104 protein-coding genes, 1 tRNA gene and 1 other RNA gene (2 of these 106 running past the window's edge) are annotated in these 113309 nt (G+C 66.5%); 44 read left to right on the forward strand and 62 right to left on the reverse strand.

What is annotated here, in order from left to right:
• On the forward strand, window positions 1-833 hold the 3' portion of the coding sequence (locus ACWJI3_RS11145; RefSeq protein ID WP_094513693.1) for a KpsF/GutQ family sugar-phosphate isomerase. It extends 166 nt beyond the left edge of the window; 833 of the gene's 999 nt are visible here — the last part of the coding sequence; its start codon lies beyond the left edge, outside the window; its stop codon occupies window positions 831-833.
• Window positions 834-875: 42 nt separating this feature from the next.
• Here the strand turns inward: ACWJI3_RS11145 and kdsB are convergent, their stop codons facing one another.
• Genes kdsB through ACWJI3_RS11160 form a run of 3 tightly spaced genes read right to left on the reverse strand, consistent with a single transcriptional unit; the run spans window position 876 to window position 2939 of the window.
• A complete protein-coding gene (gene kdsB / locus ACWJI3_RS11150; RefSeq protein ID WP_094513696.1) occupies window positions 876-1739 on the reverse strand; it encodes a 3-deoxy-manno-octulosonate cytidylyltransferase in 864 nt (287 codons plus the stop codon).
• A 28-nt stretch (window positions 1740-1767) separates the two neighbouring features.
• Window positions 1768-2238 carry a diadenosine tetraphosphate hydrolase gene (locus tag ACWJI3_RS11155; protein ID WP_399221587.1) on the reverse strand — a complete coding sequence of 157 codons (471 nt, stop codon included), beginning with the start codon at window positions 2236-2238 and terminating at the stop codon, window positions 1768-1770.
• Window positions 2229-2939 carry a glycosyltransferase gene (locus tag ACWJI3_RS11160; protein ID WP_480203707.1) on the reverse strand — a complete coding sequence of 237 codons (711 nt, stop codon included), beginning with the start codon at window positions 2937-2939 and terminating at the stop codon, window positions 2229-2231. The genes ACWJI3_RS11155 and ACWJI3_RS11160 overlap by 10 nt, the downstream gene beginning before the upstream one ends.
• Before the next feature lie 62 nt (window positions 2940-3001).
• Here ACWJI3_RS11160 and kdsA point away from each other — a divergent pair, with 62 nt between their 5' ends.
• The gene (kdsA, locus tag ACWJI3_RS11165; protein WP_457766990.1) at window positions 3002-3814 is read left to right on the forward strand and encodes a 3-deoxy-8-phosphooctulonate synthase; all 813 of its coding nucleotides are present in this window, start codon (window positions 3002-3004) and stop codon (window positions 3812-3814) included.
• Entirely contained in the window at window positions 3811-4437 is a 627-nt protein-coding gene (locus ACWJI3_RS11170; RefSeq protein WP_480203708.1) for a KdsC family phosphatase, read from the forward strand. Before kdsA ends, ACWJI3_RS11170 begins: the two co-directional genes overlap by 4 nt.
• Here the strand turns inward: ACWJI3_RS11170 and ACWJI3_RS11175 are convergent.
• The 5 genes from ACWJI3_RS11175 to ACWJI3_RS11195 form a co-directional block, all read right to left on the reverse strand.
• Window positions 4403-5674 carry a tRNA nucleotidyltransferase/poly(A) polymerase family protein gene (locus ACWJI3_RS11175; protein WP_480203709.1) on the reverse strand — a complete coding sequence of 424 codons (1272 nt, stop codon included), beginning with the start codon at window positions 5672-5674 and terminating at the stop codon, window positions 4403-4405. The two genes, ACWJI3_RS11170 and ACWJI3_RS11175, sit on opposite strands and share 35 nt — an antisense overlap.
• 89 nt (window positions 5675-5763) lie before the next feature.
• Window positions 5764-6639 (reverse strand): sulfotransferase family protein, encoded by an 876-nt coding sequence (locus tag ACWJI3_RS11180; RefSeq protein WP_094513705.1) that lies wholly within the window; start codon window positions 6637-6639, stop codon window positions 5764-5766.
• Window positions 6640-6758: 119 nt separating this feature from the next.
• Window positions 6759-8288, reverse strand: coding sequence for a glycosyltransferase family 39 protein (locus ACWJI3_RS11185; protein WP_480203710.1), 1530 nt, complete (start codon window positions 8286-8288; stop codon window positions 6759-6761).
• Window positions 8285-10702 (reverse strand): UvrD-helicase domain-containing protein, encoded by a 2418-nt coding sequence (locus ACWJI3_RS11190; RefSeq protein ID WP_094513708.1) that lies wholly within the window; start codon window positions 10700-10702, stop codon window positions 8285-8287. The genes ACWJI3_RS11185 and ACWJI3_RS11190 overlap by 4 nt, the downstream gene beginning before the upstream one ends.
• Window positions 10703-10711: 9 nt before the next feature.
• A complete protein-coding gene (locus tag ACWJI3_RS11195) occupies window positions 10712-12211 on the reverse strand; it encodes a hypothetical protein (protein ID WP_480203711.1) in 1500 nt (499 codons plus the stop codon).
• 61 nt (window positions 12212-12272) lie between these two features.
• On the opposite strand from ACWJI3_RS11195, the gene ACWJI3_RS11200 reads away from it, so the two are divergent.
• Entirely contained in the window at window positions 12273-13244 is a 972-nt protein-coding gene (locus ACWJI3_RS11200) for a glycosyltransferase family 2 protein (protein ID WP_480203712.1), read from the forward strand.
• 228 nt (window positions 13245-13472) lie between these two features.
• Here ACWJI3_RS11200 and ACWJI3_RS11205 read toward each other — a convergent pair whose 3' ends face one another.
• The 10 genes from ACWJI3_RS11205 to ACWJI3_RS11250 all read right to left on the reverse strand — a co-directional run bounded on the left by ACWJI3_RS11205 (window position 13473) and on the right by ACWJI3_RS11250 (window position 24839).
• Window positions 13473-14642 carry a glycosyltransferase gene (locus tag ACWJI3_RS11205; RefSeq protein ID WP_480203713.1) on the reverse strand — a complete coding sequence of 390 codons (1170 nt, stop codon included), beginning with the start codon at window positions 14640-14642 and terminating at the stop codon, window positions 13473-13475.
• Window positions 14635-15906 carry a glycosyltransferase gene (locus tag ACWJI3_RS11210; RefSeq protein ID WP_480203714.1) on the reverse strand — a complete coding sequence of 424 codons (1272 nt, stop codon included), beginning with the start codon at window positions 15904-15906 and terminating at the stop codon, window positions 14635-14637. The genes ACWJI3_RS11205 and ACWJI3_RS11210 overlap by 8 nt, the downstream gene beginning before the upstream one ends.
• Entirely contained in the window at window positions 15899-17056 is a 1158-nt protein-coding gene (locus ACWJI3_RS11215; RefSeq protein WP_480203715.1) for a glycosyltransferase, read from the reverse strand. Before ACWJI3_RS11215 ends, ACWJI3_RS11210 begins: the two co-directional genes overlap by 8 nt.
• An 8-nt stretch (window positions 17057-17064) precedes the next feature.
• A complete protein-coding gene (locus ACWJI3_RS11220; protein ID WP_480203716.1) occupies window positions 17065-17955 on the reverse strand; it encodes a hypothetical protein in 891 nt (296 codons plus the stop codon).
• Between the two features lie 142 nt (window positions 17956-18097).
• Window positions 18098-19414 (reverse strand): O-antigen ligase family protein, encoded by a 1317-nt coding sequence (locus ACWJI3_RS11225; RefSeq protein WP_480203717.1) that lies wholly within the window; start codon window positions 19412-19414, stop codon window positions 18098-18100.
• Entirely contained in the window at window positions 19411-20583 is a 1173-nt protein-coding gene (locus ACWJI3_RS11230; RefSeq protein ID WP_480203718.1) for a glycosyltransferase, read from the reverse strand. Before ACWJI3_RS11230 ends, ACWJI3_RS11225 begins: the two co-directional genes overlap by 4 nt.
• Window positions 20576-22402, reverse strand: coding sequence for an ABC transporter ATP-binding protein (locus ACWJI3_RS11235; RefSeq protein WP_255100590.1), 1827 nt, complete (start codon window positions 22400-22402; stop codon window positions 20576-20578). The genes ACWJI3_RS11230 and ACWJI3_RS11235 overlap by 8 nt, the downstream gene beginning before the upstream one ends.
• A gap of 81 nt (window positions 22403-22483) precedes the next feature.
• The gene (locus ACWJI3_RS11240) at window positions 22484-23533 is read right to left on the reverse strand and encodes a glycosyltransferase (RefSeq protein WP_480203719.1); all 1050 of its coding nucleotides are present in this window, start codon (window positions 23531-23533) and stop codon (window positions 22484-22486) included.
• 53 nt (window positions 23534-23586) lie between these two features.
• On the reverse strand, window positions 23587-24300 hold the full coding sequence (locus ACWJI3_RS11245; protein WP_094513739.1) for a biliverdin-producing heme oxygenase: 714 nt from the start codon (window positions 24298-24300) through the stop codon (window positions 23587-23589).
• Between the two features lie 77 nt (window positions 24301-24377).
• Window positions 24378-24839, reverse strand: coding sequence for a hypothetical protein (locus ACWJI3_RS11250; protein WP_094513741.1), 462 nt, complete (start codon window positions 24837-24839; stop codon window positions 24378-24380).
• A gap of 152 nt (window positions 24840-24991) precedes the next feature.
• On the opposite strand from ACWJI3_RS11250, the gene ACWJI3_RS11255 reads away from it, so the two are divergent.
• From ACWJI3_RS11255 to ACWJI3_RS11270, 4 genes are read left to right on the forward strand one after another with little or no spacing between them, the layout of a single operon-like run.
• A complete protein-coding gene (locus ACWJI3_RS11255) occupies window positions 24992-26437 on the forward strand; it encodes an NADP-dependent isocitrate dehydrogenase (protein WP_094513744.1) in 1446 nt (481 codons plus the stop codon).
• Window positions 26438-26483: 46 nt separating this feature from the next.
• Window positions 26484-28511 (forward strand): acyltransferase family protein, encoded by a 2028-nt coding sequence (locus tag ACWJI3_RS11260; protein ID WP_480203720.1) that lies wholly within the window; start codon window positions 26484-26486, stop codon window positions 28509-28511.
• Between the two features lie 5 nt (window positions 28512-28516).
• Window positions 28517-29869 (forward strand): (Fe-S)-binding protein, encoded by a 1353-nt coding sequence (locus ACWJI3_RS11265; protein WP_255100587.1) that lies wholly within the window; start codon window positions 28517-28519, stop codon window positions 29867-29869.
• 60 nt (window positions 29870-29929) lie between these two features.
• On the forward strand, window positions 29930-30691 hold the full coding sequence (locus ACWJI3_RS11270) for an amidohydrolase family protein (RefSeq protein WP_480203721.1): 762 nt from the start codon (window positions 29930-29932) through the stop codon (window positions 30689-30691).
• Window positions 30692-30920: 229 nt separating this feature from the next.
• On the opposite strand, the gene ACWJI3_RS11275 is transcribed toward ACWJI3_RS11270, so the two are convergent.
• The gene (locus ACWJI3_RS11275; protein ID WP_480203722.1) at window positions 30921-32303 is read right to left on the reverse strand and encodes a four-carbon acid sugar kinase family protein; all 1383 of its coding nucleotides are present in this window, start codon (window positions 32301-32303) and stop codon (window positions 30921-30923) included.
• A 14-nt stretch (window positions 32304-32317) separates the two neighbouring features.
• Here ACWJI3_RS11275 and ACWJI3_RS11280 point away from each other — a divergent pair, with 14 nt between their 5' ends.
• The gene (locus ACWJI3_RS11280) at window positions 32318-33523 is read left to right on the forward strand and encodes an FAD-binding oxidoreductase (RefSeq protein WP_480203723.1); all 1206 of its coding nucleotides are present in this window, start codon (window positions 32318-32320) and stop codon (window positions 33521-33523) included.
• On the opposite strand, the gene ACWJI3_RS11285 is transcribed toward ACWJI3_RS11280, so the two are convergent.
• Window positions 33510-34403: an aldose epimerase family protein gene (locus tag ACWJI3_RS11285; RefSeq protein WP_480203724.1), complete on the reverse strand. Its 894-nt coding sequence runs from the start codon at window positions 34401-34403 to the stop codon at window positions 33510-33512. The two genes, ACWJI3_RS11280 and ACWJI3_RS11285, sit on opposite strands and share 14 nt — an antisense overlap.
• 3 nt (window positions 34404-34406) lie before the next feature.
• Complete coding sequence (locus ACWJI3_RS11290) at window positions 34407-35282, reverse strand: alpha/beta fold hydrolase (RefSeq protein ID WP_480203780.1); 876 nt, start codon at window positions 35280-35282, stop codon at window positions 34407-34409.
• A gap of 125 nt (window positions 35283-35407) precedes the next feature.
• Here ACWJI3_RS11290 and ACWJI3_RS11295 point away from each other — a divergent pair, with 125 nt between their 5' ends.
• Entirely contained in the window at window positions 35408-35704 is a 297-nt protein-coding gene (locus ACWJI3_RS11295) for a hypothetical protein (RefSeq protein ID WP_480203725.1), read from the forward strand.
• 1 nt (window position 35705) lies between these two features.
• On the opposite strand, the gene ACWJI3_RS11300 is transcribed toward ACWJI3_RS11295, so the two are convergent.
• On the reverse strand, window positions 35706-37001 hold the full coding sequence (locus ACWJI3_RS11300) for a cation:proton antiporter (protein ID WP_480203726.1): 1296 nt from the start codon (window positions 36999-37001) through the stop codon (window positions 35706-35708).
• A 407-nt stretch (window positions 37002-37408) separates the two neighbouring features.
• Here ACWJI3_RS11300 and ACWJI3_RS11305 point away from each other — a divergent pair, with 407 nt between their 5' ends.
• Genes ACWJI3_RS11305 through ACWJI3_RS11315 form a run of 3 tightly spaced genes read left to right on the forward strand, consistent with a single transcriptional unit; the run spans window position 37409 to window position 43518 of the window.
• Window positions 37409-39862, forward strand: a complete 2454-nt coding sequence (locus ACWJI3_RS11305; protein WP_480203727.1) for a phosphoketolase family protein — start codon at window positions 37409-37411, stop codon at window positions 39860-39862.
• 46 nt (window positions 39863-39908) lie between these two features.
• Window positions 39909-42446 (forward strand): glycogen/starch/alpha-glucan phosphorylase, encoded by a 2538-nt coding sequence (locus ACWJI3_RS11310; RefSeq protein WP_480203728.1) that lies wholly within the window; start codon window positions 39909-39911, stop codon window positions 42444-42446.
• 13 nt (window positions 42447-42459) lie between these two features.
• Window positions 42460-43518, forward strand: coding sequence for an acetate/propionate family kinase (locus ACWJI3_RS11315; protein WP_480203729.1), 1059 nt, complete (start codon window positions 42460-42462; stop codon window positions 43516-43518).
• Between the two features lie 3 nt (window positions 43519-43521).
• On the opposite strand, the gene ACWJI3_RS11320 is transcribed toward ACWJI3_RS11315, so the two are convergent.
• The 3 genes from ACWJI3_RS11320 to ACWJI3_RS11330 form a co-directional block, all read right to left on the reverse strand.
• Window positions 43522-44001, reverse strand: a complete 480-nt coding sequence (locus ACWJI3_RS11320) for a hypothetical protein (protein WP_255100580.1) — start codon at window positions 43999-44001, stop codon at window positions 43522-43524.
• 55 nt (window positions 44002-44056) lie between these two features.
• Complete coding sequence (locus ACWJI3_RS11325) at window positions 44057-44398, reverse strand: hypothetical protein (protein WP_094513784.1); 342 nt, start codon at window positions 44396-44398, stop codon at window positions 44057-44059.
• Window positions 44399-44650: 252 nt separating this feature from the next.
• Window positions 44651-45310: a Coq4 family protein gene (locus tag ACWJI3_RS11330; RefSeq protein ID WP_480203730.1), complete on the reverse strand. Its 660-nt coding sequence runs from the start codon at window positions 45308-45310 to the stop codon at window positions 44651-44653.
• 376 nt (window positions 45311-45686) lie between these two features.
• Between ACWJI3_RS11330 and ACWJI3_RS11335 the strand changes: the two genes are divergently transcribed.
• On the forward strand, window positions 45687-46280 hold the full coding sequence (locus ACWJI3_RS11335) for a cytochrome b (RefSeq protein ID WP_255141292.1): 594 nt from the start codon (window positions 45687-45689) through the stop codon (window positions 46278-46280).
• 42 nt (window positions 46281-46322) lie between these two features.
• Here ACWJI3_RS11335 and ACWJI3_RS11340 read toward each other — a convergent pair whose 3' ends face one another.
• The gene (locus ACWJI3_RS11340) at window positions 46323-47471 is read right to left on the reverse strand and encodes a methyltransferase domain-containing protein (protein ID WP_480203731.1); all 1149 of its coding nucleotides are present in this window, start codon (window positions 47469-47471) and stop codon (window positions 46323-46325) included.
• Window positions 47472-47511: 40 nt separating this feature from the next.
• Window positions 47512-49713, reverse strand: a complete 2202-nt coding sequence (locus ACWJI3_RS11345; protein WP_480203732.1) for an FAD-dependent oxidoreductase — start codon at window positions 49711-49713, stop codon at window positions 47512-47514.
• Window positions 49714-49798: 85 nt separating this feature from the next.
• Between ACWJI3_RS11345 and ACWJI3_RS11350 the strand changes: the two genes are divergently transcribed.
• The 10 genes from ACWJI3_RS11350 to ACWJI3_RS11395 all read left to right on the forward strand — a co-directional run bounded on the left by ACWJI3_RS11350 (window position 49799) and on the right by ACWJI3_RS11395 (window position 58138).
• Window positions 49799-50596 (forward strand): TIGR04282 family arsenosugar biosynthesis glycosyltransferase, encoded by a 798-nt coding sequence (locus ACWJI3_RS11350; protein ID WP_480203733.1) that lies wholly within the window; start codon window positions 49799-49801, stop codon window positions 50594-50596.
• A complete protein-coding gene (locus tag ACWJI3_RS11355) occupies window positions 50517-51248 on the forward strand; it encodes a glycosyltransferase family 2 protein (protein ID WP_480203734.1) in 732 nt (243 codons plus the stop codon). Before ACWJI3_RS11350 ends, ACWJI3_RS11355 begins: the two co-directional genes overlap by 80 nt.
• Window positions 51239-52573, forward strand: a complete 1335-nt coding sequence (locus ACWJI3_RS11360; RefSeq protein ID WP_480203735.1) for a hypothetical protein — start codon at window positions 51239-51241, stop codon at window positions 52571-52573. Before ACWJI3_RS11355 ends, ACWJI3_RS11360 begins: the two co-directional genes overlap by 10 nt.
• 25 nt (window positions 52574-52598) lie before the next feature.
• On the forward strand, window positions 52599-53462 hold the full coding sequence (locus ACWJI3_RS11365) for a DUF547 domain-containing protein (RefSeq protein ID WP_480203736.1): 864 nt from the start codon (window positions 52599-52601) through the stop codon (window positions 53460-53462).
• A gap of 372 nt (window positions 53463-53834) precedes the next feature.
• Window positions 53835-54242 carry a hypothetical protein gene (locus ACWJI3_RS11370; protein WP_480203737.1) on the forward strand — a complete coding sequence of 136 codons (408 nt, stop codon included), beginning with the start codon at window positions 53835-53837 and terminating at the stop codon, window positions 54240-54242.
• A gap of 2 nt (window positions 54243-54244) precedes the next feature.
• The gene (locus ACWJI3_RS11375; RefSeq protein ID WP_480203738.1) at window positions 54245-54457 is read left to right on the forward strand and encodes a hypothetical protein; all 213 of its coding nucleotides are present in this window, start codon (window positions 54245-54247) and stop codon (window positions 54455-54457) included.
• Window positions 54458-54951: 494 nt separating this feature from the next.
• A complete protein-coding gene (locus ACWJI3_RS11380; RefSeq protein ID WP_480203739.1) occupies window positions 54952-55998 on the forward strand; it encodes a DGQHR domain-containing protein in 1047 nt (348 codons plus the stop codon).
• A 9-nt stretch (window positions 55999-56007) separates the two neighbouring features.
• Entirely contained in the window at window positions 56008-56790 is a 783-nt protein-coding gene (locus ACWJI3_RS11385; protein ID WP_480203740.1) for a hypothetical protein, read from the forward strand.
• A 220-nt stretch (window positions 56791-57010) separates the two neighbouring features.
• On the forward strand, window positions 57011-57592 hold the full coding sequence (locus ACWJI3_RS11390; protein WP_480203741.1) for a PIN domain-containing protein: 582 nt from the start codon (window positions 57011-57013) through the stop codon (window positions 57590-57592).
• Window positions 57593-57748: 156 nt separating this feature from the next.
• Window positions 57749-58138, forward strand: a complete 390-nt coding sequence (locus tag ACWJI3_RS11395) for a VOC family protein (RefSeq protein ID WP_480203742.1) — start codon at window positions 57749-57751, stop codon at window positions 58136-58138.
• A gap of 383 nt (window positions 58139-58521) precedes the next feature.
• Here the strand turns inward: ACWJI3_RS11395 and ACWJI3_RS11400 are convergent, their stop codons facing one another.
• Complete coding sequence (locus ACWJI3_RS11400; RefSeq protein WP_480203743.1) at window positions 58522-58980, reverse strand: arsenate reductase ArsC; 459 nt, start codon at window positions 58978-58980, stop codon at window positions 58522-58524.
• 170 nt (window positions 58981-59150) lie between these two features.
• Window positions 59151-59224, reverse strand: a tRNA-Arg gene (locus ACWJI3_RS11405).
• A 46-nt stretch (window positions 59225-59270) separates the two neighbouring features.
• Here ACWJI3_RS11405 and rnpB point away from each other — a divergent pair.
• An RNA gene (rnpB, locus tag ACWJI3_RS11410) (RNase P RNA component class A) lies at window positions 59271-59683 on the forward strand.
• Window positions 59684-59691: 8 nt separating this feature from the next.
• A complete protein-coding gene (rnc, locus tag ACWJI3_RS11415) occupies window positions 59692-60468 on the forward strand; it encodes a ribonuclease III (protein WP_480203744.1) in 777 nt (258 codons plus the stop codon).
• Here the strand turns inward: rnc and ACWJI3_RS11420 are convergent.
• The gene (locus ACWJI3_RS11420; RefSeq protein ID WP_255100566.1) at window positions 60446-60631 is read right to left on the reverse strand and encodes an NAD(P)H dehydrogenase subunit NdhS; all 186 of its coding nucleotides are present in this window, start codon (window positions 60629-60631) and stop codon (window positions 60446-60448) included. The genes rnc and ACWJI3_RS11420 overlap by 23 nt on opposite strands.
• Before the next feature lie 52 nt (window positions 60632-60683).
• Here ACWJI3_RS11420 and rimM point away from each other — a divergent pair, with 52 nt between their 5' ends.
• Complete coding sequence (rimM, locus tag ACWJI3_RS11425; protein ID WP_094513839.1) at window positions 60684-61268, forward strand: ribosome maturation factor RimM; 585 nt, start codon at window positions 60684-60686, stop codon at window positions 61266-61268.
• 43 nt (window positions 61269-61311) lie between these two features.
• Window positions 61312-62814, forward strand: a complete 1503-nt coding sequence (locus tag ACWJI3_RS11430; RefSeq protein WP_094513842.1) for a mannose-1-phosphate guanylyltransferase/mannose-6-phosphate isomerase — start codon at window positions 61312-61314, stop codon at window positions 62812-62814.
• Window positions 62815-62817: 3 nt separating this feature from the next.
• Here ACWJI3_RS11430 and galE read toward each other — a convergent pair whose 3' ends face one another.
• The 12 genes from galE to ACWJI3_RS11490 form a co-directional block, all read right to left on the reverse strand.
• Window positions 62818-63840: a UDP-glucose 4-epimerase GalE gene (galE, locus tag ACWJI3_RS11435; RefSeq protein WP_094513846.1), complete on the reverse strand. Its 1023-nt coding sequence runs from the start codon at window positions 63838-63840 to the stop codon at window positions 62818-62820.
• A 74-nt stretch (window positions 63841-63914) separates the two neighbouring features.
• The gene (locus tag ACWJI3_RS11440; protein WP_480203745.1) at window positions 63915-66041 is read right to left on the reverse strand and encodes a transglutaminase family protein; all 2127 of its coding nucleotides are present in this window, start codon (window positions 66039-66041) and stop codon (window positions 63915-63917) included.
• Window positions 66042-66043: 2 nt separating this feature from the next.
• Window positions 66044-68500, reverse strand: a complete 2457-nt coding sequence (locus ACWJI3_RS11445) for a glycogen/starch/alpha-glucan phosphorylase (RefSeq protein ID WP_094513854.1) — start codon at window positions 68498-68500, stop codon at window positions 66044-66046.
• Window positions 68501-68639: 139 nt separating this feature from the next.
• A complete protein-coding gene (locus ACWJI3_RS11450; RefSeq protein ID WP_255100564.1) occupies window positions 68640-69530 on the reverse strand; it encodes a transglutaminase family protein in 891 nt (296 codons plus the stop codon).
• A complete protein-coding gene (locus ACWJI3_RS11455; protein ID WP_255141324.1) occupies window positions 69515-70588 on the reverse strand; it encodes an alpha-E domain-containing protein in 1074 nt (357 codons plus the stop codon). The genes ACWJI3_RS11450 and ACWJI3_RS11455 overlap by 16 nt, the downstream gene beginning before the upstream one ends.
• Window positions 70582-72021, reverse strand: a complete 1440-nt coding sequence (locus tag ACWJI3_RS11460) for a circularly permuted type 2 ATP-grasp protein (RefSeq protein ID WP_480203781.1) — start codon at window positions 72019-72021, stop codon at window positions 70582-70584. Before ACWJI3_RS11460 ends, ACWJI3_RS11455 begins: the two co-directional genes overlap by 7 nt.
• A 126-nt stretch (window positions 72022-72147) precedes the next feature.
• Complete coding sequence (ureC, locus tag ACWJI3_RS11465) at window positions 72148-73857, reverse strand: urease subunit alpha (RefSeq protein WP_255100563.1); 1710 nt, start codon at window positions 73855-73857, stop codon at window positions 72148-72150.
• Between the two features lie 84 nt (window positions 73858-73941).
• Window positions 73942-74259 carry an urease subunit beta gene (locus ACWJI3_RS11470; protein WP_094513865.1) on the reverse strand — a complete coding sequence of 106 codons (318 nt, stop codon included), beginning with the start codon at window positions 74257-74259 and terminating at the stop codon, window positions 73942-73944.
• Between the two features lie 23 nt (window positions 74260-74282).
• On the reverse strand, window positions 74283-74585 hold the full coding sequence (locus ACWJI3_RS11475) for an urease subunit gamma (RefSeq protein WP_094513867.1): 303 nt from the start codon (window positions 74583-74585) through the stop codon (window positions 74283-74285).
• A 90-nt stretch (window positions 74586-74675) separates the two neighbouring features.
• Window positions 74676-75833: an FUSC family protein gene (locus ACWJI3_RS11480; protein ID WP_480203746.1), complete on the reverse strand. Its 1158-nt coding sequence runs from the start codon at window positions 75831-75833 to the stop codon at window positions 74676-74678.
• A complete protein-coding gene (locus ACWJI3_RS11485; protein WP_233133080.1) occupies window positions 75830-76060 on the reverse strand; it encodes a hypothetical protein in 231 nt (76 codons plus the stop codon). The genes ACWJI3_RS11480 and ACWJI3_RS11485 overlap by 4 nt, the downstream gene beginning before the upstream one ends.
• Window positions 76057-77244 carry a hypothetical protein gene (locus ACWJI3_RS11490; RefSeq protein ID WP_480203747.1) on the reverse strand — a complete coding sequence of 396 codons (1188 nt, stop codon included), beginning with the start codon at window positions 77242-77244 and terminating at the stop codon, window positions 76057-76059. Before ACWJI3_RS11490 ends, ACWJI3_RS11485 begins: the two co-directional genes overlap by 4 nt.
• Before the next feature lie 68 nt (window positions 77245-77312).
• On the opposite strand from ACWJI3_RS11490, the gene ACWJI3_RS11495 reads away from it, so the two are divergent.
• On the forward strand, window positions 77313-78821 hold the full coding sequence (locus ACWJI3_RS11495) for a TolC family protein (RefSeq protein WP_480203748.1): 1509 nt from the start codon (window positions 77313-77315) through the stop codon (window positions 78819-78821).
• Between the two features lie 10 nt (window positions 78822-78831).
• Here the strand turns inward: ACWJI3_RS11495 and ACWJI3_RS11500 are convergent, their stop codons facing one another.
• Entirely contained in the window at window positions 78832-79716 is an 885-nt protein-coding gene (locus ACWJI3_RS11500) for an urease accessory protein UreD (protein WP_480203782.1), read from the reverse strand.
• A gap of 111 nt (window positions 79717-79827) precedes the next feature.
• On the opposite strand from ACWJI3_RS11500, the gene ureE reads away from it, so the two are divergent.
• The 8 genes from ureE to urtE all read left to right on the forward strand — a co-directional run bounded on the left by ureE (window position 79828) and on the right by urtE (window position 87752).
• The gene (ureE, locus tag ACWJI3_RS11505; RefSeq protein ID WP_233133081.1) at window positions 79828-80277 is read left to right on the forward strand and encodes an urease accessory protein UreE; all 450 of its coding nucleotides are present in this window, start codon (window positions 79828-79830) and stop codon (window positions 80275-80277) included.
• On the forward strand, window positions 80267-80998 hold the full coding sequence (locus tag ACWJI3_RS11510) for an urease accessory protein UreF (protein ID WP_255100559.1): 732 nt from the start codon (window positions 80267-80269) through the stop codon (window positions 80996-80998). Before ureE ends, ACWJI3_RS11510 begins: the two co-directional genes overlap by 11 nt.
• 58 nt (window positions 80999-81056) lie before the next feature.
• On the forward strand, window positions 81057-81671 hold the full coding sequence (gene ureG, locus ACWJI3_RS11515) for an urease accessory protein UreG (RefSeq protein WP_094513883.1): 615 nt from the start codon (window positions 81057-81059) through the stop codon (window positions 81669-81671).
• A 252-nt stretch (window positions 81672-81923) separates the two neighbouring features.
• The gene (urtA, locus tag ACWJI3_RS11520) at window positions 81924-83225 is read left to right on the forward strand and encodes an urea ABC transporter substrate-binding protein (protein ID WP_480203749.1); all 1302 of its coding nucleotides are present in this window, start codon (window positions 81924-81926) and stop codon (window positions 83223-83225) included.
• Window positions 83226-83678: 453 nt separating this feature from the next.
• Window positions 83679-84836, forward strand: a complete 1158-nt coding sequence (urtB, locus tag ACWJI3_RS11525) for an urea ABC transporter permease subunit UrtB (protein WP_480203750.1) — start codon at window positions 83679-83681, stop codon at window positions 84834-84836.
• Window positions 84837-84896: 60 nt separating this feature from the next.
• Entirely contained in the window at window positions 84897-86036 is a 1140-nt protein-coding gene (urtC, locus tag ACWJI3_RS11530; RefSeq protein ID WP_094513890.1) for an urea ABC transporter permease subunit UrtC, read from the forward strand.
• A gap of 212 nt (window positions 86037-86248) precedes the next feature.
• Window positions 86249-86995, forward strand: coding sequence for an urea ABC transporter ATP-binding protein UrtD (gene urtD, locus ACWJI3_RS11535; RefSeq protein WP_094513892.1), 747 nt, complete (start codon window positions 86249-86251; stop codon window positions 86993-86995).
• A 40-nt stretch (window positions 86996-87035) separates the two neighbouring features.
• Window positions 87036-87752 (forward strand): urea ABC transporter ATP-binding subunit UrtE, encoded by a 717-nt coding sequence (gene urtE, locus ACWJI3_RS11540; RefSeq protein WP_094513894.1) that lies wholly within the window; start codon window positions 87036-87038, stop codon window positions 87750-87752.
• 365 nt (window positions 87753-88117) lie between these two features.
• Here urtE and ACWJI3_RS11545 read toward each other — a convergent pair whose 3' ends face one another.
• The 8 genes from ACWJI3_RS11545 to ACWJI3_RS11580 form a co-directional block, all read right to left on the reverse strand.
• Window positions 88118-88390, reverse strand: a complete 273-nt coding sequence (locus ACWJI3_RS11545; RefSeq protein WP_480203783.1) for an FmdB family zinc ribbon protein — start codon at window positions 88388-88390, stop codon at window positions 88118-88120.
• Between the two features lie 270 nt (window positions 88391-88660).
• Window positions 88661-89866, reverse strand: coding sequence for a formamidase (gene fmdA / locus ACWJI3_RS11550; protein ID WP_094513897.1), 1206 nt, complete (start codon window positions 89864-89866; stop codon window positions 88661-88663).
• 158 nt (window positions 89867-90024) lie between these two features.
• The gene (locus tag ACWJI3_RS11555; protein ID WP_480203751.1) at window positions 90025-90492 is read right to left on the reverse strand and encodes a hypothetical protein; all 468 of its coding nucleotides are present in this window, start codon (window positions 90490-90492) and stop codon (window positions 90025-90027) included.
• A gap of 117 nt (window positions 90493-90609) precedes the next feature.
• Entirely contained in the window at window positions 90610-91479 is an 870-nt protein-coding gene (locus tag ACWJI3_RS11560) for an aminotransferase class IV (RefSeq protein ID WP_480203752.1), read from the reverse strand.
• Window positions 91479-92870 (reverse strand): anthranilate synthase component I family protein, encoded by a 1392-nt coding sequence (locus ACWJI3_RS11565; RefSeq protein ID WP_255141562.1) that lies wholly within the window; start codon window positions 92868-92870, stop codon window positions 91479-91481. The genes ACWJI3_RS11560 and ACWJI3_RS11565 overlap by 1 nt, the downstream gene beginning before the upstream one ends.
• Window positions 92867-93577 (reverse strand): 7-cyano-7-deazaguanine synthase QueC, encoded by a 711-nt coding sequence (gene queC, locus ACWJI3_RS11570; protein ID WP_480203753.1) that lies wholly within the window; start codon window positions 93575-93577, stop codon window positions 92867-92869. The genes ACWJI3_RS11565 and queC overlap by 4 nt, the downstream gene beginning before the upstream one ends.
• Window positions 93574-95682, reverse strand: a complete 2109-nt coding sequence (locus tag ACWJI3_RS11575; protein ID WP_480203754.1) for a serine/threonine protein kinase — start codon at window positions 95680-95682, stop codon at window positions 93574-93576. The genes queC and ACWJI3_RS11575 overlap by 4 nt, the downstream gene beginning before the upstream one ends.
• A complete protein-coding gene (locus tag ACWJI3_RS11580) occupies window positions 95675-96712 on the reverse strand; it encodes a cysteine synthase A (protein ID WP_480203755.1) in 1038 nt (345 codons plus the stop codon). The genes ACWJI3_RS11575 and ACWJI3_RS11580 overlap by 8 nt, the downstream gene beginning before the upstream one ends.
• 136 nt (window positions 96713-96848) lie before the next feature.
• On the opposite strand from ACWJI3_RS11580, the gene egtB reads away from it, so the two are divergent.
• From egtB to ACWJI3_RS11605, 5 genes are read left to right on the forward strand one after another with little or no spacing between them, the layout of a single operon-like run.
• Complete coding sequence (gene egtB / locus ACWJI3_RS11585; RefSeq protein ID WP_480203756.1) at window positions 96849-98165, forward strand: ergothioneine biosynthesis protein EgtB; 1317 nt, start codon at window positions 96849-96851, stop codon at window positions 98163-98165.
• Window positions 98162-99187: an L-histidine N(alpha)-methyltransferase gene (egtD, locus tag ACWJI3_RS11590; protein WP_480203757.1), complete on the forward strand. Its 1026-nt coding sequence runs from the start codon at window positions 98162-98164 to the stop codon at window positions 99185-99187. The genes egtB and egtD overlap by 4 nt, the downstream gene beginning before the upstream one ends.
• Window positions 99184-99408: a hercynine metabolism small protein gene (locus ACWJI3_RS11595; protein ID WP_094513910.1), complete on the forward strand. Its 225-nt coding sequence runs from the start codon at window positions 99184-99186 to the stop codon at window positions 99406-99408. The genes egtD and ACWJI3_RS11595 overlap by 4 nt, the downstream gene beginning before the upstream one ends.
• 28 nt (window positions 99409-99436) lie before the next feature.
• Window positions 99437-100069: a hercynine metabolism protein gene (locus ACWJI3_RS11600; RefSeq protein ID WP_480203758.1), complete on the forward strand. Its 633-nt coding sequence runs from the start codon at window positions 99437-99439 to the stop codon at window positions 100067-100069.
• Between the two features lie 10 nt (window positions 100070-100079).
• Window positions 100080-100877, forward strand: a complete 798-nt coding sequence (locus ACWJI3_RS11605) for a YdcF family protein (RefSeq protein ID WP_480203759.1) — start codon at window positions 100080-100082, stop codon at window positions 100875-100877.
• Between the two features lie 50 nt (window positions 100878-100927).
• On the opposite strand, the gene ACWJI3_RS11610 is transcribed toward ACWJI3_RS11605, so the two are convergent.
• From ACWJI3_RS11610 to ACWJI3_RS11640, 7 genes are all read right to left on the reverse strand, one after another.
• Window positions 100928-101191 carry a hypothetical protein gene (locus ACWJI3_RS11610; protein WP_048016474.1) on the reverse strand — a complete coding sequence of 88 codons (264 nt, stop codon included), beginning with the start codon at window positions 101189-101191 and terminating at the stop codon, window positions 100928-100930.
• A gap of 45 nt (window positions 101192-101236) precedes the next feature.
• A complete protein-coding gene (gene lysS, locus ACWJI3_RS11615) occupies window positions 101237-102757 on the reverse strand; it encodes a lysine--tRNA ligase (protein WP_480203760.1) in 1521 nt (506 codons plus the stop codon).
• A 53-nt stretch (window positions 102758-102810) separates the two neighbouring features.
• Window positions 102811-103620 (reverse strand): response regulator transcription factor RpaB, encoded by an 810-nt coding sequence (rpaB, locus tag ACWJI3_RS11620; protein WP_094513914.1) that lies wholly within the window; start codon window positions 103618-103620, stop codon window positions 102811-102813.
• A 213-nt stretch (window positions 103621-103833) separates the two neighbouring features.
• Window positions 103834-105144: an ABC transporter substrate-binding protein gene (locus ACWJI3_RS11625; RefSeq protein WP_480203761.1), complete on the reverse strand. Its 1311-nt coding sequence runs from the start codon at window positions 105142-105144 to the stop codon at window positions 103834-103836.
• Window positions 105145-105148: 4 nt separating this feature from the next.
• Window positions 105149-105655 carry a rod shape-determining protein MreD gene (locus ACWJI3_RS11630; RefSeq protein ID WP_094514032.1) on the reverse strand — a complete coding sequence of 169 codons (507 nt, stop codon included), beginning with the start codon at window positions 105653-105655 and terminating at the stop codon, window positions 105149-105151.
• A gap of 3 nt (window positions 105656-105658) precedes the next feature.
• The gene (mreC, locus tag ACWJI3_RS11635) at window positions 105659-106417 is read right to left on the reverse strand and encodes a rod shape-determining protein MreC (RefSeq protein WP_094513918.1); all 759 of its coding nucleotides are present in this window, start codon (window positions 106415-106417) and stop codon (window positions 105659-105661) included.
• 5 nt (window positions 106418-106422) lie between these two features.
• Window positions 106423-107469 (reverse strand): rod shape-determining protein, encoded by a 1047-nt coding sequence (locus ACWJI3_RS11640; RefSeq protein WP_094513920.1) that lies wholly within the window; start codon window positions 107467-107469, stop codon window positions 106423-106425.
• A 183-nt stretch (window positions 107470-107652) separates the two neighbouring features.
• Between ACWJI3_RS11640 and ACWJI3_RS11645 the strand changes: the two genes are divergently transcribed.
• Window positions 107653-108081: a single-stranded DNA-binding protein gene (locus ACWJI3_RS11645; protein ID WP_094513922.1), complete on the forward strand. Its 429-nt coding sequence runs from the start codon at window positions 107653-107655 to the stop codon at window positions 108079-108081.
• An 83-nt stretch (window positions 108082-108164) separates the two neighbouring features.
• Here ACWJI3_RS11645 and ACWJI3_RS11650 read toward each other — a convergent pair whose 3' ends face one another.
• A complete protein-coding gene (locus ACWJI3_RS11650; protein WP_094514035.1) occupies window positions 108165-108821 on the reverse strand; it encodes a DedA family protein in 657 nt (218 codons plus the stop codon).
• A 138-nt stretch (window positions 108822-108959) separates the two neighbouring features.
• The gene (gene ahcY / locus ACWJI3_RS11655; protein WP_480203762.1) at window positions 108960-110414 is read right to left on the reverse strand and encodes an adenosylhomocysteinase; all 1455 of its coding nucleotides are present in this window, start codon (window positions 110412-110414) and stop codon (window positions 108960-108962) included.
• Between the two features lie 90 nt (window positions 110415-110504).
• On the opposite strand from ahcY, the gene tsaE reads away from it, so the two are divergent.
• Window positions 110505-110999 carry a tRNA (adenosine(37)-N6)-threonylcarbamoyltransferase complex ATPase subunit type 1 TsaE gene (gene tsaE, locus ACWJI3_RS11660; protein WP_255100542.1) on the forward strand — a complete coding sequence of 165 codons (495 nt, stop codon included), beginning with the start codon at window positions 110505-110507 and terminating at the stop codon, window positions 110997-110999.
• 116 nt (window positions 111000-111115) lie between these two features.
• On the opposite strand, the gene ACWJI3_RS11665 is transcribed toward tsaE, so the two are convergent.
• Together ACWJI3_RS11665 and mutT are read right to left on the reverse strand one after the other, a co-directional pair.
• Window positions 111116-112141, reverse strand: a complete 1026-nt coding sequence (locus ACWJI3_RS11665) for a carbohydrate kinase family protein (protein WP_480203784.1) — start codon at window positions 112139-112141, stop codon at window positions 111116-111118.
• A gap of 19 nt (window positions 112142-112160) precedes the next feature.
• Window positions 112161-113309, reverse strand: the 3' portion of a protein-coding gene (mutT, locus tag ACWJI3_RS11670; protein WP_480203763.1) for an 8-oxo-dGTP diphosphatase MutT. 60 nt of this gene lie beyond the right edge of the window; the window shows 1149 of its 1209 coding nt (coding positions 61-1209); its start codon lies beyond the right edge, outside the window; the stop codon is at window positions 112161-112163.

The following is a 113309-nucleotide window of genomic DNA, read 5'->3' on the forward strand; positions in this document are numbered from 1 at the left end:
CCCGCAAGATCGCGGCCACCTTCTCCTCGATCGGGCTGATGTCGCTGTACCTCAACCCGCTCGATGCCCTGCACGGAGACCTGGGTGTGGTGGCGCCGCAGGACGTGGTGCTGCTGCTCTCCAACAGCGGCGAAACCGGCGAACTGCTCGAAATCCTTCCCCACCTGCGCCGGCGTGGCACCGGCCGCATCGCCCTGGTGGGAAAACTGCAGTCGAGCCTGGCCCGCGGCTGCGATGTCGTGCTCGATGCCTCGGTGGACCGGGAGGTCTGCCCGCTCAATCTGGCCCCCACCGCCAGCACGGCGGTGGCGATGGCGATCGGCGATGCCCTGGCCGCCGTGTGGATGGAGCGGCGCGGCATCTCCCCGGCCGACTTCGCCCTCAACCATCCGGCCGGTGCGCTCGGCAAACAGCTCACGCTCACAGTGGCCGATCTGATGCTGCCCACCACCCAGCTGCATCCGCTGGAGGAAAGCGACAGCCTCAGCGCCGTGATCGCCCTGCTCACGCGCGACGGTGCCGGGGCCTGCTGGGTGCGCCGCAGCGGCGCGCCGCAGCAGCTGGCGGGCCTGATCACCGACGGCGACCTGCGCCGGGCCCTGGAGCAGAACGCCGCGTCCGGATGGGCTGAGCTGTGCGCCAGTCAGCTGATGACGGCCGATCCGATCACGGTGGGGCCGGGCATGCTGGCAGTGGAAGCGTTGGAACGCATGGAGCGCAACAGCCGCAAGCCGATCGGCGTGCTGCCCGTGCTCGACGACGCGGGAACCATGCTGGGCCTGCTGCGACTCCACGACCTGATCCAGGCGGGGCTGAGCCCCAGCTTGAGCTGAAGGTGTGGCCGCATGGCGTCCTGCAGAGTGGGCGGGACCCGCTCAGGCGGCAGCCAGGCGGCGGGCCTGCTCCAGCTGGGCGGCGGTGTCGACCGAGAGGAAATCACCCTCCACCGGGAAGGTGCCCACCGTGAGGCCCGCCTCGATCAGCCGCAGCTGCTCCAGCTTCTCGGTGTGCTCCAGCGGTGAGTGGGGCAAGGCATTCCAGCGGGCCAGCACGTCGGCGCGGTAGCCGTAGATGCCTACATGGCCCCAGTAGGGCGCATGAGCGTGCCAGTGCTGCGGATCCTCACCGCGTACGTGCGGGATGGCGGAGCGGGAGAAGTAGAGCGCGCGGCCGTCGGCAGCCAGCAGCGTCTTGACCACATTGGGGTCGTGGATCTTCTCCGGCGGCATTCGGTAGATCGGGGTGAGCACCTCCGGCGTGGGCGTGCGCCGCTCAAACTCCAGTGCCATCGCATCGATCACGGCCGGATCAATGAACGGCTGATCCCCCTGCACATTGATGATCACGCTGCGGGCCGCGGCCAAGGCGCCGCCCGTGGCCCCCGCCCGGGCAATCAGGGCCTCCACCACCGAGGCGAGCCGCTCGCTGCCGGAGCTGCAGCTGGCGCTGGTCATCAGCACCGGAAATCCCCAGCCCTCGGCCGCCGCCCGCAGCACCTCGCTGTCGGTGCAGAGCACCACCGCAGCAGGCCGCTGCGCCAGGCGGCAACGCAGCAGCACCCGCTGCAGCATCGGCTGGCCGCCGATGTCGGCCATCACCTTGTTGGGCAGGCGGGACGACTCCAGCCGCGCCGGCACGGCCACCACGCAGGCCAGCGCCGGTGGGCTGGCGAGGGCGGCAGGCTCCGGCGCCGAGGCGCCACCACCGTGCTGCCGATCGCTCAAGCCACTGCCCGTCATCTGCTGCCAAGACCCTGGTGGCGGGAGCCTATTCCCACAGCGCCGTGAGGCTGCGGGCCTGCCGCACCAGCGCTTCCACCCGCTCCGGCGCCGCCGCTGGCCGGGCGCCGGCCTCCATCTGCCGGTACACATCCGCCACCCGCCAGGCGGCGGTGTCGGGGTCGGCGGCATGGCGGGGGATCAGGTGGGCGTGCAGGTGCCGGGCCCCCTCCCCGAAAGCGATCACATAGACGCGCTCGCAGCCGGTGAGCTGGCGCACCAGGGCACTGCAGCGCTGCAACATCGGCCCGAAGCCCGCCGCCTCCGCGGCCGTGAAGGCGGCCGGGCCATCGAGGTGGCGGACCGCATCGAGCAGCAGCCAGCCCGGCAGCGGCGCCGGTGTGGGGTGGTGCCGCAGCAGCCACAGGGGCTGGCGCAGGATCTCGTACCGGGCGATCGCCTCCGGCTCGGCGTGCAGACGGCAGACGCCACAACCGGCGGCCGCTTCGCTCAATCCCACAGACGCATGGCGTCGTCGCGGGCGGCATACCAGCGGGCGGCCAGGGGCCCGCCCATCGTGCGGCATTCACGGAACCAGGGGCCGCCCAGCGTCCAGTGCAGCAGGGCGGCACCGCCCGGCTCCGGTGCCAGCGGCGGCGGCGCCTGCACATCGACGAGATGGTTCCAGCGGTCGGGCAGAGCGCCGATCTCGTGATCCCCCGCCAACCAGTGGAAGCGGTGCAGATCGAGGCCGGAGGCGGTGTTGACGTACTCGGGGGTGAGCGCGGTGCAGCGGCTGGTGTTGAACAGCATCAACGAACTCCAGTTTTTCTTCGGATAGGCCGATTGCCGCTCACCGAGAAACTTCACGGTTTCGCCAGGAACGTGATCGTGCTGCACGCACATCACCGCGAAGCGATCATCCCGCAGGGCCCAGAGTTCAGTGATGTCACTGAGACACAACATGTCGCAGTCCATGAAAATCGCCCAGCCCTGATAGCCGCACAGCTGCGGCACGAGGAAGCGGGTGAACGAAAAGGCCGTGCTTTGCCTGGGATCCCGCTGGCGCCAGTACAACCCCTGGCACTCCAGCTGCGGCGTCTCGAGTGGTGTGATCGCCAGCGTTTGTGTGCTGTTCTGATACAGACTGTCGATCAACACATTGGTGGCCGCCCGCTCGCGCGGATCGACACCGATGAAAATGGGGATGGGCCTACTCATTGGGGTGAGCATATGTCCCGGCTCCCGTGAGCCATGCTGAGGGCACCTGCACGCGGTGGACCGTGAGTTTCATCCTGATCGCCGGCCCCTGTGTGATCGAAAGCCCGGAACTTGTGTTCGAGGTGGCCGAGCGGGTCAAGGCCATCACCGAGCGGCTCGGCATCACCTATGTGTTCAAGGCCAGCTTCGACAAGGCCAACCGCAGCTCCGGCGGCTCCTTCCGCGGCCCCGGCGTGGCCGAGGGCCTGGAGGTGCTGGCGGAAGTGAAGCGCCGCACCGGGCTGCCTCTGCTCACCGACATTCACGAAAGCCAGCAGGCCGCTCCAGTGGCCGCCGTGGTGGACGTGCTGCAGATTCCCGCCTTCCTCTGCCGTCAGACCGATCTGCTGCTGGCCGCCGCTGACGCCGTTCGCGGCACCGGCAAGACGATCAACGTGAAGAAAGGCCAGTTCCTCGCCCCCTGGGACATGGCGCAGGTGGTGACCAAACTGCGCGAGGCCGGCGTGGAGAAGCTCTGGCTCACCGAGCGGGGCTCCAGCTTCGGATACAACACCCTGGTGGTGGACTACCGCGGCCTGCCCCAGCTGCGGGCGCTCGGCTGCCCGGTGATCTTCGATGCCACCCACTCGGTGCAGCAGCCCGGTGGTCGTGGCAGCAGCAGCGGCGGCCAGCGTGAATACGTGGCGCCGCTGGCGCGCGCCGCCGTGGCCGTGGGGGTGGACGGCCTGTTCATGGAGGTGCATCCCGACCCGGAGAATGCCCTCAGCGACGGGCCCAACATGGTGCCGCTGCATCGGCTCGAACCCCTGCTGGAGCAGTTGCTGGCGATCCGCGCCCCGCTGCAGCAGCGCCCTGAAGCGGTCAGCACGCTGTGAATGGCGGCTGGCTGGCCCGCGGCCGCAGCCGGCTGGCGGCGCGGCGCTGCCGCGATCGGCTGCGGCAGCTGAAGCTGCTGGTGCTGGATGTGGATGGGGTGCTCACCGATGGCGGCCTCTGGACCACCGAGAGCGGTGAGGTGATCAAACGCTTCGATGTGCGCGACGGGCTGGGCATCCGCCTGCTGCAGCAGGCCGGGCTGGAGGTGGCCCTGCTCAGCGGCGGCAAGAGCGGGGCCACCGAGCAGCGGGCCCGCTACCTGGGCGTGCAGCACTGCCTCACCGGCGTGAAGGACAAACCCGCCGCCCTGGCGGCCCTGCAGCGGCAACTGGGGCTGACCCCCGCCGCCACGGCCTTCGTGGGCGACGACCTCAACGACCTGCCGGTGCGCCCGGTGGTGGCGCTGCTGCTGTGCCCCGCCGACGCGGCGGCCCCCCTGCGACGCCACTGCGACTGGGTGCTGCCGCGGCGCGGCGGGGACGGGGCCGTGCGCCTAGTGGCGGAGGCGATCCTGCAGGCGCAGGGGCTCTGGCGGGCACTGGCCGGCGCCGGCTGGCTCGATCGCAACGACGGGCCCGCAGCGCCGCTCACCACCGCTCCCGGTCGAGCCGCTCGGCCCTGAGGGCACGCAGGCGCTCGCCCAGCGCTGGCCCCTGGGTCAGGCCCGTGGCCAGCAGCTCCGCCGCCGTGCAGGGGGGCGGCAGCTGGCGCCAGCGCAGCAGCCAACGCAGCAGTCCGCGGCGCAACGCCAGCCCAGGGGCGGGAGCGGCCGGCCCCGCGCCGCAGGCCAGGGCCAGCACCACGGAGTCGAGCGGCAGGCCCTTGCGCTCCAGCCGCTGGCTCAGCGCCGCCGGCGAGCACGGCAGGGAGCCGCTGGGCAGGCGTTGCAGGCCCCGCAGTGCCTGCAGGCTGCGTTCTGGCAGTTGCAGGCGCTGCGCGGGCGGCAGCGGATCCTGGAGCGCAGCCAGCAGGGCCAGCAGCCGCCACGGGCCCGGCGACCAGCCTGGTAAATCCGCTGCCTCCCGCAGCCGGTCGGCCCAGCGCAGCCGCCGCCGCCAGCTGCTGTCGCCCTGCAGACCCGGCGCCAGCAGCGCCAGCCCCTGCCAGCCCTGCAGCAGCTGCAGGGCCTGCGGCCAGGGTTCGCGGCCCAGCAGCAGCTCCAGTTCCCGCCGCAGGCGCGTGCCCAGCGAGGGCACCGTGCCCGCCGCCGGCCAGGGCCAGCGGGCCAGGGTGTCGGTCCACTGCCGCAGGCTGCCGGGCGCCAGGTCCATGCCCAGGCGGGCGCCATAACGGGCCGCCCGCACCAGCCGGGTCGGGTCGTCGCTGAGGCTGCCGGCATGGAGGAAACGCAGCCGCCGCGCGGCCAGATCCGCCAGACCGTCGTGGGGATCGAGCAGGGCGCCATCGGCGAGCACCAGCGCCATGGCGTTGATGCTCAGGTCGCGGCGGGCCAGGTCGTCGTCGAGGGAGCCGAAAAACACCGTGGGGTTGGCCCCTGGATGGGCGTAGCGCTCGCCGCGTGCCGTGGCCAGATCCAGCACCACCCCATCGATCTCAAGCTCGGCGGTGCCGTAGGCCGGATGCAGCTGACAGAAGCCCAGCCCCGCTCCCGGTGTGCCCCGCAGGCGCTCCACCACCCGGTGGGCCGCCGGCGGTCCCGCCGCTTCACTGCCTTCTTCCACCACCAGATCGAGATCGGGCAGGCCACGCCAGGGGTCGTTGTGGACGCGGTGCAGCAGCAGATCCCGCACCGCACCGCCCACCAGAGCCACCCGCAGCGGCGCTGCGGCGCGCACCACCGTGGCCAGCACCCGCTGCACGGGGGGATCGAGCGCGTCGAGCAGCGAAAGGCCGGGCATGGGGGGAAAGCGATTGTTCTGAGTGAAGCGACGCCAGCCTTGTCCATCAGCACTTCACTGCACCACGAAGGCGCGAACGCCTCCTGTGATCACATCAAGCCACCGGGATCGACCAGATCATTGGAATAAACGAGCCGCCGGTTCATGCCCTGCCATCCCGGCAGCAGCAAGGCCAGATGGACAGGCAGAAAGGGGCTGTTGAGCCAAGCGGCGTCGTAGCGGATGCGGGCACTTTTCACTGGATCAAATCGCATGTGATTGCCGCTGAGGATGTGGCTGCCGGTGGAAGGGCCCGGCATGAGCATCGCCGGCTCAAAGCTCAGATCAAGCCAGTGGCACAAGCGGGTGAGCGCAGCTTCGGGGGCCAGAGCCAGCTCCTCATAGCCCAGGAGAAACACAGGCTTGCCCGCCGTTTGCAGGCGCCGCTCGAGCTGGCCATTGACACGGCGCCAGCGGACCAGCGACCGCCAGCCACTGGCCACCTGGCGCCGGGGGCGGCGTGCGATCGCGTGAACCCAGGAGCGCACATCGCGGACCAGAAACAGCACCCGGATTTCCATGCCAAGCGCCGCATCAGGCAGGGTCAGCAACTCCAGATCCGACTGAAACGAGTCGACCATCCAGCGCAGTGGCTCGGCGAGGGCTTGCTCTTGAGCATGCGCCACCAAACGCTGCCACTTTTGAGCCAGCGGCAGGTGATCGTGAGCCGGTAGCCACTCCAGAAGCGGCCCCCAGACCGGGCATTGCGCCGCGATACAACCGCAGGTGCAGAGACGTTCGTTACGCAGTTCGCGCCGCAGCCTGGCCGGACCACCGCCTTCCTCACCGGGCGCGGGCCTACGCAACAGGCGCACCGCCTCGCCGAAGCCCTGCACCTGGGGATGGGCACCGAGCGCCAAATCAAGAAGGGTGGTACCGCTGTGGCCCAATCCGCGGATGAGCAGCAGCTTCGGGCGAGTCGTCATCACTGGGAAATGCGTAGCGTTCGGGAAACACGCTGTGGGGAGTGGAACAATCGATCCCGTGTCGATGCTGGGATCAAAGTTTATCCACACGCATACCTATAGACGCCAGGCATCTGAAATCATGCATCGCGGTGTTTGGACTGGACACATTGCCGAAGCCCAAAAGACTGCGGCCGCACATGTGCACTTTCTGGTATCACAATGAAGGTACTTAATGCTGTGAATTGGCGAGGCTCCCAACACGATGCTCCTGAATGGGCCGCAAGCAGTGGCTGAATCAACTCTTTATCCCCGTGCAGACCAACAAAAGGCAGCATGACAGCAGAAAAACCATTCACTCCCTGGGGATCAACACGCTGCAAAGGAATGGAATCAAAATAGGGCACCAGCCTATGCTTTTTAGCAGAAACGCTTGTGCAACCTTGCCGACAAACCCCTGTTTCACCAATAAAGCGAGCCAAATACTTGTAGTTCTGAAGGGGATAAATCTTGGCAGAAAGCACTTCCTGGGAGTGCCAGAAATGCATGCTAATAATAACGGCCAAGACACACACTGTTGCTCGTCTTACATAAGGACTACCTGAGGCAATCAGACGTTGCCCCACATCCCCCAAAGCGAGGGCGAAGCAAGGGAGAAGCACAATAAAATATCGCTCAACAGCGAGTGGCTTAACCAGATCGATCAAACTGATGAGCCCTAAAAATGCCGCCGCTCCAGACAACAACCAACAGGCTTCACTGGAACCACGAACACTATCCCTTAGCTGAAGCCCTCTGTCTTTATCTCTTGATCGCCGCTGGCTTCCAACCGCTGAAATCAGCATGGCGAGCACGATCACGACCACTGCAGCAGGAAAGGCTGGAAAGGCTCCATTCATCGCGGTGCTGAACACACCGATGACCGGCTGAGACACAATCCAACTGGTTCTTCCACCACCTGCGCCACCGACCAAGACATGAAGCAACGGCCAAGCAAAGAGTGCCGGCAGGAGAGCTAGGCCCCAGCGACGACGACCAAGACATGGCGCCCCTCTCAGGACATCCAGCACCAGGAGCGTGAGGGCGTAGAAAAAACCGAAGTAATGACTAAGAGAAAGCAGCAGCAGGGAAACGATAAAACAAAGGCGCAGAGCGTTAACTCTTGGCAGGTGAACCGAAGGCCCTTGCTGCTGAGACCGCCAGAGTATGGTCATGACCCCCACTGATACTGTGGCAAAAAGCAGAGTCCAGGAATAAGGTCGAACTTCCTGGGCATAAAGACTGAAGAGGGGGCTTGTTCCGAGGAACAGGATCGCGATGATCTGGCGGGCGAAACCGCCGTTTTGCGTGGTCCATGCAATGGCGATCAGGCTCAGCCAGGCAGGAATCAGGCTCAGAAAGCGGGTCGGGATCTCACCAGATCCAAACATGCCGACCCACAGCCGCAGCAGGGTCAGATGAAGGGGGGGATGGGTATCAGGAAGAATCCATTCCTTGAACAAGACATGCCACGAGGAAGCATTGGCAGCCCCAATGGAGAACAATTCATCGTGCCAGTAAGAGTACGCTTGAAACACGCCCCTCGAGCAGAGGAGTATCAGTAAAAGCAGAACGACCAGCAAGATCCGGCGTTGTTGCTTGATCTCCGTTGGATAGCGGCTCTCCTTCACCGCGGCTTGATCGGCGCCAGCCGGGGATCGAGGATCTTGGCGCTCATTCCCTCGAACTTCACCGCGATCGAGATCTTCTCACCGCTGCCGAACAGGTGGGTGATGATCCCGTCGCCGAAGCTGGCATGGTGCAGGGTGTCACCTACCGCCCAGAGCCGCGCCGGGGCGCGGTGGCGCACGGCATTGACCGGCTCAACAGAACCACCGCCGTCAGCAGCGCCGCCCCCGGCCCGTTGTGCGCTGCGCGGGTTGTCGTCCCGGTCGACACGGGTGAGCCGGTCGAGCCGCTGCTCACGGCGCAGCGCCGCACCGCCGCTGCGGGGCACATCGCCCTGCACCAGCTCCGGCGGCAGCTCCGAGAGAAACACCGACGGCACCGCCGGCTCGCGCATGCCGCCCCACAGCCGCCGCTCGCTGGCGTGGGACAGGAACAGCCGCTCCTTGGCACGGGTGATGCCCACATAACAGAGGCGCCGCTCCTCCTCCAGGGCAGCGGGATCCTCCAGGGAGCGGTAGCTGGGGAACAGCCCCTGCTCCAGCCCCACCAGGCACACCACCGGAAACTCCAGCCCCTTGCTGGCGTGCAGGGTCATCAGAGTGACGCGATCGGACTCGGTGTCCTTGCTGTCGGCGTCGCTGGCCAGGGCGGCGGAGGCCAGGAAACCCTCCAGCGAACCCTCCTCGTTCTCCTCCTGGTATTGCAGGGCCGCGTTCACCAGTTCCTGCAGGTTGCGCCGCCGCTCCTCCGCCTCATCGGTGCCCTCGCTGATCAGTTCGGCCACATAGCCGCTCTGCTCCATCACCCGCTGCACCAGCTCCGAGGGGGGCGCGTCCTGCACGCGGCGGCTCAGGTCGCCGATCAGCTCGGCGAACTGCAGCAGCCCCTTCGCCGAGCGGCCCGCCAGCGAGCGCACCGCCTCGGGGTCGTTCACCACCTCCCACAGCGGCAGACCCAGCTGGCTGGCGGCATCGCTGAGCCGCTGCACGGTGGTCTTGCCGATGCCGCGGCGCGGCACATTCATCACCCGCAGCAGGCTGACGCTGTCCGCCGGGTTGACCAGCAGCCGCAGGTAGGCGAGCACATCCTTGATCTCACGCCGGTCGTAGAAGCGCAGACCCCCCACCACGATGTAAGGGAGGCCCCAGCGCACCAGGGATTCCTCCATCGCCCGGCTCTGGGCGTTGGTGCGATACAGCACCGCCATGTCGCCCCAGCGCAGCTCCGGGTGGGCCGCCTCGAGCATGCGCAGGCGGTGCACCACCGCCTCAGCCTCGGCGATCTCGTCGTCGCAGCGGGTGACCACGATCGGCTCCCCCTCGCCGCGGGTGGGGCGCAGCACCTTGTCGATGCGCTCGCTGTTGTGGGCGATCAGGGCGTTGGCCGCCTCCAGGATCGTGGCGGTGGAGCGGTAGTTCTCCTCCAGCTTCACCATCGTGCGGGTGGCCTCGTCGCTGGCCTTGTCGCCGAAGTCGTCCTGGAAGCCCATCAGGATCGTGAAATCGGCGGCGCGGAAGCTGTAGATGCTCTGATCTGCATCCCCCACCACGAACACCGAGCGCTGGCCCCAGTCGTCGAACTGCTCGGGGTCGCGGCCGCCCGTGACCAGCAGCTTGATCAGGTCGTACTGGGTGCGGTTGGTGTCCTGGTATTCATCCACCAGCACGTGACGGAAACGACCGTGCCAGTAGTGCCGCACCTGCTCGTTGGTCTGCAGCAGCTGCACCGGCAGCAGCAGCAGGTCGTCGAAGTCGAGGGCGTTGTTGGCCGCCAGGGCGCGGCGGTAGCGACGGTACACATCCGCCACCATCTTTCCCCGCTGCCCCTGCTGCTCCTGCTCCAGCTGCTCGGGCAGCCAGCCCTGGTTCTTGGCGTTGCTGATCGCCCAGCGCACCTTCTTGGGCTCGAAGCGCTTGGGATCAAGCCCCAGCTCCTGGGTGACGATCTCCTTCACCAGGGTCTGGGCGTCGCCCTCGTCGTAGATGGAGAACTGGCGGGTCCAGGTGAGCCCTTCGGGATCCCGGTACTTGTCGATGTCGAAGCGCAGCAGCCGCGCGAACAGGGCGTGGAAGGTGCCGATCCACAGTTCCTTGGTGATCTCCCGGTAGATGCGGGTGCGCAGCTGACGCTGCTGCACCGGCGAGAGGGTGCTCAGCGGCTGGCCGAACTGGCTGGTGGCGAGCCGCTGGGCCAGCAGCAGCTCCAGCCGCTCCTTCATCTCCCGCGCCGCCTTGTTGGTGAAGGTGACGGCCAGGAGCTGGTGCGGATCGACGCCGTGATGGCCGATCAGGTGGGCAATGCGGTGCGTGAGCGCGCGCGTCTTGCCGCTGCCGGCACCGGCCACCACCAGCAGCGGGCCGTTGTGGTGGTCCACCGCCCGGCGCTGGGCGTCGTTGAGGCCGGCTAGGAAGCTCACGGATTGAGCCTAGGGGGCCATGCCATCACCGAAAGCCATCGTCCGACGATCCAGCTGCGACGCAAAGGGATGATGGAGCAACAGTGCCAAGGCAACCAGGCTGAGGGGGATCAGAGGAGCGGAATAACGAATCAAAAAATGGGTTGAAAGTCCGTAGAACAAAAAGTAGCCAGCGGGCAACAGTGAGATCAGGATCCAGTCAGGCTTCCGCAGCCAGAGCCCAAGCAAAGGCATGAACACCAGGGAGAGCATTGCCACCCCATTCAGGATCGTGGTGCTCCAGCTGTAAGCGTGAGCGAAGGACCAGATACCCTTCCAAAGGAAAGCTGGGGTAACAAGCAGATGACGAAGGCTGTTGGCCTGAATGTTGCGAACAGCGATCTTCTTGAGAGCATTTTCCTGATCAGACAGTTGGTCGACAGGAAGGTTTGCTTTGAGCTTTGCGGGCACCACGCGCTTCCCAACCTGATAGAAACTCACGACCTCATCCAAGCGGCCAGCGGTGATTGCACGCTGGTCACAGGGGAGATTGCGTGTGAATCGTTGTAGTGAGCCATCGCATTCCAGCTGACTCGGGGCGAAGCCGAGAAAGGGTTCAAACAGGTCCTCGCGCAGACGCTCTGGCGAGAATGCATAGAAGGCGCCTCGAAGCTCATCGGCAGTCATCTTATTGTAACTGGCACGGATGAGCAGCACATCGGCACCTCCGCGTGCCAGGGCGAAATCATTGAAGAGAAGAAAGTTGCGAGTCATCCACGGCACAGTGAACAGACAGATTCCCAGTAACAGAGCAGTGGCGCATACGAAGGGCCTCTGATGCCTCCGCTGCGCTTCTCGCATGATCAGCACGAGGATCACCGGGACGGCAATCATGCAGACGTACTGGCCGGAAGCCTTGGTGAGCAACACCAGCGAAATCCCAGCGCCAGCGAGCAATGCAAGGGGGGCGCCAGGTCGACGTCGGGCCAACACCAACAGCACTGCACTCAGGACGAAGAAGGCAGCTGCCGGTAACTCCGTCTTGAAGTTCTCAAGCTCGGATGAAACCAAAAAGGACCAGCTACCCAGCAGCACACCCATAGCAACGATGTGGGCCAGCCAGGGCGGTCGAAACAACAACCAGCAGAGCCACCAGAGCCCCGCGAACAGCATGAGTGCGTACAGGAGATTCACCTTCAACGCCTGCTCCAGGAGACCAGGGTCTGTAAGGAAACGGGAGAATGGCTGAGGCAGACCAGGGCCTTTGGAGAGTGACAGCACGGATGCGAGGATCAGGTTTGGAAGGGGTTCACGCCTGTACCCTGGGATGGCTGGATTCTCTTCAAAGCCATAGGTGCCGCCAACCACCAAGTTGTAGGCAGCATGCAGGTTCTGTCGCGCATCGCCTCCCACCGGCTCCAGCCGAATCTCTTGGCCGGCCTCCAGAAGCAACCAGCAGATCAGGACCCCCACCACAGCCGCCAGAACCGATGCCCAACGCAGACCCGTAACCTTGGTGAGCCAGGGCAATCGCATGTTCAGCGAAAACTCTGCCCCATCGTCGCATCCCTTCAACGTTGGATGGAGATCCTTGAACCAAGCGGAAACGAGCCGAATCCTTAATGCAGGCCAGGAAGATCGGTCGCCGGAGCGGGATCGGAATGATGGCATCACCATGGAGTCACCCTCGGTATCGGTGATCATTCCCTGTTTCAACGAAGCCGGTGCGATTCGCCGCACGGTGGAGGAAATCCTGGCTGCCATTGACACCAGCGGACTCAAGGCCGTGGAGGTGATGGTGGTCGACGACGGCTCCAACGACGGCAGCGCTGAGATTCTTAGTGAGCTGGAGAATCTGTATGGCAGCCGGCGAATGCGAGTGATTGGCCATAGTCGAAACCGTGGCTACGGGGCTGCTCTGAAAACCGGCATCCGCCGATCCCATTCCGAACTGATCTGCATCACCGATGCCGACGGCACTTACCCGAATGAGCTGATTCCTGAATTGGTCGATGAAGCCGCGGACCACGACATGCTCGTGGGTGCACGCATTGCCGAAGATGTCGAGTATTCGAAGCTGCGCACGATTCCTAAACTCTTCCTGGTTCCTTGGGTTTCCTTTCTTTCTGGCCAGGATGTGCCAGATATAAATTCTGGCTTTCGCTTTTTCCGCAGGAATAATGTTGCCTTGCGCTTCCTGGAATTACTGCCGAACGGATTCAGCTTTACAACCACCATAACGATCTGCATGCTGCGAAACAACTTCGATGTTGCCTACATTCCGATCAGCTATCGGCGTCGAATCGGGAATAGCCATATTCAGCCAATCAAGGACACCATTAATTTCGTTCATTTGATTAGCCGCACTGGCATGTACTTTGCTCCACTTCGGCTTCTCTTGCCGCTCGTGGTGGCGCTGAGCATCTGCTTCATTCTCAGCCTGTTCTATGATGCCTTTGTGTTGCGTAATCTCACAGATAAGACGATCCTCATTGGCTTTGCAGCTCTCAACATCCTGATGTTTGCCATGTTGGCCGACATGATCGACAAACGCAACATCTAAGTCGTTTCCATGCCTGATTCAGCTCACAGGGTTGGCCAATCAAGTTGGCGGAGCCAGAACCTGGCAGCGAACGGGCTGGGGACAGGGAATCCTCCTTCCTCAGCGGATGCGGAGCCATTCCACGACGCTTGGAGCGATCAGAGCGGGCGATGAACCCCCCTGACCCGGTTGGGCTTCCGGTTGACAGCCAACTCACGCTCCCTCCTTTGTGGACCTGCCCAAACCTTCCTATTCCTTTTGGCCCGACCTCTCTGCGCATTGGCTGAGAAGGGTGGCCAACTGGTCGTGGTGATGGCCCGTCGTGAACCTGGTCAGGCATCGATGGCGGCCTCGATTGCCGAGCCTTTCGGCAAAGGAGGGGTCAGCAGCCAGGCGGCTGATCGCTTTCCCCATCGCCTTCCAGTCCCCCTCGGGCACCAGGATCCCTGTCTCGCCGTCGATCACCACGTCCGGGATCCCCGCATGCCATGTGGCCACGACGGGCAAACCGCTCAGCTGGGCCTCCATCACCGCTACGGGTGAGCCTTCCTGGTCGCCATCGGGGGCGGTGAGCGAGTGTTGGAGGAAGCCTCTGCTGTGGCGCATCAACTCCGCCACCTCGGCAGGCGTCCGCAGGCCGGCAAACCTCACCCGTTCGGCGATGCCCAGCTGGATGGCCCGCTGGTGTGCCTGAGCGAGCAGGGGCCCCTCCCCGACCATCACCAGCTGGAGCTCTGGCAAGTCCCTGGCAGCCAGGGCGAAGGCGGCCAGGGTGAGCAGCGGACCCTTCTTGGCCACGAACCGACCGACACTGAGGAACAGGGGGGGGGCCGCGGCAGGATCGGCTCCGTGGAACACGGCTGGATTCGCCCCGGACGGACTCACCAGCACGGGCAGGGGACTTGTTCGTCTGTGGGCCAGACCCAACACCGTCTTGCGCATGATCTCCGACTTCACCACAGCTGCGCTCGAGAGCTCCAGCAACCGCTCGTAGCGCTCCTTCAGGTGGAACAGGTAGCGGTGGGCGGATGCATCGGCCCCCCGGAAATGCACGATCAGGGGAAGGCCGGTGGCCGGAACCAGTTCCATGATCTGCACCGCATGGAAGCCGAACTCCGCCAGCACCACAACGGGTTGCTCTGTTCGGCAGATCCTGCTCACCAGCCGGGAGGGCAGCCAGGTGCCGAACCGCCTCACCGCTTGCGCCAGACATCTGGGCAGAGCCGGTGCCAGCCGATGGAGCGCCTTGCTGACCACAATCGAAAGGCCGTAGGCCGTCCGCAGCGGCGGGCCTGACCAGGGAATCTCGTCGGCGCAGACCACGACCGTGTCGAAGGGCAGCCCGGTGGCGTTGGCCCTGATGAAGGTTTCCGAGGGTGCCCTGAGGCTTGGCACCAGGAGCAGCAACCGCTCAGCCATCGGGCTCCGGCGCTGCGACGGGCAGGTTCAGAGCCCACCGCCACAGGGGCTCGATTTCCGTCCACTCCTGCGATGCCAGCCGCTGACGGCCTGCTGACCCGAGCCGTGCACAACGCCGCTCATCGGACAGCAGGGCTTCGATCGCTTCGGCCAGGCACCCGGGGTTCTCGGCCGGCACCACGAGACCGGTGCGGTCGTGCTCCACCAGCTCAAGCGGCCCCGGGGAGGAATCCGTCACGATCACCGGCAGACCGGTGGCCATCGCCTCCAGCAAGGCATTGGGCATCCCTTCGAACCGGGAGGGCAACACGAAGATCCTGGCCTGGTGGAGATAGGGAAGAACGGTGCTCTGGAAGCCCTCGAAGCGAACCTTGGCTGCGATCCCCAGGGACCGGGCCTGCTCCTCCAGGGCCCCACGCTCCGGACCATCCCCCACGACCACCAACCGCCACTCCCCCGAGGCTGGTGACACTCGGGCCATGGCTTCCAGCAACAGATCGAGTCCTTTCTGGGGCACCAGCCGAGCCACGGCGAGACAAACCTTCGACGGTTGGAGGTCCGGCCGTCCTGCACCGGCCAGGGATATCCCGGGCGGCAGGGGGTTGGGCAACAGGCGAGCCTGGGTGAGGCCCAGATCGGTTTCCAGGGTCGCCAGCACCCCGAGCGTGTTGGCGGTGAGCGCATCGGCGCGTCGGTAAAGCAGACGCCGCAGCCGCTGCCACGGGAAGCCAAGGGTCTGCCGGCGGGGATCGTTGCGTTCCGACACGGCCAGGTGGAGGGGCAGATCCCAGCAGGCCTGGCAGGCGAGCATGTTGGTCTTGGTGAGCAGGGCCAGCAGCCGGGGTGGTCGCTCCGCCAGCACCCGTTCCCGCAGCAAGGAGGCCTGGGGCCCGCCCACCCCGCGCACCAGCCAACGCAGCAGGCCGGCGCCCTGGGGAGGGCGCAACCCCCGGAGCCAGGGCCAGAGGGTGATGAGCAGGAACCAGGACGCCAGGCGCGGCAGCCACAGCTTGAGGAATCGGCGACCGCGGGCGAGCAGGGAGCGGTTCCACCAATCGCCGCGTCGGGCCGCCGCAACGGCGGCGCCAAGGTCGAGCAGCCGTACCCCCGCCGGCACCGCGTGCACCGGGGTCGGATCCGGCAGCAGGGAGACAACCGTGATCTGGTAGCCCTGCCCGGCGAAGTGGGCAGCGGCCAGCATGGCGACCTTCTGGGCGCCCCCAGGGCCCAGATGGGGCAGCACGATCCAGAGGTCGTCAGCCATTGAGGGCCTCGATGAAGCGTTGTGCGAGCTGTGCGTCGCTGAACTGTTCACGCACGTGCTGAGCTGCCTGGCCCAGGCGGCGCCGCAAGCGGGCATCCCGGTGCAGGGTGGTGATGGTGTTCGCCAACTCCAGATCCGAGGCTGCTTCGGGCAACAGCAGTCCGTTCTCCCCATCCCGGATCAGGTCGGCTGGGCCGGTCGGACAGTCGCAGGCCACGCAGGCGCAGCCCGAGGCCATGGCCTCCAGAAGAACATTGGGGAAGCCTTCGAAACGGGAGGGCAGGATGAACATCTCGCAAGCCGAATACCAGTCGCCAATGTTTCCCACCACCCCTGGAAAGTGGACGCGCCCCATGGCTGCCGAGGAGGGGGGCAGCGAGGACTGTAGGTCGGCCACCTGATCCCTACCGCGGTAGGGCTTGATGGTGAGTCCAGCTATCACAAGGTGGAGCCCTGGGCAGTCGTCAGCGATCAACGCAAACGCCCTCACCAAGCGATCGAAGCCTTTCTGAAACGCTTTGGTTCCAACTGCAAGAAGCAGGGCGGGTGGAGGCCCAGCAGTGCCTGAATCGTCATGTCGGAGACAAGGACCAAGAACAGTGACTGGATCCACATGAGGCGCAAATGAAGGCAACGGCCAGCTCACCGAATTCGGCAGCAACAGCTGTGGCGTGGCGCCCAGATGCCGCCTGAGCCAATCACCGGTCTGATGGGTCTGCACGAGATGAAGGTTAGCCCTGCGGTAGGTGAGCCATCGCAGCAGGCGCCATGGCAGAGACGGGGGCTTGGCGGGTGGATAGTTGCGCTCAGAGATCCAGCACTTCAGCGGCAGACCCCATACCGCCAGGATCAGTTTGATCGCTGGAAGGGTAGTCATCCCAATGGCGATCTCGATTCGGTTGCGGCGTAGCCAATGCCGTAACGTCAGCACCCTCCATGGGAATCCCAGCCAGCCCAAGGCAGCCACCCAGGCTGGATCAGGGGCTTCAACCTCACGTAAAACACCCTCAGGGAGGGGGTAGAAGTCGTGACGGGCCTGCCGCCGCGTGAGGACAACAGGAAGATAGCCAGCCTCGCGACACCATTGCGCCATCCGCAGCGTCACGCGTTCAGCACCACCAGTCTTGAGAGAGTCGATGTAGAACGCCACACGCACTGTCATTGCGACGGAGCCAGGTAGGAAGCAAACATAACTCTGATCTTGGGGAGGAAACGTGGCTCAAACGTGGTCTTGATGATGAGAGTGATCAAGTGATGGATCTGCTCATCTTCCTTCGCAACCAACCAGCCCGTGCCATCTGTTGTTGCAACTGCCCCAAGCATCTCCCTGGCGAAGCCACGGTGATCTTCCTGAGCACTGCTGGCATCAAAGCAAGGCCTGTGGCAATGGTCGTGGACTCGGCGCAATCGATGACAGGCGAGCCGCCACCGCTCAGCATCCTGTTGGTGCCAAGCCTGAAGGGCTTCAATGGCCAGGCATCGCATCAGATTACGGGTAGATCTGTAGGCGCTATCGGGATCAATGGCCGTGAGGTCAACGCTGTCGATGATGGCAGAGACTCGAATCCCCACAGACTCGAAGGAATCAATACCCCCCAGAGATAGATACAATCTAGAAAGTGCTGTGAAAACCGAAACCAGCAGCTTTGCTCGGTTTTCCCGGTTGGCGCGCTGGCAGACAAACACGCCTGGATCGCTCAACAGCTGCTGGACCAGCCGCTCCAGATCAGCAGCCGTATGCTCCATCAGTGGGAAATCATCAGTTGCAATCGCCTGGTAAGCAATGATGATCAAGGAATACCAGCGATAGTGCTCAGGAAGCTTGCTGCTGGCAGCGATCAACTGAAACAGAGCCAGTCGCTGCTTCAGATCACCAGGCCGCATTGACCGGCGAAAGAGAAGGCGATGAAGATAATGCGTATGGCCTGAGTTAAGCCATAGATCCTCAATCTTGCACACGGCAAAGGAATAATCATTCCGAGCCATTGCCTGAGGGATAATCGCGGCAAGCACCGCAGGATTGCGGGGCCACCGCTCCAGAAACCGCATCAAGAGCTGATAGGCAGCAAGCCGCCTGCCGAAGCAACGTAAGCCGGCAGCTATCGCTACAGTCACCCAAGCCAGAACCCACTCAGGAAGGTAAGTGCGGATTCGCCGCCTACTGGGCTGGATCATTGATGGCTTGAGTGCCTCACGGGATTGGGTCGGCTGTCAGTGAACTGTCTACTGACGGCTCAGAGGTAAGGGTGGCGTCCGCGGGAGCACTGAACAGGCACAGCGACGTGGCCGCCAGGAAACCGATCAAACACTGGGTGACTTGATTGGTGCGATAGATGGTAGTGGCGAGGGTGTTGAGCAGGAGCAACACGTTGAGGGAAACAGCTACTTGAAAAAACACAAGGTGTGAGGGCGTTGTGTCACATCGGGACGCAATGCTCTGGAACTGTCGCCTGAGACCCATGGAGACGAGAATCACCACAATCAGAAATGCCAATATGCCAAGCACACCAAGCTGGCCACCGATCTGAGCGATCGTGTTGTGAGCATGGCCGAATCCACCTCCTTCCCTCAGGTGGCTGCACATATCGTTTGCCTGTGGGCCATAGCCCACACCATAAAGAAACCGATTCGCCCCAGTAAACATCAACGACAGCCAACATGCCCCCGCTCTCAGCCTACCCATATCCGAAGACTGATTGATGTTCGCATCAGGGGCCAAGAAAAACCACCACGACCCAATGACCATGACAGCCATGGCAGCGGTGGCAAACACAACGGAAAGAAACTTTGTGGAGCCCCTCCTCCAGCGTGCAGCGACCCAACCAATCAAAAGAGCCACTGGCGGAGCTATCTGGGCAAGGCGGGAATCCGTGCTCACGCAGAGAGCATAACCAACAACTGCTGCCGTGGTGCCGATCAGACGCTCGAGCAACGATCGAGAGAGCAATGAGTAACTGGCCGAACTGAGCGTAAGAAGCATCAGGATCGTGGCAAAACGATTGATGCCTCCATGGCCATCCATGGTCGCCTCGTACATATCTCTAACGTATGATGTGCTCCAAAAGCTTGCGGCAGAATGATGCTGCAAAAAGTAGGCCATAAGCAGCAAGGGGGTGAGCGCCAACCATCCGAATGAAAACCTCCATTCGCGCAAGCTTTGGCCGGCACCGATCATGAAGCCGATGGCAATCAACAGGAAGGTCGTAGGCCCATCAATATCCTCACGGAGAACAATCAAGCGAGTGTTCACGAGCAGAAGAGCCAACAGAATGGCTTCCAGCGGAGGCTGCAAGGAGTGTGTCCTAAACTTGGCAACCATCTGATTGGTCAAGCGGATAGCCATCCAGATCACCAGCAAACCCAGCGCGGGCTTGCGTCCTTCAGTGAAGGAATGAAGTGTGATCACAATGGGAAGAATGCCGTCATAGGCCTGAATGGCCCAAAGACGCGACAGGAGCAGATTGGGTAGGCAAACAAGCAAATTCCAAACTTGATTGCGTTCGATCATTCCACCGAGGCAATGTTAGGAAGATAACGAAGCATGGCTTGGGTACGGCGATGATAGGTATGCTGAGCGGCACATTCGATACGCGCCTCAAGCGGGCATCCCAGGCCCTTGAGAGTGTTATTCAGAGCGGCGAGGAATGAATCCACTGTTGGCTCGCAAAGAGCAGCAAACGGGCGATAACTCTCCAAAGCATCAATGGCCGAAGCCACAACCGGCAGCCCGGCGGCCAGATACTCAAAGAACTTCATGGGAAACATGGAGCGGGTGTATCTGTTGAATCGAAGAGGCAGAAGGCCCACATCAAGACCCTTCATATAGGCAGGTAAATCATGATAGGACTTGACGCCAAGCCAGTAAACATTAGAACAATCCAGCAAGCCGGAAAGCTGGGTACTGGGGTCACCCTCACCAACGGGACCGATCATCACATAGGACCAGCTTGGCGACGCCTCTGCAAGCTTGGCAAGCAAGTCAAGGTCAAGCTTGTACGCACTTATGGCCCCCACAAAGCCGATTCTTGGTTGGGGGATGATGGCAATATCGCGAGGAATCTCAAGATCAGGCTCAAGTGCCTGCGCGAAGTGATTGTAGTCAGCAACGTTTGAGAAGTAGTACGTATTAGGATTATACTTACGACGACTCTCCTGAAGGGCAGGAGAGGTTACAAAGACAAGATCAGCAGCCCGACACAGACGCTCCTCCCACGCGGAGAGATCCAGATCATCCATGTCCGGTTGAGCCTGGATGTCATCTACGCAATGGTAAACCAGAGTTGCATACGGACCGGGCATCCCATAAGCAAGGGTCTTTGGATTGTAAGTCCATAACAATTCCGCTCGCATCCCCAGCCAGCGCCGAGCCAGAGCCAGACCGCCAAGCAAGATCAATCGGTTGATCCGAGTGGCAAGTTGACCACGAACCCCAGGCAAAACCAATGGTGACCAAACCCAGAGGTTGGTCTTCTGCTGCCGTGGCGGCATCAAGCCCTTGACTAAACGACGGAAAATTCTGCCAAAATCTTGAGCCTGACGGCGCGGTGCACGTAAACCCAGTGACTCGACATAAAGAACTCGATGACCAAGATCAGCCAACTCGGAAGCTACGTGTTGCTTATTGGTCCAAAGTAGTTGATCCCAATCTGCAGTGGCCAGAAGGGTGATGTCAGCCATTGTCCAGCGAAACAAGCTCCCTGAAGGTTTCCGACCTGGCCTGAAGCTGTTGATAATCTCCGTAGGCTCTAATCATCCCATCCGCAAATTCATAGATTCGATCGCAGTTCTTAACAGTGCTTAAGCGATGTGCAATCACAATTGTGGTGCATCTACGACCGATCAGCTCAAGCGAGTCTAAAACGCTGCTCTCAGTTTTATTGTCCAAAGAGCTTGTCGCCTCATCCAGAACGAGTACCTTGGCCTTCTTGTAAAAAGCCCTTGCAAGGGCGAGGCGCTGACGCTGTCCACCGGAGAGTCGCAAACCATTTTCCCCGATCATTGTATAGAGTCCATATGGCAACTCAGAGACAAACTCATTTAACTGAGCAGCTTCCAAAGCCTCCCAAACGGCATAATCATTGATCTCTTCCTCATCCACTCCAAAAGCAACATTTTCACGGATGCTCGTATCGAGCAGAACAATCGATTGAGGGACCATCGCGCAGCAAGCTTGCCAAGCTGGCGTTTCTTCATAAGCCAACTCGATCCCATCCAGCTCGATGCATCCCCTTTGCGGCTTATAGAGGGCAAGCAGGAGGTGGGCGGTGGTGGATTTACCTCCACCAGTTTTGCCGACCAAAGCAACCCTTGAGCCAATGGGGATCGTGATGTTGACTCCTTTGATCACCCAGTCTTCCGAACTGGCATAACGGAACCAAACATCATTCAGTCTGATTGTGTGCTTAGGCATCACCCCAGCAGGAGAGGGGGTACCCGGGCTTAGAAGAGTGGCCCGCGACGCCTTCAGATCCAGCAGCTGTAAGGCATCCGAGATATCTGGAAGGCTGCCTCGAAACCGGTTGACAGATCGAAAAATCGACTGGATTGGTGCTGAGATTCTCAAGGCTGCAAACATGACAGCTGCCAATGCAGGCAAGGCTTGCTGCAGCTTTCTATCTGGATCCAACAAGATGGGAATAAGGCCAATCGCAAAGAGCATCGTGATTCCGGCCGGCTCAATGATGTAGCGAGGGATATCAGGCAGAAGCTTTGAAATTCTGTCGTAACGTTTTCCTGTGATTCCAATGGACCAGAACTTGTCGATGAATCGCTGCTCGGCCGCATAGAGCTGAACATCACGGATTGAACGAATAGATTCAACCAGCAACGAGTTGATTCTCAACGCAAACCGCAGCTTCTGCTTGGAGGCAAGCCTTAAGGGTGCAATCAGCAGTGCCGACACCGAGGCGTAGGCAGCAACGAGAGTGACAAAGAGAATGATCGCAACAGGGCCCAGGACAACTGCGACACCAATCGTAAGGACACCAACAGATAATGCGCTGGAAATCACTGACAGCATAGGCAGAATGATGTCATCAGATATCTTGCTGAGGATACGGTTGAGACGTGCAAGAAGGTGGGCAGACTTTTGAGCCTGGAAGTACTCGTAATCTTGCATCAGAATATTTGCATAGATCCGATTGCCGTAATCCGACCAAATCTGCGCGCTGAGGAAACTCTGCAGTGCAGCAGTGAGAAACTTTAAGCCTGTTGACAACCAAATCAATCCAATTAGGATGCTCACCATCCAAAGTGATTGAGAGGCTCTACCGCCGCCAAAGAACCAGATCTGTGGAATTCTGTCGGGCAGCTTGACCCCGCTCAAGGCACCCACAAGCCGAGCCAGAAGCCCAACGAAAACCAGATCCAGCAGGCCAACCAATAAAGAAATTACCAGCAAAGCGATCAGACCCTGCAGACGCTTTTTTGGCAAAAATGACAATAATCGGCCCAGTTGGGCCAGCGTCTGGCTTTGCAGCCCGGCAGGGAGGCTCAACTTCACTGAAATCGAAGACTCTGCTCAATGGCCCGATAACCTTATCGGTCACATCCGACAGGGTGCCTGCGTCCAAGCCAGTCACAGAACCGATCGTCCACGCCAGCGGCTTGTGAGGCTGCGCAGCTTGGAGAGGATCCTCATGGCTTCCAGGCTCGCGGGCGAGGGATTCCGCAGCGGCGGAGTGAGGGATGACAGCCGGTCCCAATGCTGGTCGATGGACTTGAGGGCCTCTGCCCAGCGGTACCTCAGTTCCTGCTCCGAGAACATGGACAACAGCCTGTTGCATTGGGCGGGGTCTGCCTGCCAACGGCCCGGATCAGCAGCCGCAGCAATGATTCGCTCTAGGTCGGCCTGGAGTGTGCCAAAGCCGATCTGGTGGCCAACCGCCCCCGGGTCAAGGAAGTCAGCCAGGGCATGGTTGACACTGCTGAACACCACACAGCCACTGGCAAGTGCCTCCAGTGGTGGAAGTCCGAAGCCCTCGCTGAGCCCTTCGCTGCGCCAGTAATCGGCCGAGTCGTAGAGATACACCTTGGCGGAGCGGAACAAGCCCACCAGGTCGTCGACCCAGCCGCTCTGCACCTCAACCCGGAGGCCTTGGCCCCGCAAGGCCGGCACCAGTTGCTGCAGCACGTAGGCGCTGCTCTTGCGAGCCTGCACCAGCACATCAATAGGGCGCCGGGCCACCAGGGCCGGATCGGCGACTCTGTCGTCGTCCCCCCAGCTTGCATCCATGGCATTTGGCACCAGAAACAACGGGTTGCGTGGCGCCCGATTTCCCCAGTACCCGAGCGTGTTGCGGCTCACCGCCAACACCGGCACGCCAGCGGGCAAATCAAAGCCATACCCAGTGCTATGGGCGTGATACGCCACCGCCCGACCCCGTAGCAGACGCAGCTGCCTGGGCACGTCAAACCCCCAGCTCACGATCCAAAGCGCCGAACCGGGTGCTCGCTCCTGGCGAAGCAGATCGGCCAGATAAGGCCTCCCGGGTTCCTTTCGCCGATAGGTGACCACCTCCGTGGGCACGATTGAAGCGGTGAGGCGGGCCGTTTGCAGTTCAACCTGAAGACCACCACAGCGGAAGCGACCGCTGGTGCCGGGCACAAGGAAGCGAAGGGGGCGCAAAGGCGATCTGGCAGCCGCCGCTGACTCTGGCGCAGGGGAGGGCCGGTGCCGGCTCAGGCGGCGACGGCCTCGGTGCTGCCGGTGCGCTGGCGCCGGGTGAGGAAGCCGAACAGCACCTTGCCGATGGCGGCCACCAGGTTGCCTTCCAACTCCTGGAACATCACCATGTTGAGGTGGAAGGCGTGGTTGGCCTCCTCCACGATGCGATCGGCCGTGGCTTGATCAATCGGCAACTGATCGAGGCTTTCGCGATAGCTGGCCTTGAAGGCCTTCTCATCGGGAATGGCATCGAATTCGTAGAACCGCAGGCCATCGTGTTCGCCCAGGTTCATCGCTTTCTGAGCGATGTTCTTGAGGATCTGGCCGCCGGAAAGGTCGCCGATGTAGCGGGTGTAGTGGTGACCCACCAGCAGCTCGGGGGATTCTTTGGCCACCTGATGAAGGCGTTCCACGTACTTCTGGGCGCCCGGAGTGGGCTGCACCTGCTGACGCCAGCCGGCGCCGAAGTAGAAGGCAAGATCAGCCTCAAGAGCGCTGCGGCGGTTGAGGGCGTCGTGGGCGATAGGCCCCACCACCGGGTGAGACTTGAGGGCGCCGATCTCTTCCTCCATCGCGCTGTACACGAAGTAGAGGTCGGCGACCAGCTTGCGGTAGCTGATCTTGTCGACCACCCCTTTGAGGAAGCAGGTGACGAAGCCGGTGTTCTCGGCCATCGTGTGCGCCTTTTTGGTGCCTTCGCGCAACTGTGAAGCAAGGGCGACAGCCATAGAAGCCGGTGTGCCGTAGGTCGTGGCCAACAAGTTAGGGCCGTGCTGCCGGCACGGGCGGCTCAGGTTGCGAAGGGTTAAGCGGCCTCGTCGCTGGCGGCGGCGGCTGGCCCCTCGCCCAGCAGGGCGAACAGGTCACGGCAGACGAGCCGCAGCTTCTCCGCCACCTCGGGCTGGGGCAGGTTCACCCCACTCGCTTCCCAGTCGCCCACGGTGGCGAGCCGCCACTGCTCGCCCTGGAAGGTCATGCCGCTGAGCAGCACCCCCAGCAGCCGCGGGGTGCCGCCGCCACCGGCGACCGGAGCCTCGGCGAGGCGCAGCTGCATCAGCAGGCTGCGGCACTGCAGGCGGGGGCTCCAGCCGGGGAAGTGGAAGGCCAGGTCCACCGAGGCCTGCTCCTCGAAGCGGCGGGTGTCGGGATCGTCGCGCCAGGGGGTGAGATTGGCGCGGGCATCAGGGAAATGGCGCCGGAACAGGGCGGCGGCGGAGGCGATGGCGTGGGCCATCTCCGGACTTCGGGCCAGGTCTGCCGCATTCATGGCGTTTCCCCTGAGCAGAACAGCGGATGGAACGGAACCTAGGCTCCGCGAGCCGACCCATGCTGGAGTTTCCCGAGGGAGGCTGCGCCAGCGGGCCGGCACCACGACCACGGACCGCCGTCGGTCGCGCCGTTTCCCCCCTCCTGCCGCCGATGGTGACCCTGTCCGCTCCGTCCTACGAAAAGCTCACCCCACCCGAAAACGGCACGGCGATCCGCTTCGAGAACGGCCTTCCGGTGGTGCCGTCCGACCCGATCATCCCCTTCATCCGCGGCGACGGCACCGGCGTGGACATCTGGCCCGCCACCCAGCGGGTGCTGGATGCGGCCGTGGCCAAGGCCTACGGCGGCGAGCGGCGCATCGAGTGGTTCAAGGTGTACGCCGGCGACGAGGCCTGCGAGCTCTACGGCACCTATCAATACCTGCCGCAGGACACGCTCACCGCGATCGAGCAGTTCGGCGTGGCGATCAAGGGCCCGCTCACCACGCCGATCGGCGGTGGCATCCGTTCGCTGAACGTGGCCCTGCGCCAGATCTTCGACCTCTACTGCTGTGTGCGCCCCTGCCGCTACTACGAAGGCACCCCCAGCCCCCACAAGCGGCCCCAGGACCTCGATGTGGTGGTGTACCGGGAGAACACCGAAGACATCTACATGGGGATCGAGTGGGAAGCCACCGATCCGGTGTGCGTGGAGCTGATCGCCCACCTCAACGACACGGTGATTCCGGCCAACGGCAAGCTCGGCAAACGCCGCATCCCGGAGGGGGCCGGCATCGGCATCAAGCCGGTGAGCAAGGCGGGCACCCAGCGCCACGTGCGCAAGGCGATCCAGCACGCCCTGGGGCTGGAGGGCGCCAAACGCCACGTCACCCTGGTGCACAAGGGCAACATCATGAAGTTCACGGAAGGGGCCTTCCGTGACTGGGGCTACGAGCTGGCCACCAGCGAATTCCGCGACCAGTGCGTGACCGAGCGGGAAAGCTGGATCCTCGGCAACCTGGAGCGCAACCACGGCCTCAGCGTCGAAGACAACGCCCGCCTGATCGAACCCGGCTACGACAGCCTCACCCCCGAGAAGAAAGCGGCGGTGGACGCGGAAGTGAAAGGGGTGCTCGACAGCATCGGTGAGAGCCACGGCTACGGCAAGTGGAAGAGCATGGTGCTCGTCGACGACCGCATCGCCGACAGCATCTTCCAGCAGATCCAGACCCGGCCCCAGGAGTATTCGGTGCTCTGCACCCTCAACCTCAACGGCGATTACATCTCCGATGCGGCGGCGGCGGTGGTGGGCGGCCTGGGCATGGCGCCGGGGGCGAACATCGGCGACAACGCCGCCATCTTCGAAGCCACCCACGGCACCGCGCCCAAGCATGCGGGGCTGGATCGGATCAACCCGGGCTCGGTGATCCTCAGCGGCGTGATGATGCTCGAGTACATGGGCTGGCAGGAAGCGGCAGATCTGATCACTGCGGGGATCAGCGCCGCGATCGCCAATGGGGAGGTCACCTACGACCTGGCCCGGCTGATGGAACCGCGGGTGGATCCGGTGAGCTGCTCCGGCTTCGCCGAGGCCGTGGTGCGCCACTTCGGCGGCTGAAGCCCGGAGATTCCGGGCAGGGGTGCGGCCGAGGACAATCGGGGGGATGCGTGCCCCCCCCCATCAGATCGCTCGCAGAGCCGAGATCGACGGCCTCAGAGCCGTCGCCATCGTTGCCGTCATCGTCAACCACCTGAACAAGTCCCTGCTGCCGAGCGGCTATGTCGGGGTTGACGTTTTTTTTGTGATCTCCGGCTACGTGATCACCCGATCGCTGGAGCACAGGCCAACGGCCGACAGCCGCGGAGCCTTCCTGGCCGGGTTCTACCGCCGACGCATCCAGCGACTGGTCCCGGCTCTGAGCGCTTGTGTCGTCGTCACCGCCTTGCTGACCTGCCTGGTGGTTCCTGATCCGGCGGCCTCCCTGTGGACAGGGCTTCTTGCGCTGGCGGGGGCCTCGAACGTGTTCCTGCACCAGCAGGCCACCGATTACTTCGGCACCAGCGCCCAGCTCAACAGCTTCACCCAGACCTGGTTCCTGGGTGTGGATTATCAGTTTTATCTGGTGTTTCCGCTGGCTGCCTGGCAGCTCGGACTGGGCAGAGCCGGGGGAGCGGGGCGAAGGCGGTTTCGCCTGGGGATGGCCCTGGTGGCCGTGCTGTCGCTGATCCTGTTTCTGCAGATGCGGCAGGTCGATTCATCCGCCGCCTACTTCCTCACGGGGCCGAGGGTCTGGGAGTTGGCGGTCGGTTGTCTGCTGACTGCGAACGGGGAGGATCCGCAGGGGGAACCCGTACAGGCCCCCCTTCGCGACGGGCTGGCTTGGGGGGCCTTCCTGGCTCTGGTCGGCGTGACCCTGGCGCCCCAGGGCTCCAGTTCGATCCCGATGCTGGTCAGCGTGGCGGCAACCTGCGCGCTGATCCGAACCCTGCGGGGACGTTCCTTGCTCGGCCGGCTCCTCACGTGCCCCCCGGTGCTCCGCATCGGCCAGATTTCGTACTCGCTCTACCTGTGGCACTGGAGCGTCATCGTGCTCAGCCGCTGGACGATCGGCATCCACGCCTGGAGTGTGCCGTTTCAGTTGCTGCTGATCCTGGGGCTGGCAGAACTGTCCTACCGGACGCTTGAAACCCCCTTCGGTTCGAAGCCGTGGGCCCCCACCAACCAACAGACCATCCTGATCGGAGTCGGAATCAACGCCGCCGCCGCAACCATGCTGCTGTTGCTGATCGGCGGAGGGCTCGGACCCCATCTTTATCTCGGCCAGCGGCCGGCCACGTTGTCCGAGGAACGGCGGAACCAGCGCATTGCCGGCACGACCATCACCTCAACGGCCTGTCTGATCGATCGAAACGATGTGCTCGATCGCCCTCAGATCGAGGCCAAGGCCAGGACCTGCTCGGTCGAGTCCGCGCCCCAGGGCGCAGCCCAAGGTCGGACCATCTTCGTGGTCGGTGACAGCCATGCCACTGCCTTGATTCCCCTGGCCGCCGAGCTCCACCGGGAGGGCGCCGGAATCACACTGCTCACCAAAGCCGGCTGCCCGTTCCCGGCCACCGCATTCGGCCATCTGGATCCTGGCTGTGAGCGCTTCCAGGATGAGATTGCTTCCCGGATCCTCGCCACCAGCCGACCCGGAGATGGCGTTCTGATCGCGGGCTATCAGCTCAGTCACCTGGGCAGCGGCCTGCGGGCCACCCGTGACCATTTCCTGGATCGAACCGGACAGCCGGTGCGGGGCACCGAAGCGAAGACGGCGCTTTACATGAAGGCGCTGGATGCCTTTTCAGACAGGGCTGGTGCCAAGGGGCTGCAGGTCGCCCTGATCGGGGCCGGTCCGAGGCTGATCGGACGGGAGCTCTGTCTGCCGGAGTGGTTCCGCCCCGCTCGATGGAGCGAGCCCTGCCTGAACACCCTGCGAGAGGATGCCACCTCCACCAGGACGATCAACGTTCAACTGAGCCGGAATCTCCCTGACCGCGTGCGCTTCATCGATCCGATGCCGTGGATCTGCCCGAAGGGCTGCTCCCTCGACGATCTGAAGTGGCAGCTGGCCGACGACGACCATCTCACCGCCGCGTCGGTTCGGCGGCTGAAGCAGCCGGTCCTGGAAGCCCTGAGCCGGGCAGACTGAGTGCCATGCCTTCTCCAGTCACCGATCCCTGCATCCACTGCGGTTTCTGCCTGCCCACCTGCGCCAGCTACCGGGTGCTGGGCACGGAGATGGATTCACCGCGGGGGCGTATCCACATGCTCAAGGCGATCAATGCCGGTGAGCTGGCGCTGGATGCCACCGTGGCGAGCCACTTCGATTCCTGCCTGGGCTGCCTCGCCTGCGTGAGCGCCTGCCCGGCCGGTGTCCGCTACGACGAACTGATCGAGGCCACCCGCCCGAAACTCAACGCACCGGAGCTGCGCAGCGGCGGCCAGTGGGCCTTCCGCAGGCTGCTGTTTCAGTTGCTGCCCTATCCCCAGCGGCTGCGGGCCGTGCTGCAGCCGCTGCGGCTCTATGCCGGCACACCGCTGCAACGGCTGGCCCGGCGCAGCGGCCTCACCCGCCTGTTCGGGCCCGGGCTGGCGGCGATGGAGCGGCTGCTGCCGCCGCTGGCCGAGGAGTCGTTCACCGATCCGCTGCCGCTGGTAACCCCGGCCCAGGGCGAGCGGCGCTACCGCGTGGGCCTCGTGCTGGGCTGCGTGCAGCGGTTGTTCGAGCCGGCCGTGAACCGGGCGGCGGTGCAGGTGCTGAGCGCCAACGGCATCGAGGTGGTGATCCCGCCGGCCCAGGGCTGCTGCGGCGCCGTCACCCACCACCAGGGGGAAGAGGCCCAGACCCATGCCCTGGCCGCAGCCTTGATCGACGCCTTCGACGCCGTGATCGGCCCGGGCAAGCCGGCGGGCGCCGAACCGCTCGATGCGGTGCTGGTGGCGGCCTCCGGCTGTGGCCACACGCTCAAGGCCTACGGCCGCCTGCTGGCCGGTGATCCGGCCTGGGCCGCGCGGGGCAGCGCCTTCGGCGGCCGTGTGGCGGACATCCAGGAATTCCTGCAGCGGGTGGGGTTGAGCGAAGCGGTGCGCCAGCGGTTGCAGCCGCTGCGCCACAGCGACGGCAGCCGCGCCAGCGCCGAGCGTCCGCTGCGGCTCGCTTATCACGATGCCTGCCACATGCTGCACGGCCAGGGGCTGCGCGAACAGCCCCGGGCGCTGCTGCGCCAGATCCCTCACCTGCGGCTGCTGGAGGCCACAGAAGCGGGTGTGTGCTGCGGCAGCGCCGGTATCTACAACCTGGTGCAACCCGTGGAAGCCGCCGAGCTGGGCCGCCTCAAAGCCACCGACCTGAGCAGCACCGGCGCCGACCTGGCGGTGAGCGCCAACATCGGCTGCACGCTGCAGATCCGGCAGCATATGGAGAGCGCGCCGCGGCCGCTGGCGGTGCTGCATCCGGTGCAGCTGCTGGCCATGAGCCTGGATGGCGGATCCGACCGGCCGGCTTGAGCGGCCAGAAGCAGGGAACGGCGCAGCGGAGCGCCAGGCACCAACACGACGCGGAGCGTGATGCACCACCGCTTCGATGCTCACTTCCACATCATCGATCCAGCCTTTCCGCTGCTGCCGAACCACGGCTTTCTGCCCGAGCCCTTCACCGTCGCCGACTACCGCCGCAGCACCGAGGTCCTGGGAATCACGGCAGGGGCGGTGGTATCAGGCTCCTTCCAGGGTTTCGGCCAACGCCATCTGCTCAGTGCCCTGCAGCAACTGGGCCCTGGCTTCGTGGGTGTGATCCAGCTGTCGGCCCAGGCCACCGATGCGGAGATCCTCGCGCTCAACGCCAGGGGCGTGCGGGCCGTGCGCTTCAACCTGCGGCGTGGGGGCTCAGAACGCGTGCAGCACCTGGAGGCACTGGCGCTGCGCCTGCATGCGCTGGTGGGCTGGCCTGTGGAGCTGTATGTGGAGTCGCGTGAGCTGGCGGCCCTGCAGCCGTTGCTGCGGCGGCTGCCGGCGGTGAGCATCGATCACCTCGGCCTCTCGCGCGACGGCTTTGCCACGCTGCTGCAGCTCGCCGAGCAGGGCGTGCGCGTGAAAGCCAGCGGCTTCTCCCGGGTGGAGCTGCCTGTGGCCGAGGCCCTGCGCGCCCTGCACGCCGCCAATCCCCAGGCCCTGATGTTCGGCACCGACCTGCCGTCCACGCGGGCGCCGCGGCCGTTCCACCCCAGCGACCTCACCCTGCTGATCGACACCCTGGGCGAGCCGGCAGCACAGAAGGTCCTGTGGAGCAATGCGGCCTCCTTCTACCGGCTGCCGGCGCCATCGGTCTGAACTCAGCCTCACCTCAGCACCTCAGCGCCAAACACCACACCGGGGTTCCAAACAGCAACCTTCAGGCTTCCTGGTTCCTGGTTCCTGGCACAACATGGCCAGGGAGCCCGCTCCCCAAGCCAGTACCCCCTGCTGCCCGTCTGCTGGCCGTCGCCAACGCCCTGCTGAACCTGGCGTCAGCGGAGGTGGCCGCCGATGCGCGGCAGGCGGCAGCTGGTGATGCAGGCGATCACTGCTCCATCTGCTCCCAGGCCTGCAGCAGCGTGTCCGCCTGGCCCAGATTCCCGGGAAAGGTGAGCACCGGCAGCAGCGGCGCGGTTTCGTGCTCCGCGCCCGTGCGCAGCATCGACAGCCCAGGCAGCAGCTGACCCTCCAGCCGCACCTGGCTGAGGCCCAGCCCTTCGGCCATCAGGGTCTGGCTGGTGATGCCCCCCTTGCTGATCAGGTACCCCAGCTGCGGCGCCAGCGCGCCCCCCAGCCGGGCCATCGCCACTGCCAGGGCCAGGCCCAGCCGCCGCCGCTCCTCGGCATGGCGGCAGACCAGCTCCCCCCGGCTGGTGAACAGCACCGGGGTGCGGCCGCTGGCCAGCACGGCGCGCAGCTGTGCCAGCCAGGCCGCTTCCAGTGAGGGCAGCAAATGGTCGGGCAGGGGGCCTTCCAGCACCCGGGCCACACGGGCCACCGGGATCTCCACGCCTACGCAACCCGGCGCCGCCAGCAACCGCTCCAACTGGGCATCGGCCAGCGGCACGTGCGATCCCACCAGCACCAGCCCCGGCAGGGGGCCCGAGGCCGCGCGCCGGCGCAGGCCGGCCAGGGCCGCCGGGTTCAGGGGCTGCGGCGGCAAGTCCACCAGGGCGTTCAGCAGGCTGGCGGCCGACTGGAACAGCAGCCGCAGCGGCCGTTGGCCCGCCGGGGGCTGCACCACGGCGCGCACCGCCTCTCCCAGCACCTGCAGCTGCTGCGGACGCTCCGCATCCACCACCACCCAGGGGTTACCCGACAGCCCGCGCAACCGCTGGATCAACACCTCACGGCCGGCCGGCACCAGTTCGTCCAGGCCGATCTGCTGCACCGCCGCGGCCAGCAGCCGCCCGCCGCTCTTCTCGGCCAGCCAGTCACGCAGCACGCTGGTGCCGTAGCCGAAGCGGCGATCACGGGCAAAGGGCGTGCGATGCACCGGCTCGCCGTGCAGCAGATGGCAGCCCCCCACCGTGGTGCGCCCCCCTTCCAGGAAGGCGGGCACCAGCAGGGTGGCGTCGAAGGGGCCCAGCTCCGCGGCGATCAGCTCCGCCTCCAGCGGCGTGTGCCCCCGCAGGGTGGAGTCGCCACGGCTCACCACCAGCCAGCGATCGATGCCGGCCGCCGCCAGCGCCGGCCGCAGCGCCCGGCAGATCTGGCGCACCCGATCGGCCGCCGGCTCCGGCTCCAGGGCACGGGTGTCGGTGAGCAGGAACAGCAGCGGTGACGGGTCGCGCAGGGCGCTCAGCAGGGTGTCCGGATCCCAGCGGAGCAGCAGCAGGCAGCCATGCACCGTCTGCGAGCCGGTGGGATCGTCGTCGAAAACGACCACCTTGAACGGGGGCGCGGGTGGGGGGGGCGGGGCGGCCATGGCACCATCGTGCCGTGATCACTCCCGCGTCCCACGAGCTGCCCGACCTCGTGCGGCAGCTGCATGCCGCCGGCACGCCGTGGCTGCCTGCCGGCACGGGCAGCCGCCTGGGCTGGGGCCCGCCGGTTCGGCACACCGACACGGTGCTGAGCGTGGCGCGCCTGAACCGCCTGCTCGACCACGCCAGCGGGGATTTCACCGTGACCGTGGAAGCAGGGCTGCCGCTGCGTGAGCTGCAGGAGGCCCTGCGCGCGCGCAACCAGTGGCTCGCCGTCGACTGGCCCTGGGGCACAGGCGCCAACGGCGAAGGGGCCGGCAGCGTGGGCGGGCTGGTGGCACGGGGGCTCGGCGGCGGCCTGCGCCAGCGCTACCTGGGTGTGCGCGATCAGGTGATCGGCATCGGCCTGCTGCGCGCCGATGGTGTGGCCGCCCACGCCGGCGGCCGGGTGGTGAAGAACGTGGCCGGCTACGACCTGATGCGCCTGTTCACGGGCAGCTGGGGCGCGCTCGGCCTGATCACCGAACTCACCCTGCGCACCTTCCCGCTGCCGCCGCAACGGCGTGGGCTGCTGGTGCAGGGGCCGCTGGAGGGGCTGGAGCGCCTGCGCCAGTGGCTGCTGCGCTCCAGCCTCACCCCCGAACTGATCGACTGGTGGAGCAGTGCCCTGGCGGAGCAGGCCGGAGCCGAAGCCCAGCCCGCCCTGCTGCTGGCCCTGGCCAGTGTGAGCAGCGAGGCCCTGGACGACCAGCTCGTCACCCTGCGCGCCCAGGCCGACAGCCACGCACTCAAGGGGCTGCCGCTCGATCCCGAACGGCTGGAGGCCCTGCGCGTGCTGGGGCTCGGCGGCCAGCAGCCGCAACCGGTATCCGGCGCAGACGAGTCGCTCTGGCTGCTGCGGCCGGGTGTGCTGCCCAGCCACACCGCGGCGCTGCTGGCGGATCGCTCCGTCGCCGGCCTGCCGCTGGCCCTGGGGGCCGGCAGCGGCCTCGGCTACGCCTGGTCGGCGGCGGCGGCCCTGCCGGCCTACCGGGTGGAAGCACTGCGGCGGCGCTGCCAGGAGCTGGGCGGCCAGCTCACGGTGCTGCAGCAACCCAGCGGCAGCACCGTGCCCGCCTGGGAGGACGCCCCTGCCGTGGCGATGATCCAGGCGGTCAAGCGCCAGTTCGACCCCAGGCAGCAACTGGCCCGCGGGCGCCTGCCGGGCGTCAGAGCGGCCTGAGCACGTAGCGACTCTGCAGCGTGCAGCTCGCGCCGGCTGCCACCTCCAGCCGCCGGTCGCCGCTCACCAGTGCGCCGCGTGGGCCGGTCCAGGGCTCCAGGCACACCATCGGCCGGGGCGGATCGGTCCACACCACGGCCAGATCGAAGGGGGCGAAGGGTTGCAGCTCCAGCGCCAGCCCGGCAGCCGGATCCACCAGCCGCACCGGCCCCTCGGGCCGCGCCAGCAGGTCCACCCCAGCGGCCAGCGGCGCGAGTGTGGCGGCGGTGTCCGCCTCCGCCATCAGCTGATGGTTGAAGCAGCGCTCCGGCAGCCCTTCCAGGTGCACCGCGGCGTTGCCGCCGTCTGGCGCCGGCAGCGCCGACACATTGAAATAGGGGTGCAGGCCGAAGCTGAAGGGCAGCGGCCGGCTGCCGCTGTTCTCCAGCACCGCCGTGATCGCCAGGGCAGCAGGCTCAAGGCGCAGCTGCAGCCGCAGGCAGAAAGGGAACGGAAAGGCCGCCAGGGTGGCAGGGCTGTCGCGCAGCTCGAGTTCGACCCCCGCCTCCTGGGGCAGGGCGCGCAGCTGCCAGGGCAGATCCCGGGCGAAGCCGTGCTGACGCAGGGTGAAGCTGCCCTCCGGCAACGGCAACTGATCGCCCGGCAGGTTGCCGCAGATCGGAAACAGCACCGGCATCCCCCCCCGCACCGAGAGGGCGGGATCGGCAAAACGCTCCGCATCGAGATACAGCAGCTCGCGGCCATTGCAACGCCAGCCGGTGAGCAGGCCGCCCCGCTCAGGCACCAGGCGCAGCAGGTCGGGGCTGCCGGGAGCGCCTGAGCTGCCCGGAGCGCTGTACTCCCAGTGGGGATAGGGAAGGGTTCGTTGCAGGAGGGGCATGGCTCAGGCGCTCGGCAGGCCGGCCACCCACTCCAGCAGGGCGGCGTTCACCTGATCGGGCACCTCATCGTGGGGGCAGTGGCCGGCGTCGAGCACCACCTCGGCGGTGCCGGAGGGGGCGTGGCGCTGAAAGGCGGCGCGGCGGCCCACGGCATTGATCCAGGGGTCGCGGATGCCCCAGAGCAGGAGGAGCGGGGCGGTGAGGGCGGCGAACAGCTCATCGAGCGGCTGACCGCTCGGGATGTCGAACACGGTGCGGAACACCCCGAAAGCGCCCGGGTCGCGCGAGGGGCGCAGGATCGATTCCACCAGCGCCTCATCGACGTTGGTGCGATCGATGTACACCTGATGGAGGGTGCGGCGGATCGTGGAGCGGCGGCGCAGGTTTTCGAACAGCAGCCGCTGCAGCACCGGGCTGCGCAGCAGCGCTCCCCCGATCGTGCGCCGCGCGATCGCCCCCCAGCCCTGGGGAGGCGCCTGCTCGTCGCTGAAGGGGCCGGCCGCATTGATCAGCACCACACCGGCGGCGTCGGGGCCCAGCGCCACACCGGCGGCCAGCACGGCAAAGCCGCCGAGGGAGTTGCCCACCAGCACGGTGGGGCGGCCGATGCGTTCGTGCACGTAGGCGGCCAGCTGGTCGCGCCAGAGGGCCCCGCCATAACGCAGCTCGCCGGGCTTGGCACTGCGGCCGAAGCCCAGCAGGTCGATGGCATGAACCTCGTGCAGTGCCGCCAGGGCCGGAATGTTGTAGCGCCAGTGGTCGGTGGAAGCACCGAAGCCGTGCACCAGCAGGAAGGCCGGCCCCACCGGCTCTGCGGGGGCGGCCCGCACCGCGTGCACGGCATGGCCCAGGTAGGTCCAGGGCTGCGCGCAGGGAATGGCGGGGGAAGGGGTAGCCGGCACCACGGCGGTGCCGGGCTCTGCGCTGGGTGCTGCGCTTGAAGGGATCACCGGAAGCCTGCCTCGGTGGCCGATGCTAGGGAGCAGTTTGAGCGGCCCGCTCCGTGCGCGACTGGTCCAGCCTGCTGTCGGGGGGGGCGCTGTGGGCGCTGGCGCTCTACCTGCCGCTGACGGTGCCGCTGGCGCGCTTCGAGGAAGCACTGGCCGACGGGCCGCTGAACGAAGGACTGCGCCAGCTGGCCCTGGTGGTGAGCAGCATGCTGCTGGCCCTGGTTGTGGGGGGAATCACCCAGCTGGGCCTGAGCTGGGCTCTCAGCCCGAGCTGGGCGGCCAGCCTCGGGCTGATGGCGGTGCTGGCCGGAGCCTTCTGGGGGCTGGCCAGCCGCCGCGATTCCGAGTGAGTCAGGCCGGCTGTTCGGCCGGCGCTTCCTTGCCTCCGAGCACCAGGCGCAGCAGCAGCGGCGCCAGGAAGGTGGTGCCGATCACCATGATCAGGATCGCCGCCTCCAGCGCAGGGTTGAGCAGCTTGGCCTGGGTGCCGAGGCCAAGGAAGATCAGGCCCACCTCGCCGCGGGGCATCATCCCCAGACCCACCACCAGCCGGTTGGTTTTCTCCTTGCTGAGGTAGCTCCAGCCGGACACCAGCTTGCCGAGGATCGCCACGGTGAGCAGGAAGGCAGCAACCACGAGACCCTCGCGGTTGCTGGGGTCCATCGGGTTGAGCACCGACAGGTCCATGCTCGTGCCGATCAGCACGAAGAAGATGGTGGCGAACAGGGCCACCAGCGGCTTCACCGTGTCCTGGATCAGATGGGTGTGCTTCGAGCTGCTCAGGATCAGGCCGGCGGCGAAGGCACCGAGGGCCGCTTCGAGGCCGATGGCCTGGGCCGCGAAGCAGCAGAGGCAGAGCACCACGAAGGAGGCCACCACCACTTCACCGGGGGCCTTGAGCTGGTCCAGCACCCAGTCGAACAGCGGGGCAGCCGTGCGGCTGAGGAACAGGGATGCCGCCACGAACACTGCCGCGGCCACCAGCAGCTTGATGATCGGGCCGATCTCGAGAGCGCCGCCACCGGCCAGGGCCACCACCACCGCCAGGATCACGATGCCGAGGATGTCGTCGAGCACGGCGGCGCCGATCACGATCTGACCTTCCTTGGTGCGCAGATATTTGAGTTCGCCGAACACACTCGCGGTGATGCCGATGCTGGTGGCGGTCATCGCCGCACCCGCAAACACCGCCGGGATCAATGGAAGATGGAAGAAATAGAGGAGTCCGAGCGTGCCGAGCGCGAAGGGCACCACCACGCCGGTCACGGCCACGGTGCTGGCCTGCAGGCCCACCGCCACCAGCTCATCGAGTTCACTCTCGAGGCCGGTGAGGAACAACAGCGCGAACAGGCCGAGCGTGGCAAGCGATTCCAGGTTCGGGAACGTGGAGTTGTAGATCGACTGCACCACGTCGGGAGTGACATCCGACAGTGAGCTGACCAGATTCAGCAGCGTGCCGTTCAGCTGCGCTCCGGTTTCGGGGGGAAGGATGAAATGGAGGCCGGAGAAGCCGATCAGCACACCGGCCAGCAGCTCGCCGAGGATCGTGGGGAGCTGCAAGCGCACCATCACTTCGGCGAGCGCACGGGCCGCCACGAAGATCAGCAGGATCCGCCCCACCGAGATCAAGGTGGAAGCCACCTCCATCTCATGGGAGCCCATCTGGAGCAACAACTGAGGAACAGACGAGATCATTGGTGTGGAGGTCGTTCCCCAGCGGGGAGCAGCAAAGTGCGTTGGACCTTAATGGGAATCCTGCTGAGCTGACTGAAAACCGAGCCGACGGATTGCAGCGTTCGGCCCCGCAAGGGGGCGGTGGTAGTGCGCCTGGGCGAAGCAGCGAAGGGCGAGCGCAGCGGCGGCCCCGGCGGCTGCGCGGGGGTGAGGGAACGCCCATCCAGGGGCGAGCGGGCTTGCGGCCACGGCGGTGCTTGAACAGCCTGTCCGTGAGCAGGGACGGCCCGCGTGCTGCAGCCGACCGTCCTGGCTCCGCACCGTGCCTACGGTTCCGGGTGCTCCCCGAGCCCGCTCTACGCCCTTCGCCACCCGCTCCCATGACGATCACCTCGGCCAGCAGCGCTGGCCAGACCCAGGAGACAGGGACCCAGGCCCCGCTTGACGCCGTCGAACTGCAGCGGCTGGATGCCTGGTGGCGCGCCGCCAACTACCTGGCGGTGGGAATGATCTACCTGCAGGCCAACCCGCTGCTGCGCGAGCCGCTCAAGCACGAGCACATCAAGAACCGGCTGCTGGGGCACTGGGGCTCCAGCCCGGGCCAGGCGTTCATCTGGGCCCACGCCAACCGCCTGATCCGCGCCCACGATCTGGAGATGATCTACCTGTCGGGGCCAGGCCATGGCGCCCCCGGCGTGCTGGGCCCCACCTACCTCGACGGCAGCTACAGCGAGATCTATCCCGACAAGTCCCAGGACGCCCAAGGGCTGCGCAGCTTCTTCAAGCAGTTCTCCTTTCCCGGCCACATCGGCAGCCACTGCACCCCGGAAACCCCCGGCTCGATCCATGAGGGTGGCGAACTCGGCTACGTGCTCTCGCACGCCTGCGGCGCCGTCTTCGACAACCCCGAGCTGATCGCCCTGGCCTGCGTGGGGGATGGCGAGGCCGAAACCGGCCCGCTGGCCACCTCCTGGCACATCAACAAGTTCCTCAACCCGATCAGCGATGGCGCCGTGCTGCCGGTGCTGCACCTCAACGGCTACAAGATCGCCAACCCCACGCTGCTGGCCCGCATCAGCCGCGACGAGCTGGAAAGCCTGATGCGCGGCTACGGCTGGACGCCCTTGTTCGTGGAAGGGCATGAGCCGGCGGCCATGCACCAGGCGATGGCCGCCGCCATGGATGAGGCGGTGGACCAGATCCTCAGCGCCCGCGCCCAGGCGCGCCAGAGCGGCGAAGCGTTCCGGCCCGCCTGGCCGATGATCGTGCTGCGCTCTCCCAAGGGCTGGACCGGCCCCACCGAGCTGAACGGCAAGAAGCTGGAGGGCTTCTGGCGGTCGCACCAGGTGCCCCTGCCGGCCCCCAACAAGGACCCCGAGCAGCTGCAGATGCTGGAGAGCTGGCTGCGCAGCTATCGGCCTGAGGAGCTGTTCGATGAAAGCGGCACCTTGATGGCCGAACTCAGGGCCCTCTCTCCCACGGGCCAGCGGCGCATGGGCTCCAGCCCCCATGCCAATGGCGGTCTGCTGCGCCGCAAGCTGCGCCTGCCGCCGATGGAGGCCTACGAGGTGCCGGTGGATCACCCCGGTCAGCGGGAGCATGAGAACACGGCGCCGCTGGGCGAGCTGCTGCGCGACACCATCGCCCGCAACCCGGACAGCATGCGCGTGTTCGGCCCCGACGAGACCGCCTCCAACCGACTGCAGGCGATCTACGAGGTGAGCAAGAAGGTGTGGATGGAGGACATCCTTCCGGAAGACAGCGGCGGCAGCGAACTGGCCCGCAACGGCCGGGTGGTGGAGATGCTCTCGGAGCACACCCTGGTGGGAATGATGGAGGGCTACCTGCTCACCGGCCGAAATGGCCTGTTCCACACCTACGAGGCCTTCGCCCATGTGATCGCCTCGATGTTCAACCAGCACGCCAAGTGGCTGGAATCGTGCATTCACCACGCCCCCTGGCGGGCGCCGATCGCCCCCTGGAACTGCCTGATCTCCTCCACCGTGTGGCGCCAGGATCACAACGGCTTCACCCACCAGGATCCCGGCTTCATCGACCTGGCCGGCAACAAGAGCGGTGAGGTGGTGCGGGTGTATCTGCCGGCCGATGCCAACTGCCTGTTGGCGGTGGCGGAGGAGGCGTTCCTGGAGCCCAACGTCTGCAACGTGATCGTCTCCGACAAACAGAAGCACCTGCAGTACTTCACCCTGGAGCAGGCGCGGCGCCATGTGGCCAAGGGGATCGGCATCGTCTCCTGGGCCAGCAACGACGATGACGGCACCGCACCGGATGAACCTGATGTGGTGATGGCCTGCGCCGGTGACATCCCCAGCAAGGAAACGCTGGCGGCGGTGGAGATCCTGCGCCATCAGATTCCCACTCTCAAGATCCGCGTGATCAACGTGGTGAAGCTGTTCGCCCTCACCAAGCCCAGCGAGCACCCGCACGGGCTCTCCGACCGCGACTTCGACAGCCTGTTCACAACGGACAAGCCCGTGCTGTTCAACTTCCACGGCTATCCCTGGCTGATTCACCGGCTCACCTATCACCGCAGCAACCACGGCAACATGCACGTGCGGGGCTACAAGGAGAAGGGCAACATCAACACGCCGCTGGAACTGGCGATGAACAACCAGATCGACCGCTTCAATCTGGTGATCGACGTGATCGACCGGGTGCCCTCGCTGGGATCACGGGCCGCCCACGTCAAGGAGAGGATGAAGGAGGAAATCCTGCGGCACCGCGCCTACGCCCACATCCACGGCATGGACACCCCCGAGGTGACCAACTGGCGCTGGAGCCTTCCGGCCCCGTCAGTAGCGCCCGGCGCCTGAACCGACGCCTTCTCTCCTCTCCCGCGCCCCTTACCCGCCCCACTCGATGACCGAAACCCAGGCCCGCCAGCTGCAGCTGCCCACCCCCGGCTGCTATGCCGATCCCCAGCGCAGCGGTCTCACGGCGGACGATCTGTTCGACAGCGTCACCGGTCACCTCTTCTACACACTCGGCAAGCTGGCACCGGTCGCCACCCGCCACGACGCCTACCTGGCGCTCAGCTACGCGGTGCGGGACCGGCTGATGACGCGTTACCTGGCAGGGGTGGAGGCGATCTCGGCCTCGCCACGGCGGGTGGTGGCCTACCTTTCGGCCGAGTTCCTGATTGGCCCCCAGCTCGGCAACAACCTGGTCATGCTCGGCATCCAGGACGAGGCGGCCGAGGCGATGCGTCGCTTCGGCATCGAGAGGCTGGAGGAGGTGCTGGAGGTGGAGGAGGAGCCGGGGCTGGGCAATGGCGGCCTCGGCCGCCTGGCGGCCTGCTACCTGGAATCCCTGGCCAGCCTGGAGATTCCGGCCACCGGCTACGGCATCCGCTACGAGTTCGGCATCTTCGATCAGCTGGTCCGCGACGGCTGGCAGGTGGAGATCACCGACAAGTGGCTCAAGACCGGCTGGCCCTGGGAGCTGCCGCGGCCGGATCAGGCCTGCACCGTGGGCTTCGGCGGTCACACCGAGACCTACCGCGACGCGCAGAACTGCCTGCGGGTGCGCTGGGTGCCGGCGCAGCAGGCGATTGGCATCCCCCACGACGTGCCGGTGCTGGGCTACCAGGTGAACACCTGCGACCGGCTGCGGCTGTGGAAAGCGGAAGCCTCGGAAAGCTTCGACTTCTACGCCTTCAACATTGGCGATTACTACGGCGCCGTGGAAGAGAAGGTGGGCTCGGAGAACCTCACCAAGGTGCTTTACCCCAACGACGGCACCGATGAGGGGCGCCGGCTACGGCTCAAGCAGCAGCACTTCTTCGTGAGCTGCTCCCTGCAGGACATGGTGCGCAGCCTCGATGCCCGCCAGCTGCCAATCAGCGAGTTCCCCGATCACTGGGCCGTGCAGCTCAATGACACCCACCCGTCGATCGCCGTTGCCGAACTGATGCGGCTGCTGATCGATGAGAAGCACCTGGAGTGGGATCAGGCCTGGGACATCACCACCCGCTCGCTGTCTTACACCAACCACACCCTGCTGCCGGAGGCGCTGGAGAAGTGGGGCCTCAATCTGTTCAGCAGCCTGCTGCCGCGCCATCTGGAGCTGATCTTCGAGATCAACCGGCGCTTCCTGCAGACGGTGCGCATGAAGTACCCCGGCAACGTTCAGATCCTGAGACGGGTTTCGATCATTGCCGAGGACGGCGAAAAGGCCGTGCGCATGGCCAATCTGGCCACCGTGGGCTCCCATCACGTCAACGGGGTGGCGGCGCTGCACAGCGAGCTGGTGCGCACCGAGCTCTTCCCCGATTACGCCGCCATCTGGCCGGAGAAGTTCCTCAACGTCACCAACGGCGTGACGCCCCGCCGCTGGATCGCCCTGTCCAACCCGCTGCTGCGCAGCCTGCTAGATGAAACGATCAGCGCCGACTGGGTGCGCGATCTCGATCTCCTGCGGGAACTGGAACGCTTCCAGCACGACAGCGCCTTCCTCGAGCGCTGGGGCCAGATGAAACTGGCCGTCAAGCGGCGGCTCACCACTTACGTGCACCAGACCACCGGCCTGCTGGTGGATCCCGCCACGATGTTCGATGTGCAGGTGAAGCGGATCCACGAATACAAACGCCAGCACCTCAATGCACTGCAGGTGATCGTGCAGTACCTGCGCATCAAGCACGGACTGGCCGATGGTCAGGCGCCGCGCACGGTGATCTTCGGCGGCAAGGCGGCCCCTGGCTATTACATGGCCAAGCTGATCATCCGCTTCCTCAATGGCATCGCCGATACGGTCAATGCCGACCCCGACATGGACGGGAGGCTGCGGGTGATCTTCCTGGCCGATTACAACGTGAAGCTGGGCGAGCGGGTGTACCCCGCCTCCGATCTTTCCGAGCAGATCTCCACCGCTGGCCTGGAAGCCTCCGGCACCGGCAACATGAAATTCGCCATGAACGGCGCCCTCACGATCGGCACCCTCGATGGCGCCAACGTGGAGATCCGCGAACAGGTGGGCGAGGAGAACTTCTTCCTGTTCGGCCGCACCACCGACGGCATCGAGGCCCTGCGCCGCGAGGGCTACCGGCCGTGGGAATGGATCAACGGCATGCCGGAGCTGGCCGAAGCGCTGCGGCTGATCGAGCAGGGCCATTTCAGCAACGGCGACACCGAACTGTTCAAGCCGCTGCTGGAGAACCTCACCGGCCGCGATCCCTTCTATGTGCTCGCTGATTTCACCGATTACCTGCGCGCCCAGGATGCGGTCAGCGCCGCCTGGGCCGATCGGGAGCACTGGAACCGCATGTCGCTGCTCAACACCGCACGCACCGGCTTCTTCTCCTCCGACCGCTCGATCCGGGAGTACGCCGAACGCATCTGGAAGGTGAAGCCCTTTCCGATCACGATCAGCTGCGCCATCGAAGGGGCCGAATCCCCCTGAGCCGGAGGCCGCGATGGAGCCCAGCGCAACGCAGGCCGCCGATCTGGTGCTGGTGCTCAACGTGGGCAGCTCCAGCCTCAAGGCCTGCCTGATCGACCCGGCCGGCACGCGGCTGTGGCAGGACCAGCGCCCCTGGGATCCCGCCGCAGCGGACGAGGCCCTGGCGTCGTTCCTGCCGCAGGCACTGGCCCCGTGGCGCCAGCGGCTGCTGCTCACCGCCCACCGGGTGGTGCACGGCGGCGCCGCTCTCACGGCGCCCACCCGGATCACCCCGGCGCAGGAGGAGGCCCTGGAGGCGCTGGTGCCCCTGGCCCCCCTGCACAACGGGCCGGCGCTGGTGGTGATCCGCTGGATGATGCGCTGGCTGCCGCAGCTGCCGCAGTGGGCCTGCTTCGACACCGCCTTTCACGGCACCCTGCCACCAGCGGCCTTCACCTACGCCATCCCCGCCGCCTGGCGCGCTGAGGGGTTGCGGCGTTTCGGCTTTCATGGGCTCAACCACCAGCACGTGAGCGAAGTGGTGGCGGTGCCGCGGCTGATCAGCTGCCATCTGGGGGCGGGCTGCTCCCTGGCGGCGGTGCGCAACGGCCTCAGCATCGACACCACGATGGGCTTCACGCCGCTGGAGGGGCTGGTGATGGCCAGCCGCAGCGGCTCAGTGGATCCCGGCCTGCTGCTCGATCGCCTGCGGCAGGGCATGAGCGCTGCTGAGCTTGATCACGCCCTGCAACACGAAAGCGGCCTGCGCGGGCTCTCGGAACTGAGCGGCGACATGCGCACCCTGCGGCAGGCGGCGGCGGCGGGCCACACCGGCGCCCAGCTGGCGCTGGAGGTGTTTCTGCACCGGCTGCTTCAGGGCATCGGTGCCATGGCCGCCAGCCTGGGCGGGGTGGACGCGATCGCGCTCAGCGGCGGCATCGGCCAGAACGACCTGGTGCTGGAGCAGGAATTGCGGGAGCGCCTGGCCTGGCTGCCACCGTTTCAGCTGCTGCGCGTTCCCGCCGATGAGGAGGGCATGGCCGCCCGGCTCTGCCGCCGGGCCAGCGGCGGCACCGGGCCGGGCGAACACTGACGCTCAGCTGCGATCGGGCAGATCGGGGGTCTGGTGCAGCAGGCGGTTGAGACGCAGGCGATCGGCATTGAGCGGATCGGGAGCCAGCTCACCGGCCGTTTCCCGGAACTTCTGCTCCACCTCCTCCGGCACCCGCACATCAAAGATGCGCTCCATCAACGCCTCAATCGAGAAGAGGTGGGCGTTGATGTTTTCGAGGTCGCTGATCGCCTGTTGCAGGCTGTCCTGCTCCGGTGCGTCGTCGTCAGGCGACTGGGCATCGGGCGCAACGGAACCGGCGGTGGCAGCCGCGGCATCGGTGGCGTCGTCGCCGTGGGTTTTCTGCAGCTCTTCCAGCACGCGGCCCGCCAGGGTGCGGAAGGCCTGAAGGGCAGCCCAGTTGAGCTCCTGCTGTTGGCGCAGGCTGGGATTTTCGCGGATCAGTCGGTCGTGCTCCCGATAGAAACGCTGACAATCAGGGCATTGGCAGGGCTCTTCGGGCACCGCGCTCCCTTGGTTCTTCTCAAACCATCATGCCATTGGACGCCAACCTGTGCCGTCAGGCGAGATCGATACAGGAATCCCCGGTGAAATCATCGTCACCGAAGAGGTCGCCATCCTCCACCTGGGCGGCAGGCAAAGGAATTTCGATCGTGCTCACCACCTGAATCACATCGCGCAGCCGCATCGAATCGGCGAACCAGCTCATCGCCTGCTCCATGTCACCGCGCCGCTCCGCCTCGCCGGCCTGCTCCTCGTGCGCTTCGGTGAGCAGGGCCAGCCAGCAGAGGCAACGGGCCTGCACCACGGAAAGATCGAGCTCATCGGGCTGGCCCCGGGCGATCCTTTCGCTCTCCTGCTGCACCAACAGCCTCAGCCGCAGATCATGGAGCTGGGTCATGCTCAGAAAACGACCTCCCCTACACTAGTGGCGGTGGCCCGTTCAAGCACGGCACCAGTGGTAGTGCCTGCTACCCCTCTGCAAGGTCTGTATGGCCGCGAAGCGAGGTGGTGAGGTGCGGCGGTGAACCGTGTCTGCGGCTGTTTCCTGCCGCTGGCAGTGCCGGGGCCGGGGCCTGGTGAGTGTCGTTGCAGCGGTTCCCGCACGTCGGGCATCGGCCGACGGCCGGCGGCGGCGTTCCGGGCCCAGGCTTCAGGCGTTGAGCGCCGCAAGGCCCAGATCCTGGCGCCAGTCGCTCAATGGGCGTTCCCAGTGGTCTTCAAAGCGCTGGGCAATCACCAGGCAGCCGGCCGAGAGGCCCATGGCAAAACCGTTGCTCAAGGCCTGCAACAGCGGGGCGATCGGTTCATCGTCCTGGAGCGTTTTCAGCAGGCCGCCGAAGATCAGCATCACCGCCAGCGGGGAGCGCACCTGGGCCAGATTGAAGGCCTGCAGACCGAGCTCGCCCACCGCATCGGTGCCGAAGCCGGTGAGCACATGCACGATGTCGTGGGTTTCGCGCAGGCGGTGCACCAGGTAGTCGGACGCGGAGGTGATCGGCGCAGGGTCAAGCAGCGCCTCCGGGGACAGGCCCTGCTCGCTCAGGTGCCGGGCATAGGCATGGCCGAGGCTGCCTACCGGCATGGCTTCGAGCGCCTCAAGATCCAGCGGTTGCGGTCGCCAGCCTTCTGCCACCAACGCCGCCATCTGCGGGTTGGCGAGCAGATGGCGGTGCATCTGATTGGACAGCGAACTGTTCTGCAGACTCCGCGCCACCGCAAACACGCTGTCGAGCTGGTCGGGGTTGCGCAGAAAGCCGCTCAGTGCCGCCACCATGCGCAGCGACTGCAGGCGCTGAGGAAGGTTGAACATGTGAGCGCTGGATGATTGCGACCATGTTGCCACCGCTGCACCAGGCGGCCGGCGCAGATCACCGTGATTCCAACGCCCTTCGAGGGATGCGCCGATCCATGAACGCCACAGCGCAAGCCATGGCAAGGTGAACAACATCACCGCAACTGCACCACAGTTGTTGACTCTGCTGCAGTGAACATTGCAGTCAAGGTAAATGGGGAAGAGCCAGCCCGACGGACAGTGTCAACGGCAGACTGCGAGCCTGGAGAACAGCAAGCCTGGAGAACAGCGGTGTGTGTCAAGTGGAGATAATCTGGCTACACCGGAGTTCGCGGTTGGTGGCCGATGGCACAGCCGCACCCATCAGGCCCTTCCGCTGGCTGAGATCCACCCGATGAACCAAGACCTCACCACACCCCGAAGACCACGGCTCACCTCGGCCTTTCAGCGGCTGATGTCGGTGCATTGGTGGATGGCAGGGCTCTATCTGTTGTTGTTCAGCGGCGGCGCCTTCATGGCCCAGCTGAGTCGCGAGGTGTCTTTTCGTGGCTCTCTCTATGACATCCACAAATCGATCGGCCTGCTCACCATCGCCCTGCTGCTCTGGCGGATCGTGGTGTTGCTACAGGTGTGGTGGAAGAAGTACACCCGGCACCTGCCTCGGTTGAGCCCGAAGTGGTGGCGCAACATGCTGCTTCACGCCCTGCTGTATGGCTTCATGGTGGTGGTTCCACTGGCCGGATTGCTGCTGTCCAATTCGTTCAAGGCGGGCAATGTCGCCTTCTTCGGCCTTGTGATTCCCGATCTGTTTCCTGAAAACAAGGCGATGGTGGAGCTGGGCCGCAGCCTGCACTTCTGGCTCTCTTACACCTTCCTGGCCTTCATCGTTCTGCACACGCTCGCCCAGTGGCGCGTCGTGCAGGCCAACCTGCGCCGGCTGGGTGACACCATCAAGCGCCGGCGGGCCTCAGAGGTTGTTTCCCACTGAAGCGGTCGGCATCGGTCAGAGGCCGCGCAGCGGCAGCGCCGATCAGCAGCAGGCGCCGCTCGTTGTGGACGTGGCCGCCGCAGGTCCGTCGAACGGCAGGGCCGTGCCACAGCCCTCGAACAGGCCGTAGTGGCGGCTGAAATCGCCGATGAAGCTGAAGTGGGGGGCCAGGCGGCTGCCTTCGAGCATGCGGAAGGTGTTGCCGCAGACGGGAAACACCTTGCCGGCCTCGATCCTGTGGTGCTTGTCGAAAGGCAGGGCTTGGGGGTGCCCGGCGATCGTGCCGCGGTAGATCACGGCCTGGCCATGGTCTTCGCAGGCATCCTCCAGCTCGGGGAGGTGGAACAGCCGGTAGGTGGCGGAGAAGAAGCGGATGGCACCGGTGCGGGCGGCCAGCTCGGCATCGGTGATCTCCAGCGGCCGGTCGCTCACCAGGCGGGGATCGGCGAAGCCGGCCTGACGGGCCAGGCGCAGGAAGTCATTCCAGTAGAGGGCGCCGCTGAGGCATTCGCCGTAGAGCACCGGATCGTGACGCAGCGCCTCGGGCACGCGCCGGTCGGCGTACACGTCGGCGAAGAAGAACTCACCGCCGCTCTTGAGCAGCCGCCGCACCCCGTTCAGCACGGCCAGCTTGTCGGCCGAGAGGTTCACCACGCAGTTGGAGATCACCAGATCGAAGCTGCCGGGCTCCAGGTGCAGCTGATCGAGCTGCTCGATGCGGCCCTCCAGGAACGTCACATTGGCAAAGCCGAACTGATCGGCGTGGTGCTGCTGGTGCCGCCGGGCCACCGCCAGCTGCTCGGGCGTCATGTCCACCCCCACCACTGCGCCGCCGGGCCCCACCAGCTGGGCCAGCAGGTACACATCACGGCCGCTGCCGCAGCCCAGATCCAGCACCCGCAGGCCCTCCAGCAGCGGCGGCACCACCAGGCCGCAGCCGTAATAGCGCGACAGCACCTCTGGATGGATGCGAGCCAGCAGCGGACGCAGGGCCTGGGGCACGCTGCTGGCGTCGCAGCAGGCGTCAGTGCGCAGGTCGGCGCTGCTGCTGAGCGTGGCGCCGTAGTACTCCTGCACGCCGCGGCTGACGTCGGTGGTGCTGGTGTCAGGGGTGCTGGTGGCCGCCGGGCTGCAGCAGCTGGTGTCGGTGGAAGGGGCGTCGGCGCTGCTGGTGTGGGTGGGGCTGGCCATGGAAGGGTGCAGGGGGATGAACAGGAGGGCTTCGGGGGGCTCAGCCGCGCCGTCGCCAGGCGTGGTAGCGGCGCAGCCAGGGCATCAGGTGCTGGGGCACCCGCTGCTTCTTCCAGCTGGCGGCGGCGAACTTGTTGGCCTCCGCCATGGTGGGGTAGGCGTGAATGGTGGCAAAGATCCGGCCCAGCCCCAGGCCCCACGTCATCGCCAGCACAAACTCGGCCAGCAGTTCGCCGGCGTGCTCGCCCACGATCGTGGCGCCCAGGATGCGGTCGCTGCCTGGCTGGGTGAGCACCTTCACGAAGCCCTGCTCGGCGCTCTCCACGATGGCGCGGTCGAGTTCGTGCAGGGGGAAACGGGTCACGTCCACGGCGATGCCCTGCTGAGCGGCGTCGGCTTCGGTGAGCCCCACCGTGGCCACCTCCGGTTCGGTGAAGGTGGTACGGGGGACCACCCGGTAGTCAGCCTTGAAGGCGCGCAGGTTGCCGAACAGGGCGTTCACCGCCGCATACCAGGCCTGGTGGGCGGCGGTGTGGGTGAACTGGAACGGTCCGGCCACATCGCCGGCGGCGTAGATGTTCGGGTAGTTGGTCTGCAGGAAGGCGTTGGTGGTGACCGTGGCGCCGGTGGGGATGCCCAGCTCCTGGAGGCCGTAGCCCGAGAGCCGGGCGCGGCGGCCGAGGGCGCAGAGCACGGCATCGCAGACGATCGCCCGCTCCTCCTCCCCCTGCCGCAGCCGCACCGTGATCGCGCCCTGGGGGCCGGGCTGGCGCTCGAAGCCGAGCACCGTGGTGCCCATCAGCAGGGTGATGCCGTCAGCTTCCAGGGCCCGTTGCACCTCGGCGGCCACGTCCGCGTCTTCCTTGCTGAGCAGGCGCTGGCTGCGCTGGATCTGGGTGATCGGCAGGCCCAGCTGGGCCAGGGCCTGGGCCAGTTCGCAGGCGATCGGCCCGCCCCCCAGCACCGCCAGCCGCGGCCGCTCCAGGGCGCAGCTGCCGAGCCAGCTCCACACCGTTTCGCTGGTGAGCAGCGGCACCGTATCGCTCCCCGGCCAGTGAGGCAGCACCGGCTCGGCGCCGGTGGCCAGCACGATCGCGCGCGCCGTGAGCGTCTGCGCTTCCCCCTCGGACCCCTGGATCGCCACGGTCCAGGGATCAAGCAGGCGAGCCTGGCCGCGCAGCACCTCCACCCCCAGGCCCTCGTAGCGCTCGACGCTGTCGTGGGGCGCAATCGCCTCCACCTTGGCGGCCACCCGCGCGAACACCTGGCGCACGCTCAGGCGCGGCTCCACCGGCTCAAGGCCGTAGCGGTCGGCGCGGCGCATGCGGGCCGCCAGCCGCGCCGAGCTGATCAATGCCTTGCTGGGCACGCAGCCGGTGTTGAGGCAGTCGCCGCCCATCTCGGCGCGCTCCACCAGGGTCACCCGCGCCTTCACCGTGGCGGAGATGTAGGAGGTGACCAGTCCTGCCGCGCCGGCGCCGATCACGATCAGGTTGCGGTCGAAGTGGCGGGGGCGCCGCCAGGGGCGGTAGAGCTGCCAGATCTGCCAGCGGCGGGTGGCCGCCTTCGCCAGCCAGGGGAACAGGGCCAGCAGCAGCAGCGAGCCCAGCAGCGGCGGGCTGAGGATGCCGCCCAGGCCGCGCAGCTGGGCCAGCTGGGTGCCGGCGTTCACGTACACCAGCGTGCCGGGCAGCATGCCGATCTGGCTGGTGAGATAGAAGCTGGCGGCCCGCATCGGCGTCAGCGCCATCAGCAGGTTCACCAGAAAAAAGGGGAACACCGGCGCCAGACGCAGGCTGAGCAGGTAGAACACCCCATCGCGCGCCACACCCGCCTCGATCGGCGCCAGCTGGCGGCCGAAGCGCCGCCGCACCAGATCGCGCAGCAGGGTGCGGGCCACCAGGAAGGCCAGCAGGGCGCCAACGCTGGAGGCGAACGACACCATCAGGGTGCCGAGCCCCAGGCCGAAGATCGCCCCGCCGGCCAGGGTGAGCACCGCGGCCCCCGGCAGCGACAGGGCCGTGACCAGCACGTAGAGGAGCATGTAGGCCCCGGCCACCAGCAGCGGCGCCTGCGCCCGCCGCTCCAGCAGGGCGCCGTGGGCGCGCTGCAGGCCCTCAAGGCTGAGCTGGCGGTGCAGGCCCAGAGCGAAGAACAGCACCACCGCTAGGGCGAGGGCGGCGATCAGCAGCAGCTGGCGCCAGCGGGGCCGGCCAGATGGCGGTGAACCAGACGCAGACATGGAGGAGGCGCTTCCCTAGACCTACCGACAACAGCGTGGTGCGGATTGGCCGGCGACACCGGGACGTGGATCGGCCGGCTGCAAGGTGGAGCGCATTGGCCGGCTGGGGCAAGCAGCAAACCGGATCGGCCCCTGGTGGGTATTGCCTTGGTGGCCACCCTGGAGGGCTACCCCCCTGCTTCCGCCTGTTCGAATCGTCATCCTCGCCAAAGCGCCCGTCCCGGGGCAGGCGAAGACCCGGCTGGCGCCAGCCCTTGGATCGGTCGGCGCCGCGCGGCTGGCCGAACGGCTCCTGCGCCGGACCATCCGCACCGCCTGTGCCAGCGGCCTAGGCGTGGTGGAGTTATGCACGACGCCTGCTGCCGACCATCCGGCCTGGCGGCGGCTGAACCTGCCGGCGGAGCTGGCCTGGAGCGAGCAGGCCGAGGGGGATCTCGGTGCGCGCCTGGCCGCCGTTGCTGAGCGGGTGCAGGCGACGGGAGCCCCTCTGGTGCTGCTGGGCATGGATTGCCCCAGCCTCGGCGTGCAGCATCTGCAGGTGGCGGTGGCCCAGCTGGCCGCCCACCAGGCCGCGCTGATTCCCAGCCGCGATGGCGGCTACGTGCTGCTGGCGCTCAGCCGCTTCGCGCCCTCCCTGTTCCGCGCGATCCCCTGGAGCACGGACGCCGTGTGCGGCATCACCCGCGAGCGGTTGCGCACACTCGGGTGGTCGTGGGGAGAGCAGAGCCCCCTGGCCGATATCGACGAACCTGCCGATCTGGCTTGTCTGCCACTGGGACTGCGCGCACACCTCGAGACCTGCCATGGCCATCGATTCACCCCAGCCCCCGTTCGCCAGGGAACTGCTCGACAGCCTGCAGGTGGTGATTCCGGTGCGCAATGAACGACTGACGATCGCCCATGTGATCGGCCAGCTGCACCAGCAGGGGCTGCGTCGCATCCGGGTGGTGGACAACGGCAGCAGCGATGGCAGCGCCCTGATCGCCGCCGCGCAGGGGGCGGAGGTGCTGAGCGAGCCGCGCCCCGGCTACGGCAGGGCCTGCTGGCGCGGCTGCCTCGAGCTCGACACCGCGGTGCGCTGGCTGCTGTTCTGCGATGGCGACGGCAGCGATCCGATCGAGGAGCTGCCCCGCTTCCTGCCGCTGCTGCACGACCACGACCTGCTGCTGGGCGATCGCACCGCCACGGCCACGGGGCGGGCGGCACTCACCCCCCTGCAGCACTGGGGCAACCGGCTGGCGACGGGGCTGGTGGCCCTGGGCTGGGGCTTCCGCTACCGCGACCTGGGGCCGCTGCGCCTGGTGCGCCGTTCCGCCTTCGAGGCGATGGGGATGCGCGACAGGGGCTACGGCTGGACGCTGGAGATGCAGGTGCGGGCGATCGAACTGGGCCTGCGCATCGGCGAGATTCCCATCTCCCACCGACCGCGCCTGGCCGGGGACTCAAAGATCTCCGGTCGCTGGCGCGCCAGTGTGCGGGCGGGAAGTGTGATCCTCTCCACCCTCGGCCGGCTGTGGCTGCGGCGATGGCGTTGAGACTCCAGCTGCCGGCGGGGCTGAGGCAGCTGTGGCTGCGGCAGATCTGGCTGCGCCAAGCCGCCAGCGCCTTGCTGCTGATCGGCGGGGCGTTGATGATGCGCCCCCACGGTGACCTGTTTGACCCCGCCAACCTGCAGCCGTTCTGGCTGGCGGCGGCGGTGATGGGGGCGGGCTTTGCCCTGTCCTGGTCGCTGGCCGCGCTGCCCCGGGCGCTGTTCTGGGCGGTGGCGGTGCTCACGCGGCTGGCGTTGCTGGGCATGGAGCCCGGCGACGACATCTGGCGCTACCTGTGGGAGGGGGGGATCCAGCTGCAGGGCTTCAGTCCCTACGACCTGCCGCCGGATGCCGCGGTGCTGGAGGGGCTGCGCACGCCCTGGTGGCCGCAGATCAACCATCCCGGCACCACCGCCATCTATCCGCCACTGGCGCAGCTGCTGTTCCGGCTGCATGCCGCCGTGGCCCAGCAGGCGCTGCTGTTCAAGCTCTCCTTCACCGCCGCCGACCTGGCGATCTGCGGGCTGCTGGCGGCGCGGTTCGGGGCGGCACGCACGGCGCTCTACGCCTGGAATCCACTGGTGATCTACGGCATCAGCGGCGGCGGCCATTACGACAGCTGGTTCCTGCTGCCGCTGGTGGCGGCCTGGCTGCTGAGCGAGCGCACGCCTGGGCCCCAGGGCGCCCGCGCCCAGGCCGGGGTCGACCTGCTGCTGGGCCTGAGCGTGGCGTTGAAGTGGATCACCGTGCCGCTGCTGATCCAGCGGGCCTGGAGCCGCTGGCGGCAGACGCGGCGGCCCGGGCCACCCTTGGCCACCATCCTGGTGGGGATGGCCCCGCTGCTGCTGGGGGCCTCCCTGTTCTGCGGCCTGCGCAGCTGTCCGCTGGTGCCCACCGGCTCCAGCTTCGTCCGCTACGGACGCAGCGCCGAGTGGCTGCCCCACTGGATCGGCCGGCTCTGGCCCTGGACCCTGCAGACCAATGCCGTGCATGGGCTGCTGCTCCTGGTGGTGGGGGTGCTGCTCGCCGGCCGGGCGCGGCTGGGGGTGTTTGCCTGGCGCTACCTGCTGGCCCTGCTGCTGCTCTCCCCGGTGGTGCACGCCTGGTATTTCATCTGGCTGATGCCCTTCGCGGTGCCCAGCCAGAACTGGGGGGCGCGGCTGGTGAGCCTGTCGGCATTCGTGTATTTCGTGCTGCCCTCACGGCTGCCCGACTGGCAGCTCACGACCCCGGAACGGCTGCTGCTGTGGTTGCCCCTGCTGCTGGGGCTGCTGCTGAGCTGGCGGGGGGAACACCACGACCGAACCGAACCGTCCACTCAGCGGTAAACCCCAGGCCTGCTCCCTCGCCGCCATGGATCCGCTTCGTTTCAGAGCCCCGTCCCTTGTCCTCTGCGGGGTACTGCTGCTCAGCGCCGCAGGCTGCGGCGGCGGACCGGCCGCGCAGATCCTCCGCCAGAGCAGCGGCAGTGAAGCAGCTACCGCCCCCCAGCCACGCCTGGATCCAGCCCCCTTCAATGCCGTGCTGCAAGCGGTGGTCGACGAGCAGGGGCTGGTGGACTACGACACCCTGCAGCGCGATCCGGCCCAGCTGGATCGTTACCTCAAGGAACTGGCTGCGCTGACGCCGGAGCGCTTCGGCTCCTGGCCGGAGGCCGATCAGATCGCCCTGCTGATCAACGCCTACAACGCCCTCACCCTGCGCTCGATCATCGATCACAACCCGATCCGTCCGAGCATCAAGGACATCCCCGGCGTGTGGAAGTTCCGCCACCACGCCCTGATGGGCCAGCAGCTCACCCTTGACGGGATCGAGCACGAAATCCTGCGGCGCGAGTACAACGAGCCCCGCATCCACGCCGCCCTCGTCTGCGCCGCCATGAGCTGTCCGCCGCTGCGAGGCGAAGCCTTCACGGGTGCACAGCTCGACCAACAGCTGGAGGATCAGAGCAAGCGCTGGCTGGCCAGCAGCGTGGGGCTGCAGATCGACCGGGCCAACAGAACCGTGGGCATCTCAAAGATCTTTGACTGGTTCGGAGAAGACTGGCCGCGCGCCGATCCCAAGGCCGCCACGGTGCCCGGCCACGAGAAGCAAAGCGCGATTCTGCGCTTCATCGCCCGCTACCGGCCGGCCGAGGATCAGAAGCTGCTGCTGGGTGGCGACTACCGCCTGACCCACCTGCCCTACGACTGGAGCCTGAATCGCTCAGGGAGTTGAGTGGATCGCGGAGAGAAAGCATGCGCACGCGATAGATCTTATGAGTTGAAGAGCATTAGGCCGCGCGCTAAATGTCTCTTGCAGGTGGCAAAAACCGCCAGAGGATGTGTATCGTTGTGAACAGTGGTTCTCTGACCCGCGAACCAATTGCGCTGCTCTCCCCTGGCCAACCAAAGCCCATGCAGCATCTGCACGCTGGGATCCCCTTGATGCGTTTCGCCCTGCGATTTGCAGAGGGGCAAGTCGGGGTGGTTTGCGGAACTGTCGAAGAACAAGTTGACAGGACATTCAGGCGTCTCATAAGACTTGACGTACTTGCGGCGCTGCACTAAATTTTCAATCCCTATCGACCTTGAGCTGGTGGCGAGCTGGTTGACCGAGTTTCAAGAGTGGTACGCCGAGCAGCATCCAATTATTAAAGGAGCAGTTGTCCTTGGTGGTGGCGCTGTTGCTTGCGCTGGTGGTGTCGTTGCTGCGCCCGTTGTTGGGGCGATGGCATCTGCGGCAGGTCTAGGTGTAGCAGGAGGATCCCTTGCTGGCGCTGCCGCGTCTTCGGCAGGCCTTGCTGCTTTGGGTGGAGGTTCCTTGGCTGCAGGTGGTATGGGGATGGCTGGAGGAACAGCTGTAGTAGCTGCAGCAGCAGGTGCGGCGGGTGCAGGTGCCACAACAATGTTAAGCAGAAAAGTCGATTCCGAAGGTGAACGCACCAAGGGAGACTTCAAGAGGGCTTCAAGCGAAAGGGTTCAAGAAGGTGACATTCACTTTGAGGATGAGGTTTGACCATGGCTTCTGTCGCTGACTTTGCAACTGAATTTGCCAAGAGAGCAGCAAATGGCAAAAATCCGTCTGTATATGTGTCCAAATCACACGCAGAAAGCTTCCTTCTGGTCTTAGCGCGAGAGGGATTCGCATTCGCCAAGGAAGCACTTGAGCAAATTACGGATCCAGATCTCAGAAAAATCATTGAGACAATTTTTTTCTCAACTGTTATTTGAGCAGGCGCTGGTGCTTTTATCGGGGGTGCAGTCGCTGGCCCTCCTGGAGCTCAAGTAGGAGCTGCTGTTGGCGCCAGCCTAGGCTTCGCAGCCGGCTGTATCGCCGTAACAATTACTGCCAAGCAAAAGGGGGATGGCCTTCAGATCTCGATGGCCTAATACACTTTAGTTTTTTTTCCTGGCTCTCAATAGGATTGACCATAGTCCGCGGAAGTGCATCTGGCTGCAACAGTTGCTTGCCAACATCAAGACACACAAGACCTGCGTCATAGGGCTCTGTTTATACCGTAGTTGGCGCCCGCCTCTGATCTTGGCGCTAGCCAAACAGCAAGAATGAAATGACAAGAGCCGTTAAACTGGACTTTTCATTGCTTCCGATTCGAGCCAAGCACTCCCGTATTGCTGTTTAGGTGCGTGCCACTTTGCTCCTAGATTCTCAGAAAGTTGCCGAAGGCCCATGAAGATGCTAATCTATAAAAAATCTTCTGCCATTCATGGCCGATCCAGCAGCTACTGGTATTCCATATCTAGAGTTAAAGCAGTTAAATCACGAACTTTTTCTTACAAGCATTCCTGCTAGGCGGCTAGCCCTGATTGCATATGCTGCCGTACGAGGAGTGGACGAAGAAACCGGCGCAGTGCAAAGACTCCTAAATCAAGATCGAATATCAAGCATTAAAGAATTTACACAAGAAGTCGGAGATTTCCCAAGCTCCCTAGTCCTAAACTGGACATCAGCAGACAATCCGCTTGTCAGAAGGAAAGGCCAGCTCTACTTTTTTGATGCAAAGCATAGTGCACAACTGATTGATGGCCAGCATCGTTTGGCGGGGATTAGAGCTGCGATAGCCGAAAATCCAGCCATCGGAGAACTTGAGCTTCCTGTCGCCATCTATAACCAGTTAGATACTAAGGAATGCGCTGACATCTTCCTCTCCATTAATACAGAGCAGAAGCCTGTGCCAAGAAGTTTGGTTTTTGATCTTTATGGCATTGCTAGCGACAAGCTTGTTGATCCTGCGGCTGTGCGAGCCAGAGATATTGCGACATATTTGAATGAATCCAAGACTTCGCCTTACTACAGCCAGATTAAGTTTCCCGGGTCTACCAGGAGAAAAGGGGGAATTGCCCTGTCAACATCGGTTAGTGCCATCAAGGTGCTGGTTGAAGAAAAGGGAGCTCTAGAGCAGATTGGAATTGACAATCTAGAAACCCAAAAAACAATTTTTGAAAACTTCTTTGTAGCACTTGAGCAAACGACAGATGGCCATTGGGACGATGCGACAAATGCATTTCTCTATGCTTCTGGCTTCATTGGAGCCCTAGATTTCTTTCGGGCCAAGATTGTACCTTACTGCAATAGCAAGCGCAGTTTTAAAGTGGATCTAATCCGTAGTTCGCTTGCCTTGTCTGCAAGCAATAGACTAATGCAAGAGGAAGTTAAGGGTCTAGGGGGGAAAGACGCGCCGAAGCGAGTCTTTGATCGCCTTGTGGAAGCATTTCAGCCAGAAGAGGCCGATCACACCAGTTTTGCTTTCTAGCAGAGATTAATGCATAATGCGCAGGCCTATGTAGAACACTTGGCAGCTTTGTCAGGATCATCTCTGAGTGCAGGCCACTCATCTCTTGTATTAAATCTGACGCAAGCTTCAAGTCTCTCTAAAGCACTAAGACAGGATGCTGAAGACTACCTGTTTTCTGCGTGGATAACGTTTAGCGACTGCATTCATGGCCTGCAGGAGGGTTTCTTTTCTTGGGCCTCAGTGAAGGCATATTATGCAACTTTTTATGCTGCTAGGGCATTTCTTGCCGCATCAGGACATGGAATTGTCTATGGAGGAACCAAGCCAAAATCCATATCCTGTCAAGCAGGAGCCACGATCATCAAGCTGAATGGCACAACGCATGATGCCGTTTTTAGGCTATTTGCTGGACAACATTCTTCCCATGTACTTCTCAGCCAGACAATTGATATGGTACGGCCCTTTGAATGGCTAAAGGCTCGACGAGAGGATGCAAACTATAGGAATAGTAGATTCTGCGAGCCGTCAGCGCCTAGGCATTTCATGAAGATATGCCAGACTGGAATAAGAACATCGCTTGATGCATACGCTTCTGATAGCAGCTATCTCTATACATTTGATGCTGATCATGCAATCTTAGCATTCCCGTTGGCTTTTATCCATGAAGCACAATCGCTTCTCACGGCGTCAGGAAGGCTGGCGCTACAGGAAAGTGACAAGAGATTTCTGCTCTCAACTCTTCAGGACCGGAAAGGACCATATCCCAGAATTAGGGATCGGTGTGATAGTGATTTTTCGGTTAGGCAGTAGTACATGACTTTCTAACATCAAGATACAGAAGACGGGCTCCTCGGATGTCGGCATTGCAAAGGTTTCGGCCCGCTTCTGATCTGGAGCGTTCGCCAAAAGCAAATCCAATGCGGCGTACTTCCGAATCCTGTTTTGAAGCTGCTGTATCGGAAATCAGCCGCTTGTGGGAGGATTGGACGCACCAAAGGGGTATGCACTTACTCGCGTAGGTGGATTCAAAGTGAGCAACAAGCTTCTGCTCGTCGACTACGAGAATGTCCAGCAGGTCGACTTCGGTCGGCTTGATGAGGGATTTCAGGTCATGGTATTTGTTGGAACAAGTCAGAAGAGTGTGCCAATAGACATGGTCGCCAGCACACAGAAGCTAGGCAATCGTGTCGAATGGCACCGTGTAGACGGGAATGGAAGCAATGCATTAGATTTCTATATTGCTTGCCAGCTTGGAAGAGTCATTGAAACGACGCCCAGCATGGAATGCATTGTCCTTTCCAAGGACAAGGGCTTTGATCCGCTCCTCCGACATCTAAACAGGAGCGGCCTCAAGTGCAGAAGAATGAATAGCCTGCTTGAACTCGACCCCAAGAGTGCATCTACGGAAGAGCCTAACTACAAACGGGTGTTTGAACTACTCAGCAAGACGAATAAGAAAAAGAGACCTCGCAAGCGAACAACATTATCTCAGCATATCTCGGCCATGTTCCAAAAGAAGATACCGCAGTCAGACGTGGACCGCATCATTAACATTCTGTTTGCAAGTAAGATGATCTCAGAAAATAACAATGTAATCACTTGTGAGTTCTAGGTTGGCGCGGCTTTGGGCTTTTCTTTCACTTAAAGTGGTTGCGCCCAACATCAAGATTCAACGGATTGGGACAGAGATTCTTGATCATGGCCTCAAGGGACCGCCCACCTCTGACCTAGAACGCTAGGCATCACAATCAGACCTCACTCTACCGCCATGTCCTTCAGCCGAATCCTCACGAACATCTGCGCAGACGATCTCGCCGCTTGCCGTGACTTCTACGTTCAGCTGCTGGGCTTTGTGGTGAAGTACGACAGTGATTGGTACGTGCAGCTGGGAGCACCGGCACCCTTGGAGCTTGAGTTCGGCATCATCAAGCGGACGCATGACCTCGTCCCCAAGGCCTACCAGACCGCTCCGACGGGGATGTATGTGACCTTCGTTGTTCCGGATGTCGATGAGGTCTACAAGAAGGCAAAGGAGATGGGCGCAAAAGTGATCCAGGAACCGCGAAACGAGTTCTACGGTCAACGCCGGTTCCTGGTGCTTGACCCAGCCGGTTGCCTCATCGATGTGTGCTCGCCATGGAGCGAGCAGGAGAAGTGAGCTGCGGCGACACTTAAGCTCTCGCTCAAAGCGTTAGCGCCACACGACGCCCACAAGAACCATCACATTTCTCCTGTTCCCTGCAGCGCTCGTCACCACCCCGATCAGCTCCTTCAGGTTGGCTGCAGCAGCACTGCCGGATCAAGACCCAACACCTTTGATGGTCACAAAGCAGGCCACCGAAGGACAAAGCGTGCAGTGGCTCATCGGCGGCAGTGCTATCGCGCTTGGAGATGTGATCTGGCGATGGAAAACAAGACAACCACTCAGATAGCGTCTGCCTGGATCTGTGGGCGAATCCCGTTGGGCCCATCAGAGGCTTGAGGTCAAGAGAAATCCGCCGCCACTGACGCTCTGCTGAGCCGTAGGTCACCTCGCGCCCATCAACGCCCCTGGCTCCTTCGGAGCAGATCGCTTCCCAGCAGGTCGCCGATCCGTTGGGCCAGCACGTCGAAGCAGGCGGAGAAGGCCGATCTGGCTTCTTCGATCTCTGTGTGCGCTGCAGGGTCGGGCAGCCCCCAATGCAGCCGCGTGGTGTCGGCTGGCAGCGGGTCACAGTGACGGGCCGCGTGATCGCACACGGTGATCACCAGATCGAACGGGTCGGCCGACGCCTCCAGCACCGCCGCCAGGCTCTTGCTGGTGAACTGGCCGGTGTCGACGGGCAGGCGGCTGATCTGCTCCAGCGCCAGAGGATGGACCCGCCCGGTGGGGGCACTGCCGGCGCTGGCGACCTCAACGGCCCCCTGACCGAGGGCCTGAAACAGGGCTTCCGCCATGATGCTGCGCGCCGAATTGCCGGTGCACACCACCAGCACCCGCTGCCTGGTTCTCTTCGTCACAAGGTTGCTGCGCAATGGGTTGGTTGAGCGCGGCCCCATCCCCCGGCCCGTGCTGAACCGCTCAGGAACTACCGGCGGCGGTCGGAATCGGATGGCCACGCCTGGCGCCCATGCGCTTCCCGGGTCGCAGGCAGCACACGAGCGCTTGCTTCGGCTGCGTTCAGGAGGCACGGGGCTGGCGGGACTCGAACCCACGACCTACGGTTTAGGAAACCGTCGCTCTATCCGGCTGAGCTACAGCCCCTTGCGGCCCATTATGAGCTCCGCCCACGCGGGCATGATGGACCACGAAAGCAGGCGAGGTGGTCGCAATCGGGGCAGCGTTTCGGTCTTCGGGCCGGGCGCCGGGCCCGGTTGAGGAAAGTCCGGGCTCCCGAATGGCCAGGCTTGCTGGGTAACGCCCAGTGCGGGTGACCGTGAGGAGAGTGCCACAGAAACACACCGCCGATGGCTCAGGGGGGTTCGCCCACCGAGCACAGGCAAGGGTGCAAAGGTGCGGTAAGAGCGCACCAGCAGCATCGAGAGGTGCTGGCTCGGTAAACCCCGGCCGGGAGCAAGGCCGAGGGACAAGGGTTGGCCATGACACCCGTCCCGCTTCATGTGTGCCGCTCGAGGCCGTTGGTAACAACGGTCCCAGATAGATGACCGCCCCGGTCCGCTCCGGCGGAACGGAACAGAACCCGGCTTACGTCCTGCTTTCACCCCCTGACGATGACGCCCCCAGGCCCAACGCTGAGCCCCCGCCGGCAGCGCCAGCTGCTGGCCTACCTGGCCAGCCTGGGGCTGGAGGAGCCCAGCACGGGCCTGTCGGGTCTGGCTTCGATCGATGAGGCCCTCACCCACACCTCCGCCGGCCTGGCGCGCAACCATGAGCGGCTGGAGTTTCTCGGCGATGCGGTGCTGCGGCTGGCCGCCTCCGAGCACCTGCAGCGCCTACACCCGCAGCTGAGCGTGGGCGCGCGTTCGGAGCTGCGGGCCCAGATCGTCAGCGACCGCTGGCTGGCGGACCTGGGCGATCGCTGCGGGATCGATGCGGTGGTGCGGCTTGGCGCCATGGCGGCCGGGGATGCCGCAGCGCGGCGCACGATCCGCGCCGAGGCCTGTGAAGCCCTGATCGGCGCGCTCTACGAAACCTGGGGAACCCTGGAGCCGGTGCACCGCTGGCTCTCCCCCCACTGGTCGGAGAGCATCGCGGCGCTGCTGGCCGATCCGCACCGCCACAACTGGAAGCAGGCCCTGCAGGAATGGACCCAGGCGCGGGGGCTGGGTCTGCCCGCCTACAGCTGTGAAGAGTGCAGCCAGGGGCATGGCGATCCGCGCCGCTTCCGCAGCGCCGTGGTGGTGGCCAGCTACGCCGCCGCATCACCTCTGGGCGAAGGCTGGGGCCGTTCGCGCCGCGAGGCCGAACAGCAGGCGGCCAGCGCGGCACTCAGGGTGCTGGAACTGGAGCAGGGCGCCGAAGCGCTCAGGCCGGCTCCAGGCTGCTGAGGGGCAGGGTCACCAGCTTGTCCCAGTTGCCGCCCTCGAACAGCACCGCCACCTGCTTGCCGCTGAGGCGCTGCACGAAGCCGCGGTAGCCGTTGTAGATCGAGCGTGGGTCGCGGACCACCACGGTGGACCCGGGCAGGATCGGCAGCGCGCTGACAGCCATCGGTGGTCTGAAGGGGTGGCGCCATTATCGAGGCTGATGCAGGCGAGCGGGGATGGCAAAAGGGGCACCACCGCGCCGTGATGGGGCTGACCTGCCGCCGCAGGAGGCCCCTGCGGCCGATCCCTGGCTGGTGGTGGGGCGGATCGTGGCCGCCCAGGGCCTGGAAGGGGAGCTGCGCGTGCTGCCGCGCACCGATTTCCCGGAGCGCTTCACCCGCCCGGGGCCCCGCTGGCTGCGGAAGCAGCAGGAGCCTCCCCGGCCTGTGCGCCTGCTCAGTGGCCGTCAGCTGCCGGGGCGGGAGCTTTTCGTGGTGCGGCTGGAGGGGATCGGCAACCGCTCAGCGGCGGAGGCGATCGTGCAGCACGACCTGCTGGTGGAGGCGAGTGACCGCCCGCCGCTGGCCGACGGGGAGTTTCACCTGTTCGATCTGCAGGGGCTGGAGGTGCGGCTGGCGCCCGGCGGCACGCCAATCGGCACCGTCGTCGACCTGATCCACGCCGGTAATGACCTGCTGGAGGTGAGGCTGAGCGAGGGGCGGCGGGTGCTGATCCCCTTCGTGACACCGATCGTGCCGCGGGTGGAGGTCAGCGAAGGGTGGCTGGAAATCACACCGCCGCCGGGTTTGCTGGATCCCTGACCACCTCCATAAACTGCGTGCCTATCCGGTCTCTTCTCCGACCATGAGCTCAGAGATCGCGTTTCTCGTGCCGGTGATTCTCTGCGGAGGGACCGGCACGCGTCTCTGGCCGCTCTCGCGCGCCTCCTACCCGAAGCAGTACTGGGCGCTGGCCGGCAGCGACGACACCACCCTGCTGCAGCAGACCCAGCAACGGCTGGAGGGCCTGCCCCAGCTGGCGCCGCCCTTGCTGGTCTGCAACGAAGACCACCGCTTCATCGTGGCCGAGCAGATGCGCCAGATCGGCGTGGATCCAGCCGCGATCCTGCTGGAGCCGGTGGGGCGCAACACCGCGCCGGCGATCGCCGTGGCCGCCCTGCAGGCCACCGCCCGCGGTGAGGATCCGCTGCTGCTGGTGCTGGCCGCCGATCACGTGATCCGCGACGGCGCCGCCTTCCGCGCGGCGATCACGGCGGGTCGTCCCGCCGCCGCGGCCGGCCGCCTGGTGACCTTCGGCATCGTGCCCACCGCGCCTGAAACCGGCTACGGCTACATCGAGGCGGCCCTGCCCTTCGCCGCTGCGCCCACAAACGGTGCCGCCGCCGGCCCTCTGGAGCCGGTGCCGATCGCCCGCTTCGTGGAGAAGCCCGACCGGGCCACCGCCGAGCAGTTCTTCGCCTCGGGACGCTTCACCTGGAACAGCGGCATGTTCCTGTTCAAGGCCAGCGCCATCCTGGCCGAGCTGGAGCGGCTCACCCCCGAGCTGGTGAGCGCCTGCCGCGCCGCCCTGGAGCAGGATTCCGCCGACCTGGATTTCCTGCGTCTGGAGCAGGAATCCTTTGCCAGCTGCCCCAGCCTGGCCATCGACGTGGCCGTGATGGAGCGCACGGCGCTCGGTTCGGTGCTGCCGCTGGAGGCGGGCTGGAGCGATGTGGGTAGCTGGAGCGCTCTGTGGGACACCGGCGAGCGGGATGCTTCGGGCAACGTGCTGCGCGGCCGGGTGATCAGCGAGGGGTCGCGCAACTGCTATCTGCGCAGCGAGCACCGGCTGGTGGTGGGCCTCGGCGTCGATGATCTGGTGGTGGTCGAAACCGACGATGCGGTGCTGGTGGCCCACCGCGACCGGGCCCAGGACGTCAAGATGATCGTCAACCAGCTGGAAGCGGCGGGCGCCTCGGAAGGCAAGGCCCATCGCCGCATCTACCGCCCATGGGGCCACTACGACGGCGTTGTGGAGGGAGAGCGCTGGCAGGTGAAGAAGATCCTGGTGAAACCGGGCGCTTCGCTGTCGCTGCAGATGCACCACCACCGCGCCGAGCACTGGGTGGTGGTGAAGGGCACCGCCGTGGTGGAGAAAGACGGCCTCCAGGAGATGGTGGGCGAGAACCAGAGCACCTACATCCCGCTCGGTTCGAAGCACCGGCTGTCGAACCCCGGCAAGATCGCCGTGGAGATGATCGAGGTGCAGAGCGGCCCCTATCTCGGCGAAGACGACATCGTGCGCTTCGATGACGTCTACGGCCGCACCGACGCCCCCCACCGCGGCATCGCCCAGGCGGCCAGCTGACGCTTAACCGGGGCCATACCCCGCCGGATTGGCCGACTGCCAGGCCCAGCCGTCCCGGCAGATAACGTCCAGGCCACGCTCGGTGCGCCAGCCCAGCCGCTCGGCCGCCAGGGCGGGATCCGCCACCGACACCGCCACATCCCCAGGCCGACGCTCTTCGATGCGGTAGGCGATCGGCCGTCCGCTGGCCCGCTCATAGGCGCGCACCACCTCCAGCACCGAATGCCCAGCGCCGCTGCCGAGGTTGAGGGTAAGGCGCTGGGGAGCTTCTGCCAGCAGCACCTCAAGGGCCGCGCGATGGCCGTCGGCCAGGTCCATGACGTGGATGTAGTCGCGCACGCCGGTGCCATCGGCCGTGGGCCAGTCACCGCCGAAGACGCGCAGGAAGGGCCGCCGGCCGATCGCCACCTGGCTCACGAAGGGGAAGAGGTTGTTGGGCAGGCCGCCGGGGTCTTCGCCGATGCGGCCGCTGGGATGGGCGCCACAGGGGTTGAAGTAGCGCAGCAGGGCCACCCGCCAGCCGGGTTCGCTGGCCGCCACATCGGCCAGCAGGCGCTCCACCGCGGCCTTGGTTTCGCCGTAAGGGTTCACCGGTGCCACCGGCGCGGATTCGGGGATCGGCACCACGCTGGTGAAGCCATAGAGCGTGGCGCTGCTGCTGAACACGATCGTGCGGCAACCGGCCTGGCGCATGGCCGCCAGTAACCGCACGCTGCCACCCACGTTCACATCCCAGTAGCGCAGCGGGTCGGCCACCGACTCGCCCACCGCCTTGCAACCCGCCAGATGGATCACGGCCTCGATCGCTGCGGCGGCGAACGCCCGTTCCAGGGCGGCCGGATCACGGATGTCGCCCTGAATCAGATGCAGCGGCGCCCCCGCCAGTTCCTCGACCCGGCGCAGGGCTTCCGGGGAGCTGTTGGAGAAGTCGTCGAGCACCACCAGGCGATGGCCCAGCTGCAGCAGCAGCACACAGAGGTGACTGCCGATGAAGCCTGCCCCACCGGTGATCAGAAGCGCGGCCATTGCAAAGGCTGGGTGTGCTTTCGGACACTACTGATCGGCAGCGATGGCCAGCCGCCTCGCCCCTCGGGGGCGCTTCAACCCAGGCGGAGGTCGATGGTGCGCAGGCCGGGCTCCGGCAATGGCCAGGCCGGCGCCGCCAGCGGCTCGAGGGGCTCAGGATCGGGCACGAAGTGATGCGGCTCGCCATCGCGGCGGAAGCAGACCAGCCGCTCCCCGCTGCCTGCCGCGAGGATCTCCAGCTGCAGGGGCAACTGGTTCGGGATGCAGGGATGCAGGGAAGGGAACAGGCTGCTGTGGCGGTAGCGGATCCCCAGCCAGCCGTCCGCGAGCGGCAGGTCGCGGCCGCAGAGGCGCAGCCGGTAGGCGGCCAGGAACGCCTCGTTCGCCCGCAGTTCCAGGCGCTGCAGGGAGCTGTCGACGAAGCGGCTGGTGGTGCCGCCCTCCGCCGGGGTGTCGCACAGCAGCGGCCAGGGCTCCAGGGCACGGCGGATCTCCAGCCGGGCGCCCTGCTGCTCCCAGGAGAGCAGCAACGGGAAGCGCCAGTTCCAGATCTGCCGGTAGGGCTCGGGCTGCATGTCGAGACCGTCGGCATCCAGCTGCTGCAGCACCTCCTGCAGATCGCTCCAGAGCGCATGCGGCAGTAGCGCCTCATCGTGGAGGCGCTCGTTGAAGGTGATCAGCTCGGTGGGGCGGTGGATCGGATCCAGCAGGTGCGACGCCAGCGCGCTCCAGAGCAGGGCGATCGCCGCGGCCCACTCCGCCCTGGGCAGGGCCTCGATCGCCCGGAATTCGATCAGGCCCTGGCAGCCGCTGGGCCAGGCGGGGTTCCAGAACTTGTCGAAGCTGATTTCGCTGCGGTGGGTGTTGCCGCTGCGGTCGGCATGGAGGTGGCGCAGGGTTTCACTGATCAGCACCCGCTGATCACCCTCGGGCAACTGCTCCAGGGCGCTGTGGGCCAGTCGGAGATCGAGGGGGCTGGCACTGCCCTCATCGAGCCGCGGCGCCTGGGAGGACGGGCCCACCGAGCTGTTGCTGAAGAGATAGGAGAGGCTGGGATGGTGCTGCCAGAAGCGCAGGATCCCCACCAGCCAGGCTGGCCGGCTGAAGAACGGATTGGCCTCAAGGCTGGCGCCGCCCCAGAGCAGGTGGTTGCCGCCGCCGGTGCCCTGCTGCTCCAGGCCCTCACCCTTCGAGCTGCAGAGGCCCACCGCCACGCCCGCCTCGGCCAGGGTCTGCATCCAGCCGGCGTAGTCGGCCCAGCCGTGGCACACCGGCAGGTTGACCTCCAGCACGCCGGGGTCGGCGGTGAGGCCCAGCACCTGCCACTGGCCGTCCACATCAACAGGCAGCATGCCGCTGAGTTCGGGCTGGCTCCAGCCCGCGCTGGCGGCGGCGATCACCGTCAGCAGCTCGAGCAGGGGCTCGCGCGCCAGCGGCGGCAGAAAGAGGTTCCAGCTGTCATCGCGGATCTCCAGCGTCAGCACCTGACGCAGCACCCCCTCGGGGAAATGCACAAGCGGCAGGCGCAGCCCGGCCGGACCGGGGGCCGGCAGCAGGCGGCAGAGCCGCTTGGCGAGGCTCCACTCGGCCGCCTGCCAACCCGCGGGCTCGCCGTCCTCGCTGGCCTCGGCGTGGTGGCAGAGCGGCACCGCCCAGACGCGGTTGTCGGGGGCGAGGGGATCCTTGAGCTTGAGTGGCTTGAAGGCGCAGCCCAGGGCCGAGCCGACGGCCTCCAGAAAGGCCTTGGCGCGTTTGCGCGGCAGGGGAGGCAGGCAGAAGGGCGCACCGAACTCCGGTGGGCGCCCCGCCGCAGCGTCCTGGGGCCAGCGCACCAGGGGCAGGCCATCGAGGCCGGTGATCAACCGCAGCGCCCAGCGCGGGTTCACCTCGCCGTCGTAGCGCTTGCCCGGGCAGTACATCAAGGTGCTGCCGGGCCAGGTGCGGCGCTGAATCTCCGCCGCCAGGCCATGGGCGTAGGCCAGCTTGGTGGGCCCATCGGCGGTGACCGACCATTCGGCCCCTTCGGGCTTGAGCGGCACGTAGGTGGGTTCACCGCCCAGGGTGAGGTGGAGGCCCGCGGCCTGCAGCCGGTGCTCCGCTTCAACGGCCGTGGCCGCCATCCAGCCGGGGGTGGAAGTCAGGGGAGGGGGCGCGGGCCGTTGCAGGGAGTCGGCGGGCGCAGACGCGGGGGTGACGGGCATGGTCAGTGAGGGGTAGTCCGCAGGCTGGCAGGAATCACGGTGCAGGCATTGATCGGCACCGGCGCCACCTTCCAGATGCGTTCGGCGTACTCGGCGATCGAGCGGTCGGAAGAGAAGAAGCCGCAGCGGGCTGTGTTCAGCACCGACATGCGGCTCCAGCTGGCGGGGTTCTGCCAGGCCTGATCGACGGCGTTATGGGCGCGGCGGTAGTCGCCCATGTCGGCCATCACCCGGAATGGATCGCTGCCGCAGAGGTTGGCCAGCAGCGGGTGGAACAGGTCGCGGTCGCCTTCGCTGAAGTGGCCCGAGCCGATCAGCTCGATCGCTTCGCGGGCGATCGGATCGTTCTCCAGCCAGGGCATCGGGTGGTAGCCGTTGCGGTTGAGCGATTCGATCTGCTCGGCGGTGTGGCCGAACAGGAAAAAGTTTTCGTGGCCCACCAGCTCGCGGATTTCCACGTTGGCGCCATCGAGGGTGCCGATCGTGACGGCGCCGTTGAGCGCCATCTTCATGTTGCCGGTGCCGGAGGCCTCCTTGCCGGCGGTGGAGATCTGCTCGGAGAGGTCCACAGCGGGATAGACCTTCTGGCCGAGGCTGACACTGAAGTTGGGCAGGAAGACCACCCGCATGCGGCCGTCCATGGCCGGGTCCATGTTGACGATCTCGGCGATGCCGCCGATCAGCCGGATGATCAGCTTGGCCATGTGGTAGCCCGGCGCCGCCTTGCCCCCGAAGATGAAGGTGCGGGGCGGCAGGTCCTCACCGTTGCGCAGCCGCAGGTAGCGCTCCACGATCTGCAGCGCGGCCAGGTGCTGGCGCTTGTACTCGTGGATCCGCTTCACCTGGACGTCGAACAGCGACGAGGGGTCCACCAGCACGCCAAGGTCGTGGTGGATGGTGGCGGCCAGCCGCTGCTTGGCCTGATCGCGCACGCTGCGCCAGCGCTCCAGGAAGGCACCGTCATCGGCATGGGCCTCGAGGCCCTTGAGCTCGGCCAGATCCCGCCGCCAGCCGCGGCCGATCGTCTCGTCGAGCAGGCCGGAGAGAAACGGATTGGCCACCGCGATCCAGCGGCGGGGTGTGACGCCGTTGGTGACGTTGGTGAAGCGATCGGGCCAGAGATCGGCGAACTCGGGGAACAGCTGCGACTGCACCAGGTCGCTGTGCAGCTCCGCCACCCCGTTCACCTTCTGGCTGCCCACCACCGCCAGGTTCGCCATCCGCACCTTGCGCTGAGGCCCCTCCTGGATCAGCGACAGCCGCTCCAGCAGCTCGGGCTGGCCCGGGTAGCGGATGCGCACCATGCGCAGGAAGCGGGCGTTGATTTCGTAGATGATCTCGAGCTGGCGGGGCAGCAGCTGGGCGAACAGCTCCAGCCCCCAGGTCTCGAGCGCCTCAGGCAGCAATGTGTGGTTCGTGTAGTTCACGCTGGCGGTGGTGATCGACCAGGCGGTGTCCCAGTCGGCGCCGTGCTCATCGATCAGCAGCCGCATCAGCTCGGCCACGGCGATGGCCGGGTGGGTGTCGTTGAGCTGCACCGCGAACTTGTGGTGGAACTCGGTGACCGGTAGACCCTGCCCCTTGAGGATGCGGAACATGTCCTGCAGGGAGCAGCTCACGAAGAAGATCTGCTGGCTGAGCCGCAGGCGCTTGCCCTGTTCAAGCTCGTCGTTGGGATACAGCACCTTGGAGAGCGTTTCCGACTCCACCTTCTGCAGCACCGCGCGGGTGTAGTCACCGGCGTTGAAGGAAGCGAAATCGAAGGCCTCCGGGGCCTGCGCCGACCACAGCCGCAGCGTGTTGGTGGTCTTGACGCCATAGCCAAGGATCGGCGTGTCGTAGGCGACGCCCAGCACCACGTGCTGGCCGATCTGCACCGGGTAGGTCCACTCGGGGCGAATCACCTCCCAGGGGTTGCTCTGCGCCAGCCAGGGATCGGTGCTCTCCACCTGCCAGCCGTTGCTGATCTGCTGGCGGAAAATGCCGAACTCGTAGCGGATGCCGTAACCGATCGCAGGCAGCTCCAGGCTGGCCAACGATTCCTGGAAGCAGGCCGCCAGGCGGCCGAGGCCGCCGTTGCCCAGACCCGGTTCGGGCTCCTCGGCGATCAGCTCCTCAAGGTCGACACCAAGTTCGTCGCAGGCATCCTTGGCCGCCTCGCGCAACCCCAGGTTCACCAGGTTGTTGTCGAGGTGTGGGCCAAGCAGATACTCGGCGGAGAGGTAGCTGACGGTACGCACCCCTTCCTGGGTGTAGGCCTCGGCGGTGTCGACCCAGTTGTGCAGCAGCTGGTCACGCACCGCCAGCGCCAGGGCGCGGTAGTAGTCGTGGCGGGTGGCCAACGATGGCGACTTGGCCAGGCTGGAGAACAGGTGGCGGCGGATGCCCTCCGCCAGCGCCCGACCATCCGCAGAAGAGAAGTAGTCGCGGTCGGCGGGGGGTGCTGTGGTGGCGGCCATGGGGTGCTTATCAGCAATCGGACCTTCATGCTGCGGACTGAGGCCCTGATGCTGCGCCAACGGTTACCAATTCAGGTTCATTTTCCGTTTGCCGCGCCAGGGACACATGGCCGTGACTGCGGCCGGAATCAAGGCGGGATCAGAGTTGCAGCAGGTTCGGCACGGTGTGTTCCTCGCTCAGCACATCGGCGGTGATCGCCCAACTGAGTTCGCTTTTCACGCCGGGTGGTCCGGAGAAGCTTCCCGACACCGCCGCGGTAAGGCCGGACTTGGAGGAGGTGGCCAGGGGGATGTAGCGGTCGTCGATGGCCCCCTGGCCGCTGGGATCGAAGCCCCGCCAACCGGCACCGGGCAGATACACCTCCGCCCAGGCATGCAGGTCGTAGCGCTGCGGCCTGGGCTCCACCAGGTGATAGCCGCTAACAAAACGGGCGGGCAGGCCCACGCAGCGACAGGCCTCGATCATCAGCACGGCCAGATCACGGCAGGAGCCCACCCGCTCTTTGAGCGTGCGGCCGGCGGGCCAGGCCGGCCCGACATGCCTCTGGGTGTACTTGACCCGGTCCTGGATCATCTCCACCAGCTGCTGCAGGAACATCAGCGCCCGCTGGTCGCTGCCCATCAACGCCTCCTGGGCCAGCTCCACCGCCGCCGGCTCGTGCTGGCCATTGGGCAGCCAGCCATCGAGGGAGCCTTTGAGGTCGCTGTTCAGCAGGCCCACCGGATAGGGCAGCAGGGGCTCGTTCTCCTCCAGGCAGGCCTGCAGCAGGGGCGGCATCTGGGTGTCCACCTCACTGGTGGCGCGGATCTCGAAGCTGTCCGTGCTGCCCGCGAAGCGGGCCCGCAGCACGTCATCACCGCTGGCGGCCACCAGCAGATGCAGCCGGTGGGGATCGGGCGAGAAGAACAGCTCGAAACTCACCAGACGCTGGAACCCGTGGGCCCGGGGCCGCAGGCAGAGGCGATGGGGACCCAGCTGGACCGGCGCGCTGTAGCGATACGAAAGGGTATGGGTTACGCGGGCGCGCATGCCGGGGAGGAGGCGGTGGGCAGGGGTGGCGGGGGCACAGCCGAGGCGCTGGAGGAGGCCATCGACTGGGCCTCGACAGCGCCCGACTGCACGCAGGCTGGCGAAGGGGAGGCGTGGGTGACGGTGACGAAGTAGCGGTCGCTGATCAGACCATGCAGGTGGTTGAGATCACTCTGGAACTGGTCGATCGCTTCATGCAGGCCACGTCCGATCAGCTCGTCGATGCGCACGTAGCTCCAGTTGGCCAGCATCAGACCGGAGAGGCATTCCAGGTCGTCGGGCGGGCCGGGCACCGGGTTGCCGCGGATCACCCGCAGCGACTTGCTGAGGCCTTCGAGGCAATACCGCACCGACCGGGGGAAGATCGGATCGAGCAGCAGGAAGGCCGCCACCGCCTTGGGCTCGATCGCCCGCTGCTGCGACTGGCGGAACATCTGATAGGCCCCGGCCGAGCGCAGCAGGGAGATCCATTGCAGTTCATCGAGCACGCCGCCCACCTCTTCCGGGCTCGGCAGCAGCAGGAAGTACTTCACATCAAGGATGCGGCTGGTCTTGTCGGCGCGCTCCACCAGGCGCCCCAGCTTGCTGAACTGCCAGGAGAGATCGCGGCTGAGCGTGGCATCGGTGACGCCATAGAACAGCTGGCAGGCCCGGCGCACCTCGTGCAGCTGCTCCTGGGCCGGCAGGCGCCAGAAATTGTCGCTTTCCTTGAGTGTGAGATAGAGGTCGTTGATCTGCTCCCACATCTCCGTGGTGATCACCTCGCGGATCTGGCGGGCGTTCTCGCGGGCGGTGGCGATGCAGTTGACGATGCTGCTCGGGTTGTCCGGCTCGCGCACCAGGAAGCGAACCACATCGGTGGGCCCACCATCGGGGTAGAGGCGGTCGAACAGCTCGCGGTCGCCGCTGGCATCGATCAACGGCAGCCAGGGTTCGGCGCTGCCCGGCGGGCAGTCGAGCGCCATCGCCTCGCTCACTTCAAGGAAGCGGGAGATGTTCTCGGCCCGCTCGACGTACCGGTTGATCCAGTAGAGGGAATCGGCGACGCGGCTCAGCATGAGGTCTCATCCACGATCCAGGTGTCCTTGCATCCTCCGCCCTGCGACGAGTTGACCACCAGCGAGCCGCGGCGCAGCGCCACCCGGGTGAGGCCGCCCGGGCTCACCCAGGCCCCCTTGCCCCGCAGCACGTAGGGCCGCAGATCGACGTGGCAGGGGTAGAGCTCGCCTTCGCTGAGCGAGGGCACGGTGGAGAGCTCCAGGGTGGGCTGGGCGATGAAGTTGCGGGGATCGGCCTTGATCTTGTCGGCGAAGGAGAGGATCTCGGCCGGATCGGCGTGCGGGCCGATCAGCATGCCGTAGCCCCCGGCTTCTCCCACCGCTTTCACCACCAGGTCCTTGAGGTGGGCCAGCACGTAGGCCTGGTCCTCGGGCCGGGCGCAGATATAGGTGGGAACGTTCTCGACGATCGGCTCCTCCGCCAGGTAGTAGCGGATCATGTCCGGTACGTAGGCGTAGATCAGCTTGTCGTCGGCAACGCCGGTGCCCGGCGCGTTGGCGATCGCCACCCGGCCGGCGGCATAGGCCTCCATCAGCCCACGCACGCCCAGCATCGAATCGCTGCGGAACACGGCCGGATCGAGGAAGTCGTCGTCGATGCGGCGGTAGATCACATCCACCGGCTCGAGCCCGGCGGTGCTGCGCATCCACACCCGGTTGCCCTCGCAGACCAGATCGCGGCCCTCCACCAGCTGGATGCCCATCTGCTGGGCCAGGTAGCTGTGCTCGAAATAGGCGCTGTTGAACACGCCCGGGGTGAGCAGCACCACCGAGGGAGTGTCGGTCCAGGGGGCCAGTTCCCGCAGGGTCTGGAGCAGATGGGAGGGGTAATCGTCGATCGGCTGCACCGTGGGCCCGGAGAACAGGCTGGGGAACATCCGCTTCATCACGCGGCGGTTTTCCAGGAAGTAGGCCACGCCCGAGGGGCAGCGCAGGTTGTCTTCCAGCACGCGCCAGGTGCCCTTGCCGTCACGGATCAGATCGAGGCCGGACACGTGGCACCAGCGATCCAGCGGCGGCTTGAACCCCGCCATCTGCGGGCGCCAGCCATGGGAGCTGATCACGTCGGCGCGGGGGATGACACCGTCGTTGAGGATCTTCTGGTCGCTGTAAACGTCGGCGAGGAAGCAGTCGATCGCTTCGAGGCGCTGAATCAGGCCCTTCTCCAGGCGCTGCCATTCGCCCGCGCGGATCAGCCGCGGCAGGGGGTCGAAGGGCAGGATCCGCTCGCCGCCCTGCTCACCGGAGCCATTGAGACGAAAGGTGGCCCCCAGGCGCTTGAGCAGCATGCCGGCGGCCGCGTGGTTGCGGTTGATCTCTTCGATGCCCAGCTGGCCCAGGGACGAGAGCAGGGGCCGCAGGGCGGAGCGGGGCTGGGAAGAGGCGCTGAAATATTCGTCGTAGCCCTTTGCGGGCTTGTAGTCGGTGAACATGGGCAGCCGCATCGGGCTCAATCATGAACAGCGGCGCGGGGCCGACCCGTCATGGTTGCTACCGATCAGGCCCGGCCGGCCGCGGCTCCGGCCCGCCCTGATCGGCCCTGGCAGTGAATCCGACCCTCAGAGCAGGAAATAACGCTGCGCCATCGGCAGCACGTCGGCGGGTTCGCAGGTGAGCAGCTCCCCATCGGCGAACACTTCGTAGGTCTGGGGATCCACTTCCACCTTCGGCAGGGCCGTGTTGTTGCGCATCTCGGCCTTGCCGATGCCGCGGGTGTTCACCACCGGCACGCAGGGCCGCTCGAGGCCCAGCTTTCTGGGCAGGTCGTCATCGAGGGCGGCCTGGGAGAGGAAGGTGAGGCAGCTGGGGGCCAGGGCCTTGCCGAAGGCGGCGAACATCGGCCGGCCATGCACCGGGCCGGGGGTGGGGATCGAGGCGTTGGCATCGCCCATCTGGGCCCAGACGATCGAGCCGCCCTTGATCACCATCTCCGGCTTGACCCCGAAGAAACCCGGCTTCCAGAGCACCAGATCCGCCAGCTTGCCCACCTCCACCGAACCGATCTGGCTGTCAAGGCCGTGCACGATCGCCGGGTTGATCGTGACCTTGGCGATGTAGCGCTTGAGGCGGGTGTTGTCGTTGCGCTCCGAGTCGCCCGGCAGGGCTCCCCGCTGCACCTTCATCTTGTGGGCGGTCTGGAAGGTGCGCGTGATCACCTCGCCGACGCGGCCCATGGCCTGGGAATCGCTGGCGATCAGCGAGAAGGCGCCGATGTCGTGGAGGATGTCTTCGGCGGCGATCGTTTCGCGGCGGATGCGCGATTCGGCGAAGGCCACATCCTCCGGGATCGAGGGATCGAGGTGGTGGCACACCATCAGCATGTCGAGGTGCTCCTCCAGGGTGTTGCGCGTGTAGGGGCGCGTGGGGTTGGTGGAGCTGGGCAGCACGTTGGCTTCGCCGCAGATGCGGATGATGTCCGGCGCGTGGCCGCCGCCGGCGCCTTCGGTGTGGAAGGTGTGGATGGTGCGGCCGCCGATGGCGCGGATCGTGTCCTCAACGAACCCCGCTTCGTTGAGGGTGTCGGAGTGGATCGCCACCTGGATGTCGAAGCGATCCGCCACGGACAGGCAGCAGTCGATGGCGGCGGGGGTGGTGCCCCAGTCTTCGTGGAGCTTGAGGGTGACGGCACCGGCACGGATCTGCTCCTCGAGCGCCTCGGGGGTGCTGGCGTTGCCCTTGCCGAAGAAGCCCAGGTTCACCGGCAGCCCCTCGGCGGCCTGCAGCATGCGGGCCATGTGGAAGGCGCCGGGGGTGCAGGTGGTGGCGTTGGAGCCCGTGGCCGGGCCGGTGCCGCCACCGAGCAGGGTGGTGACCCCGCTGGCCAGGGCGGTTTCCACCTGCTGCGGACAGATGAAATGAATGTGGGTGTCGATGCCGCCGGCGGTGAGGATGTGGCCCTCGCCGGCGATCGCCTCGGTACCGGGACCGATGACGATCGTCACCCCATCGGTGATGTCGGGGTTGCCCGCCTTGCCGATCGCGCAGATCCGGCCGTCGCGCAGGCCCACATCGGCCTTGACGATCCCCCACCAGTCGAGGATCAGAGCATTGGTGATCACGGTGTCCACGGCACCCCCGGAGCGGGGGGTCTGGGCCTGACCCATGCCGTCGCGGATCACCTTGCCGCCGCCGAACTTCACCTCTTCCCCGTAGGTGGTGAAATCCTTCTCCACCTCGAGGAACAGCTCGGTGTCGGCCAGCCGCAGCCGGTCGCCGGTGGTGGGGCCATAGGTTTCGGCGTAGGCCCGCCGATCCATCCGATAGGGCATGGCTGAGGAAAGTCGAGGAGGACGGTGGGGGGTGGCCGGGGTGGCCGTCGCAGGGCAAGGGCAGCGCGCGCTGGTGGCGCCGCTTCAGTCGAGCGGGCCGTTGACCAGGCCGTTGAAGCCGAAGACCCGGCGCGCGCCGGCCAGGGGGATCAGCTGCACCTCCCGCTGATCACCGGGCTCGAAGCGGATCGCCGTGCCGGCCGGGATGTCGAGCCGCTGGCCGCGGGCACTGTCGCGGTCGAACACCAGCGCGTCGTTGGCTTCATAGAAATGAAAGTGGGAGCCCACCTGCACCGGGCGGTCGCCGCGGTTGGCCACATTGAGCGTGGTGACGGGCCGGCCGGCGTTGAGTTCGTGGCTGCCGGGCTCCGGCAGCAGTTCGCCAGGGATCAGAGGAGACATGCAGGCGGAGCGATCAGGGGGGATCAGCGGATCGGGTCGTGGAGGGTGACGAGCTTGGTGCCGTCGGGGAAGGTGGCCTCCATCTGCACCTCGGGGATGAGTTCGGGAACGCCCTCCATCACCTGGTCACGCCGGAGCCAGGTGCTGCCCTCCTCCATCAGCGCGGCCACGCTCTTGCCATCGCGGGCGCCTTCCAGCACCTGAAAGCTGAGCCAGGCCACGGCTTCGGGGTGGTTGAGCTTGAGACCGCGACCCAGGCGCCGTTCCGCCAGCAGGGCCGCGGTGACGATCAGGAGCTTGTCCTTCTCCTGGGGGGTGAGATGCATGGGGGACGCAATTGCCGGCCACACTCTTGCAGCGGCGCGGGGCTGGAGCAGGTTCAGCAGGAACGTTCGCAGCGCCGGCAGCGGCGTCGGTCATGGCCCCACCGGCGTTGCCTGCGCAGGCGGCCCAGGCACAGGGGGCAAGGCGGGAGGCACCTGCCCCGTCCAGCGGGCCTCCTCCAGCGCCGCCGGATACAGCCGACGGGCAGCGTCCTGCGCAACCGGGCTGCGGCGCAGCAGGGCGCGGTATTGCTGCAGTGCGGAGGTGGGCCGGAACAGCAGGCCCGCCGCCACGGCCAAAGCGGAGCCCAGCAGGTAATCCAGCCAGCGGTGAGGGATGTACCAGGCCACCAGCGGTCCGTAACCGACAAAGGCCACCCCGCTGGAGATCAGCGCGGTGCGCAGGTACGCCTCGCCCTGCAGCGCCACCACCAGCGCCGCGGTTCCGCCCATGACCACGGCGGTGCTGAGCGGGCTGAGGCCAAAGCTGTCAAACACCAGCAGCGGCATCAGCACACCGAGGCTGACTCCCACCATGCGATCGCGCACCCGGGCCAGGGTGGCGCCGAGGCTGTCGTTGAGCAGCAGCACCACGCCGAAATAGAGGTATTTGGGGGCGACGGCGCCGAGGCCTTCCCCGATCGGCAACGCCAGTACGGCCACCACCAGCTTGCGCCAGAAGAACGGCGAGGCCAGACCCGCCGCCAGGCGCGCGGCCAGCGGCGGGTCGGCGGCAGCCGGCTCAGGCTCCTCCGCTGGCGCCTGGTGCCCCGCCGGACTCCACACCACCTGCACGACACTGCCGACCACGAGCCCGAGCGCGATGGCGGCCAGTTCGTTGCCCAGGCTCAGCCAGCTGCTGGTGGCGTTCAGCAGCGGCAGCACACCGGTGATGGCGAGCACGTTGCCGAGCGGCCGCAACGCGCCGGGCAACAGCAGCATCAGCACCTGCATGAGCGCGACCACCAGGCCGAACACGAACACCTCCGGCGCTCCGGCGAAGGCCTCACCGATCAGCAGCCCGATCGCCATCGAAAGGCCGCTCAGCCCCACCAGCACCGGGTACACGGGCAGGGGCCAGCGGCTGAAATCCGGGCGCACCACCAGCGCCGCCACGATCACCCCGTAGGCGGCCGCGCCGCTGTCGAGGCCCAGGCCGGCCGCCAGCGCCGCGGTGAAGCCGCTGGCCTGGGCGATCACCAGGGCGGCACGCAGGCCCCGCGAGGGCAGCGGGGCTGCGGCGCCGGTCACCGAGGCCGGCCGCCGAGGGCCTGGATCCAACCCACCAGCAGCACCACCCCCAGCAGAGCCACCCAGAACCACAGCCGGGGCGGACTGCTGGCGGCCGCCAGCGCCAGCAACAGCAGGGCCAGCCACGGGGCCGGGGCCGCCCAGGGCGCCAGCCAGGGGACCAGCGACTGCCTCAACGGGCGGCGGCGGGCGCGGGCGGCGACGGCCTCAACGCGGGGGTTGCTCATCGCTCGGTCCCCCCCAGCCAGCGCAGAAACGGCAGCACGAAGCTGACCAGGGGACGCCGCTCCAGTTCAACCCGGGCCAGGGCCGGCGTGCCGTTCTCGAGCTCAAGATCGGGGCCGTTGCCACCGCTCCAGCGCAGGCCGCTGGGGGTGGCCGCCGGCTCCAGATCCACCAGCACCAGCATCACCGGCGCGGTGACCTTGTTGCCCAGGGTGGCGAGCGGATCGCCGCCTTCCCCGAAGGCCTCCTGGCGGCTGCGGGCCGCCAGGCTGGCCGCCAGATCGCTGTCGCCCAGCACATGGGTGAGCGCTTCGGCATCCAGGGAGATCGGTGACAACGAACGGATGCGGCCCGTCAGCGCGCCGTAGCGCTGCGCGGTGCCGCCGTAGCGGTCACGGCTCTGAAGCTGGGGTTCCACCTGGACCCGGGCTCCGGGCCGCAGGCGGCTGGCGTCGGCCTCGGTGAACAGGGTGATGGCGGTGCGGTGGCGTGACACCGCCTGCGGAGGGGCTCCGACTACCGCGATCCGCTGGCCCGGAACCACCGCCTGCCCCGGGGCCACCAGCAGCGACAACAGCGTGCCGGCGCGGGGGGAGAACACCTGCTGGCTGACCAGCTGGGCCTGCAGTTCGGCGCGGCCGGCCTCCAGCTGGGCGATCTGACCTTCCAGGGCACGGATCTGGCTCCGGTTGCGCAGGTAGAGGTCCTGAGCGCCCACCCAGAGCGGGCTGTAGCGCGGAATCACCTCGTCGCGCCGCAGCGATTCGAGGGCGGCGAGCTGTTGGCCGATCGGCTGATTGCTTGTGCGCAGGGTGTCGATCTGGCTGCGCATCGCCTGCTGCTGGAGATCGATCGCCTGGTTCTGGCGCCGGATCGCCTCAGGGTTGGCCGCCACCCAGCCGCCCCCCGGTGCCGCCTGATCAACCCGATTGATCGTGGCCAGCAGCTGGCCCTGACGCAGCGGCGCCCCCACCTCCGCCGCCAGGCGCTGAATCTGGCCGGCGGAGCGGGCATAGACGCCGGCGCGGCTGTCCGGCTCCATCAGCAGGGCGCCGCCATGCACCAGCACAGGCACCCCGGGGGCGAAGGCCCAGGTCAGCGCCAGGGCACTCACGGCCGCGATCGGCAGCAGTCGGGGCAACAGCGGCGCTGGCGCCGTGGTGGTGCTGGCCGGCGCTTCGGGCATTCGCCACAGGCCCGAAGGGCACCACCGAAAGGAGCACGTAGGGTACGCGCCACGTCCGGTGGTGTCGATTGGTTGGCCGCAGCTGCCGAGGCCAGATCGCCTGGTGGGCCATCGCCTGGCCGCTGCTGACGGCCACCGTGGCCATGCCAGCCACAGCGGCCACACCAGGCCCGCCTCCGGCCGTGCTGCGCCTCAGCCTCGAGCAGGCGCTGGCCCTGGGGCTGGAGCGTTCGCTGCCGCTGCAGAGCGCCGCGGTGGCCATCGAGCAGAACCGCTCGCTCGTGGCACTGGCCAGCAGCGCCTTCCTGCCGAAGCTGGATCTGCTGGGCCTGGGCACCTACGCCCAGGTGGGCACCGACATCAACTTCATCAGCAATGTCTCCACCATCGGCGACCTCAACCTCAACCTGGGCAGCCAGGGGTATGCGGTGGTGCAGAACGCCTTCGGCAATCTCGGTCTGGCGCTCAGTTATCCGCTGATCGATTTTCGCCGTGGCCCGCTCAGGGATGCCGCCAGGGCCAACCTGGCGGCCGCACGGTCGCAGCAAATGGAGCAGCAGCGGATCAGTCGCTTCGCCATCACCGCCGCCTACCTCCATCTGCAGCTCGCCGATGCATTGATCCCGGTGTGGCAGCGGTCGCTGGACGTGTCCACGCGGCTGCGCCGGGACGTGAACGCCATCCGGGCCCGCGGCCTGGCCAGCCGCAGCGACAGCGCCCAGGCCGAGGCCTTGCTCGAGAACGACCGGCGCGGCCTGGCAGAGGCCGAAGCCCAGGTGGAAATCAGCCGCAGCGGGCTGGCGCGACTGCTTGCCCTACCCGCGGATCAGGCCGTGGCCGCCACAGATCGCCTGCAGCCCGGACCCGCCTGGGGACAGGACCTGCCCAGCACAATCCGCCGCTCACTGCTGGATCGCCCCAGCCTCGCCGCGCTGGAGCAGCAGCGCCAGGCCCAGCTGGCCCAGGTGCAGCTGGCCAGGGCCGCGCGGCTGCCGTCGGTGGGGCTGTTGCTCGGGGGCGGCATCAATGCCAACCGGATCAACCTGCCGGTGCTGTCGACCAGCACCACCGTGGGGCTTTCCTCGGGCCCCAGCGCCGCCTTGCCGCAACAGAGCGCCGGCGCCAGCCAGTCGGGCAGCTTCTACGACTGGGGCGCCCTGATCAGCCTGCGCCAGCCCCTGTTCGACGGCGGCAGCGCCCGGGCCGCCACCGCCGTGGCGCAACGGCAGGTGGAGCAGCAGCAAATCGCCATCGCCAGCGCCGAGCAGGCAATCATTCAGAACGTGGAAACCTGGTGGCAGACCCACCGCGCCACCGCCGCTCAGATCACCGCTGCCGCCGCCGCCGCCCGTGCCGGTGAGCTGGCGGTTCGCGATGCCGAGTTGCGCTATCGCGCCGGCATCAGCCCGATCCTGGAGGTGATGATCACCCAGCGGGATCTGCAGCTGGCCCGCACTGCCCTGGCGGTGTCCATCCACCGCTGGAACCTCAGCCGCGCCGGCCTGGAGCTGGAGACCGGCGCCGCAGAGCCCCAGCCCAGCACCGCAATGCCAGCGCCCAGCCCCACAGCGCCCTGACACCGCCGGCTCAGCCGAACGGCGACTCCTGGAACGGCCACACCCGCGGGAGCTGGGGCGGCGCCAGCCCCCGTTCGGCGCGAATGCGCGCCCAGAGGCGCGTGAACCAGTAGCGGGCCGCCTGGGTGGAAGGGCCCCGGTAGCGGGCCACCAGGCCCTGATCGAGGCGGCCGCAGGCCATCTCCCCCACCAGACCCTGGCGGTCGTCGCGGCAGCGCAGCAGCAGTTCCTCGCTCACCGGCGCCGGCGCCGCCCACACAAGGCTGCCGAAGACCGGAGCACCGCCCAGCCCGTGGGCGTGATCGAGGCTCCCGCCGCCCAGCTCCAGCCGATCGACCACGCTCCAGCGCCCTTCGCGGCGGATCGCCAACGAGGAGCGCCAGCGACCGGCGCCGAGGGATTCACCATCGGCGCTGCGGCCGAGCCGCACCACTTCGGCGCCCAGCCAGCTGGCTCCAGCCGCCAGCTCCACCCGGCTGTCCTGCTCGTAGAGCGCGCCGGCGTACAGCACCAGCTCCTGGGGCAGCCATTCGAGATCGGCACCGTCCTCCAGGCGGAACGCCAGCAACTGCCGCGCCCACTGGCCCTCAGGCGCCAGGCGGGAGCGGCCGATCGAGCCATAGACCTTCTGCGCCGCCACGCTGGTGACCAGGGCCCGGCTGCCGGCCTCCAGCCGGGTGTCGATCGCCAGCTGATCGCCGCCCACCAGGCCGCCGGCGGTGTGCAGCAAGGGCAACTCACAGCGGCCATCGGCGCGGCTGAAGGCGCGTTGGATCTTCAGCGGCGAGGTGGCTCCCCCCTGGTGCAGGGTGAGCGGCGCCGAGGGCGAGAGGGCGAAGCGAAGACTGGCCTCACCACGCCAGCTGCTGGTGGATGGGGGCGGATCCGCAACGATGACGTGGGCCAGGAGGGGAAGGGGCGGTGGGGCGATGCTGAGAGCGAAGCGGTGGTCATCAGGTAGCGGTCGTCACATTTCTCGCCCCTGCCCGTGGCGATGGTGGGGCGCATGATCGTCCTTGACCGGCGCCTGAGCGCCCCGCCCGACGCCCCCTCCAGCCTGCGGCTGCCGCTCAGCGCCCAGCAGCGCGAGGGGCTGCGCGGCCATCGCCGCACCACCTGCGGCCAGGATCTGCTGCTGCAGTTGCCGCGCGGTGAAGCGCTCGAACCCGGCGAGTGGCTGAACAGCAGTGAGAGCGGCGTGGTGGTGCAGGTGGAAGCGGCTCCGGAGCCGTTGCTGCTGGCCCGCAGCGCCGACTCCCTCCAGCTGCTGCAGGCCGCTTATCACCTCGGCAACCGCCACGTGGCGCTGGAGCTGCACCCGGGCGAGCTGCGCCTGCTGGAAGATCCGGTGCTGGAGGAACTGCTGCGCCACCGCGGCTTGGCCGTTCTCCACCTCGACGCACCGTTCCGGCCGGAACCGGGCGCCTATGCCGGCAAGGGCGGGCATGCGCACTGAGCCCCCAGCCCAGGCCGGCGCGGCGCCGACCCGGTTGCTGTTGTTCCAGCTGATCAGTCCGGCCCTGCCGGTGGGGGCGTTCAGCTATTCGGAGGGTCTGGAAGTGCTGGTGCAGCAAGGCCGGATCAACTCCGCCGAGGCGCTGCACGGCTGGCTGGCGGCGGAACTGCAGCGGGGGACGCTGGGCGTGGAGGCAGCGGCCCTGGCGCCGCTGCTGCAGGCCATGGCGGCAGGGCAATGGAGCGCCGTGCACGATCTCGACGGCTGGCTGCTGGCCCTGCGGGAAGCCCCGGAGGTGCGCGCCCAGCAGCGCCAGATGGGCCGTTCCCTCACCCAGTTGCTGGGCGAACTGGGCTGGCGGCTACCGGCCGACGCGGGCCAGGGGGCGGCCACCACCTCTGCGGCATCCGCATCCGCGCAGGGGCTGGCCTGGCCGGCGGCCTGGGCCTGGGCCGGCCACTGCCTGGGTGTTCCCAGCACCGACCTGGTGGAGGCCTACCTCTATGCCTGGGTGGCCAGTCAGATCAGCGCGGCGGTGCGGCTGGTGCCCATCGGCCCCACCCAGGGGCAGGGGCTGCAGCTGCGCCTGGCACCGCTGCTGGCGCAGCGGGCCGCAGAGCTGGCCCACACCGATCCGCACACGATGTGGTCAGGCGGTGTGGGCGCGGGGCTGGCCCAGCTGGGGCACGCCGAGCTCTACTCACGGCTGTTCAGAAGTTGAGGCGAGGCGTAGCTGGGCACCGGTGGCAGGATTGCGCCCACTCGTCTGAAGCAACGCCATGAGCAAGCTGCGTGTCGGCGTGGCCGGACCGGTGGGCTCGGGCAAGACAGCCCTGGTGGAAGCCCTGTGCCGGCGGCTGCGCGAACGGCTGCAGTTGGCCGTGGTGACCAACGACATCTATACCCAGGAAGACGCCCAGTTCCTGACCCGTGCCGGTGCGCTGGAGCCGGAACGGATCCGCGGGGTGGAAACCGGTGGCTGCCCCCACACCGCCATCCGCGAAGACTGCTCGATCAACCGGGCGGCGGTGGAAGACCTGGAGGAGAGGTTTCCGGATCTCGACCTGGTGCTGGTGGAGAGCGGTGGCGACAATCTGGCGGCCAGCTTCAGCCCTGAACTGGTGGACCTCTGCATCTATGTGATCGATGTGGCGGCCGGCGACAAGATCCCCCGCAAAGGCGGGCCGGGCATCACCCGTTCTGATCTGCTCGTGATCAACAAGATCGACCTGGCGCCGATGGTGGGAGCGAGCCTCGAAGTGATGGAGGCGGACACCCGCCGCATGCGCGGTGATCGCCCCTGGTGCTTCACAAATCTGCGCAGTGGCGAAGGCCTTGATGCGGTGGAACGTTTTCTTTGCCGGCAACTTCCCGCTCCCGGGTCTTCGCTCTGATCGTTGCCATCGGAGCCGGCACTCGGCAGCGGCTGCGGCGTGCAAAGACATGAGACGGCGAACCGCCCCTGGAGGCTGAACAGGGAATCAACACAGTGGCGGCGGCAAAGGGGGAAGCAATACCCAAAAAGCCCGTGCACAGGGGCTCTTCAGCCGTTTCTGTGCCTTTGGCGACAGGACTGACAAGACCGGCTCCGTATGTTCCGCAATGCCGTCAGCACTGCGGCAATTTCTTCACCTTGAACAGGCCCAATGGTTCCGTATTTCTCGAGGCGGCTGGTTGCCGGTCTTGCTGCAACTGCGATCACGGTATCCCTCGTCGCCTGCGGGGGCGGTGGCGGTGGGGATAGCGCTGGTTCTTTCGACGGAGAAGTGAAGGTTGGCATTCTTCACTCTCTGAGTGGAACGATGGCAATTTCTGAGACGACCCTGAAAGAGGTCGAAGAAATGGCTATCAAGGAAATCAATAATGCTGGCGGCGTCAAAGTTGGCGGCAAGTCCTACAAAATCGTTCCCGTCATTGAAGACGGTGCATCTGACTGGCCCACCTTCGCTGAGAAGTCGCAGAAGCTGATCGACTCCGACAACGTGGCCGTGGTGTTCGGCGGCTGGACCTCCGCCAGCCGCAAAGCCATGCTGCCGGTGTATGAGTCCAAGAACCACATGCTCTTCTACCCCATTCAATATGAGGGTCAGGAGTGCTCCCGCAACATCTTCTACACCGGCGCCGTTCCCAACCAGCAGGCCGAGCCTGCGGTGGATTGGCTGATGAAGGAGTACGGCGAAAAGCTGGGCAAGAAGGTCTACCTGGTCGGTTCTGACTACGTCTACCCCCGCACCGCCAACACCATCATCAAGGAGCAGATGAAGGCGCTCGGCGGCGAAGTCGTCGGTGAGGATTACATCCCCCTCGGCAACACCGAGGTGGCGCCGATCATTGCCAAGATCAAGAAAGCCTTCCCTGATGGTGGCATCATCATCAACACCTTGAACGGTGACTCCAACGTCGCCCTGTTCAAGCAGTTCAAGGCTGCAGGCATCGATCCGGCCAAGTACCCGATCATGTCCTTCTCGATCGCAGAAGAGGAAATCCGCCAGATCGGCCCTGAGTACACCACCGGCACCTTCGCCGCGTGGAACTACTTCATGAGCCTGGATACACCGGCTTCGAAGAAGTTCGTTGCCGACTTCCAAGCGGCCTATGGGGCTGACCGTGTGGTGGGTGACCCTGCAGAGTCCGCCTACAACATGGTGTACCTGTGGAAGAACGCCGTTGAGAAGGCTGGCACCTTCGAAGATCTCGACAAGGTTCGGAAGACCATGATCGGCATCACCTTTGATGCCCCTCAAGGTGAGATCAAGATGTTCCCGAACCATCACACCTCTGAGCGTGTGATGATCGGCGAAGCCCTGCCCGATGGCCAGTTCAAGATCCTCTCTGACAGCGAGAAGGCCATTCCGCCCATCCCCTGGAACCAGTTCGTTCCTGAAACCAAGGGCTACACCTGCGACTGGACGCAGGACCGCCCGGATGCCGGCAAGTTCAAGATGTGATCGTGCCTGGGTGGCTTCTTCGGAAGCCACCCTTTCCTTTCACTTCTCCATTTCCTGTCTGGCCTGAGATTATCTTCGGCATTGAAGCCTGCCTATCACTTTCGATAGCGCCTTCGATCGCCCCAGCCCTCAGGACATCATGTTCACGAGACTTGCAGACAACACCAGAGAGATCAGCCAGTAACGGATTGTTCTCTCTGGATTTATCATTTTTCAGACGATTCCAGCCATTGCTTCGGGTATTGAAGCGGCCTACACGGAGGTGGCACCATCTTGGCGTCTGTCCATGCACCGGCTGATGGGCTCAGGCCAATCTGTCGCTGCGCTCCTGACGCTCTGCAGAGAGGCCCCGATCAAGCTTCACGCACAAAAACAGTTCGCAATATCACTTGATACAGCCGCAAGGCTCCTGTTGATCCAAGGTTAATCCCACTCGCACGGAACAGCCCCCCAGTGGAACTTTTCTTCTCGCAGATTCTTGATGGCTTGAGCATCGGCTCGGTGCTGCTGCTCGCCGCCACGGGTCTCGCCATCGTGTTTGGCCTCATGGGGGTCATCAACCTGGCTCATGGTGAGTTCATGATGCTGGGTGCCTATATCACCTTTGTGGTCCAGAACCTGTTTCGGCCCATGGGCGGTGTGGTGTTTGAGCTCTACTACCCCGTGGCACTGGTGGCCGCTTTCTTCATCACCGCCATCTTCGGCGTGGTGCTGGAGCGAACCCTGATCCGCAAGCTGTATGGAAGACCACTTGAAACCCTGCTGGCCACCTGGGGGGTGAGCCTGATCCTGATCCAGCTGATTCGCAGCATCTCCACCTCCATGGTGATCGGCATCGCAGCAGCTGTGGTCATCGGCTTCTTCGGTGGGAAGTTTCTCAGCAAAAAAATCGGTGATCGTCCCGCATTCCCCTATCTCAACGGGGTGCTTTGGGCCGTGGCTGTGGCCATCGGCCTGGTGGTGGTGAATTCCTTCTCCTCTGTGCGGGCCATCGCCAGCCCCTGGTTCGGGCCGCGCAACATTGACGTGACCGCACCCAAGTGGCTGCAAGGCAGCTGGGGCGAGATCGGCGGAATTGAACTGCCTGGCCTGAGGATTTTCATCATTCTGTTGTCGGCAGTGCTGCTGCTGTTCGTGATGTGGTTCCTCACCAAGAGCGTGTGGGGCCTCCGCATCCGGGCTGTCACCCAGAACCGGCAGATGAGCAACTGTCTGGGGATTCCCACCGACAGCGTCGACAGCATCACGTTCGGACTCGGTTCAGGTCTGGCAGGAGTCGCCGGCTGCGCCATCACCTTGCTGGGATCCGTGGGCCCGAACCTGGGAGCGGCCTACATCGTGTCCTGCTTCATGGTGATCGTGCTGGGGGGCGTGGGCAACCTGCTGGGCACGGTACTGGCTTCTCTGATCCTCGGCATCATTCAATCGGTGGTGGGTTCCGGATCGCTGTTGATCGTGTTCCCGGATATGCCGCCTGCGGCCAAAGGGGTGGTGGAATTCTTCGCCACAACAAGCATGTCGCTGGTGCTTGTATTCATCTTCATCATTGCCTTCCTGCAGTTCCGCCCCAACGGCATGTTCCCTCAGAAGGGGAGATCGGTAGATGCTTGATGCGCCGCTGCCAACAACCAAGCTCCTTCCATCTGCTCCGTCTCCACTGAGGTCCCAGCCATGAAACTTCTCAAGCGACTCGTTCCCTGGATTCTCCTCGCCATCGCGCTGTTCATCCTTCCAGCGGTCCTCAGTGATTTCCGCATCAACTTGTTTGGCCGCTATTTCTCACTGGCGATCACAGCGCTTGCTATCGACCTGATCTGGGGCTACACGGGGCTTCTGAGCCTTGGGCAAGGGATCTTCTTCGCCCTGGGTGGCTATGGGGTAGCGATGTACCTCACCCTCAACACCCCCAGTGAAGCGGGCGGCAACGGCATCCCCAAATTCTTTGAGAACTACGGCGTCGAACAACTGCCCTTCTTCTGGCAGCCCTTCTGGTCGCCCGCCTTCACTCTGATCGCCATCTGGGTGCTGCCCGCAATCGTGGCAGGGCTGGTTGGCTACCTGATCTTCAGAAACCGAATCAAGGGAGTGTACTTCTCGATCATCACCCAGGCGGCGTTGATGGTCTTCTTCCACTTCTTCAACGGCCAACAGAAGCTGATCAATGGCACCAACGGCCTGAAAACCAGCACCACCGAGCTGTTCGGCATGCTGGTGGGCTCCAGCGAGATGCAGATCTGGCTCTACCGCCTCACGGTTGTTCTCATTCCTGTCGCCTTTCTGATCTGCCGCTATTTCACCTCCGGCCGCTTCGGCGATGCCTTGATTGCCATCCGAGATGATGAGCAACGCTTCCGTTTCGCTGGCTTCAATCCCGTTCCCTTCAAAACGATCGTCTTCCTGGTTGCCGGCGCGCTCTGCGGTATCTCAGGCGCTCTTTACACCGTTCAGAGCGGTATTGTCTCCCCGCAGTACATGTCGATCTCCTTTTCGATTGAGATGGTGATCTGGGTGGCTGTGGGGGGCCGCGGCACCTTGGTGGGGCCGATCATCGGCGCCGTTCTGGTGAACTATCTGCGCAGCCTGGTGAGCGAAGCGCTTCCCGAGTTCTGGCTGTTCGTGCAGGGAGCGCTGTTCATCTTCGTGGTGGTGCTGATGCCGGATGGAATCTACGGCTGGGTGTCCAAAGGAGGCCTGCGCACCCTGCTGGCCGCCTTCGGCATCGCTCCCAAAGCTCGTACCTATCCCCAGATCGACCAGGAGGGCCCTGGCATGGAAATGAAGAGCCCCGCCCCTACCGATTCCTCGGCCTGAGGCCTAGGCCGCTGGCTGGCCGGAGGAAGCCCGACGACGTCAAGGCCAGACATCAAGGCAGAAAGTCAATGATCCTGGGCTACCACCCTCACGGCTCCATCAGATCCATCCACTCCATCCTCATCCCATCGGGCCCTTCAGCTCACACGTCCACCAGGCAAACCCGCTGCCCAGCCCCCCTTCCACAGACCCCCTGAAACACCCTGGCGATCATGTCTGAAACACTCCTTGAACTTCACGACGTCAGCGTCAGCTTTGATGGTTTCTTCGCCCTGACCGATCTTTCACTCACCCTGCAGAAAGGCGAACTGAAGTCGATCATCGGGCCCAATGGCGCCGGCAAGACCACCTTCCTTGATGTGATCACAGGCAAGGTGCGCCCCACCAAGGGCACTGTCACCTTCAAAGGAAAGTCGTTGGTGGGGCTCTCCGAGCAGAAGATCTCAAGGCAGGGAATCGGCAGGAAGTTCCAGACCCCACGGGTGTTCGACAACCTCACGGTGCTGCGCAACCTGGAACTGGCCGCCTCGCCGAACAAGAACCCCCTCAGCCTTCTCTCCGACAAGCTGCCGAAGGCCGCCAAGGATGAGGTGCATCGTCTGATGAGCTACGTGGGCCTCACCCCCTTCGCCACCACTCAGGCGGGTTCCCTCTCCCACGGGCAAAAGCAATGGCTGGCGATTGCTTCCCTCGTGGCTCAGTCGCCGGAGGTGCTACTGCTCGACGAGCCCGTGGCCGGGCTCACCGATGAAGAAACGGTTCGTACCGCTGAATTGATCAAGTCACTGGCGGGCGATCACACCGTTGTGGTGATCGAACACGACATGGAATTCATCCGGGACCTCAATGCCCCCGTCACCGTGCTGCACCAAGGGCAACTGCTCACCCAGGGCCTGCTGGAGGATGTGAAGAAAGATCCCCGCGTGATTGAGGTCTACCTGGGCCCAGCCGAGGAATAAGCGGTTTCCACCACTCGCCTGACACCAACCCACAGCTGCCATGACAACCGACAACCTCCTTTCCGTCTCTAACCTCAACGTTTACTACGGCGAAAGCCACATTCTTCGCAATGTGGATCTCTCCATCCCTAAAGGGCAGATGGTGTGCCTGATCGGTCGCAACGGCGTGGGCAAAACCACGTTCCTCAAAACGATCATCGGTCTGCTCAAGCAACGCTCCGGCAGCGTCCAGTACGACGACCAGGCTCTGAGTGATCAGCCCCCCTACCAACGGGCCCGCTCCGGCATCGGCTATGTGTCCCAGGGGCGTGACATCATTCCGCAGGTGACGGTGAAGGAAAACCTTCTGCTGGGAATGGAAGCGCTCCCGGGTGGCATGGCGAAGAACCGCCACATCGACCCTATCGTGTTTGATCTGTTTCCAATTCTCGAGAAGTTTTTGTCCCGCAAAGGCGGTGATCTGAGCGGCGGACAACAGCAACAGCTAGCCATCGCTCGCGCTCTGCTGGGCAAGCCGAAATTGCTGCTGCTGGATGAGCCCACCGAAGGCATTCAGCCGTCCATCATCCACGACATCGAAGTGGCGGTGAAACGGATCATGAAGGAAACCGGAATCAGCGTGCTGCTGGTGGAGCAACACCTTCACTTCGTGCGCCAGTCCAACTACTACTACGCCATGCAACGCGGCGGCATCGTTTCAAGTGGCCCCACCGAGAGCCTCTCCGATGATGTGGTCCAGGAGTTCCTCACCGTGTGAGGGCTCTCCAAGGGAGCGCCCTTTTGCATACAGGCTGTTTGTTGCATCCGGCCCGTTGCATACTGCTGTTGCATATGGCCTGTTGCATACGGCCATCCGAATGCAACGCTATGCAGCATGGATGACACATCTTTGCAGTCAACTGTGTAATCACAGGTGTCAACTCTCCCGTGCAGCTGTTTGGATGCCAGCCGGTTACGTGCAACCCGTTTACGTGCCAGCTTCTTTCCGATCAGCTCCTTGCATGCGGTGGTCTCAGCCGCCAGAGTTGGAGGCCATGACCGACCATGGTGCGAGCTGCACGAGCTGCAGCCTTTCTGCCTGCTGACTCCTGTGACTCCTTCCTCCTGACTGCTGCCCGCGGCTCAGCAGCCGCGGGTGACCATCCAGGGGCGAGCCGCACTTTCCCTGAGCCGGGGCTTGGGGCTTTCTTCGCGCACTTCCTTGCGAACCAGCCGGGGTTCACTGGCTTCCTGCTTGAGGCGGAAGCCACCGGACAGTGTCATGGGCGGGCTGAACACTCTGTTACCGGGATTGCCACAACTCGGACAGTCCGTATCGTTCTGGCGGGCGTCGATGCTGCGCCACACCTCGTAGTTGTCGCAGCCGGAAGCGCAGCTGAATTCGTAGACAGGCATGGAGAAGAGGAGAAAAACAGGGAGGACCAGCTGGCGGGTCGTTTTCAAAGAACCGAGTGATTCCCGCAACAACCCTGCTGCGCTGATGGGAGTTGGAGCCGACAGCGACAGGGGAGGCGGCGGCCCGCAGGGATGGCCGTAGCCGTCACCAACAACGTTGGCGACGGCTACGGCCAGCAGAGGGGGAGGGAGCCATGACGTGGAGCCGGCGTGGAGCCACCGAACACCCACCTTGCCGAGGCAGAGGCGGCGGTGGCCCCTTGCGGGCCATCAACAGGGAAGAATGTCCTGGTCGAAGATGGAGGTGGGAATCGCCAGGGTGCAGCAGGCATTGGGAATGTCCACGATGCCGCTGATCCTGCCCTCCACCGGCGCACAGCTCAGCAGCAGGTAGGCCTGCTCACCGGTGTAGCCGAAGCGCTTGAGATACTCAATGGCGTTCAGGCAGGCGCGTCGGTAGGCGATGTGCACGTCCATGTAGTGCTGCTTGCCTTCGAATTCATCCACGGAGATGCCTTCGAACACCAGATAGTCGGTGAAGTGGGGCTCCACCGGGCTGGTCTTGAACATGGGATTGACCATCCCATACTTTTCGACGCCACCTTTGATGATCTCCACATGCAGATCGAGGTAGCCCGACATTTCAATCGCGCCACAGAAGGAAATTTCCCCATCGCCCTGGGAGAAGTGGATATCGCCCATCGAGAGCTTGGCGCCTTCCACATACACGGGGAAGTAAATGCGCGTGCCCTTGGTGAGGTTCTTGATGTCGCAGTTGCCGCCGTGCTCACGGGGCGGCACGGTGCGGGCCGCTTCGTTGGCCACACGCTCGAAATCGGCGCTGGGCAGCGTGCCGAGGATGGCGCTGTTGGGGTTGGGCAGGGCCGCCAGCACGGGCTCGCTGCCGGAGAGGCCGGCGCCATAGGTGCGCCGATCCGGGGCCGTGTTCACCAGCTCGGTTTCGCGGCGGTTCCATTCCCGCAGCAGCTCGTGGGAGGGCGCACAACCGATCAGGCCGGGGTGGGTGATGCCGGCGAAACGCACACCGGGGATATGGCGCGATGAGGTGTAGATGCCTTCGAAATCCCAGATCGCTTTGGCTGCCTTGGGGAAGTGATCGGTGAGGAAGCCGCCGCCATTCTCTTTGGCAAAAATCCCGGTGAAGCCCCACTCATCTCCCTGCAGCGCACCCACATCAAGGATGTCAACCACAAGAATATCGCCAGGTTGAGCTCCATTCACCCAGATCGGGCCGCTGAGCACGTGCACCACTTCCAGGTTCACATCAGCGATATCCTGGGGGTCGTCATTGTCCTTGATCTGGCCATCCGTCCAGTCCTTGCATTCGATCCGGAAAACCTCACCGGGGTTGACAGAAACGACGGCGGGGATATCGGGATGCCAGCGGTTGTGGCCCGGCATGTCCTGTTGATCCATCGGCTTGGTGAGATCAACCTTGAACAGCGTTTTTGGCATCGCAAACGAGGCGTGGTTTCATCTCCATCGAAATCCACAGGTGGATTCGCGGAAGTGTCATCGGCTACCAGACCCACCCAGTTTGGCTGCGGCAACACAGGCGTGCATGCCGCAGCAGCACAGCACACAGCGGCGGCAGGATCTGCCGAGCCGATCCGTTATGTCGCTGGCCGCGCCGTGCTGTCGTTGAAGGTGCCGCGGCGGCAGAGATTGTCCTTGAGGCGATCGGTCCAGGCTTGACGCGAGAGCACTCCCGTGCTGTCAACACCACCATCGAAATGATAAAGAATCTGCCAACGCGTAGCAGTGGAAAACTTTCCGGCGTCGGCGAGATCGTTCAGTTCATTGCCATAAATATTGTCATACGTTGGCCAGTTGGGCTCGTTCTCGAGGCTGCAGACCGCATTGACCTGATACAGCCTGGCGCTGCTGTCTGGCTGTCCCTCCGTCTGCACGCGCACCACGCCTTTGTACAGGCCGTTGGGCAGCCCTGGCACGAAGGCCTTGGCCAGGGTCACATTGGCGGTGCCCGCCCGCACCAGCAGATCGCCGATCTCGGCCTGCTGAGCGGGTGTTTCGACGGGAGCCGTGCGGCAGGCACTCAGGCTCAAAGCCGCCACCACCATCGCTGCCGCTGCGCTCCAGGCCCGTCCGGACGCCAACCCCATCACCCAGCTCTGCACCGTGAAGCCTCAGAACATAGGCTCGCCGCCCATGGCGGCGGTGGCCGGCGGCGGCGAAGGTCACCCAGCTGCCAGCAGCCGGCGCCAGAACGCTTCAGGCTCCGGCTCCAGCGGCTGCGGAGAACCGTTCACACTCAAGACCGGACGGCAGCCGAGGCTGTTGATCAGCAGCACGGCACTGCCTGGGCCCAGAGGACAGGGACCTTCGCGGACCAGGCCCAGCGCCAGGGCGCGGCCCCGCATCACCCCCGGCAGGCAGCCGCTGGTCAGGGGCGGTGTGAACCACTGGCCGTCACGCCGCACCAGCAGGTTGGCCGTGGTAGCGCAGCAGAGGCCGCCGGCCGTGCTCTCCAGCAGGGCATCGGCGGCGCCGGCGGCCCGGGCCTCACGCCGCGCCTCGATGGCGGGCCCGTAGGCGAAGGTTTTGCAGCGGCTCAGCAGGCTGGAGGCATTGCGCCGCTCCCTGCGGCTGACAATCACCGGCACGGGGTCGAACTGCGGCGCCGCGGCCGTGAGCTGCAGCCAGAAGCGGGGCTGCAGTGATGGGGCACCGGGTGCCGGCAGCTCCACACCCCGCGGCCCCGTCGCCTCACCAGCGCCAGCCTCCACCGCCGGCGCGCCGCGGCTCCAGTTCAGGCGCAGCGCGCCGGTGTGGATGCCGCTGCGGGACACCGCCTCCGCCAGCAGGGCGCGCACCCGCTCATCGCCGGGGGGTGGCTCCATGCCCAGCAGGGCGGCGCTCTGCGACCAGCGCTGCAGGTGGGCACTCAGCAGCAGCGGCTGCCCCGCTTCCACCAGCAGGGTTTCGAACAGGCCGTCGGCCAGTTGCAGGCCCCGATCGGCCAGGGGCAGGGCCAGCTCGGCCGGTGCTCCCCAGAGCCCCGCCACCCCCGGAGCGCCGCTGGGCTCAATCCAGGCGATCGCCTGCATCAGCACCCTCCAGCTGCGGGGCCTGGCGCGACGGCCGCCAGCAGCGGGCCCAGCTTCCAGAGCAGCTCCTCGGCCTCCGCCGCCGGGTCGGAGTCGGCCACGATGCCGCAGCCGGCATGGGCGCGCAGGCGCCGCCCCCGCAGCATCAGGCTGCGGATCAGGATGTTGCTGTCGAAGCTGCCATCGGCGCCGAAGCGGAACAGGGCGCCGCAGTAGGGGCCTCGGGGCACGGGCTCCCGTTCGCTCAGGCGCTGGCAGGCCCGCACCTTGGGGGCGCCGCTGATCGAGCCACCCGGCCAGGAGGCGCGCAGCAGCTCCACCACGCTGCAGTCGGCGCGCAGCTGCCCCTCCACCACCGAGGTGAGGTGGTGCACGTGCGGGTAGCTTTCCAGCCCCACCAACTGGGGCACCTGAATCGAGCCCGGCACGCACACCCGGCCGAGATCGTTGCGGAGCAGATCCACGATCATCACGTTCTCGGCGCGGTCCTTGGGGCTGGTGATCAGCTCGGCGGCGGCGGCGGCATCGGCTTCCGGATCGCCATGGCGCGGGCGGGTGCCCTTGATCGGCCGGGTTTCCACCCAGCCGGTGGCGCTCACCCGCAGAAAGCGTTCCGGGGACGCCGAGAGCACTGCCTCGTCGCCTGCCACCAGGAGGCCGGCGAAGGGCGCCGGGCATGAGCGGCGCAGCCGGCCGTACAGGGCCAGCGGGTCGGGGGGCGCAGCCAGGCTGGCCTCACAGCAGGCGGTGAGGTTGGCCTGGAACAGATCACCGGCGGCGATCCAGCGGCGCAGATCCGTCACCTGGCGGGCGAAGGTGGCGGGATCGGTGTGCCAGTGCCAGTGTTCTGCGGCCACACCGGCCCCGCTGCCGGGCGCAGGGCCTTCAGCCGGGTCAGCAGCTGAGCCAGCAGGCGTGTCGGCCGCCGGCACCAGAGCCGCGAGCCGCTCTGCCATTGCCGTCAGCCGGGCGGGATCCAACCCTTCCAGCTCCAGTCGACGCTCCTGCAGATCGAAGCGCAGCACGGGGTCGTAGCGGCCTGCCCAGAGCAGGGCCGTATCGGGCGAGCGCCAGTGGGCGGCCGGCTCCACCCACGCCCCGGCCTCGTAGGCGAGCCAGCCGAACCAGCTGCCTGGCCGTTCCCGCAGGCGCGCGAGGGCCACGAACGGATCGGCGGCTTCCGGCTCACCCGGCAGCCCCCGGCACACCACCTGCTCCAGAGGAGCCACGCCCAGGAAGCCCCAACGCCCCAGCGCACTGCCATCGCCATCGAGCCAGGCGAGGCCATCGCCGCTGCCCGCGGCGGCCAGGGCGAGGGCCACCTCCCAGGGGTCGCGCCACGGCAGTGAGCGGCGCAGCAGCGGCGGCTGCGCCCCGGAACCCGGCGTCATGCCGACGGCCCGCCCCAGCTGCCGCCTCCATCGCTGGCCAGGTCCGGGCGGCCCGCCTCCCTCAGGGCGGCATCGCGGATGCGGCAGCTGTCGCAGCGCCCGCATGGCCGGGCGCCGCCCGCGTAGCAACTCCAGGTGCGGGCGATCGGCACGCCCAGACGCAGCGCCTCCTGCACGATCCGGGTCTTGCTCCAGGTCACCAGGGGCGCCCACAGCCGGGCGCCGTGGCCTTCGCGGCCGCTCTTGCTGGCCAGATCAGCCAGCTGCTGGAAGGCGGCGAGGTAATCGGGGCGGCAATCGGGATAGCCGGAGTAGTCGATGGCGTTCACCCCCAGCACCAGCCGCTCGGCCCCGCGCGCTTCAGCCAGGCTCAGGCCGAGGGCGATGAACACGGTGTTGCGGCCTGGCACGTAGGTGGTGGGAATCACCCCCTCCTCCACACCGGCCACCGGCAGCGCCATGGCGGCATCGGTGAGGGCTGAGCCGCCCCAGGCCGCCAGGTTCACCGCCAGGGTGTGGTGCTCCGCCAGGGCCAGGTCGGTCGCCAGGGCGGCGGCCGCGGCCAGCTCCTGACGGTGACGCTGGCCGTAGTCGAGCGACAGGCCGATCACGTGGTAGCCCGCTTCGATCGCCAGGGCCGCAGCGGTGGCCGAATCGAGGCCGCCGGAGAGCAGGGCGACCGCGACGGGTGGGGCGGCGGCGCTCACGGTGAAGCAGGCGTGTCAGGCGTCACGGGCGGCGGCGTCGTGGGTGCGGAGGGCGCCACAGGGGGCTGGGTTGGGATGGCGGGTGGCGTCACCGGCTCAGCGGGCGGCGGCGCCGTGGTGTCGCCGGGGTCGGTGGGCGGCGGCTGGGGCGGCTCCGGCGGCGGCGCATCGGCGCGCAACGACAGGGTGATCATCGCCGGGGCCACACCGTCGTTGGTGACCAGCAGCTGCACTTCGGTGCCCGGCACCGGCGGCAGGGTCACCACCCGCAGCGGGCCCTTCGGCTCCAGCAGGCTGCCGGCAGCGTTGTAGACGCTCATCTGCATCAACGGCGAGCCGTTGACACCGAGCACCAGCCGGTACCCCGCCGGCAGCCGGATCGGGAACAACCGCGCCCCACCGGCGCCGAGCGAAGCGGAGAGGGCCTTCACCTCGCCCGCTGTGGCCTGAATCGGTTCGATCTGCAGGGTTTCCAGCGTCTGCTCGCCGGCGGCATACCAGAGCTGGCGGAAGGGCTCGGCCGGGATGTCGGCGCCGGCACGGCCGGGCAGCAACGCCTGGGCATTGCCGGAAATCAGTTGGCGCAGCACCGGCGAACTCACCCCCTGGGCGGCGAGCTGACGCTGGCGGGCCTCCCAGTCGGCGGTGGAAAAAGAGCCCAACCTGCGGCGGAGCGGCGGCGGCAGCTGCTCCACCCGGGCCAGCCATTCCTCCGCCAGGGCGTTCCACACCTTGCGCAGGGGGGCGTCCTCGATCGAGTCGTTGGGCAGACGGCCGCCACGCTCGGGGAACTGGGCCAGCAGGTTGGCGTCCACCAACCGCAGGAACCAGCTGCGGTTGATCTGCAGCGCCCGCAGGCGGTTCAGCAACTGCTGGCGCTGATCGACCTCACCGGGGGGGAGGCTGGCGGTGAGCTCGCGGGGCTGTTCAGCCGGGCGATTGGCGGGGGCATCACCGCGGCCCAGCAGCCACCAGCCCGCGGTGATGCCCACCACAGCCGACACCACCAGGGCCACCACCACCGGCCAGAGCCGCCCTTCCACCGCCTCCTCCTTCTGCTGCTGCCGGCTGAGCGGCGGCATGGGCGGTGGCGGTGGCCGCCGCTCCACGACCCGGGGCTCGGGAGCCGGTGCTTCAGCCGCAGTGGCCGGCGCGGCCGTGAGGGGGGCGGCTGCAGAGTTGGTGGTGGAGGCAGCGGCCTGCTCGGCAGGCGCAGGGTCCGCAGCGTCGATGCCGGCCAGTCCCGGCGAAACGGCGGCGGGGGGCACGAGCATCAGGGTGCGATCGGCGCGGGCAACCGGGCCCGTGCTTTCCGGCATCGGCAGCGCCTGGAAGGCAACGAGGGCCTGCGGCGTGCTGGCAAAGCGGGCGGTGGAATCGGCACTGATCAGCCGCTCCAGGGCGGCGCGGAACGGTGGGTCGAGGCTGAGGCCGTCGGGCCAGCGCCAGGCCAGGCTCACCGGATCGAGCAGGGCGGCGGGATCCTCACCGCTGAGCAGCACCAGCGCCACCACCCCCAGGCCGTGCAGGTCCATCCAGGGCAGCAGCGGAGCGCCGGCCACCTGCTCCGGCGGCGCATAGCCCGGGGTGGCGCCGGCGGCGGCCTGGCCGGGGCCGGTCCAGCCGATGTCGAGCAGTACCGGCAGACCGTCGCGGTCGCGGCGCAGCAGGTTGGCGGGGGTGAGATCGCCGTGGCAGATCTCCTGGCCGTGCAGCACCGCCAGCACCGGCAGCAGCTGGCGCAGCAGCAGCAGCACCTCACCGGGGCCGAACACCAGCTGGCGACCCCGCCGCGCCTCCAGCAGCTCCTGGTAGGTGCGCCCGTCCTGCCACTCGCGCACCAGCCAGAGCTGGCCGTCCCGCTGGATCGTTTCCCCGAAGCGGGGCACCTGGGGGTGGAGCAGGGCCTGCAGGCGGCTCCAGCCCGCCCGCGCCCCGGCCTGATCGAAGCCGGGCCCCAGCTGCCGCAGGGCCACGGGCGCCTCGCCGGCCAGCAGATCACTGGCGCGCCACAGCACCCCCTGAGGACCGCTGGCCACCTCCATCTCCAGGCGGTAGCGATCGGCGATCACCGCACCGGCGGCCGCCCCGGGCTGGTCAGCCATGGGTGGGCCGGTCCTGCGGGACGCCATCCAGCAAGCCCCGTTCGGGCTGGCGCAGGCCGCGGCCGGCCAGCCAGTCGGCGTCGTAGAGGCGGGAGCGGTAGCGGTCGCCGCCGTCGCAGAGCACGGTCACGATCGTGTGGCCCGGACCGAGGCGCCGGGCGGTCTCCACCGCCGCGGCCACGTTGATGCCCACCGAGCCGCCCATGAACAGGCCTTCGCGCCAGAGCAGCTGGTAGATGGTGTCGAGCGCGGCCTGGTCGTCGATGCGCACGGCGTCATCGATCGGGGAACCCTCCAGATTGGCGGTGACGCGGCTGTTGCCGATCCCCTCGGTGATGGAGGTGCCTTCGGCCTGCAGCGCCCCGGCGGTGGCCCAGCTGTAGAGGGCACTGCCGTGGGGATCGGCCAGCACGCAGCGCACCTGGGAGGAGCGCTCCTTGAGGAAGAGGGCCACGCCGGCGTAGGTGCCGCCGGTGCCCGTGGCCGACACCCAGGCGTCGATGCGGCCGCCCGTCTGCTCCCAGATCTCCGGACCGGTGCTGGCGTAGTGGGCGCGGCGGTTGGCCAGGTTGTCGAACTGATTGGCCCAGACGGCACCGGGCGTTTCGGCGGCGATGCGTCCCGAGAGCTTCACGTAGTTGTTGGGATCGCGGTACGGCACCGCCGGCACCGTGCGCACCTCGGCGCCGAGGCTGCGCAGCAGGCCGATCTTCTCGGCCGACTGGGTGTCCGGGATGACGATCAGAGCCTTGTAGCCGCGGGCATTGCAGAGGTGGGTGAGGCCGATGCCGGTGTTGCCGGCGGTGCCCTCCACCACGGTGCCGCCCGGGTCGAGGGCGCCGCTGGCTTCCGCCTCCAGCAGGATGCCCAGGGCAGCGCGGTCCTTCACCGATCCGCCGGGGTTCATGAACTCGGCCTTGCCGAGGATCTCGCAGCCGGTGAGCTCGCTGAGCAGCCCCAGCCGGATCAGCGGGGTGTTGCCCACCGCACCGACGAAGCCCTGGGTGGTTCCCGCCCGGGCGACGGCCATGGCCCTGCCGCTGCTGATCGAACCGGCGGTGCTGCCCATCGCGCCTGTGGGAGAAGAAATCGCTCTGGCGATGATCGTAGGGGCGGCAGCCCTGACGGCCGATTCCTTCTAGCCTCAGGCGAGCAGCCCTCTGGCCATGGCCTCCGCCGCCCCCACCGAGGCCCTGCTGCGGCGGCTTCATGCCGTGCGCGCCCACAGCGAGGCGCTGATCGCGGAGCTGGAGCCGGAAGATCTGTGCCTGCAGGGCATGGCGGACGCCAGCCCGCCCAAGTGGCACCTGGGGCACACCACCTGGTTCTTCGACACCTTCCTGCTCACGCCCCACCTGCCGGGTCATGAGCCGGCGGAGAGCCGCTGGAGCTTCCTGTTCAATTCCTATTACGACGCGATCGGGGCGCGCCACCCCCGGCCGCAGCGGGGACTGCTGAGCCGGCCACCTCTGGCGGCGGTGCTCGCCTGGCGGCGGCGGGTCGATGCGGGGCTGGAGGCCCTGGTGGAGCAGCTGAGCGCCGGGCCCGCCACGGCGGCGGCGCCGCTGTGGGAGCTGCTGGAGCTGGGTCTGCAGCACGAGCAGCAGCACCAGGAGCTGCTGCTGATGGATCTGCTCGACGGCTTCAGCCGCAACCCGCTGGAGCCGGCGGTGGAGCCTTCGGGCCGGGGTGCCGAAGCCACCTACGAAACGCTGGTGGCCGCCGCCGACGCCGCCCCCACCAGCACCCCCAACCCGCCCGCGTCCGCCTGGCTGCACTGGCCGGGAGGGCTGGTGGAGATCGGTCACGCCGAGGCTGGCGCCGGCCCCGAGGGCCCGTCCGGCGCCTTCCATTTCGACAACGAAAGCCCCCGTCACCGCCAGTGGCTGGAGCCCTTCGCGCTGGCCCCCCGGCTGGTGTCGAACGGGGAGTACGCCGCCTTCATCGCCGCAGGCGGCTACCGGCGGCCGGAGCTGTGGATGAGCGAGGGCTGGCAGGTCTGTCAGCAGCGCGGCTGGCAGGCGCCCCGCTACTGGCGCGGCAGCGGCGCCCCCGAGGGCTGGTCGTGGGAGTTCACGCTGGCGGGGCGGCGCCCCCTGCATCCGGCCGCGCCCGTGCGGCACCTCAGCTGGTTCGAAGCCGACGCCTATGCCCGCTGGGCCGAGGCCCGCCTGCCGAGCGAAGCGGAGTGGGAAGTGGCCGCCGCCACGCCACCCCAGGCGGGCGGCAGCGGCGAGCTGGAAGCCCTGCAGGGGGTGCTGTGGCAGTGGACGTCCAGCCCCTACCGTCCGTATCCGGGCTTCCGGCCCGCCGCCGGAGCGGTGGGCGAATACAACGGCAAATTCATGAGTTCCCAGATGATCCTGCGCGGCAGCAGTTTCCTCACACCGCCGGGCCACGGCCGCCTCACCTACCGCAACTTCTTTCCGCCCGCGAGCCGCTGGCTGGCCGGCGGCCTGCGCCTCGCCCGGGACGGCCGATGAGCGCCCCCTCCGCCGCTCTGCAGCGCGGGACGGCCGCCGTCGACCTGCTCGACCTCCATCCCGTCGCCGCCGACATGCGGCGGCTGGTGGTGGAGGGCCTGTCGCGCAGCCCCCGCCAGCTGCCCGCCTGGTTCCTCTACGACGCCGAGGGCTCGCGTCTGTTCGACCGCATCTGCGAGCAGCCGGAATACGCACTCACCGCCACCGAAACCGCCCTGCTGGAGCGGGAGGCGCCGGCGATGGCGGCGGCGCTCGGCGCCGGCGTGCCGGTGGAATTCGGCGCCGGCAGCGCCCGCAAGGTGTCGCCGCTGCTGGAGGCCCTGGCACCCCCGGCCTATGTGGCGCTCGACATCAGCTCCGAGCACCTCGCCGGTGCCTGCCGGGCACTGCAGGCCCGCCATCCGGCCATTCCCGTGCTCGGCATCTGCTGCGACTACAGCCAGCTGCTCACCCTGCCGGCCCACCCCCTGCTCGATGGCCAGCGGCTGCTGGGCTTCTACCCGGGCAGCTCGCTCGGCAACTTCGCCCCCAGCGAAGCGGTGGCCCTGCTGCGTCAGTTCGCCCGGCTGCTGGGGCCCGAGGGTCGTCTGTTGATCGGCATCGACCAACCCCGGGCCGCGGCCCAGCTGGAGGCCGCCTACGACGATGCCGCGGGCTGGTCGGCCGCCTTTGCCCGCAACCTGCTGGTGCGGCTCAACCGGGAGCTGGGGGGCAACTTCGTGCCGGAGCGCTTCCGCTACCGCGCCCGCTGGCAGCCGCAGCAGAGCCGCATCGAGATGGCGCTGGTGAGCACCTGCCACCAGGTGGTGGACGTGGCGGGCCGGCGCTGGCCATTCGCCGCCGGCGAGGCGCTGGTCACCGAGCACAGCCACAAGTACGACCCCACGGCCTTCACGGCCCTGGCGGCCGCGGCCGGCTGGCGGGCCCAGGCGCGCTGGGCCGATCCCGGCGAGAGCTTCAGCCTGCACCTGCTCGCTCCGCAGGCGCCAGGCAGACTTGAACCAGTCGAGGCCAGCCGATGAGCCGGGAAGACCAGCGCAAGGCGATGCGCACCACGCGCGAGCAGTTGATCGCCGAGCTCGAGGAGCTCTACCGCCAGGCCTTCGATCGCATCGGCAGCGAAGACCTGGGCGAAGGGGCGATCGCCCGCCTCACCCAGCTGCTGCTGCGCTCCCGCGATGGCGCGATCACGCCGCTGCAGGAAGAGATCGAGGCGCCGCTGATCACGCGGGCACCGGAATGAAGGGTGGGTGGTGGCGGGGGCAGCGGCCATGAGCGGCAGCTGGTTCGAGCAGCTGGAGGCGCAGCTGGAGCAACAACTGGAGGCGTTCCTCAGCAGCCGCCCCGAGCAGCGGCAGCTGCTGGTGGAGGAGGAGCAGCGGGAACGGCAGCAGCGGCTGAAGCGGCGGCAGCTGGAGGTGCAGGCGGAGGCGGAACGGCTGCGGCGCGCCCTGCTGGAGCTGGCCACCGAGATCACCCAGTGGCAGGGGCGGGTGGAGCGGGCCCGGGCCGCCGGCGCCAGCGCGCTGGCCGACCAGGCCGAAGCCCGGCTGCGGCAGCTGATGGCTCTGGGCCGCGACCGCTGGCAGGCCCTCAGCAGCCTGGGCGATGAGTTCCGCCGCCTGGACGCCGACCTGGCGGCCCTGCAACGGGAGCAGGAGCAACAGGCGGCTACCGCCGCAGCCTCAGGCGCGCCTGCGCAAGCTGGGTCGGGGGAACGCGGGCCGGGCCCAGCTGGAGCGACCCAGGGCAGCCAGGCAGAGGCGGCAGGAGCAGCAGCGGCGGCAGCTTCCTCCCCCGCCACGCCGCTCGATCCGATCGAGCTGGAAGCCGCCTGGTCGGCGTTTGAGGCGCAGCAGGAGCTGGAGGAGCTGCGCCGCCGCCACGGCACCCCGCCGGTCTGAGCCGGCCGCCATGGGATTCCTTCTCTCCAAGCTGCTGCCGCTGCTGCTCTACCCGCTGGGGCTGGCCATCGGCCTGCAGGCGATCGCCCTGGCGGGGCGTCGCCGCCGCTGGAGCCCCTGGCTGAGTGGCGGCAGCCTGGCGTTGCTGTGGATCAGTGCCCTGCCGTTCACGGCCCGGCAGCTGGTCTGGGGCCTGGAGGAGCGCAGCGCCGCCCTCACCCCCAGCCCGCTTCCCACCGCCGACGCCGTGATCGTGCTGGGCGGCGGCCTGCAGCCCCAGCTGGCGCCCCGCACCAGCGTGGAGGTGAACGAGGCGGGCGACCGCCTGCTCACCGGCGTGCGGCTGCTGCAGGCCGGCAAGGCGCCGCTGCTGCTGCTGAGCGGCGGCAGGGTGACCTTCCGCAGCGCCAACCCGGCGCCGGCGGAGGCTGAAACGGCGCGGCGGCTGGCACTGGAGCTCGGCGTGCCGGAGGGGCGCCTGCTGCTCAGCGATCAGGCCCGCACCACCGCGGAAGAGGCCCTGGCACTGCGTACGATCGGCCGGGCCCGGGGCTGGCGTTCAGTGCTGCTGGTCACCAGCGCGATGCACATGCCCCGCTCGCTGGCCACGTTTCAGCGCCGCTCAGGGCTCCAGGTGGTGCCGGTGGCCTGCGACTACCTGCTGCCGGCCCGCAGCGCAACCGGAAGCCCGACCGCCGCCTCGCTGCTGATCGAGCTGCTGCCCGAAGCGGGCGCCCTGCAGCTCACCACCCAGGCGCTCAAGGAGCACCTGGGGCTGCTGGTGTACCGGCTGCGGGGCTGGAGTTGATGGCCGGGATGGGGCGCAGACGGGCTTGCGGCGGCCAACCAGGGCGGCAGCTACTTCTTTGGCGCCGGTGGCACCAGGCTCACACCTTCGGGCGGCGGCGTGGGATCGGGATCGGCGATCAGCATGTGCTGGAGCACGATCTCGGGACGTTCACTGTCGCGCCAACGGATCCTGTAAGCCGGCATCTTGGTGCCGCGGCTGGTGGTCTGCTCCACCGGCTCCATCACCCAACCGCGACGGGAGCGGCCCTGAGGGTTGCGCTTGACCACCGCATCTGCGTGCTTGAAGCGGAATCCAACGCGCTCACCGCTCATGGGCCAAGGTCAGTGCCAACGTGACCCCATTATCCACTTTGCCCTTCAAGCTCCAGTGGAACCGGCCTCTGGACGCAAGAGCGGGAAGGCGATCACATCACGGATGCTGGGGCTGTCGGTGAGCAGCATGGCCAACCGGTCGATGCCGATGCCCAGCCCGCCGGTGGGGGGCATGCCCACCTCAAGAGCTTGGAGGAAATCCTCATCCACCCCCTGCGCCTCCAGGTCGCCGGCGAGGCGACGCTCCTGCTGGGCCTCCAGGCGCCGGCGCTGATCGACGGGATCGATCAGCTCGCTGAAGGCGTTGGCGGTTTCACGGCCCACGATGAACAGCTCGAAACGCTCCACCAGGCCGGGCTTGCTGCGGTGCATGCGCGCCAGCGGTGAGATCTCCACCGGGTAATCGAGCACGAAGGTGGGCTGGATCAGGCTGGCTTCCACCCGCTGTTCGAAGGCCTCGTTGAGCAGACGACCCACGCTGTCAGCGGCGGCGGGCACCTCCAGCCCAGCGGCGGCCATGGCGGCAGCGGCCTGCTCACGGCTGGCGAAGCCGTTGAAATCGAGCCCGGTGGCCTGCTCCACCAGCTCGTGCATGGTGGCCCGGCGCCAGGGGGGCGTGAGATCGATCGCCACGCCCTGATACGTGAGGGCGGTGGTGCCGCACACCTGCTCGGTGACGTCCGCGATCATCTGCTCGGTGAGCGCCATCATGTCGGTGTAATCGGCATAGGCCTGATACACCTCCACCGAAGTGAATTCGGGGTTGTGGCGTGTGCTGATGCCTTCGTTGCGGAAGATGCGGCCCAGTTCGTAGACCCGCTCGAAGCCCCCCACCACCAGCCGCTTGAGATGCAGCTCGGTGGCGATGCGCAGGAACAGCGGCAGATCGAGGGCGTTGTGGTGGGTGCAGAAGGGGCGGGCGTCGGCGCCACCGGCCTCCAGATTCAGCACCGGCGTCTCGATCTCAAGGAAGTCGCGGGCATCGAGCCAGCGGCGGATGCCGCTCACCAGGCGGGCACGGCGGCGGAAGGTTTCGCGGGTGTGCGGCGAAACGATCAGATCGAGGTAGCGCTGGCGGTAGCGCTTCTCCACATCCGCCAGGCCATGCCATTTATCGGGCAGGGGCTGCAGCGACTTGCAGAGCATGTCCCAGGCCGTCACCTTCACCGACAGCTCACCCCGGTCAGTGCGGCGCAGCGTGCCGTGCACACCGATCAGGTCGCCGGCATCCACCAGCGAGGTGATCTGAGCAAAGGCCTCGGGCTGCTCGGGCAAGGCCGCCAGCAGGTGGGCCTTCTCGATGAACAGCTGAATCGGGCCGCTTTCATCCACCAGGGTGAAGAAGGCGAGCTTGCCCATCACCCGGCGGGTCATCACCCGGCCGGCCACGGCCACGGCCACGGCACGCTCCTCGCCGTTGGGCAGGTCGGCGTGCTCCTGCTGCAGGGCAGCGGTGCGGTGGCTGGGCTCGAAGCGCAGGGCATAGGGGCCCTGACCGAGGGCCGCCAGGGCCTGGCCCTTCTCGAAGCGGGCCTGCTCCAGGCGGTTGACGGGGTGCTCCGGCAAGGCGACGAACAGGGGACGGAAGGAACCATCCTGCAGGAGCGCAGGCGGTGGGCCTAAGCGGTGACGGCGACCAGGGGGTCGATCATCCGTTGCGAGGCGTAGCCGGTGCCGCGCACGGTGAGGATCAGCTCGGGGTTGCGGGGGTCGGGTTCGAGCTTGCCGCGCAGGCGGGCCACATACACATCCACAACGCGCAGATCCGCGGCGCGGCGGGGCGGGTAGCCCCACAGCTGCTCAAGGATCTCGGCGCGCGGCACCACCCGGCCGGGCTCGCGGAACAGCAGCTCCAGCAAGCTGAATTCGGTGTAGGTGAGGCCGATGCGCTCACCGGCGCGGGTCACCTGACGGCGGTTGGTGTCCACCACCAGGTCTCCGATGCGCATCACACCCTGGCCGGCCGGGATGTCGCGGGGTTCGCTGTTGGCGGATCCACGCCCCACCCGCCGCAGGATCGTGGAGATGCGGGTTTCGAGTTCCTTGGGGCTGAACGGCTTGGGCAGGTAGTCGTCGGCGCCGAGATCAAGGCCGGCCACCCGCTCGGCGATCGCATCAAGAGCCGAGAGGAAGATGATCGGCACGCAGGATTCGGCCCGCAGGCGCCGGCATACCGCAAAGCCGTCCAGCTTCGGCAGCATCACGTCGAGCACGACGAGGTCGGGCTGCTCCTGATGGAACAGGGTGAGGGCCTCCTCCCCGTCCTCGGCGCAGAGGACGCGGTAGCCCGCGAGCTGCAGGCGCATCACCAGCACGCGGCGCACGGCTGCCTCGTCGTCGACGACGAGCAGGGTGGCCTTGGGTGCTGTCCGCGTGTCCTGAACCACCGCCTCCGCCTTGGCTTGCCGAGGCTGCGTGTCCAGTGGCATCACAGGAACAGTCGTGAAGAAAAATCACCCTACCTGTCAGCTTGTACGCATGGAGAGCAGAAGGCGCACGTCAGGGAGTAGCAGCGCCAAGACTTAATGATTTTTCAATAGTTGCAGCGGTGCCGGCAGCCACCGGTCAGCACCATTCTCACCAAGCCCATCGGTGGCCTCGCCGTGCGGCGCGGTCGCCACGCCGCACGGCGAGGCCAGGGCTCAGGGCCAGCGACCTTCCGCGTAGAGGTTCCATTCCCGCTCCGCCGCCAGCACGGCCGCATCGCTGCTGATCTGGCCAAGCATGGCGCGCTGGAGCTGGCGGTAGATGATCGCCTGCAGCCGCTTCACGCCGGGGTTGGCGGGTACCAGCACACGTGCCCGCCCCAGCGTTTCAGCCGATTCCAGGCGTGCCGCATGCACCAGCGCCTGCTGGGGATCGGCAGGCGTGTCCCGCCGCAGCTGTTGCTCGATCGTGGTCAGGGCCTGCCGGGCCGAGGGGAGCACCCGCGCCTGCTCAGCGAAGCGGGCCTGATTGCTGGCGTTGGTGAGGAACAGGGCAAAGCTCACCGCTTCCTTGGGCATGGCGCTCTGGCGCGGCACCGCCAGGTTCATGACCGCCACGTTGGCAGTGCCGTCGGGGCCGGTGAGCGGCGGGTGGGGTTCGGTGACGGCAGCGATCCCCGGGGCGTTGGTCTGGATGCTGCGCAGGAACTCGGCGCCGCTGGCCAGCATCGCCAGCTCACCGCCCTGGTAGAGCTCGATCGCACGCCGGTAGCCCTGGCTCACCACTTCACGCGGCAGCAGGCCACGGCGGTAGAGATCGGTCCAGAAGGCGAAGGCCCGCCGACCCGCCGGGCTGTTGAAGGCGGCCCGTTGGCGGTCATCGGTGAGGGTCACACCCATCTGCACCATCGACTCCAGCAGCTCGGCCGAGTCATCCGGCACCACCGTGACGAACAGCGCATGGCGGCCGGTGCGCCGTTTCACCGCTTCAGCGAAAGCCGGCACCTCCTCCCAGCGGCGCGGTGGGTCGGCGTATCTGGCCCGCTTCAGCAGGTCGCGGTTGGCGAGCGTGATGCGCGCCGTGAGATACCAGGGGATCGCGAACTGTCCATCCGCGTTGCGGCTGGCTGCCCAGATGCGCTGCAGATAGATCTCTGAGGCCCCAGGCGGCAGCAGTGGATCGAGGTCGAGCAGCCCCCCCTTGCTGGCCAGGTTGGCGGCGAACAGCGGGTTGAGATTCACCACGTCGGGGGCGGTGCGGGCGTAGACCGCCGCCAGCAGCTTGCGCTCCACTGATCCCCAGGGGATGTCGGTCCAGCGCACCGTGATGCCCGGGTTCTCCTTCTCCCAGGCGGCGATCACCTCGGTGAGATAGGCGTCGAACTTGGGGGAGAGATCGAGCGTCCAGACGTTCAGCTGGCGCCCCTGGCTGCGCGGACCGCCGCAGCCCGCCAGCACCGCCGCCAGCAGGGTCAGCACGGCACGCCGCCGCCAGCGCCCCCGGATCCCCTCGGTCAGCCCCCGCATCGCTTCAGCCCCTCGATGGTGCGTTCTGCTGCCGCCAGAGCAACAGCAGCAGCGAACAGATCATCGGCGCCAGCAGACCGGTGAGCAGGGTCTGGGTCAGCAGGGTGCGCAGGCTGCCGGCGAGAGGCAGCTGGGGGGGTAGGCCCAGCCGCTGCAGGATCAAGCTGAGCCCCAGCAGAAAGGTGCCGATCAGGGCCAGCAGCCCGAGGCTGAAGCTGCGCTCGAGCGGCGGTCCCTTGCGGCCGAGCCTCCCCCACCACCAGCCCAGCAGCACCAGCGCCGGAATCTGGGTGGCGCCATCGAGGGTGAGGGCGTCGAGCAACAGCCCCAGCCCAAGCCCAGCCAGGGCACCGGAGACCGGCCCATCGCTGATCGCCCAGGGCAGCAGCCACAGCACCGCCCAGCTGGGTGGTGCCCCCGAGAGGCGCAGCAGCGCGGGAGAGGCCAGCGTGAGCCAGGGCACGAGCAGAGCGCTGGCCACAAACCACGGGTGGCGGTGCAGCTTGCCCACCATTCAGGGCGCCGCCTGCCGGGGCTGCACCAGCACCTGCACCCAGTCGATCGCTTCCACCGGCGCACTGAGCTGCACCACCGCCGTGGGCGCCGGCACGGCCTTTTCATCCACCGACTGGATCACGCCGACGCTCATCCCCGGCGGCACCAGCGTGCTGGCCGGCGAGGTGACCACGACATCCCCTGGGCGCACCTGCGGATCCTTCACCAGAAAACGCAGCTCGGGCCGGCTGCCGTTCACGCCGGTGAGCAGGCCCATGCTCTGGGTGCGCCCCACCCACACGCCGATGCGACTGGAGGAATCGGTAAGCAGGGCCACCCGCGCGGTGGTGGGGGTGACGCTGGCCACCCGGCCCACCAGGCCGCCCGGGCCCACCACCGCATCGCCGCGGCGAATCCCCTGAAGCTCACCGGCGCCGAGCACCAACTGCTTCCACCAGCCCTCGGGTTCGCGCGAGATCACCGCCGCCGTGACCTCCTGGGGGTTGGCCCGCTGCAGACCCAGCAGGGTGCGCAGGCGCCGGTTGTCCTGCTCCAACTGGGCCAGTCGGCTGCGCTGGTCGAGCTGCTGGGCTGACTGCAACCACTCGCGCTGGGCCGTGCCGGGCCAGAACGGACGGCTGACCAGCGCGTAGGCATCCGTGAGGAAGGCCCCCTTGCTGAAGCGGACCCCCACCAGCGCCAGCAGCAGCAGCCACCAGGGCCAGGCCTGGATCACCCGTTGCAGCGAGGGGACGCGCGGCAGGCGCCCGAACGGCATGGATTTCAGGAGGACAGACGGGAGAAGTCAGGCGTGTCGAGCACGCGCTCCAGGCGCTTGTAGTCCTCCAGCACCTGGCCGCAGCCACTGACCACGCACAGGAGCGGGTCCTGGGCCACGTGGGTGAGGATCCCGGTTTCGTGGCTGATCAGCTCGCTGATGCCGCGCACCAGGGCGCCACCGCCAGCCAGCATGATGCCGCGATCGACGATGTCGGCGGCGAGCTCGGGCGGGGTGCGCTCAAGGGTGCGCTTCACCGCCTCCACGATCACGTTGAGCGGTTCGGCCATCGCTTCACGGATGTCACCGGAGCGCACGTTGATGGTGCGGGGCAGGCCGGAGAGCAGGTGCAGCCCGCGCACGTCCATCGAGGTCTCGTCGTGGGCGTCGTCGGGGAAAGCGGAGCCGATGCGGATCTTGATGTCTTCGGCGGTGCGCTCGCCCACCACCAGGTTGTGGACCTTCTTGAGGTACACCCCGATGGCCTCGCTGATCTCATCGCCGGCCACCCGCACCGACTCGCTGAGCACGGTGCCACCGAGACTGAGCACCGCCACCTCGGTGGTGCCGCCCCCGATGTCGACGATCATGGTGCCCACTGGCTCCGTGACCGGCAGGCCGGCGCCGATTGCGGCCGCCACCGGCTCATCGATCAGGTGCACTTCGCGGGCACCGGCCAGGCCGGCCTCACGCACCGCGCGGCGTTCCACGCCGGTGACGCCGCTGGGAATGCCGATCACCAGACGGGGCGCCACGATGCCGCGGCCCTCGTTCCCCTTCTGGATGAAGGTCTTGATCATCTGCTCGGCGGCGTCGAAGTCGGCGATGACTCCGTCGCGCAGGGGGCGCACGGCGCGGATGTTGCCCGGGGTGCGGCCGAGCATGAGCTTCGCTTCATCCCCCACGGCCAGGGGCACACCCCGCTCAAGATCGAGCGCCACCACGGAAGGCTCCTGCAGCACGATGCCCTTGCCGGACACGTACATCAGTGTGTTGGCCGTTCCCAGGTCGATGCCGATGTCGCGTGAGAGCTGGAAACGTCGAAAGAACACGTAGGAGCACCTGAGCGGTTGCGATCATAGGAGCGGGATCTGGCAGCACCCCCCCCGACGGTGGCGGTGGTACATCCGGGTGGAACGGGGGAACCTTCAGGGAGAAGCGGCCTGCGGCACCTTGAGGCAACGCGGCGCATCATTGATTCAACAACTCCACTTTTTTCAACGACAGGACAATCCATGGGTGTGAATTCCGTGACGCTGGTGGGCCGTGCCGGCCGTGATCCCGAGGTGCGCTACTTCGAATCCGGCAGCGTGGTCGCCAACCTGACCCTCGCGGTCAACCGCCGCAGCCGCGACGACGAACCGGACTGGTTCAACCTCGAGATCTGGGGCAAGCAGGCCCAGGTGGCCGCCGACTACGTCAAGAAGGGGTCGTTGCTGGGGATCATCGGCAGCTTCAAGCTCGACCGCTGGACCGACCGCACCACCGGTGAGGAGCGCACCAAGCCGGTGGTGCGGGTCGACCGACTCGAACTGCTGGGCTCCAAACGTGACGCCGACCAGGGCGCCTACGACGACGGCGGCGCTGGCGGCGGTTTCGGGGGCGGCGGCTATGGCGGCGGCTTCGGTGGTGGCGAGCCGAGCAGCGAGGAAGTTCCGTTCTGAGCCGCCTGCAAGGGCGTTGCCTTCAGCCGGAAGGTGGTCTTGGGCGGCTGGGCGGCCTGCGTGGCTTCCCCAGGGACTGAGCCTCAGTGGCTGTCCTGGCGCTTCTTCCAGATGCGCAGCCCCAGCCAGGCGCCGGCGGCCAGCACGGCAAGCACCAGCACCACCTTGATCACCCGGGCCACCGGTTCGATCCACAGCTCCACGTTGCTGTAGCCCTCGCCCAGCAGCATGCCCGCCACTGTCAGCAGCAGGGTCCAGATCAGGCTGCCGGCCGTGGTCCAGATCAGGAAGGGCACCATCGGCATCATCTCGATGCCGGCGGGCACGGAGATCAAGGTGCGGATGCCGGGCACCAGCCGGCCCCAGAACACCAGGGCGGTGCCATGGCGGCTGAACCAGGTGCGGCTGCGGTGCAGCTCCTGCGGGCTGATGCCGATCCAGCGCCCATGGCGCGAGAGCCAGTGCTCGATGCGTTCCTCGTTCACCAGCCGCCCCACCCCATACCAGGGCAGGGCGCCGAGCACGGTGCCGAGCAATCCGGCCAGCACCACCGGAATCAGGCTGAGCTGCCCCTGCTGCACATAGAAGCCCCCCAGGGGCATGATCAGCTCGGAGGGGATCGGCGGAAAGAGGTTCTCGAGGAACATCGCCGCAAAGATCGCCGCATAGCCGGCCATCGGGTTGGCCTCCACCGCCGAGCCGATCAGCTCGGGCAGTTGCTGAACCAGTTCGATGGCCATGCCGGCGGGCTCGTGATCGGGAAAGTCTTCCACGCTGACGTGAAGGTTGCCCGATGCTCAGGGAAGCGCCTTGCCGGCGAGGCCATCAGGCCTGCCGGCGAAGCAGCAACGCTGGGCGCGGAACTGTGGGGCGCGGGATCAGTAGCGGTAGTGGTCGGACTTGTAGGGGCCTTCCAGCGGCACGTTGATGTAGGCGGCCTGCTCGGGGGTGAGCTCGGTGAGTCGGGCGCCGATCTTGTCGAGGTGGAGGCGGGCCACCATCTCGTCGAGGTGCTTGGGCAGCACGTACACCTCCTTGCCGTAGTGGTCGCCTTTGGTGAACAGCTCGATCTGAGCCAGCACCTGGTTGGTGAAGGAGTTGCTCATCACGAAGCTGGGGTGGCCGGTGGCGCAGCCCAGATTCACCAGCCGGCCTTCCGCCAGCAGGATGATCTTGTTGCCGCTGGGCAGCAGCACGTGATCCACCTGGGGCTTGATGTTGTCCCAGGGGTACTGCTTCAGGGAAGCCACGTCGATCTCGTTGTCGAAGTGGCCGATGTTGCACACGATCGCCTGATCCCGCATCTGGATCAGGTGGTCGTGGGTGATCACGCGGAAGTTGCCGGTGGCCGTCACGAAGATGTCCACATCCCCCACCACGTCGTCGAGACGGACGACCCGGTAGCCCTCCATCGCCGCCTGCAGCGCGCAGATCGGATCGACTTCGGCGATCATCACGCTGGCACCGAGGCCGCGCAGCGACTGGGCGGAACCCTTGCCCACATCGCCATAGCCGATCACCAGGGCCACCTTGCCGGCCACCATCACATCGGTGGCGCGCTTGATGCTGTCGACCAGGGATTCGCGGCAGCCGTAGAGGTTGTCGAACTTGCTCTTGGTGACGGAGTCGTTCACGTTGATGGCAGGGAACGGCAGTTCACCGCTCTTCTGCATCTGATAGAGACGCGCCACACCCGTGGTGGTTTCCTCGGTGACGCCCTGGATCTGGGCGTGGATGCGCGAATAGAAGCCGGGCTGGGCGGCCAGGCGTTGACGGATCGACTGGAACAGGGCGATCTCCTCTTCGCTGCCGGGGTTGTCCAGCACCGAGGGGTCCTGCTCCGCCTTGGTGCCGAGCACCACCAGGCCGGTGGCATCACCACCGTCGTCAAGGATCATGTTGGGCGTGCTGCCGTCGGCCCACTCCAGGATCCGGTGGGTGAAGGCCCAGTATTCATCCAGGGTTTCGCCCTTGAAGGCGAACACCGGGATGCCGGCTTCCGCCATCGCGGCTGCAGCGTGATCCTGGGTGGAGAAGATGTTGCAGGAGGCCCAGCGCACTTCAGCGCCGAGAGCCACCAGGGTTTCGATCAGAACGGCTGTCTGGATCGTCATGTGCAGGCTGCCGGCAATGCGGGCACCCTTGAGCGGTTGCTGGCTGCCGTACTTCTCACGCAGCGCCATCAGACCGGGCATCTCGGTTTCAGCGATCGCGATCTCCTTGCGGCCCCAGGCGGCAAGGCCGAGATCGGCGATCACATACGACGACGGGGTGGGCAGTCCGGTTGCGGCGGCAGCCGAAGCGGACGTGGCAGCTGAAGGCGTGGCCAGCATGGGGAAGCTCCGAAGGGAGAAGGATTGGGGATGTGGAAATATCTGCAGAGACGCCGAGGCTTCGGGCTCGCTTAACGGGAATCTACAGGGATGGAACAGTCTGCTGAGATCCGGGTGTGCCATCTGGCCGATGCGGCAGCCACGGCGGCGCTCGGGCGGGAGCTGGCGTCGCTGCTGTTGAACGGCGGCGGTGCTGCCAGCGGCGCAGCCCCTCCCACTTTGCTGCTGCAGGGGGAACTGGGGGCCGGCAAGACCTGCCTGGTGCAGGGTCTGGCCCTGGCGCTGGGAATCGACGAACCGATCACGAGCCCCACCTTCGCCCTGGCCCAGCACTACAGCGGCCGGGGCGCTGACGGCGAGCCCCATGCCCTCGTCCATCTGGATCTCTACCGGCTGGAGCAGCCGGCCGCCGCCGCTGAACTGTTCGCCCAGGAGGAGGAGGAAGCCGGCGCCCTGGGGGCGGTGCTGGCGGTGGAGTGGCCCGAGCGGCTGCCGTGGCTGCCTGATGGCGCCTGGCGGCTGGAGCTTCAGCACGACGGGGACAGGCGCCGGGCAGTGCTGCGACCGCCGCACTCAGCCGCCTGAAGGCCTCAACACCGTGAACAACCGGGCCGTAGGCGACCTCCAGCTTCGCCCCGGGCCGTGTCCAGGATGCGCTGCAGCCGATCGGGATTGACCGGCTCGACATACCCGGGGGGTGCTCATAGGGCGTCGGTGCCCGCTGCACTCTCACCCAGAACGGCCAGAACCTGCTGCTCGCTCGGCTGGGGATCAATGGCGCCGGCACCCTGGCAAACCAATGCACCGCAGGTGGCTGCAAAGCGCAGAACCTGCTCCACGGCGCTGACGACCACCGGCTCTTGCAGCAGCCCCGGCCGGCCCACCAACTGGTGCAGCAGGCCTGCCAGGAAGGCATCACCAGCACCGGTGGTGTCGATGGTGGCCACAGCCACGGAGGGCAGCCGGCCACCGCAGGCTCCCACCGCCCAATCGATCGGCTGGGGGCCATCGGTGATCAGCACGGCGGGCCGCTGCGGCAGGGCCCGGCGCACGACTGTGGCGTTGGCGCTGCCGAACAGCCAGAGGGCCTCCTCACGGCTGCACTTGAGCAGGGCCGCCTGCGTCAGCAAGGGCTCAAGCCGCTGCCGCACCGCCGGCGGCGGGCCCTGCTCAGCGCCGAGCCCCCAGAAGGTGGGCCGCCAGTTGACGTCAAGCGCCAGCGGCAAGCCATGCGCCCCGGCAGCCAGCAGCAGCTCCTGCAGCGCCGCTGCCGCCGCACCGGAAGCCAGCGGAATCGTGCCGCAAAGGAGCCAGCGGGCCTGGGCCAGCAGCGGCGCCAACGCCCCGGCCAGCGCCGTGGCATCGATCGCCTGATCAGCGAAGCCCTCACCCCGGTCGCCGGCGAAGCCGCCGAAGTGGCGCTCACCTGCGGCATCGCGCCGCACCAGCACCGTGCGGCTCGGGCGCAGCGGATCGCATTGCAGCGCACTGGTATCCACCCCCCGCTCCAGCAACAGAGCGCGGAAGGCGGCGCCGATGCGGTCGTCGCCCAGGCGGCCGATCAGCGCGGCGCCGGTGCCGAGCCGCGCCAGGGCGCAGGCCACATTGGCCGGGGCACCGCCGAGCCTGTCGTCGACCGGAATGTCATGGGCCGGATCGCCGCCAGGCGGGCCGAGCCGATCAACGAGTGCTTCGCCGAAGCAGAGCACCCGGGCAGGGGAAGGCACCGTCACGGCAGGCTCGCGCTCAGTTCTCTCCACACTCGCCGGTGGGCCCGGAGGCCGCCACGGGCGCCGCGCCGGCCAGCCGCTCCAGCAGCGCCGCGATGATGCGCGCATTGGCGGCAGGAAAGGGGAAGGCCGCCAGCCCCTCCGGCTCCACCCAACGCACCTGCTGACTGGCCAGGGGCTGCGGATCTCCCGCCAGCCAGCGGCAGAGATGCACCACGAAGCGGAGACGCTTATGGCTGTAGCTGTGCTCCAGGGTGATCAGCTCCTCGCCCACCTCCGCCTCGATCGCCAGCTCCTCGCGCAGTTCGCGGGCGATGGTGGCCTCGATCGCTTCGCCCGGCTCCTGCTTGCCACCGGGGAATTCCCACAGCCCCCCCAACAGCCCCTCCGGCAGGCGCTGATCGATCAGCACCCTGCCGCGCCCATCGAGCACCACCCCCACGCCGATCACTTGAAAGGGCAGGGGCCGGGGGGCGTCCTTCACGGGGTAGCGGGCGGGGTCGCCGGCAGCGTAAGCAGCGCATGAGTTCCGCCAGGGGCAGCGGCCGCAGTCGGGAGAACGGGGGGTGCAGACCGTGGCGCCCAGGTCCATCAGAGCCTGGTTGAAGGCCCGGGGCCGCTGCCGGTCGAGCAGCAGCTCGCTCAGCCGCCAGAACCCGGCGAGCTCCCGTTTCGGCGGGCGGGGAGCGGCGATCAGGCGCGCCAGCACCCGCGCCGCGTTGCCGTCAAGGATCGCGAAGGGTTGATCGAAGGCCGAGGACAGAATGCTGCCGGCGGTGCTGCGGCCGACGCCGCTCAGCGCCAGCCAGCCAGCCAGGTCACGGGGCCAGGGGTCGGCGCCGGGGGCGCTGGCATCAAGCAACTGCCGCGCCCCCTGCTGCAGGCGACGCGCCCGCCCGTAGTAGCCCAGGCCCTGCCAGAGCAGCAGCACCTGCTGGGGGTCGGCGGCGGCCAGGGCCGGCAGGTCCGGGAAGGCCGACATCCAGCGCTGCCAGTAGGGCAGGGCCACAGCCAGCTGGGTCTGCTGGAGCATCACCTCCGCCACCCACACCTTCAACGGATCGAGGGGTTCCCCATCCAGTGGCGGGCGGCCATCGGACCGCAGCTTCCACGGCAGGCTGTGGCGCCCATGCCGCTCCCCCCAGGCCAGCAGGGCGGCACGCAG

This window comes from Marcopretia estuarina LEGE 06307, assembly GCF_056633115.1.

Bases quoted from the DNA above. Each gene is read 5' to 3' on its own strand.
- kdsB (WP_094513696.1), bottom strand. From the start codon at position 1,739: ATGACGGGCAGTGGCTTGAGCGATCGGCAGCACGGTGGTGGCGCCTCG.
- ACWJI3_RS11160 (WP_480203707.1), bottom strand. From the start codon at position 2,939: ATGAGTAGGCCCATCCCCATTTTCATCGGTGTCGATCCGCGCGAGCGG.
- ACWJI3_RS11175 (WP_480203709.1), bottom strand. From the start codon at position 5,674: ATGCCCGGCCTTTCGCTGCTCGACGCGCTCGATCCCCCCGTGCAGCGG.
- ACWJI3_RS11180 (WP_094513705.1), bottom strand. From the start codon at position 6,639: ATGACGACTCGCCCGAAGCTGCTGCTCATCCGCGGATTGGGCCACAGC.
- ACWJI3_RS11205 (WP_480203713.1), bottom strand. From the start codon at position 14,642: ATGGCTGAGCGGTTGCTGCTCCTGGTGCCAAGCCTCAGGGCACCCTCG.
- ACWJI3_RS11210 (WP_480203714.1), bottom strand. From the start codon at position 15,906: ATGGCTGACGACCTCTGGATCGTGCTGCCCCATCTGGGCCCTGGGGGC.
- ACWJI3_RS11220 (WP_480203716.1), bottom strand. From the start codon at position 17,955: ATGCGGTTTCTGGAGCGGTGGCCCCGCAATCCTGCGGTGCTTGCCGCG.
- ACWJI3_RS11225 (WP_480203717.1), bottom strand. From the start codon at position 19,414: ATGATCGAACGCAATCAAGTTTGGAATTTGCTTGTTTGCCTACCCAAT.
- ACWJI3_RS11230 (WP_480203718.1), bottom strand. From the start codon at position 20,583: ATGGCTGACATCACCCTTCTGGCCACTGCAGATTGGGATCAACTACTT.
- ACWJI3_RS11245 (WP_094513739.1), bottom strand. From the start codon at position 24,300: ATGGCTGTCGCCCTTGCTTCACAGTTGCGCGAAGGCACCAAAAAGGCG.
- ACWJI3_RS11250 (WP_094513741.1), bottom strand. From the start codon at position 24,839: ATGAATGCGGCAGACCTGGCCCGAAGTCCGGAGATGGCCCACGCCATC.
- ACWJI3_RS11255 (WP_094513744.1), top strand. From the start codon at position 24,992: ATGGTGACCCTGTCCGCTCCGTCCTACGAAAAGCTCACCCCACCCGAA.
- ACWJI3_RS11260 (WP_480203720.1), top strand. From the start codon at position 26,484: ATGCGTGCCCCCCCCCATCAGATCGCTCGCAGAGCCGAGATCGACGGC.
- ACWJI3_RS11265 (WP_255100587.1), top strand. From the start codon at position 28,517: ATGCCTTCTCCAGTCACCGATCCCTGCATCCACTGCGGTTTCTGCCTG.
- ACWJI3_RS11270 (WP_480203721.1), top strand. From the start codon at position 29,930: ATGCACCACCGCTTCGATGCTCACTTCCACATCATCGATCCAGCCTTT.
- ACWJI3_RS11275 (WP_480203722.1), bottom strand. From the start codon at position 32,303: ATGGCCGCCCCGCCCCCCCCACCCGCGCCCCCGTTCAAGGTGGTCGTT.
- ACWJI3_RS11285 (WP_480203724.1), bottom strand. From the start codon at position 34,403: ATGCCCCTCCTGCAACGAACCCTTCCCTATCCCCACTGGGAGTACAGC.
- ACWJI3_RS11300 (WP_480203726.1), bottom strand. From the start codon at position 37,001: ATGGAGGTGGCTTCCACCTTGATCTCGGTGGGGCGGATCCTGCTGATC.
- ACWJI3_RS11305 (WP_480203727.1), top strand. From the start codon at position 37,409: ATGACGATCACCTCGGCCAGCAGCGCTGGCCAGACCCAGGAGACAGGG.
- ACWJI3_RS11310 (WP_480203728.1), top strand. From the start codon at position 39,909: ATGACCGAAACCCAGGCCCGCCAGCTGCAGCTGCCCACCCCCGGCTGC.
- ACWJI3_RS11315 (WP_480203729.1), top strand. From the start codon at position 42,460: ATGGAGCCCAGCGCAACGCAGGCCGCCGATCTGGTGCTGGTGCTCAAC.
- ACWJI3_RS11325 (WP_094513784.1), bottom strand. From the start codon at position 44,398: ATGACCCAGCTCCATGATCTGCGGCTGAGGCTGTTGGTGCAGCAGGAG.
- ACWJI3_RS11330 (WP_480203730.1), bottom strand. From the start codon at position 45,310: ATGTTCAACCTTCCTCAGCGCCTGCAGTCGCTGCGCATGGTGGCGGCA.
- ACWJI3_RS11335 (WP_255141292.1), top strand. From the start codon at position 45,687: ATGAACCAAGACCTCACCACACCCCGAAGACCACGGCTCACCTCGGCC.
- ACWJI3_RS11340 (WP_480203731.1), bottom strand. From the start codon at position 47,471: ATGGCCAGCCCCACCCACACCAGCAGCGCCGACGCCCCTTCCACCGAC.
- ACWJI3_RS11345 (WP_480203732.1), bottom strand. From the start codon at position 49,713: ATGTCTGCGTCTGGTTCACCGCCATCTGGCCGGCCCCGCTGGCGCCAG.
- ACWJI3_RS11355 (WP_480203734.1), top strand. From the start codon at position 50,517: ATGGCCATCGATTCACCCCAGCCCCCGTTCGCCAGGGAACTGCTCGAC.
- ACWJI3_RS11360 (WP_480203735.1), top strand. From the start codon at position 51,239: ATGGCGTTGAGACTCCAGCTGCCGGCGGGGCTGAGGCAGCTGTGGCTG.
- ACWJI3_RS11365 (WP_480203736.1), top strand. From the start codon at position 52,599: ATGGATCCGCTTCGTTTCAGAGCCCCGTCCCTTGTCCTCTGCGGGGTA.
- ACWJI3_RS11375 (WP_480203738.1), top strand. From the start codon at position 54,245: ATGGCTTCTGTCGCTGACTTTGCAACTGAATTTGCCAAGAGAGCAGCA.
- ACWJI3_RS11380 (WP_480203739.1), top strand. From the start codon at position 54,952: ATGGCCGATCCAGCAGCTACTGGTATTCCATATCTAGAGTTAAAGCAG.
- ACWJI3_RS11385 (WP_480203740.1), top strand. From the start codon at position 56,008: ATGCATAATGCGCAGGCCTATGTAGAACACTTGGCAGCTTTGTCAGGA.
- ACWJI3_RS11395 (WP_480203742.1), top strand. From the start codon at position 57,749: ATGTCCTTCAGCCGAATCCTCACGAACATCTGCGCAGACGATCTCGCC.
- rnc (WP_480203744.1), top strand. From the start codon at position 59,692: ATGACGCCCCCAGGCCCAACGCTGAGCCCCCGCCGGCAGCGCCAGCTG.
- ACWJI3_RS11420 (WP_255100566.1), bottom strand. From the start codon at position 60,631: ATGGCTGTCAGCGCGCTGCCGATCCTGCCCGGGTCCACCGTGGTGGTC.
- rimM (WP_094513839.1), top strand. From the start codon at position 60,684: ATGGCAAAAGGGGCACCACCGCGCCGTGATGGGGCTGACCTGCCGCCG.
- ACWJI3_RS11430 (WP_094513842.1), top strand. From the start codon at position 61,312: ATGAGCTCAGAGATCGCGTTTCTCGTGCCGGTGATTCTCTGCGGAGGG.
- galE (WP_094513846.1), bottom strand. From the start codon at position 63,840: ATGGCCGCGCTTCTGATCACCGGTGGGGCAGGCTTCATCGGCAGTCAC.
- ACWJI3_RS11440 (WP_480203745.1), bottom strand. From the start codon at position 66,041: ATGCCCGTCACCCCCGCGTCTGCGCCCGCCGACTCCCTGCAACGGCCC.
- ACWJI3_RS11445 (WP_094513854.1), bottom strand. From the start codon at position 68,500: ATGGCCGCCACCACAGCACCCCCCGCCGACCGCGACTACTTCTCTTCT.
- ACWJI3_RS11450 (WP_255100564.1), bottom strand. From the start codon at position 69,530: ATGCGCGCCCGCGTAACCCATACCCTTTCGTATCGCTACAGCGCGCCG.
- ACWJI3_RS11455 (WP_255141324.1), bottom strand. From the start codon at position 70,588: ATGCTGAGCCGCGTCGCCGATTCCCTCTACTGGATCAACCGGTACGTC.
- ACWJI3_RS11460 (WP_480203781.1), bottom strand. From the start codon at position 72,021: ATGTTCACCGACTACAAGCCCGCAAAGGGCTACGACGAATATTTCAGC.
- ureC (WP_255100563.1), bottom strand. From the start codon at position 73,857: ATGCCCTATCGGATGGATCGGCGGGCCTACGCCGAAACCTATGGCCCC.
- ACWJI3_RS11470 (WP_094513865.1), bottom strand. From the start codon at position 74,259: ATGTCTCCTCTGATCCCTGGCGAACTGCTGCCGGAGCCCGGCAGCCAC.
- ACWJI3_RS11475 (WP_094513867.1), bottom strand. From the start codon at position 74,585: ATGCATCTCACCCCCCAGGAGAAGGACAAGCTCCTGATCGTCACCGCG.
- ACWJI3_RS11485 (WP_233133080.1), bottom strand. From the start codon at position 76,060: ATGAGCAACCCCCGCGTTGAGGCCGTCGCCGCCCGCGCCCGCCGCCGC.
- ACWJI3_RS11490 (WP_480203747.1), bottom strand. From the start codon at position 77,244: ATGCCCGAAGCGCCGGCCAGCACCACCACGGCGCCAGCGCCGCTGTTG.
- ureE (WP_233133081.1), top strand. From the start codon at position 79,828: ATGATCGTCCTTGACCGGCGCCTGAGCGCCCCGCCCGACGCCCCCTCC.
- ACWJI3_RS11510 (WP_255100559.1), top strand. From the start codon at position 80,267: ATGCGCACTGAGCCCCCAGCCCAGGCCGGCGCGGCGCCGACCCGGTTG.
- ureG (WP_094513883.1), top strand. From the start codon at position 81,057: ATGAGCAAGCTGCGTGTCGGCGTGGCCGGACCGGTGGGCTCGGGCAAG.
- urtA (WP_480203749.1), top strand. From the start codon at position 81,924: ATGGTTCCGTATTTCTCGAGGCGGCTGGTTGCCGGTCTTGCTGCAACT.
- urtC (WP_094513890.1), top strand. From the start codon at position 84,897: ATGAAACTTCTCAAGCGACTCGTTCCCTGGATTCTCCTCGCCATCGCG.
- urtD (WP_094513892.1), top strand. From the start codon at position 86,249: ATGTCTGAAACACTCCTTGAACTTCACGACGTCAGCGTCAGCTTTGAT.
- urtE (WP_094513894.1), top strand. From the start codon at position 87,036: ATGACAACCGACAACCTCCTTTCCGTCTCTAACCTCAACGTTTACTAC.
- ACWJI3_RS11545 (WP_480203783.1), bottom strand. From the start codon at position 88,390: ATGCCTGTCTACGAATTCAGCTGCGCTTCCGGCTGCGACAACTACGAG.
- fmdA (WP_094513897.1), bottom strand. From the start codon at position 89,866: ATGCCAAAAACGCTGTTCAAGGTTGATCTCACCAAGCCGATGGATCAA.
- ACWJI3_RS11555 (WP_480203751.1), bottom strand. From the start codon at position 90,492: ATGGTGGTGGCGGCTTTGAGCCTGAGTGCCTGCCGCACGGCTCCCGTC.
- ACWJI3_RS11560 (WP_480203752.1), bottom strand. From the start codon at position 91,479: ATGCAGGCGATCGCCTGGATTGAGCCCAGCGGCGCTCCGGGGGTGGCG.
- ACWJI3_RS11565 (WP_255141562.1), bottom strand. From the start codon at position 92,870: ATGACGCCGGGTTCCGGGGCGCAGCCGCCGCTGCTGCGCCGCTCACTG.
- ACWJI3_RS11575 (WP_480203754.1), bottom strand. From the start codon at position 95,682: ATGGCTGACCAGCCCGGGGCGGCCGCCGGTGCGGTGATCGCCGATCGC.
- ACWJI3_RS11580 (WP_480203755.1), bottom strand. From the start codon at position 96,712: ATGGCCGTCGCCCGGGCGGGAACCACCCAGGGCTTCGTCGGTGCGGTG.
- egtB (WP_480203756.1), top strand. From the start codon at position 96,849: ATGGCCTCCGCCGCCCCCACCGAGGCCCTGCTGCGGCGGCTTCATGCC.
- egtD (WP_480203757.1), top strand. From the start codon at position 98,162: ATGAGCGCCCCCTCCGCCGCTCTGCAGCGCGGGACGGCCGCCGTCGAC.
- ACWJI3_RS11595 (WP_094513910.1), top strand. From the start codon at position 99,184: ATGAGCCGGGAAGACCAGCGCAAGGCGATGCGCACCACGCGCGAGCAG.
- ACWJI3_RS11600 (WP_480203758.1), top strand. From the start codon at position 99,437: ATGAGCGGCAGCTGGTTCGAGCAGCTGGAGGCGCAGCTGGAGCAACAA.
- ACWJI3_RS11605 (WP_480203759.1), top strand. From the start codon at position 100,080: ATGGGATTCCTTCTCTCCAAGCTGCTGCCGCTGCTGCTCTACCCGCTG.
- ACWJI3_RS11610 (WP_048016474.1), bottom strand. From the start codon at position 101,191: ATGAGCGGTGAGCGCGTTGGATTCCGCTTCAAGCACGCAGATGCGGTG.
- rpaB (WP_094513914.1), bottom strand. From the start codon at position 103,620: ATGCCACTGGACACGCAGCCTCGGCAAGCCAAGGCGGAGGCGGTGGTT.
- ACWJI3_RS11625 (WP_480203761.1), bottom strand. From the start codon at position 105,144: ATGCGGGGGCTGACCGAGGGGATCCGGGGGCGCTGGCGGCGGCGTGCC.
- mreC (WP_094513918.1), bottom strand. From the start codon at position 106,417: ATGCCGTTCGGGCGCCTGCCGCGCGTCCCCTCGCTGCAACGGGTGATC.
- ACWJI3_RS11645 (WP_094513922.1), top strand. From the start codon at position 107,653: ATGGGTGTGAATTCCGTGACGCTGGTGGGCCGTGCCGGCCGTGATCCC.
- ACWJI3_RS11650 (WP_094514035.1), bottom strand. From the start codon at position 108,821: ATGGCCATCGAACTGGTTCAGCAACTGCCCGAGCTGATCGGCTCGGCG.
- ahcY (WP_480203762.1), bottom strand. From the start codon at position 110,414: ATGCTGGCCACGCCTTCAGCTGCCACGTCCGCTTCGGCTGCCGCCGCA.
- tsaE (WP_255100542.1), top strand. From the start codon at position 110,505: ATGGAACAGTCTGCTGAGATCCGGGTGTGCCATCTGGCCGATGCGGCA.